The following is a 113899-nucleotide window of genomic DNA, read 5'->3' as shown; positions in this document are numbered from 1 at the left end:
CACGGGCTGGGCGATCCCCGGCGGCCTTCCGACAGCCTGCTCGTCCTGCACGACCACGGCGAACACCCGCTGACCGTCGGCGACCTCTCCCGGCTCCGGCTGCCCTCGGTGCGGCTCGCCTACCTCTCCGCCTGCGACACCCTGCGCACCAGCCCCGAGCTCGCCGACGAGGCGGTGCACCTGGTGAGCGCCCTCCAGATGGCGGGCTTCCCCCACGTCATCGGCTCGCTGTGGCACGTGGACGACACCATCGGAGCCGACATGGCCGCAGACGTGTACGGGGCCCTGCACGCCGGCAACGGTTCGCTGGACGTCTCCCGGACCGCCCACGCCCTGCACGCGGCGGTGCGCACCGTGCGCGCGGCGTACCCCGCGACCCCCAGCCTGTGGGCGTGCCAGGTGCATGTGGGCCCCTGAGGGGCCAGGGGGGGGCACGGATGCGGAGCGTGCTGCTCCGCTTTGTGTACGGCCGCGCGGCGTGACGGGAGCCGCCGTGCCCGGGTCCGTCGGGCCCGGACGCCCCGCCGTGAGCCGCCATACGGGTGGTCCTTGCCGCGGAGGTCCGGTGCTCGTTATCCGATCGTCAGGTAAATCCTGTCCGCTATGTGAGCGGAGCTCTTGCCTTGCGGACTGTATGCGAAATACGGTCTGCGATATTCCTTGATCACCCCTGGCGGGAGGTAGGCCCCCGTGCGCCGAAAAGCGGTCGCCCTGGTGGCGGTTCTGTTGGTGTCCCTCACCTCGGGCTGCGCGTCGTTGCAGTCCTCGGCGACCGAAGTCGGTGGTGTGCGCATGACCGACGACCGGTCCGTACGCGACGGCGGGACACTCACCGTCGCTCTCAACTCGGACCCGGACAAACTGGATCCCAGCCTCGCGCAGACCCTCGTGGGCCGCACGGTCTTCGCGGGCATGTGCGAGAAGCTCTACGACATCGACGAGGACGGCACCCTGGTGCCGCAGCTCGCCGCGTCGCTCCCCACCACCTCGGCCGACGGCCGTACAGTCACCATCCAGGTGCGCCCCGGGCTGGAGTTCAGCGACGGGACCCGGATGGACGCCGAGGCGGTCGTCACCTCTCTGCTGCGCCACCGTGATCTCCCCGGATCCGCGCGCGGCACGGAACTGGCCCCGGTCAGCAAGGCCGAGGCCACCGGACCGCTCACGGTCCGCCTGACGCTCGACCACGCGTACGTACCGCTCACCGGCGTGCTGGCCGACCGGGCCGGGATGGTGATGTCACCGACCGCGCTCAAGAAGTACGGGAAGAACTTCACCAACCACCCCTCCTGCGTCGGCCCCTTCCGCTTCGTCGAACGCGTGGGCGGCGACCGGATCGTGCTCAGGAAGGACCCCCACTACTACGACGCCGACAAGGTCCACCTGGACGGCGTCGTCTACAAGCCGATACCCGACGGCAACGTCAGGCTCGCGAACCTGCGCTCCGGAGACCTCCAGGTCGGCGACCAGATGGCCCCCGTCGACGTACAGAGCGCTCTGACCGAGCCGAAGCTCCAGCTGTTCAACTCGCCCTCGCTCGGATACCAGGGCATCGGGATCAACGTCGGCAACGTGAAGGGCCTCGGGCAGAAGCCCGGGAAGCTCGACACCCCGCTCGCCCGGGACGTCCGCGTCCGGGAGGCCTTCGAGCTGGCCATCGACCGCGATCTGCTCAACCGGGTCGTCTTCCAGGGCATGTACGAGCCGGCCTGCGGCCCCATCTCCCCGCAGTCCGCCATCGCCCCCGGCGTCGAGCCGGAGGACTGCCCGCGGCGCGACGTCGACCGGGCGAAGAAGCTGCTGAAGGAGGCCGGGGTGAAGACCCCGGTGAGGATCGAGCTGAAGACGTCCACCACCCCGGAACAGGGGCGGGTAGGGCAGGTGCTCCAGGCCATGGTCAAGGAGGCCGGCTTCGAGCTGTCGCTGCGGCCCACCGAGTACGCCACGATGCTCGCGGAGACCGACGGCGGAGACTACGACGTCTTCACCAGCGGCTGGTCGGGCCGGCTCGACCCGGACGGCAACGTCTCCAACTTCCTCAAGACCGCGGGCGCCATGAACGCCTATGGCCTCGGCGAACCGGAGATCGACAAGCTGATCGCCGAGGGCCGCAGCGTCGCGGACCCCGCCCGGCGCACCCGGATCTACGAAGAACTCACCCGGCGCGTCCAGGACGCCCACGCGCTGATCTACCTCTACCGGCAGAAGAACTACGTCGTCGCCGGCAAGGACATCGCGGGCATCCACGTCTACGGCGACGGACTGGTCCGGGTCAAGAATGCGGGGTACACCCGATGACGAAGTACCTGCTGACGCGGTTGCGTCAGTCCCTCATCACCCTCTTCCTCGTCAGCGTCGTCGTCTTCGCCGGCATCCGGGCGCTGCCCGGCGACCCGGCGCTCGCGCTGGCCGGTGAGGAGCGCAGCCCCGAGGCTCTCGCGGCGATCCGGGAGAGCTACGGACTGAACGACAACGTCGTCATCCAGTACGGGCGGTTCATCGGGCACGCCCTGACCGGCGACCTCGGCACCTCCTCCCGCACCGGCCTCCCCGTCGCCGACGCGATCGGGCAGGCCCTGCCCGTCACGCTGGAACTGGCCGCGCTCTCCCTGCTCCTGGCGATCGTGGTCGGCATCGGCGCCGGAGTGGTCGCCGCCGTGCGGCGCGGGAAGCCGGAGGAGTGGCTCGCCAACGCCATCGCGCTGATCGGCCTCTCCATCCCGACCTTCTGGCTCGGCATCGTGCTCGTGCTCGGATTCGCCATCGCCATCCCGGTCTTCGCCGCCTCCGGATACGTGCCCTTCGGCACCGACCCGTTCGACAACCTGCGCCGCATGGTGCTGCCCGCGATCGTGCTCGGCTCCGGCCTCGCCGCCGTCGTGATGCGGCAGACCCGGGCCGCGATGCTCGACTCGCTCTCGGCCGACTACGTACGCACCGCCCGTGCCAAGGGCCTCTCCCGGACGACCGTCGTCGGCGGGCACGCGCTGCGCAACTCGCTGGTCACGGTGGTGACCGTGCTCGGTCTCCAGCTCGGGCACCTGATCTCCGGGGCCGTCGTCACCGAGCAGATCTTCGTCCTCCCCGGCTTCGGCAAGCTCACCATCGACGCCGTCTTCACCCGCGACTACGCGACACTCCAGGCCGTGGTGCTCTGCACCTCCGCCGCGTACATCCTCATCAACCTGCTGGTCGACGTGGTCTATTCGGTCATCGACCCGCGCATCCGGCTCGGAGGTGCCCGGTGACCACCGCGACCACAGTGCTCCCCACCCCACCCGGGGCGAGCCGCCGGAAGTCCGGCGGCGGCAAGCTGCGCGCCCTGCGCCGGAACCGGCTGGCGCTCACCGGCGCGGTCATCGCCGCCGTCTTCATCCTCACGGCCCTCCTCGCCCCGCTCATCGCCCCGTACGACCCCTCGCAGCCGGACTTCGGGAACGTGCTCGCCGAGCCCAGCGCCGCGCACTGGCTCGGCACGGACGACCTCGGCCGCGACCAGCTCTCCCGCATCGTCCACGGCGCCCGCGCCTCCATGCAGGTCGGCCTCGTCGCCGTCGTGCTGGCCTTCCTCGTCGGCGTACCGCTGGGGCTGCTCGCCGGGTACTACGGCCGGTTCGCGGACACCGCCGTCTCCCGTCTCACCGACACCATGCTGGCGTTCCCCTTCCTGGTGCTCGCCGTCGGACTCGCCGCGATCCTCGGCCCGTCGCTCACCAACGCGACCATCGCCATCGGGATCTCGCAGATCCCCGCCGTCATCCGGATCACCCGGGCCGAGACCCTGCGGCTCAAGCACGTCGACTACGTCGCCGCGGCCGTCGCCAACGGGGGCGGTGACGGCACCGTCCTCTTCCGGCACATCCTGCCCAACGCCACCTCCGCGCTGATCGTCCAGGCGACCGTGGGCATCCCCGCCGCGATCATCGGCGAGGCGCTGCTGAGCTTCCTCGGCCTCGGCGTCCAGCCGCCCGACCCCTCGCTCGGCGTGATGCTCTCCGGCGCCCAGTCCTTCCTGGCGCCCGCACCCTGGCTGGCCGTCTTCCCCGGCCTCGCGATCGTCGCGGCGACGCTGGCCTTCAACCTGCTCGGCGACGGGCTGCGCGACGTCCTGGACCCCCGAGGAGCGACCCGATGACCGCGACCGTTCTCGAACCCGCGCGGAAGGCGGCGGCCGAGCCGGCGCTGAGCGTGCGCGACCTGTCGGTCTCCTTCCACTCCGACACCCGCACCGTGCACGCCGTCGACGGGGTCTCCTACGACCTGGCGCCCGGCGAGGTCCTCGCCGTGGTGGGGGAGTCGGGGTGCGGCAAGTCCGTCACCTCGATGGCCACCATGGGCCTGCTCCCGCCGACCGCCCGGATCGGCGGCTCGATCAGGCTCGGCGGGCGCGAGCTGGTCGGCGCCCCGGAGAAGGAGCTCCAGAAGGTCCGCGGCAAGGACATCGCGATGATCTTCCAGGAGCCGATGACCTCGCTGAACCCGGTCCTCACCATCGGCAGGCAGATCGGCGAAGTGCTCCGCCGGCACCAGGGGCTGAGCCGGAAGGACGCCAAGGCCCGCGCCGTGGAGCTCCTCGAACTCGTCGGCATCCCCGCACCGGCACGCCGTGTCGACGAGTACCCGCACCAGCTCTCCGGCGGCATGCGGCAGCGCGTCATGATCGCCATCGCGGTGGCCTGCGACCCGGCCGTCCTCATCGCCGACGAACCGACGACCGCCCTGGACGTCACCGTGCAGGCCGGCATCCTCGAAGTCCTCCAGTCCCTGCGCGAGCGCCTCGGCACCGCCATCGTCCTGGTCACCCACGACCTGGGTGTCGTCGCCGACGCCGCCGACCGGGTGCTCGTGATGTACGCCGGCCGCGCGGTCGAACAGGCCCCGGTGCACGACCTGTTCGCCTCCGGGCGCCACCCCTACACCCGCGGTCTGCTCGGCGCCGTGCTGCGGCCCGGCGGCGAGGGCAAGCGGCGGCTGCCGGAGATCCCCGGCCTCGTCCCCAGCCTGGACAGCCAGCCCGACGCCTGCACCTTCGCGCCCCGCTGCTCCCGCGCCGACGACACGTGCACGGGCAGCCGCCCCGGCTTCCGTGCCATCGACCCGGAGGCCGGAGCGGACGCGCCGCACCGGGCCGCCTGCTGGCACCCGTACGCCGCAGGCACCGGCGGGACGGAGCCGGCGAAGGCCGCCCCCGAAACCCCCGCGCGCCCCGAGGACCTCGAAGCGCGACCCGACCAGGAGGCCGGAAAGTGACCACCGCACAGGCCGTCCCCGCCCCGCGCGAGGCCGACGCCCCGCGCCCCCCGGTGCTGGAGATCAGCGGCATGGAACGGCACTTCGGTGCCTCCGGTGGCGGCACCGTCCGCGCCGTCGACGGCGTCTCGATCGCCATCGGCCGCGGCGAGGTCGTCGGCCTCGTCGGCGAGTCGGGCAGCGGCAAGTCGACCGTCGGCCGCTGCGCCGTGCGCCTCGACGAACCCACCGCCGGCACCGTCCACATCAACGGCACCGACGTCAGTCACCTCTCCCGCCGCGCGCTGCGCCCCCTGCGCAAGGACTTCCACCTGGTCTTCCAGGATCCCTCGTCCTCGCTCGACCCGCGGATGACCGTCGGCCAGATCATCGCCGAGCCCATCCGGCTCCACGGCCGGGACCGCCGACAGAACAGAGCAGCCGTACGGGAGCGGGTCGAGCAGCTGCTCGGCCAGGTCGGCCTGCGGCCCGAGCACGCCGACCGTCACCCGCACGAACTGTCCGGCGGGCAGCGCCAGCGGATCTCGATCGCCCGCGCCCTGTCCTGCGACCCCGACCTCGTCGTCGCCGACGAACCCACCTCGGCGCTCGACGTCTCGGTCCAGGCGTCCGTACTCAACCTCATGGCCGACCTCCAGCGCGACCGGGGCTTCGGCTGCCTGTTCATCACCCACGACCTGGCCGCCGTCGAATTCCTCGCCGACCGGATCGCCGTGATGTACCTCGGGCAGATCGTCGAACAGGCCCCGACCGCCGAGCTGTTCGCCGCCCCCAAGCACCCCTACACCCAGGCACTGCTCTCCGCCGCCCCGGTGCCCGACCCCGTCGCCCAGCGCTCCCGGGAGCGCATCGTGCTGCACGGCGAACTGCCCAGCCCGCTCGACCCGCCGCCCGGCTGCCGCTTCCACACCCGCTGCCCGCTCGCCGTCGACCGGTGCCGCACCGAGATCCCCGCCCTGCGCGAGATCCCCGGCGGCCGGCAGGTCTCCTGCCACCTCGTCGACGACGACGGCACCGCCCCGGACGCGGCCGCCTGACCTCCCGGCCCGGGCCCGTCCCCGGATACGTACGATCCGCGAAGCACCACAGACCCCGCACGCCGCAGCAAGGAGCCGCACCCGTGTTCACCACCCGCCCCACCCTCCAGGGCACCTTCGGCATGGTGTCCTCCACCCACTGGCTCGCCTCGCAGTCCGCGATGGCCGTCCTGGAGGACGGCGGCAACGCCTACGACGCGGCCGTCGCCGCAGGGTTCGTCCTGCACGTCGTCGAACCGCACCTCAACGGCCCGGCCGGCGAGGTCCCGATGATCGTCGCGCCGAAGGACGGCGACGTGCAGGTGCTGTGCGGCCAGGGCCCCGCCCCCGCGGGCGCCTCCGCCGCGCACTACCGCTCGCTCGGCCTCGACCTCGTCCCGGGCACCGGACCGCTCGCCGCCGCCGTGCCCGGCGCCTTCGACGCCTGGATGCTGCTGCTGCGCGACCACGGGACCAGGACCCTCGCGGAGGTCCTGCGGTACGCGATCGGATACGCCGAGGACGGTCACGCGCCCGTCGAGCGCGTCGGCCAGACCGTGGAGACCGTCCGCGAGCTCTTCGAGACGGAGTGGCCGACCTCCGCCGAGGTCTACCTCCCCGGCGGAAAGGCGCCCGAGCCCGGCAAGCTGTTCCGCAACCCGGCCCTCGCCGCCACCTGGCGCCGCCTGACGGACGAGGCGGAGGAGAAGGGCGGCGAGGACCGCGTCGCGCAGATCGACGCCGCCCGCGAGGTCTGGCGCACGGGCTTCATAGCCGAGGCCCTGGTCCGCCAGGCCGCCGTCCCCACCATGGACACCAGCGGAACCCGCCACACCGGCACCCTCACCGCCGCCGACCTGTCCGACTGGTCCGCCGGGTACGAGGCCCCCGCCACGTACGACTGGAACGGCTGGACGCTGGCCAAGGCGGCCGGCTGGAGCCAGGGCCCCGCCTTCCTCCAGCAGCTCGCCCTCCTCCCGGCCGAGCTCCCGGCGTACGGCTCCGCCGACTACGTCCACCTGCTCGTCGAGGGCTGCAAGCTCGCGATGGCCGACCGCGAGGCCTGGTACGGCGACGCCGCCGGCGTACCCGTCGACACCCTGCTCTCCGACGCCTACAACGACGAGCGCCGCGCCCTGATCAAGGACACCGCTTCCCTGGAGCTGCGTCCCGGCAGCCCCGACGGACGCGCCCCGGTCCTCAGCGCGCACGCCCACGCCGTCGCCTCCGGCGAGTCCGGCTTCGACGCCATGGGCATCCCCGTGGCCGGCGCGGGCGAGCCGACCGTGGCCAAGGACGGGGCGACCCGGGGCGACACCTGCCACCTCGACATCGTCGACCGCTGGGGCAACATGGTCGCCGCCACCCCCAGCGGCGGCTGGCTCCAGTCCAACCCGGTCGTGCCCGAGCTGGGCTTCCCGCTCGGCACCCGGCTGCAGATGGCCTGGCTCGACGAAGGTCTGCCGAACACGCTGACCCCGGGCCGCCGTCCGCGCACCACGCTCACCCCGTCCCTCGCGCTGCGCGACGGCGTCCCCGTGATGGCGTTCGGTACCCCCGGGGGTGACCAGCAGGACCAGTGGCAGCTGCACTTCTTCCTCGCGGTCGCCCTGCGCCCCGAGGTCCGCGGCGGCCTGGACCTCCAGGGCGCCATCGACGCCCCGAACTGGCACAACGACAGCTTCCCCGGCTCCTTCTTCCCCCGCGGGATGCGCCCGGGCAGCGTCACCGTCGAGGAGGGCATGGACCCCGAGGTCGTCGAGGAGCTGCGCCGGCGCGGCCATGACGTCACGGTCGGCGACCCCTGGTCCGAGGGCCGGATGTGCGCGGTCGCCCGGGACCCGGAGACCGGCGTCCTGTCCGCCGCGGCCAACCCGCGCGGGATGCAGGGATACGCCGTCGGCCGCTGACCACCTGCCCGGGGTGAACCCGGCGGGCCGTGCTTAGCTGGAGTCATGATCGATGACTTCCTGTACGGGACCGCCGGGCACGCCGGGGCGACGGCCGAGGTGGAGGCGGTGGTCCGGGCGGCGGCCGCCGCCGAGATCATGCCGCGCTACCGGCAGCTGGCCGCGCACGAGATCGTCGAGAAGAGCGGCCCGCACGACCTGGTCACCGCGGCGGACCGGCTGGCCGAGGAGCACCTGACCGCGGCCCTGACCCGGCTGCTGCCCGGCTCCGTCGTCGTCGGCGAGGAGGCGGTCCACGCCGACCCCGCGGTCTACGACGCGCTCGCCGGCGACGCCCCCGTGTGGATCGTCGACCCGGTCGACGGCACCCGTCAGTTCGTGCACGGCCAGCCCGGCTTCTGCACCCTGGTGGCACTCGCCCGGCACGGAGAGGTGTACGCCTCGTGGACGTACGCTCCCGTCCTCGACGAGATGGCCGTCGCCGTACGGGGCCGGGGCGCCACGCTCAACGGCACGACAGTGCGCAGCGGTTCGCCCGCGCCCGGCGCGGTGCTCAAGGTGGCCATGTCCCACCCCGACTACACCACGGACGCCCAGAAGCGCGCCCTGCTGGGCCTGCGCACCGAGGGCATCGACGCCCGCGCGTGCGGTTCGGCGGGGCTGGAGTACCTCGCTGTCGCGTGCGGCGCGCAGGACGCGGTCGCGTTCAACTGGGAGCTGGCCTGGGACCACGCCGCCGGGCTGCTCCTCGTCACCGAGGCGGGGGGCACCCAGTCGACGCTCTCCGGCGTTCCGTACCGCATCACCGGCGGGAACGACCTGCCGTTCACCGCGGCCCGCGACGAGGCGACGGCCGGGCGGATCCTCCGGGCGCTGCGGACCGGCCTGGAGGGCTCAGCTCCGGACGCCGGCTGAGGCACCGCCGTCCAGCACCGCCCGTACGCCGAGGACGATGCCGGCTGCCTCCTCCACCGCCGCCGCGTCCAGGCCGCGCAGGGCCGCCGACACCCGGTCCGCGAAGTCCGCCGGGGTGTCCGGCAGGGCGGCGGCGGAGGCCAGCGCGCCCTTCTCGTTGAGGCACCAGGTGCGGTGGTGGGCGTGCAGGGCCTGGGCGAGGATCCCGAAGGCCTTCGAAAGGCAGAGCGCGACATGGAGCGTGTCCCCGGACGGGGCCGACTTGCGGGCGGAGGCCACGGAGAAGTCCGCCTCCCACGCGGCGCCGGTCAGCGCGCGGCGCAGCGGCTCGGGGTAGGTGTGCGTCTCCTCCTGAAGGGGCGTCAGCAGACCGCCCGGGTCCTGGAGCACCCGGGCGAGGGCGACCTCTCCCACGTAGCAGGGGGACCAGAAGCCCAGCGGGTGACCGGGCTGGACACCCACCTCGAAGCGGCCGTCCCGGCAGTCCGACCACACGGACTCCACCCGGTCCAGATCGCGCAGGATCCAGTCCACGGCGACGCCGTCCACCGTGAGCCACGCCCCGCCGTTCACCCAGGGGCCCCATCCGCCGGGCCCCGCCACCTCGACCGGTGACCCCTGGGCCTCGGACGCCAGTGCGGTGAGGGCCGCCAGGTCCGGGGTGCCCCGGTAGTAGAGACCGAGGTCCCAGTCGGAGTCGGGGCGGTGGGTGCCGCGGGCCCGGCTTCCGCCCAGGACCACGGCCTCGACACCGGACACCCGGGCGAGGCGGGAGGCCATCGCGGCGATGGTCGGTGAGGGTGCGCACGCGTTGTTCATCGGGCGTGGACGTTACCCGGGGGACCGTTGTCGGCGCGCGTGAATATCCTGGGTGCCCTGGCCACCGGCTGACAAAGGAGTCCGAAGGTGCCGTCGATGCTGGATGCCGTCGTCGTGGGGGCGGGCCCGAACGGGCTGACCGCCGCCGTCGAGCTCGCCCGCCGCGGCTTCGCCGTGGAGGTGTTCGAGGCGGGGGAGACGGTCGGGGGCGGTGCCCGCACGGAGGAGCTGACCCTTCCCGGCTTCCGCCACGACCCCTGTTCCGCCGTGCACCCGCTGGGCATCGGATCTCCGGCCTTCAAGGCGATGCCGCTCGACCGGTACGGCCTCGAATGGCTCCAGGCACCGCTGTCGCTCGCCCACCCCTTCCCGGACGGCTCCGCCGCGGTGCTCACCCGGTCCGTCGGGGAGACCGCCATGTCGCTCGGCCCGGAGGACGCGGGCGCGTACCGCAGACTGGTCGCACCGTTCACCGGCCACTGGGACACCCTCGCCGAGGACTTCCTGCGCACCCCGTGGGACGGCCTGCCCCGCGACCCGTACCGCTGGGCGCGCTTCGGGCTGGGCGCGATCCAGCCGGCGACCCTCCTCTCCCGGCGGTTCCGGGGAGAGAGGGCGCGCGGTCTGATCGCGGGCCTCGCCGGCCATGCCATCGCACCCGCCGGCGGTCTCGCGACCGCCGGGATCGCCCTGCTCTTCGCACTCGCGGCGCACGAGAACGGCTGGCCGGTGCCACGCGGCGGATCGCAGGCGATCTCCGACGCCCTCGCCGCCTTCCTCCGCGACCAGGGCGGCACCGTCCGCACCGGCGTCGAGGTCAAGCGCCTCGACGAACTCCCGCCCGCCCGCGCGTACATCTTCGACACCTCGCCGACCGCGCTCGCCCGGATCGCCGGACTCGGCGGCGCCTACGACCACTACCGCTACGGTCCCTCCTGCTTCAAGATCGATTACGCGCTGTCCGGCCCCGTCCCCTGGACGGCCGAGGAGGCCCGGCGGGCCGGCACGGTCCATGTCGGGCCCTCCGCCGCCGAGATCGACGCCGCCCTGCGCGCGGCCGTTGCCGGGCGCGACCCGAGTGTCCCGTTCCTGATCACCGCGCAGCCCAGCATCGTCGATCCGACCCGCGCCCCCGAAGGGCGCCATGTCTTCTGGGTGTACGGGCACGTCCCGGCCGGCTGGGACGGAGACGCGACCGAGGTCATCGAGCGCCAACTGGAGCGCTTCGCCCCCGGGTTCCGCGACCTCGTCCTGGCCCGTGCGATCTCGGGGCCGCCCCGGCTCGCCGCTCGCAACGCCAACTACGTCGGCGGCGACATCGCCACCGGCGCGTTCGCCGGGCTGCAGACCGTGCTCCGGCCCAAGCTCGCCCGCGTGCCGTACGCCACCGCCCACCCCGCGGTCTTCCTCTGCTCGTCGGCCACCCCTCCCGGCCCCGGTGTGCACGGCATGTCGGGGCACCACGCGGCGAAGGCGGTGTGGCGGCGCCTGAGGGCGGCGTGAGAGGCGCACGACTTTCACGCACCGCGGCTCCGGCGCGCATGGCCGTCACGCACTGCGGCTCCGTGATTCAGGAGGGGCGCGGGACGCCGAGACGTTTCCGGGGGATGCTGCGCGCGACGGCACGGGTTCCGACGTCGGGCCGGCTCAGGCCTGCTCCTGCGCCCCTGCCTCGCCCTGGAGAGCACCAGTGAAGAGGTCGATGAGTCCGAACGGTGCGCGGTCGCCGAGGCAGAGGTCCTGCATCTCGTGGGCATCGGCGTAGAAGGTCTCGGTGCGCGGGAACAGCGCCGCCTCGTAGGCGGCGAGTGCAGCCTCGATGTCGCCGGGGTGCGACGCGATCGCCTTGGCGAGCTCGGCGCCGTCGAACATCGCCAGGTTGGCGCCGTCGCCGGACGGCGGCATCAGATGTGCGGCATCACCGAGGAGTGTCACCCCGGGCACGCGGTCCCAGCGATGTCCGTCCGTGAGCGTGTGGATCATGCGCGCGACCGGAGCGGTCTCGCCGTCGGTGATCAGCGCGGTGAGTTCCGGCGCCCACCCGTCGAACTCGGCCGCGACCCGGGCGGTCGCGGCGGCGGCATCGGTGAAGTCGATGGCGGCGATCCATTCGGCGGGGCGCGTCAGCTCGACGTAGGTGTGCAGGACGTTCCCCGCCTCGCGGTGCGCGACGATCCCCTTGCCGCGGGTCAGCGCGTACATCGCTCCGGCACCGACCGCCTCGGCCGCCGCGGTGTGCCGCTCGTCGGCGTCGTACAGGTAGGTCTCGATGAAGGTGGTGCCGATGTACTCGGGCCGGGCGTCGGAGACCAGCGGGCGGATCCTGGACCAGGCGCCGTCGGCACCGACGAGCAGGCCGGTGGTCACGGTCGTGCCGTCGGCGAAGGCCAGCTCGTGGCGGCCGTCACCGAGGGGCCGGACGCCGGTGACCTTGTGCCCCCACCGGACCGTCCCGTCGGGCAGGGAGTCGAGCAGGATCCCGCGCAGCTCTCCGCGGAGCACTTCGGGCCGCCGCGCCGTCCCGTCGTCGGGCTCGTCGTGGAGCAGCTTGCCGTGCTGGTCGAGCACGCGCAGCGCCTCGGCGCCCTCGTGGATGATCGCGAGGAACTCCTCGGTGAGGCCGGCGTCGGCGAGCGCGCGCTGCCCGTCGTCCTCATGGATGTCGAGCTGGCCGCCCTGCGTGCGGGACCGGGCCGAGGGGTCGGCCTCGTAGACCGTCGCCGGAATGCCGTGGACGTGCAGGACCCGGGCGAGGGTCAGGCCGCCGAGGCCGGCGCCGACGATGGCGATCGGGTGGTGGCTGGTGGTCATGGGCTTCCTCTTCTCCGTGCGGGCGGAGCGCCGGGCACTGCCCGGGCATCTATTTGGATCGGTGTTCCATAAGCAATATGGAACACCGATCCAGGGTGTGTCAAAATGACGGCATGCCACGGACACGAGGAAGAGCGCCCGACGGGAAGGGGCGTGCCGACGCCCTCTCGCAGGAGGTGATCATCGGCGCGGCTGTCGCGCTGCTGGACGAGCTCGGCGAGCGGGGTCTCACCTTCAGGTTGCTCGCCAAGCAACTGGACACCGGGCCCGGCGCGCTGTACTGGCACGTGACGAACAAGGACGAGCTCGTCTCCCTGGCCGCCGATCACGTGCTCGGTCACGCCTTCGCGACGGAGCCGTGTCCCGAGGAGAGCGCCGGGGCCGGGTTGCGTGCGCTCGCTGTCTCCGTCTTCGACGCGCTCGACCGGCATCCGTGGGCGGCGTCGCACGTCACCGCCCCGGCCACGCTGGCGAACGCACTGCGCCTGCTCGACCGCATCGGCACCCTCGTCGCACGGACCGGGCTGCCCGCCGAACGGCAGTTCGCGGTCTCCACCGCGATCTCCTACTACATCACCGGCGTCGGCGCCCAGATCATCTCCCCCGGCACCGCCGTCCCCGCGGACACCAGCCGTGACGCCTTCCTCGCGCAGGCGGCCGAGAGCTGGGAGAGGCTCGATCCCGCCGACTACCCCTTCCTGACCCGCGCCGCCCCGGAGCTGCGTGACCACGACGACCGCGACCAGTTCGTCACCGGACTCGACCTGCTGCTGGACGGCTTGATGCTGACCGCGGGTCCGCGAACGGGCTCCTGACGCACGGGCCGCAGCCGCACGCGCCGCAGCCGCACGGGCCGCAGCCGCACGGGCCGCAGCCGCACGCGCCGCAGCCGCACGCGCCGCAGCCGCCGGCTCGCGGGCGGCGAGGCGGCGGCTGCGGAGAGACTCGAATAGACCGGAGAGACCGGAGAGGCTAGAGGGCTTCCGGGCCCCGCTCGCCCGTGCGGACCCGTACGACGGTCTCCACGGGCAGCGCCCACACCTTGCCGTCGCCGATCTTGCCGGTCCGGGCGGCGCGGACCACCGCGTCGAGGACCGGCTCCGCGTCCGCGTCGTCGACGAGGACCTCTATGCGGACCTTCGGCACCAGGTCCACCCGGTACTCGGCGCCCCGGTAGACCTCGGTGTGCCCGTGCTGGCGCCCGTATCCGCTGGCCTCCGTGACGGTCATCCCGTGCACGCCGAGGTCCTGCAGAGCGGTCTTCACCTCGTCGAGGCGGTGCGGCTTCACGACGGCGGTGATGAGCTTCATGGGGCGGTGCTCCTGTCCTGGAAACGAAGTGCGGAGTGGCCCGGCGTCTGCGCGGCGGCGTGACCGAAGCCGCCGTGATCGTAGGCGCTCTCCGCGTGCACCGTCTGGTCCAGGCCCGTGAGTTCCTCCTCCTCGGAGGCCCGCACGCCCATCAGCCGGTCGATCGCCTTGCCGATCCCGTACGTCACCAGGAAGGTGTACGCCGCCACGGCGAGCACGGCGACGGCCTGCCGGGCGAGCTGGCCCGCTCCGCCGCCGTAGAGGAGACCCTCCACGCCGCCGGTCATCGTGGCCGTCGCGAACAGCCCGATGAGCAGGGTGCCGACGACGCCTCCCACGAAGTGCACGCCGACCACGTCGAGGGAGTCGTCGTACTCGAACCGGAACTTCCACGCGACCGCGTAGGAGCAGACGACGCCGGCCACGAGGCCGACGACGGCCGCCCCGAGGACACCGACGGTCCCGCACGCGGGAGTGATCGCCACCAGGCCCGCCACCGCGCCGGACGCCGCGCCGAAGGTGGTCGGGTGACCGTCCCGCTTCTGCTCGACGAAGAGCCAGCCGAGCAGACCGGTGCAACCGGCGACGAGGGTGTTGAGGACCGAGGCGGCGGCCAGACCGTTGGCGCCGAGCGCCGAGCCGCCGTTGAAGCCGAGCCAGCCGAACCAGAGAAGACCCGCGCCGAGCATCACCATCGGCAGGTTGTGCGGCCGCATCGCGTCCTTCCGGAAGCCGATGCGCGGGCCGATCACCAGGGCGAGGGCGAGGCCCGACGCCCCGCACGTGATCTCCACGACCAGGCCCCCGGCGAAGTCCAGGGCGCCGAGCGAGTCCGCTATCCACCCGCCGGGTCCCCACACCCAGTGGGCGACGGGAACGTATACGAGCAGCGTCCACACCGGTACGAAGACCAGCCATGCCGCGAACTTCATACGGTCCGCGATCGCTCCGCTGACCAGTGCCGCGGTGAGGATCGCGAAGGTGAGCTGGAAGGTCGTGAACAACAGGGTGGGGACGCTGCCGGTGAGGTCGTCGGGTCCGATGCCGACCATGCCCACGTGGTCGAGTCCGCCGATGAGTCCGGCGAAGGTGTCGTCGCCGAATGCGAGGGAGTAGCCGGCGAGCAGCCAGACCACGGTGACCAGCGCGATCGACACGAAGCTCATCATCAGCATGTTGAGGACACTCTTCGTGCGGACCATTCCGCCGTAGAACAGGGCCAGGCCCGGCGTCATCAGCAGGACGAGTGCGGTGGCGGCGAGGAGCCATGCGGTGTCGCCTGTATCGAGGCGTGCCGAGGCCAGGGTCACGGGGGTCAAGAGAGGGTCCCTCCTCGGGGCGGCGTGGGGTCCGGCCCGACGAGGGTTGCGGGCGTGCGTTTCGCGCAGGGCGCCGTCGCGTTTCCGGCATGTTTCATTGCCTGAAGGTGACCGAAACCTCACATGCGGACGGCGTTTCCGGCTTCCCGGACTCACCGGTCCGTGCCTGTCCGACGAAGGCGGACGTCGTTCCGTGCGGGCGGATGCGTGTGCCCCGTCATGATCGTGGCGGTCCGCCGGGCGCGGGGGCGGTGTCGCCGGCAGGAGGGAAGGACCTCCGTGTCCGGGCCGCGCCGGCATGCCAACAGCTCCTGGAACCAGCAGACATGAGGAGCGGAACGACGCTCGGCCCGGCGATACGCCCATGCCCATGCCCATGCCGGGAGCCGCTCAAGCCGACCCTCGAGGAGTTCTACGCCTTCATCGAGGAGCTCCCGGGCGACCTGGACGGCTCCCACTTCTGGAAGAAGGGCGCCGAGGGCCTGGCCGGCCACTACGAGACCTGGTGACCGGCCGGCCCCGGGCCGACCGTGCGGGCCGGCTGAGATTCCTCCGCCCGTCAGGGGACTTCGGGTCTCGCGCCCGCCACCGGACCGCTCCACCGGGCTACGGCGTCACCTCGTTGCCGCCGAAGGTCACGACCAGGTGGCCGTCCGACGCGAAGGACCAGTCCATCGCGCCGGTGTACGCCGAGCAGCCCGACCCGTTCGATCCGGTCCAGAACTGGTTCGAGCCGTCGGCGTCCCCCACGGTCTTGTCGTTGGAACCGTCACCGCTGCGGCACGAGACGTTGTCGCGGAACACGGAAGTGCCCTTGTCGAAGGAGAAGTTGCGCTCCGCGTTGTCGATGCTGACGTTGTCCGACACCGTCATCGAGCCGGGGTTGCTGTTGTAGGTGAACCCGTGGTGGCCGTTGTTGTAGGCGATGTTGCGCCGGACGATGTGGTCGACCTCGATGTCGTCGCCGCCGAGCTTGTAGCCGTTGCGGTCGCCGTCGGAGTTCACCGTCCCGTCGGAGAGGGTCCCGTTGTCGTAGGACAGGGAGTCCTCGATGGTCACCGGGCCGATGGGGCCCGTGTCCGTCTTGGTGTAGAGGTCCCAGCCGTCGTCGATGTTGTTGTGGGACACGGTGTAACGGAAGACGTTGCCGGGGCCCGAGGTGAGCTTCGACGCGAAGCCGTCGGCGTCCTCCCCGTCGGAGTCGGCGTTGTCGTGCGACTCCGAGCTCAGGATGAGGTTGTCGGAGGGCCACTCGTCGTCGGGGGTGTCGGAGGCGATCCGCGAGATCTGCAGGCCCGAGTCGTGGTTGAAGCGCGTCACGACGTGCTCGATGACGTTGTTGCTGCCGCCGACGAAGATCCCGTTGTCACCGGCGTGCTCCACGGTGATGCCGTCGACGTGCCAGTACGCGCCGTTCAGGGCGAGCCCGCGGTTGGCCGGGTCCTCGCTCATCGCCGAGAAGTCCAGGACCGGGCGCTCGCCGGGGTAGGCGGCCAGTGTCGTGCGGGCGCCCGCCGAGCCGTCGTTGCCCGGCGGGACGGTGACCGTCTGGGAGTGCGCGTACGTCCCGCCGCGGAGGTAGATCGTCCCGCCGGAGGTGACGCGGCCGATCGCCGAGGCCAGCGTCGTCGGGTCGGACTCGGTCCCGGCCGCGCCGTCGCTGCCGTCCGGCGCCACGTACAGGGCACCGGCTGCCGGTGCCGCCGGGACGCCGACCGCACTCGTGCCGGCTGCCGCAGCCTCGGGAGCGGACGTGGCCTGCGCCATGGTGCCTGACAGTGCCACGAGTGAGCCGGCCAGCAGGCTGACGCACGCGATGACGGGCTTCTTCTTCTGCATCGTTCGTCTCCAGGTTGGGGGAGTGACCAGTGGGGGGCCGGAGCGGCGGATCCGGGGAATGCCGATGGGGGAGCCGGGCCGGCACGGAAGGGCCCCGGAGGGGGCCGGGCCGGCGGGCCGGGCGGATTCGGGGGTCTCCAGTCCCTCATGTCGGGCGCGCCGATGCCCTCCGTTCGAGGGTGTGAACAGGTGGTGCGGTAGACGACCCACGGGGTAGGAGTGGAAAGCGCTTTCCCTGAACCGTAGGGTTGTGTCGTGAGCACGTCAATAGTTCTGTACATGATTAATGTTCACTGACCTGAACGGTGCAGGAGAGTTGCGCGCCACGGAGTGCTGCGGCCCGCTCGGTGGCGGGACCGAAGGGATGAACGAGGGCCGGATCCACGCGTGACTCCCCGGCAGGTCCATGTCGGATTTCCGCCAGCCTTAGGACCCGCGGTCCCCGATGCTTGGACCATGCACACCGACACCGAACGCTGCGTGCGGGCCGTACGGTCGAAGGACGCCCGCTTCGACGGATGGTTCTTCACGGCCGTCCTGACCACCCGGATCTACTGCCGGCCCAGCTGCCCGGTCGTCCCGCCGAAGGCCGTCAACATGACCTTCTACCCCAGCGCCGCGGCCTGTCAGCAGGCCGGGTTCCGGGCCTGCAAGCGATGCCGCCCCGACACCAGCCCCGGCTCCCCGGAATGGAACGTCCGCGCCGACTCCGTCGCCCGGGCCATGCGCCTCATCCAGGACGGGGTCGTCGACAGGGAAGGTGTCTCGGGGCTCGCCTCACGGCTCGGGTACTCCGCACGCCAGATCGAGCGCCAGCTCCTCGCCGAGCTCGGCGCCGGACCCCTCGCGCTCGCCCGGTCCCAGCGGGCGCAGACCGCCCGGGTCCTCATCGAGACGACCGAACTGCCCATGGCCGAGGTCGCGTTCGCGGCCGGATTCTCGTCCATCCGCACGTTCAACGACACCGTGCGCGAAGTCTTCGCACGTGCCCCGGGCGACATGCGCACCCGCGCGGCACGCGGCGCCCGGACGCCGGGTGCCTCCCCCGGCGTCATCGCCCTGCGGCTGCCCTACCGATCCCCGCTCACCCCTGGCAACCTCTTCGGGCACCTGGCCGCGACCGCCGTCCCGGGCGTCGAGGAATGGCGTGAAGGCGCCTACCGCCGCACGCTCACCCTCCCGCACGGCCACGGCATCGTCGCGTTGTCCCCGCAGCCCGGCCACATCGACTGCCGGCTCTCGCTCACCGACCCCCGCGACCTCACCCAGGCCATCAGCCGCTGCCGCAGACTCCTCGACCTGGACGCCGACCCGGTGGCGGTGGACGAACAGCTGCGCTCGGATCCGCTGCTCGCCCCGCTGGTCGACGCCTCTCCGGGCCGGCGGGTCCCGCGCACGGTCGACGCGGCGGAATTCGCCGTGCGCGCGGTGCTCGGCCAGCAGGTCTCCACGGCGGCCGCCCGCACCCACGCGGCCCGCCTGGTCCGTGCCCACGGAGTGCCGGTCGAGGACCCCGAGGGCGGCCTGACCCACCTCTTCCCGACCTCCGACGCGCTGGCCGGACTGGACCCCGAGGCGCTCGCCCTGCCGCGCAGCCGCCGCGCCACGCTCACCACGCTCGTGAGCGCCCTCGCCGCCGGATCCCTGCACCTGGGGGAGGGATCCGACTGGGAGAGGAGCCGCGCGGAGCTGGCCGCGCTGCCCGGTTTCGGCCCCTGGACGGTCGAGGTCATCGCCATGCGGGCCCTCGGGGACCCGGACGCCTTCCTCGCCACCGACCTGGGGATCCGCAGGTCCGCCGGACAGCTCGGCCTTCCGGCGACCCCCGCGGCGCTCACCGCCCGCGCCGCCGGGTGGCGCCCCTGGCGTGCGTACGCGGTGCAGTATCTGTGGGCCGTCGACGACCATCCCATCAACCATCTGCCCGCCTGAGGGCGTGAGGACGCGAACCATGACCGCCACATCCACGGTGACCAGGCAGCACACGGTCATCGACAGCCCGTACGGGGCACTCACCCTCGTCGCGACGGACGGCGTGCTGTCCGGTCTGTACATGAACGGGCAACGGCACCGCCCGCCCGAGGAGACCTTCGGCGCACCGGATCCGCTGCCCTTCCGGGAGACCGCACGTCAGCTCGACGCCTACTTCGCGGGCGAGCTGACGGACTTCGACCTGCCGCTGCGTCTGGAGGGCACCGCCTTCCAGCGCGGCGTCTGGGCCGAGCTCGTGCGGATCCCCTACGGCGAGACGCGCTCCTACGGTGAACTGGCCGGCCGTCTCGGCAAGCCCGGTGCCTCCCGCGCGGTGGGCCTGGCCAACGGCAAGAACCCGGTGGGGATCATCGTTCCCTGCCACCGCGTCATCGGAGCCTCGGGAAGCCTGACGGGGTACGGCGGCGGGCTGGACCGCAAGCAGCGGCTCCTGGCCTTCGAGCGCGGGGCGCAGGACGAGGTGCCCGTCCTGTTCTGAGGCGGGTGCGGACGAGGCCGGGCACCCGGCCCCACGCGTCCTGCTCCGAGCGGGCGGGCGGGGCCGGCACCCGGCCCCGCCCGGCGCGCCGCCGTCGCTCAGCTCGTGAAGATCTCGACGACCGACCAGATCGCCAGACCGAGCATGCACAGGCCGCCGATGCGCTGCACCGTCTTGAGCGGCACCCGCTTGGCGATGAACCGCCCTGCCAGCAGCGCGAGGGCGGACACCGACATGAGGGCGATCGCCGACCCGATGGCCGTGGACCAGGCGCCGTTGCTCGCGGCAAGGTTCGCGGTGGTGATCTGGGTCAGATCGCCCCACTCGCTGATGAACACCGCCATGAACGCGGTCGAGTAGACCGGCCAGAAGCCGGTGACGGTCTTGATCTCCTCGTCCTCGTCGTCGTCACCGCTGCCACTGCGCAGCAGCATGAAGGCGCCGAAGGCGAAGAGGACGGCGGAGACCAGCTTGACGATCCAGTCGGGCAGCAGGCCGATCAGCCCGCCCGCCCCGACGGCGATGGCGACGTGCACGATGAACGCGGACGACGTGCCGAACCAGACGTAGAGCGGGCGCATGCGCGTGCCCATGGCCAGCGACGCGAACATGGTCTTGTCGGGGAGCTCCGCGAGGAAGATCAGCCCGAAGGCGGTGAGGATCGCCAGGGGGTCGAGATGCATTCCGGGTGGCTTTCTGTGAGAGCCGGGCCCCGGGCCTTCCGCGAAGCGCCACAGGGGCTTTTTCGGAGGACCACCCGGCCCGGCATGACGGCAGCGCCCGCAGGACGCGGACGTGTCATACCTGACCGAAGGTCTCGCCCACCCGTAAGGATCTACGAGCCCGGCCACCGGGAACCCGAAGGCTCCAGTGTGTCGACGACCGGTTTGCGGGGCTACTCCCCTTCGCAGCCGTCAACGATACCCCACCGGACCTGCGCACCGGCAGCTCGGTAGAGTCCTACGGTGATCATCCGTGCCGTCCCCGGGAGCGCACCCGCATGAGCCGCCGACCGCGCAAGGCCGCCGGACCCGGGCCGTCCCGTCCCACGGTGAGCGTCTGCCGGGGCTGCTGCTGCGGCACCCCGAAGATCCCCGGCGTGGACCACGCGGGCCAGCTCGCGCAGCTGCGGCAGTCCCTCGACGGGGCCGCGACCGTCCGCGCGGTGGAGTGCCTGGACGCCTGCGAGCACGGCAACGTCATCGTCGTACAGCCCTCCGCCGAGGGCCGCCGCGCGGGTGGCCGCCCCGTCTGGCTCGGGCTGGTCAACGACCCGCACGCCGTCGCCGACATCGCCACCTGGGCGTCGGAGGGCGGCCCCGGCCTGACGGACGCGCCCGAGATCCTCGACCTCTACGCGTTCAGCCCCTCGCGGCGGATCAGGGCCGGACTCGACGGCGAGGGAGCGTGAAGCGCCGGACACGCGGAAGGCGCGGTGCGGCGGGGCGGCGGACCCGCTCGGCACTCGTGCTTGCGCTCGGCGCACTGCTGAGCGGATGCGGGTCCGCTCCGGAGCCCACGGAACCTCCTTCCGCCCGGGAGGAGCCCTTCTGGCAGGCCGAGTTCGACGGAGCGGCGGCCACCCGTCCCCCGGAGGGGTCCTGGACGACCGAGACCGGGAACCGGGACGCCGAGGGGTGGGGCAACAACGAGCTGCAGTACTACACGGACGACGCGGCCAACTCCGCTCTCGACGGCGCGGGTCACCTCGCGATCTCGGCCCGGCCCGCCTCGGCCGGCTCCGAGCTGCCCTGCTACACGCAGGAGTTCTGCAGCTGGACGTCGGCCCGCCTGACCACCGAGGGAAAGGTCGCGCTCTCCCGCGGACGCGTGGAGGTCCGCGCGAAGATGCCCACCGGCACCGGCCTGCTGCCGGCGATCTGGATGCTGGGCGACAACGGGGTCGACTGGCCCGGCCAGGGTGAGCTCGACATCTGCGAGGTGGTCGGCGGGGAACCGCGCACGGTGTACGGCACCGCGCACGGGCCCACGTACTTCAACGAGAACGGCATCGGCAGCTCGGCCACCCTCGCGGCCGACGCCTCGGAGGCGTTCCACACCTACGCCGTCGACAAGCAGCCGCGCCGCATCACCTGGTCCGTCGACGGGAAGCCGTACTTCACACTCACCCCGTCGAAGCTGCCCGCACCACGTGACTGGGTCTTCGAACAGGACATGCACCTCTTGCTTGACGTCGCGGTCGGAGGCGACTGGCCCGGGCCTCCCGACGCGTCGACGCCGTCCCCCGCGACGATGTCGGTCGACTACGTGCGCTTCTACGGCGAGGGCCGCGCGTGAGGGTCTGCCGGAGGGCCGCTCGAGGCCCGGCCGGACAGCCGCTCCAGCAGCGCGGGCAGCGCCGTCCCGATGGGCTCGCGCACGGTCTCCTCGGCCAGCTCGTCGTAGGGCGTCGGCTCGGCGTTGACGACGACGAGCCGTGCGCCGTGTTCCACCGCGATCCCCGCCAGCGAGGCCGCGGGCTGCACCTGGAGCGTCGTGCCCACGGCGATGAACACCTGGCTCGCCTTCGTGATCGCCATCGCCTCGGCGAGCACCCGCGGATCCAGGCGCTCGCCGAACATGACCGTCGCCGGCTTCAGGATCCCGCCGCAGACCGTGCACGGCGGATCCGACTCCCCGGCGTCGAGGCGGGCCAGCGCGTCCGCCATCGCTGACTGCGCGTGACACCGGGTGCACACCACCTCGTGCGCGGTGCCGTGGAGCTCGACGACCTTGCGGGCCGGCAGCCCGGCCTTCTGATGCAGTCCGTCGATGTTCTGCGTGAGGACCCGGACCGGGGTGCCGGACTGCTCGAGCGCGGCCACCGCGCGATGGGCGGCGTTCGGCTCGGCGTGCAGCGTGGCGGCCGCACGGCGCATCTGCCAGGAGCGGCGACGGATCTCCGGATCAGCCATGTAGAAGTCGTACGTGACGAGCTTCTCCGCCTCCGGGTCCTTCCGCCAGAGGCCCTGGGGCCCGCGGTAGTCGGGGATGCCGGAGTCCGTGGAGATGCCGGCGCCGCTGAGGATCGCGACGAGAGTCATGGCCCGAGCCTACGGACGGCCCGGTCCCGGCGCGATGACATTTCCGCCCGCACCCCATAGGGTCCGGGCCATGGCCAAGGTCACCGTCAGTCTGGACGCGGAACTCGTCGTGGAGGTCATGGTGCTCGCGGGCGTCGGCAGTCCGCAGGACGCCGTCGAGCTCGTCGTGCGCGACTACATCGCGCGCGGCCATCGCACCGAGGCGCGGGCCGCCGCACAGGACGACGCGCGGCGGGAGGCCGACGCCAGGCCGCAGGAGTCCCAGGGCTGACCCCTCACGCCGGGACCCGTACGCCGTCCTCCAGCTCCGCCGTACCCGCCCCGGAGTCCAGCACGACCAGCGCCGCCCCGACACGCAGCCCGAGGCGGCCGGGCAGGTGACGGGCGAGGTCGGCCCGGTCCACCAGCCTCCAGGAGAGGAGCTCGTCCTCCTGGATCCGGATCGCGTCGAACTGCTCCTGTGCCAGCACGCCGCCGTCGTACACGTAGGCGACGATCGGCGGGCGGGTGGCCCCGCGCGCCCAGTCGACCGCGAGCAGCCTGCCCGGCGCGATGTCGAGGCCGATCTCCTCCGCCGTCTCGCGGCGGGCGGCCTGCCGGGGGCTCTCGCCGTCGCCGGACTCGACGGTGCCACCGGGCAGCGTCCAGCCGTCCCGGTAGTTCGGCTCCACGAGCAGCACCCGTCCCCGCTCGTCCCTGAAGAGGGTGGCGGCCCCGGCCAGCACACGGGGGAGCCCTGCGATGTAGGTGGCGTAGTCAGAGGTGGTCACGGAGGCAGCGTAGGCGGCGCACACGTGCTTTCGGACAGGTATGGGCAGATCAGGGGTGGTCCGGATAGGGTCGGGGCGGCGCGACTGCCTGTTCGAAAGCAAAGGGATACAAGGTGACGGACGGAGCAGTGATGGAGACCCCCCACGTGCTCGTGGCGGCGGACAAGTTCAAGGGCTCGCTGACGGCCGTGGAGGTCGCGGAGCGTGTGACGGCCGGACTGCGGCGCGTCGTCCCCGGGCTGCGGGTCGAGACCCTGCCCGTCGCGGACGGCGGCGACGGCACGGTCGCGGCGGCGGTGGCCGCCGGATTCGAGCGCCGCGAGGCGCGGGTGACCGGGCCGCTCGGGACGCCGGTGACCGCGGCGTACGCGGTGCGCGACACGACCGCGGTGGTCGAGATGGCCGAGGCCTCGGGCCTGCAGCACCTGCCCGCGGGGGAGTTCGCCCCGCTCACGGCGACCACGTACGGCTCCGGGGAGCTCCTGGCGGCCGCGCTCGACGCGGGCGCCAGGACGATCGTGTTCGGTGTCGGCGGCAGCGCGACGACCGACGGCGGCGCTGGCATGCTCGCCGCGCTCGGAGCGCGGTTCCTGGACGGCGACGGCAAGCCCGTCGGCCCGGGCGGCGGCGCGCTCGCCGGCCTGGCCGAGGCCGACCTGTCGGGACTCGACCCCCGGCTCGCGGGCGTCGACCTGATCCTCGCCAGCGACGTGGACAACCCGCTGACCGGGCCGAAGGGCGCCCCCGAGGTCTACGGGCGGCAGAAGGGTGCCACCGAGGAGGACATCGCCGTCCTCGACGCGGCGCTCGTCCACTACGCGTCCGTGCTGGGAGCCGGGACCGCCGAGCTCCCCGGAGCGGGCGCGGCCGGAGGCATCGGCTACGGCGCCCTGGTCGCGCTGGGCGCACGCTTCCGGCCCGGCATCGAGGTCATGCTCGACGTCCTGGGCTTCGCCCCCGCGCTGGCCCGCGCCACGCTCGTCATCACCGGAGAGGGCTCGCTCGACGAGCAGACCCTGCACGGCAAGGCCCCCGCGGGGGTCGCCGCCGCGGCGCGCACCGCCGGTGTGGAGACCGTCGCCGTGTGCGGGCGGCTCGCCCTCCCGGCGGAGGCACTGGAGAAGGCGGGTATCAGTCGGGCCTACGCCCTGTCGGACCTGGAGCCCGACCCGGCCGTCAGCATGGCGCAGGCCGGCCCTCTGCTGGAACGCGCGGCCGGAGCGATCGCCCGCGACTTCCTGTCCTGACGCACCACTCGTGAGGGGGAGCCCGGCGGGTTCCCCCTCACGAGCCCCCTCAGGTGTCCCCGTCCACGACGGCACCCCCTCACGGCTGCGGTGCCGTCAGCCTGAACGCGTCCAGCGCCAGCATCATCTCGACCAGTTCGCGTGGCCGTGACAGCGAGCGCGAGGTCAGCCGCTCCAGCCTGCGCAGACGGTTGAGCACGGTGTTGCGGTGGCAGTAGAGCCGTCCCGCGGCCCTCCCCGCCGACCCACCGCACTCCAGCCACGCGTCGAGCGTGCGCACCAGCAGCGCCCGGTCGGCCGGATCCAGCGTCAGCAGCGGGCCGAAGACGTCCGCGACCAGCCGTGCCGACAGCTCCGGCTGGCTCACCACCAGCGCCATGGGCAGCCTCTCCTCCAGCCGCACGATGTCCGTCGTGCCCGGCGGACACGTCAGCAGTGCCACCTCGGCCAGCCGGCGCGCGGCCCCCAGCCCTGCCAGACCGTCGGCCACCGGGCCGATCCCGCCGGGGCCCGGACACCACCGCGCCAGCAGCCCCGCGAGCACCGCCGGATCACGGTCGCCCAGGGCGACGACCACGGTCTCGCGGTCCGCCCGCCTCCGCCGGAGGAACGCGAGACCGTCGGCCTCCATGGCCGTGCCCGACGGTGCGCCCCCGCCCCTCCGCAGCGCCACCACCGCGTAACGGCCCTGCTCCGGCAGGCCCAGAACGTCCGCCGCGCGCGCCGCGAGGCCCGGTTCCGACCGGCCCTCCAGCAGGGCGTCGAGCAGCGCACGGCCCCGCTCGTCACTGCGCCGCCGCATGTCTTCGCTCCGTTCCGCAGCCGAGCCGCTCATGGCTGGTGAGGATGCCACCCGGCCGCGCCGCGGACGACAGGGCATCACCCCCCTCTGTGCGCCCGCACAACCGGGCCCCTCGAAGACTGGTCACCCGCAGCGATTGCGCCCCGGACCGTGGACGCGCGCCGCGCCCGCTGCTGGTCTGTGGCACCACGACGACCAGACGGAAGGAGGAGGACGCATGGCAACGCTCGAGATCCGCGAACTGTCCGTGGGCTACGGCCCGGTACGGGCACTGCGCGACGTCTCCGTCGACGTGCCGGCCGGCGCGATCACCGCTGTACTCGGTGGCAACGGCGCCGGCAAGACCACGCTGCTGCGGGCCGTGTCGCGGACCCTCGGCTTCCACCGCGGCACGGGCACGGGCACCATCCGCTTCGACGGCCGCCCCCTCGACGGGCTCCGCCCCGCCCAGGTGGTGGCGGCAGGAGTGATCCAGGTACCGGAAGGCCGGCAGGTGTTCGCCCGGATGACGGTGGCGGACAATCTGCGGGCGGGCGCCCTCGGGGCACGCGGCGGGCGCAAGGCTGCGGCTGCCGCCCTCGGCCGCGTACACGAACTGTTCCCGGTGCTCTCCCAGCGCGCGCACCAGCGGGCCGGGCTGCTCTCCGGAGGCGAGCAGCAGATGCTGGCCATGGGCCGTGCCCTGATGGCCGCGCCCCGCCTGCTGCTGCTCGACGAGCCGTCCCTCGGCCTCGCGCCGCTGATGGCGGCGAAGATCGCCGAGACGATCCAGGAGATCAACGCGGGCGGGACCTCCGTCATGCTCGTCGAGCAGAACGCGGCCATCGCGCTGCGGCTCGCCTCCACGGCGTACGTCCTGGACGTCGGCGAGGTCGCACTCGACGGCCCGGCCGACGAGCTCGCCGCCTCCGACGAGGTCCGCCGCCGCTACCTCGGCGTCGTCGACGAGACGGCCGCCGAGGACGCCGCACAGGCGGAAGGCACCACCCGCACCCTGAGCAGGTGGTCCGCGTGACGGCCGGCCCGGCGCCTCTCGCCGTGCGCGACGTGACCGTCCGCTTCGCCGGACTCACCGCCCTCGAAGCGGTGTCCTTCACCGTCGAACCGGGGAGCGTGCACGCGGTCATCGGACCCAACGGCGCGGGCAAGTCCACCACATTCAACGTGCTCTCCGGCGTCTACCGCGCCACCTCGGGCAGTGTGCGCCTGGGTGACACCGAACTCACCGGTCTCGCCCCGCACCGGATCGCCGACCTCGGCGTGGCCCGCACCTTCCAGAACCTGGCCCTGCCGCCGCACGCCACCGTCGCCGAGAGCCTCATGCTCGGCCGCCACCGGCTCACCCGCGCGGGCTTCGTGGCCTCCGGACTGAGGCTGCCCTCCGCCACCCGTGAGGCGCAGCGGCATCTCGAACGCGTCCGGGAGATCGCCGGGTTCATCGGCCTGGACAAGGAACTCGACTTCCCCGCAGGCGCCCTCCCGTACGGGAAGCAGAAGCTCGTCGAGCTCGGCCGCGCCCTGTGCATGGAGCCGGAGGTCCTGCTCCTGGACGAGCCCATCGCGGGCATGACCGCCGACGAGCGCCGCCGCACCGCGGCCGTCGTCGCCGGCGTACGCGACAGCCTCGGCATCTCGATCGTCATGGTCGAACACGACATGGGGGTGGTGATGCGGCTCGCGGACGCCGTGACCGTACTCGACTTCGGACGCAGGATCGCGGGGGGCACGCCCGCCGAGGTGCAGAACGACCCGGCCGTCGTGCAGGCCTACCTGGGGGCACAGGAATGACCACCTTCATCGAACTCCTCCTCGGCGGCCTGTCCATCGGCTCGGTCTACGCACTGATCGCCCTGGGCTTCGTCGTCATCTTCAAGGCGACCGAGGTCGTCAACTTCGCCCATGCCTCACTGCTCCTCGCCGGCGGCTACGTCACCGCCCTGCTCCACGACGACATCGGCTTCTGGCCGGCGCTCGGCGTCGGGATCGCGGGCGCCGCGGTGGTCGGTTCGGCGGTCGAGTTCTTCGTGATGCGCCGCTACAGGGGAAGCGACCAGAGCGTCCTGGCCATCGTCACCATCGGCGTCGACATCCTCCTCACCACAGAGCTCACCCGGCGCATGGGGACGGACGTCATGGCCCTGGGCGACCCGTGGGGCGACGAGGTCGTCACGATCGGCGGAGTCACCCTGGCCGAGACCCGCATCGCGGCGTTCCTCGTCGCGGGGCTCCTCATCACCGTGTTCCTGCTCGCCTTCCGCTTCACCTCGTGGGGCGTCTCCATGCGGGCAGCGGCCGAGAATCCGCAGACCGCGGCGCTGATGGGCATCCGGCTCGGCCGGGTCTCCCTCTCCGCCTGGGCGGTCGCCGGGGCCCTCGCCGCGGTCGCCGCGCTCTTCCTCACGGTGTTCCCGACCCCCGGCCTGGAACGGGCCACGTCGCTCGCCGCGCTCAAGGCGTTCCCGGCCGCCATCCTCGGCGGCCTGGACTCCACGACCGGGGCGCTCGTCGGTGGGCTCCTCGTCGGTGTCACCGAATCGCTCGCCACGGGCTACCAGAGCGACCTGTCCTTCCTCGGACGCGGTATCGGCGATCTCGCGCCGTACCTGGTGATGGTGGTCGTCCTGCTCGTCCGGCCGGCGGGACTCTTCGGTACGAAGGAGCTCTCCCGTGTCTGAAGCCACCAAGGACGCCACCGCCCCGGCCCCCGTCGCCGCGGGGGCGACCGCCGGCCGGCTGCGCCGCCCCGCCCCCTACCTCTGGCTGGCCGGCTCGGTCCTGCTCCTCCTGTTCCCGTTCTACCTGGACCGGTTCTGGCTCCAGGCCGGACTGTTCGCGATGGCCGCGGCGATCGGCGCCATCGGGCTCAACCTGCTCACCGGCTCCACCGGCCAGCTCTCCATGGGCCACGCCTTCTTCCTCGCGGTGGGCGCCTACGGCTACTGCATCCTCGCGGGGGAGAGCAGCACCGAGAACGGCCACACCCTCACCGGCCTCGGCCTTCCCACCTGGCTCGCGGCGATCCTGGCCGTGCTCCTGGCGGGAGCGGCCGGCGGGCTCTTCAGCCCCATAGCGGGGCGGCTCAGCGGTGCCTACCTCGGTATCGCCACGCTCGCGCTGATCTTCATCGGCCAGCACGTGCTCTTCAATGCGGGCTCGCTCACCGGCGGCTTCAACGGCCGTCCCGTCCCGCCGCTCTCGCTGTTCGGGTTCACCTTCGACGACGCCGAGGTGGTCGTCGCCGCGGTGCCCTTCCAGTCGTCCGAGAAGCTCTGGTACCTGGGGCTGGGGGCCCTCCTGGCCAGCGGACTCTTCGCCCGGGGGGTGCTGCGCGGCAGGCCCGGCCGGGCGCTCAACGCCATCCGGGACCACCGGATCGCCGCCGGCGTGATGGGTGTGCCGGTGGCCCGGTACAGGGCCGGTGTCTTCGTCCTGTCCTCCATGTACGCGGGCCTCGCGGGCGTCCTGCTCGCGCTGGTCTTCCAGCGGACCGTGCCCGAGTACTTCGGCATGATCCTGTCCCTCGAATACCTCGCCATGATCGTCATCGGCGGGCTGGGCAGCGTCGCGGGAGCCGTCATCGGCGCCGCGTTCGTATCGCTGCTGCCTCAGGTGCTCACCCACTACAGCGACTCCCTGCCCCTGGTGTCCGCCCCCGGTACGGGCGGCATCGCACCGGGCGAGGCGTCCCGCTATCTGTACGGCGCCGCGGTCGTCGCGGTCGTCCTGTTCCTGCCCGGCGGCATTGCGCGTCTGAAGAATCCAGGGGAGAAGAAGAAATGAAGCTACGTGTTGTCGGAGCCGTCGTCGCGGCTCTCACCCTCACCCTCGCGGGATGCAGCGAGAAGGCGAAGTCGTCGGACGACGGTGCCGCCGACAAGAACGGGGTGAAGGCCGGGGAGGGGGTCACCGACTCGAAGATCACCCTCGGGGCCCTCACCGACATGACCGGGGTGTACGCCTCGCTCGGCAAGAGCGTCACCCAGGCCCAGCAGCTCTGGGTGAAGGAGACCAACAAGGCCGGCGGCATCTGCGACCGGCAGATCGAACTGACCGTCCGCGACCACGCGTACGACCCGCAGAAGGCGATCGGCGCCTACACCGAGCTGGAACCGAACGTGCTGGGCTTCACCCAGTTCATCGGCTCCCCGTTCGTCGCCGCGGTCGAGTCGCGCATCGACGGACAGGACAAGGGCATCATCCTGCCGCAGGCCTGGTCGGCGAACCTCGTCGGGTCCAAGTACGTCCGCGTCATCGGCGCCACCTACGACGTCGAGACGATCAACCTGATCGACTTCCTGCTGGACGAGAAGCGCATCGCCAAGGGCGACAAGATCGGTCACGTCTACTTCGAGGGTGACTACGGCGAGAACGCCCTGGCCGGTTCCGAGCACGCGGCGAAGGAGGCGGGCCTGACCGTCGTCGAGCAGAAGATCAAGCCGACCGACAACGACATGACCGCCCAGGTCTCCGCCCTCAAGCAGGCCGGTGTGAAGGCGATCGTCCTCAGCGCGGGACCGCGCCAGGCCGCCTCGCTGGTCGGTGTGGCCGCGGCCACCGGCTTCGACGTCCCGGTGGTGGGCAACAACTCGGCGTACGCCCCGCAGCTCCTGGCCACGCCCGCGGGCCCGGCACTGCAGAAGGACTACTACATCGGGTCCTCCACGCTGCCCATCGGTGACGCGGCCGCCGGTCCGTCGAAGCTCGCCAAGGCGTACGCGGCCCAGTACCCCAAGGACGGCCTCGACAACGGCGTCATCGCCGGGTACAACGCGGCGTCCGTCTTCGGCGAGGCGCTGAAGAAGGCCTGCGAGTCGAAGGACCTCACCCGCGAGGGAGTCGACAAGGCCCTGCTCACCATCAAGGGCTTCGGTGGCGACTTCGGGATCTCGCACGACTTCACCGACCCGGCGGCGCCCTCCACCAAGGAGACCGTCATCATGAAGCCGGACGCCAAGAGCCCCGGTGGCCTCAAGGTGGTCCGCCCGGCCGAGGTGGCCCCGGCCGCCGAGTCCTTCGCGCCCAAGCCCTGATCTCCCCGCACAGTGACGGGCCCGGCCGTGGTGGCCGGGCCCGTCGTCGTGTGCGCGATCAGCTGGTGTAGGCCTCCAGCTCGGACAGCTGGCCCGCCGGCCAGCCGGTGTTCGCGGTGAACGTCAGCCGCAGGTAGCGGACCGGTGTCCCCGTCAGCGTCACCGTCGCCGTGTTACCGCTCGACGGATTGAAGGTGTACCCCGCCGGAGCCTTCAGGGAGCTGTACGCGGAGTTGTCGGTACTGCCCGTCACGCCGATCGTCTGCGTGCGTGTCGCCCAGGCGGCGGCCGGGGGCAGCTTCAGCACCAGCCGCTTGACCGCCTTGGCGGCACCGAGGTCCACGGTGACGGACTGCGGGAAGGCGTTGTTCCGGCTCTCCCAGTAGCTGTTGGCGTTGCCGTCCACCGCGTTGCCCGCGCCGTACACGTCGGCGTGGCTCGTCTCGGTGATCGGGCGGCCCTGAGCGAGGTTGCCCGTCTCCTCGGGCGGGTCGGTCGGGTCCGGCGGGTCCGTCGGGTCCGGCGGGTCGGTGGGACCGGTGCCTCCGCCGGGGACCCCGCCGTTGGTCCACACCGGGGCCGGCCAGACACCGGTGCAGGCGGGCGGATTCGCGTACCAGCCCGAGTTCCCGGTGCCCTGGGTGATCTGGAAGCCGCTGCCGACGCAGTTGTGGATCGGGTTGGACTGGGCGATGTGCGTGGCGACGACCTTGTTGAACGAGGCCGTGCCGGGAGCCTGGATCTGCAGGGCGTAGGTGCCCGCGCCGTCGATCTTGATGTTGTCGAAGTGCAGCCCGTTGCTCGCGCCCTCGATCAGATGGATCGCGGCGTAGGAGCTGTCCAGGATCTCGCTGTCGGTGATGTTGATGGTGGCGTTGTTGATCGGCTCGTTGAGTCCGCTGAACCAGATCGCGCCGACGCCGAACTGCCAGTTGAAGTCGTTGTTCCCGGTCCGGATCAGGGTGTTGCGGGCAGCGGTGTGCGTACCCGAGACGGCCGTCCCCTGGCCCGAGTTGACGCCCGGGTAGCGGTTGGCGATGTGCAGCCCGCCGCCGTTGGTGATGGTGTCCGACATGACGTTGTCGGAGATGGTGATGTCCTTGCCGCCGTACGTGACGATGTTGTTGGCGAGGATCGGCAGGATCACCGTGTTGAACGTGAACTTGTTCTTCACGTTCGGGACGTTCTCCGCCCACATGGCCAGTCCGTCGTCGCCGGTGTTGCGGACGAAGGTGTTGGTCACCGTGGAGTTCGTGACGCCGTAGTGGAAGTTCACGCCGTCGGCGGTCTGGTCCAGGATGCGGCTGTTCTTGATGGTGAAGTTGTCCATCGGGCCGTCCATCCAGGCACCGCACTTGGTGTGCTGCATCCAGACGTTGTCGACGACCGAGTTGGACATGGCCCCGCCGATGGCGTTGACCTGGTCGTTGTCCTCGCGCTCGCGGATGTCGCCGATGATGGCGAAGTCCTTGAGGGTGACGTTGCTGCTGCCGCCCTGTGCGGAGTACTTCCCGTAGACCCCGACCGCCTTGCTGCGGTCCGTGGGGTGACGTCCGGTCAGCACGCTGTACCAGGGTCCGGCGCCGCGCAGGGTGACCTTGTCGACCACGATGTGGTCCTGGACCTTGAAGGTGCCCTGCGGGATGTACACCTCCTTGCCCTGGGTGCGCCCGGCGTCGACCGCGGCCTGGATCTTCGCCGTGGAGTCGGCCGACCCCGTCGGGTCGGCGCCGAAGTCGCTCACCACGTCCAGGGCGCCCGAAGGCTTGCCGACCGGCGCGCCGACCTGCTCGAAGTCGGCCAGGTCGATGGTGAACGACGGTGAGGCCGCCGTGGAGGTCACCTGGAGCCGGATCTTCGTGCCGGCGGCCAGGGTGGACCCGAACATGGTCCGGGTCTCGTCGTAGAAGTGGTGCGGGTTGGTGTCGCCCGGGTTGTTGTTGAAGGGGTAACCCCCGTAGTACCAGCCGTACTTCGACGTCACCGGCACGCTCTTGAGCGAGTTGCCGTTGACCCGCAGGTCGAGCGAGGCGTCCCGGCCCGTCCCGGCCGCGTTGTCCGGCAGCGAATAGCGGAAGGTCATCGCGTTCGCGGGGGCGGTGAGTGTGAACTCGACGTACTCACCGGTGGCGTCGAGGGTGACCGCCTGCCGGCCCGACGCCTCGGAGGGCAGGGAGCCGTACAGGCGGTTCGGGCCGATCAGCGAGCCGTTGGTGGCGGCGTACTCGGCCTCCTGTTCCTTGAACGGGACGGTGGCTCCCCGCCCGGATATCCCGACGGGTGACGGTGCGGGGACCGCGGCGGCCTGGGCGGGGGGAGCGCCGGCCAGCACGACCGCGGCGGCGGTGCCCGCCGCGGCGAGTGCGAGGGAGAGGGATGCGGAGAGGGAGCGTCTGAGGAGGCGTGGTCCAGGCGGTGGTGGGGTCACGTGTGGGTCGTCCTTGCGGCTCGAAGGGCTTCGGACGCCCCACAGGCTAGGAGTACTTGAGTCAAGAAGTCCACGGTGCTGCGCAAGATTTCGTCTTCATTGCTCAAATAAATGACTCAAGTGCGGGAATAGCGAGCGGTGCAGAAGGGCATATGTTTTCAGGAGTTGAACGTTGTCATGTCCATTGACAGCCGTTCGGTGGTCCTGGCTTCATGTGAGCAACGGAATGGGAGCGCTCCCATTCGTATGGCCCACCCCACCCCCACGAAAGGCGACAACGGATGAAGCCACGGACGAGGGAAAGACTGGGCAGGGCGCTCGCCGCCACCGTCACCGCGACCGCTCTGCTGATGACTCTGTCCGGCCCGGTCGCCGCCCAGGCGGCCCCGGCCGCTCCGGCGGGACGGGCGGCAGCCGCGACGCCCGCCGCCGCCGGCACCGACTGGCTGCACACCGAGGGCAACCGGATCGTCGACGCGCAGGGCAACCGCGTCTGGCTCACCGGCGTCAACTGGTTCGGCTTCAACGCGTCCGAGCGGGTCTTCCACGGGCTCTGGTCCGCCAACCTGGACACGGTCACCCGGCAGATGGCGGAGCGCGGCATCAACATCGTCCGTGTGCCGATCTCCACCCAGCTCCTGCTGGAGTGGAAGAACGGCCGGGCCGCGCCCTCCAGCGCGGTCAACACCTGGGCCAACCCCGAGCTGGCGGGCAGGACGACCCTGGGGGTCTTCGACGCCTTCCTCGCGGTGGCCGAGAAGTACGGCATCAAGGTCATGCTGGACGTCCACAGCGCGGAGGCCGACAACTCCGGCCATGTGTATCCGGTCTGGTGGAAGGGCTCGATCACCCCCGAGCAGTTCTACACCGCCTGGGAGTGGGTGACCGCGCGCTACAAGGCCAACGACACGCTCGTGGCGATGGACGTCAAGAACGAGCCGCACGGCAAGCAGTCCGACAGCCCTCGCGCCAAGTGGGACGGCTCCACGGACCAGGACAACTTCAAGTACACCTGCGAGACGGCGGGCAAGCGGATCCTCGCGATCAACCCGCAGGTCCTCGTCCTGTGCGAAGGCATCGAGATCTACCCCAAGGACGGCGCGAACTGGTCCTCGACCTCGGCGGCCGACTACCACGGCATGTGGTGGGGCGGGAACCTGCGCGGCGCGAAGGACCACCCGGTCGACCTCGGTGCCCATCAGGACCAGCTGGTCTACTCCCCGCACGACTACGGGCCGCTGGTCTACCAGCAGCCCTGGTTCCAGGGCGAGTGGAACCGTACGACGCTGGAGCGCGACGTCTGGGACCCCAACTGGCTGTACCTGCACAAGAACGGCACCGCGCCGCTGTTCATCGGTGAGTGGGGAGGTCACCTCGACAACGGTCCCAACCAGAAGTGGATGACCGCCCTGCGGGATCTGATCGTGGAGAACGGCATACACCAGACCTTCTGGTGCCTCAACCCCAACTCCGGTGACACCGGTGGCCTGCTGGGCTACGACTGGGCGACCTGGGACGAGGCCAAGTACGCGATGCTCAAGCCCGCCCTCTGGCAGTCGGGCGGGAAGTTCGTCGGCCTCGACCACGAGGTGAGGCTGGGCGGCGCCGCCAGTACCACCGGCATCGGCCTGGCCGACCTCTACGGCGGCTGAGCCCCGCGCGACCGCCACACCCCCTGAACGCCCTGGGGTGCCGATGAACCCACCGCCTCGGCACCTCAGGGCTCTCCATCTCCGCGCACCGGTAAGGTGCCGGACGCCGTCAGCCGTCCGGCCGCAGGGCGTTGATGAGGAGCAGGGCGATGTCGTCGGTCCCCGGTGTGGCCTGCTTCGCGTACCGCACGAGCGTGTCGGCGACGGACTCCATGTTCTGGTCCAGGGCGAGCGCGAAGTGCGCCGCCAGTTCGGCGGTGGCGTCGTCGAATGCCACCCCCGGGGCCTCCACCAGTCCGTCGGTGAACAGGGCGAGTGCCGCGCCGGGAGGAAGCGGGACGTCGGTCGTCGGGTAGCGCGCGGCGGGATCGATGCCGAGCAGCAGGCCGGGCGGCAGACCGAGGACCTCGGTCTGCCCGTCGGGCTGCCGCAGCAGCGGCGGGGGGTGGCCGGCGGTGGCCATGCGCGCGCTGTGCCCGGCGAGGTCGAGGTGGATGTAGAGGCAGCTGGTGAACAGTCCGGGGTCGAGATCGGTGAGCAGGCGGTTGGTGCGTGCCAGGACCTCGTCCGGCGGTGCCCCCGCGGAGGCGTGCACGGCGGTGCGGACCTGGCCCATGAGCGCGGCGGCGTTCTCGTTGTGGCCCTGCACGTCGCCGATGGCCGCGGCGGCCGTGGTCCCGTCGAGCCGGATGAGGTCGTAGAAGTCTCCGCCGATGCCCATGCCCCGGGTCGACGGGAGGTAGCGGGCCGCCACGTCCAGACCGTCGATGCGGGGCAGCGTCTGGGGCAGCAGATGGGCCTGCAGGCTGTGGGCGAGCCGGTCCTTGGTGTCGTAGAGCCGGGCGCGGTCCAGCGCCTGGGCGAGCAGCCCCGCGATCGAGGTCAGCAGGGCGCGTTCCTCGGGTTCGAAGGGGTGCGGACGGTCGTAGGCGAGGACCAGTGAGCCGACCGGATGCCCCGAGACGATCAGCGGGAGGAAGGCGCAGGCGGCCACGGCGTTGCGGATGCCCGCCGAGGGGTAGGCGCGCTCCAGCTCGGCGAAGGTGGAGTAGAAGTCGGGAACGCCTGTCAGGAGTACGTGCGCGGCGGGTGTGACGGAGGTCAGAGGGGCACCGTCGAAACGTTCCATGAGCGCGGGACGGCTGCCGCGGCTGCCCTCGACCCGCAGCCGGCCCTCCACCGACGTCATCACGACGAAGGTCTGTATCCGGAAGGCCGGCATCAGCTGGTCGGCGGTCAGCTCGATCACGTCCTGGGTGCCGACCGCCTCGGTCAGCGTCGCCGCCAGGTGCATCAGGTGGTAGAGGGCGGTGGCCCGGCTGGGTACCGCGGAGGTGGTGGGCAGTGCCGGCGCGGGGACGTCCCGTGGGCCCGGCCGTGAGGTGGGCACGATCCGGACGCTGATGCCGGTGGCGTTCGGGAACAGATGGAAGGACAGCCACCGGTCCGGTGGCCGCATCACGGTGAAGGACGTCTGCTGACGGCTGATGACCGCCGCCCGGTAGTGGTCCTCGACGGCGGGGTTGTCCAGCCAGCGGAGCGACTCCCACGGCAGCGTGCCCAGCACGTCCTCGGCCGGGGTCCCCAGGAGGCGCGCGGCGGCGTCGTTGAGGAAGACGACCCTCCCGTCCATCGCCAGGGAACAGCTCCCGCCGGGCAGCCGTCGGACGAACTCGGCGATGGCGGTGGCCTCGGCCGGACCGGGGGTGGCAGGCTCCGGCGGGGGAAGCACCCGTGGCTGGGTGCCGGGCAGGATGGGATAGCCGCTGCTCTCGGCCTGCTGCAGGAGCATGCCGATGCCGTGGCAGCCCCTGACGACGGCGTCACGCTCTTCGGGGGTCAGCTGCGGGGAGTGGGACCCGGGCCACAGCAGCGCGAGCCCGCCCCGGTCGGTGTCGCCGGTACGGATGGGGGCGGCTCCCATGGCGAACTGGTACGGCAGCACGAGCGCCGGCCGTGGATAGCGGCGCGCCAGCTCCTCCTGGCTGCCCAGCCAGATCACGCACCCCAGGCGTACGGCGTCGGCCACCGGTATCGGGGCGGACAGCGGCACCCGGGTCCAGGGGGTGGCCAGCTGACCGGGCAGCCCCGCGAGGACGGCCAGGTGGAGCGTGCTGTCGTCCGGCTGCAGCAGGTACAGCATGACCACGGAGGCCCCGGTCTCGCGTACGACGTGGGCGACGGCGCTGTCCAGCAGCTCCGTGCCCGAACCCGTGGCGGCGACAGAGGCGGCTTGGTCCTGCACGTCTCTTAGCGTCCCCCGGGACGGGCGGCGGCGCACCCGGTGACGGGCCCGGGACGCACGGGGGCCCGGATGCCGGGGAGCATCCGGGCCCTCGTCGCAGTCTGTTCCGCGCGGTTACGGGAGCTGTGCCGCCCGTGCCTCGCGCCGGTTGTCGCGGAAGGTGTTGACCCGCCGTGCCGTGGCGAAGAGCGGGATCACCGCACCCAGGACGACCTGCAGCGCGCAGCCGGTCTGCAGGAGCAGCTGGCCGCCGGGGGCGTCGAACGCCCAGGCGGCGAGGAGCCCCATCGCGGCCACGATCCAGCTGAGCATCGCCACCGCGAGGACGCCCCGCGGCTTCGGGTACTCGACCCGGCTGACCATCAGCCACGCCACTCCGATGATCGCGAGCAGTGTGGGCACGAAGGGCAGCTCCAGGAGCACGATCGAGACGACCGTCAGCGCTCCGAAGGGGCTCGGCATGCCCTGGAACATGCCGTCCTTCAAGGTCACGCACGAGAACCGCGCAAGGCGGAGCACCACCGCCAGCAACACCACGATCGCCGCGAGCGCCGACACCCGCTGGTGTGCGTCGTCCGCGACCATTCCGTACACCAGTACGAAATACGCCGGAGCGAGGCCGAAGCTGATGAGGTCGGAGAGGTTGTCCAGCTCCGCCCCCATCGGCGACGAGCGCAGCTTGCGCGCCACGAGGCCGTCGAAGAGGTCGAACACGGCGGCCATGAGCATGAGGATGACCGCGGTGGCCGCGGAGTGCCTGGCCATGCCCGACTCGTCGCTGCCCGTGAGGTGCGGGATGAGGATCCCCGTGGTGGTGAAGTACACCGCCATGAAACCGCACGTGGCGTTACCGAGGGTGAGCGTGTCCGCTATCGACAGTCGCATCGAGAGCGGCATGTCCTCGGCGTCGTCCTGCTCGTCCGCCTCGGGCACCCAGCTCGCCTGGGTATCGGGATCAATCACGGTCAATTCGAGTCACCCCCGCGGTCGTGGCCTGGCCGACCTCGACCGCGACATCGACACCTTCCGGAAGGTAGATGTCCACGCGCGAGCCGAAGCGGATCAGACCGATGCGTTCGCCCTGCTCCACCTTCGTACCCTGCGGGATGTAGGGGACGATACGACGGGCGACCGCTCCCGCGATCTGCACCATCTCGATGTCGCCGAGCTCGGTGTCGAAGTGCCAGACAACGCGCTCGTTGTTCTCGCTCTCCTTGTTGAACGCCGGGACGAACCCACCCGGGATGTGCTCGACCGAGGTCACCGTGCCGGACAGGGGAGCCCGGTTGACGTGCACATTCAGCGGGCTCATGAAGATCGCGACGCGGGTGCGCCCGTCCTTCCACGGCATGATGCTCTGCACCACACCGTCGGCCGGCGAGATGACGCGACCCTGGGTGATCTCGCGCTCGGGGTCGCGGAAGAACCACAGCATGCCCGCCGCGAGCGCGGTGGTGGGCACGGCCACGGCGGCCCAGCGTCCGGACTTGCGGGCCCGGGCGAGGCTGAGTGCCGCGGTGGCGACGGTCGGGAGGAGCCACGGCGATGCTCCACGGGCGAGGCGGACCCCTCCGCGCGATGCAGGGATTTGGCTGTCGGGCATGAATGACCTTCGTAGCGGATGATGCCGCGCTGGCAACGGGGGGACGGCGGCTTTCCCGCGATGCTATCGGGTGCGAGCGGCAACTGGGCAAGCCAGCAGCCGAGTCGGACAGCTGAAAGGCTCCGCACAGGGGTGACCCGGTGTGATGTTCTTCGCCACCAAATCACCCCGTAAGGGACATTTCAGCCCTGGAGCCGGTACTCCTCGAGCAGCCGGCGACCGATGATCATTTTCTGGATCTCGGCGGTACCTTCACCGATCAGCAGCATCGGGGCCTCACGGTAGAGGCGCTCGATCTCGTACTCCTTGGAGAAGCCGTAGCCGCCATGGATACGGAAGGCGTCCTCGACGACTTCCTTGCAGTACTCGGAGGCGAGGTACTTCGCCATCCCTGCCTCCAGGTCGTTCCGCTCCCCGGAGTCCTTTTTGCGTGCCGCGTTCACCATCATCGCATGCGCGGCTTCGACCTTGGTGGCCATTTCGGCCAGTTTGAACTGGATCGCCTGGTGCTGCGCGATCTGCTTTCCGAAGGTCTGGCGCTGCTGGGCGTAGGAAACACCGAGTTCGAACGCACGTTGTGCGACGCCGCAGCCACGTGCGGCGACATTCACCCGCCCTACCTCGACACCGTCCATCATTTGGTAAAAACCTCGGCCGGTGGTGCCCCCCAGCACACGATTGGCCGGAATGCGTAGTCCGTCCATGATGAGCTCGGTCGTGTCGACGCCCTTGTAGCCCATCTTGTCGATCTTCCCCGGGATCGTGAGACCGGGGCGGACCTCACCGAAGCCCGCCTCCTTCTCGACGAGGAACGTCGTCATCGACTTGTGCGGGGCCGTCCCCTCGGGGTGGCCTTCGTCACTCCTGCAGAGGACGGCGACCAGAGTCGACGTGCCGCCGTTCGTCAGCCACATCTTCTGGCCGTCGAGGACGTACTCGTCGCCGTCCCTGACACCCTTGGACGAGATCGCGGAGACGTCGGAGCCCAGCGCCGGCTCGGACATCGAGAACGCGCCCCGCACCTCACCGAGCGCCATCCGGGGCAGGAAGGTGTCCTTCTGCTCCTGCGTGCCGTGCTGCTTGAGCATGTAGGCCACGATGAAGTGCGTGTTGATGATGCCCGACACGCTCATCCAGCCCCGGGCGATCTCCTCGACGCACAGCGCGTACGTGAGGAGCGACTCGCCCAGACCGCCGTACTCCTCCGGGATCATCAGCCCGAACAGGCCGAGTTCCTTGAGGCCTTCGACGATCTCCGTCGGATATTCGTCGCGGTGCTCCAGCTGGGTCGCGACAGGAATGATCTCCTTGTCGACGAAATCCCGGACCGTGGAGAGAATTTCCTGCTGGACGTCCGTCAGACCGGCGGTCTGTGCGAGTCGGCTCATGGCTACTTCTCCACGTTCTTCTGCGGCGGCTGGACCGGCTCCGGGCGGCCGGGCTGCTCGCCGCCCCGCTCCTTGATGTACGTCTCGGTGGGGACCATCACCTTGCGGCGGAACACGCAGACCAGCGTGCCGTCCTGCTTGTATCCCTTCGTCTCGACATGGACGATGCCGCGGTCGCTCTTGGACCTCGACGGCGTCTTGTCGAGCACGGTCGTCTCGCCGTAGATCGTGTCGCCGTGGAAGGTCGGCGCGACGTGCTTCAGCGATTCGACCTCCAGATTGGCGATCGCCTTTCCGGAGACGTCCGGTACCGACATGCCGAGCAGCAGCGAGTAGACGTAATTGCCCACGACGACGTTCCTCTTGAAATCCGTCGTCTTCTCGGCGTAGTTGCTGTCCATGTGCAGCGGGTGGTGATTCATGGTCAGCAGACAGAAGAGGTGGTCGTCGTACTCGGTGACCGTCTTTCCGGGCCAGTGCTTGTAGACAGCACCGACCTCGAACTCCTCATAGGTGCGTCCGAACTGCATGTCAGGCCTCCGGGGCTTCGAACTTGGAGGTGCGCTGCATGCCGGCGGCGCGGCCCTTGCCCGCGACGACCAGGGCCATCTTGCGGCTGGCCTCGTCGATCATCTCGTCGCCGAGCATCGCCGAACCCTTCTTGCCGCCCTCCTCGGAGGTGCACCAGTCGTACGCGTCGAGGATGAGCTCCGCGTGGTCGTAGTCCTCCTGCGAGGGCGAGAAGACCTCGTTCGCCGCGTCGACCTGGCCGGGGTGCAGCACCCACTTGCCGTCGAAGCCCAGCGCCGCCGCACGGCCCGCGACCTCGCGGTACGCGTCCACGTCACGGATCTGGAGGAACGGGCCGTCGATCGCCTGGAGGTCGTGCGTGCGGGCCGCCATCAGGATGCGCATCAGGATGTAGTGGTACGCGTCCGCCGGGTAGCCGGGCGGCTGCTGGCCGACCACGAGGGTCTTCATGTTGATCGAGGCCATGAAGTCGGCCGGGCCGAAGATCAGCGTCTCCAGGCGGGGCGACGCCGCGGCGATGTCGTCGATGTTCACCAGACCCTTGGCGTTCTCGATCTGTGCCTCGATGCCGATCTTCCCGACCTCGAAGCCCATCGTCTTCTCGATCTGCGTCAGCAGCAGGTCCAGCGCGACGACCTGCTGGGCGTCCTGGACCTTCGGCAGCATGATGCAGTCGAGGTTCGGGCCCGCACCCTCGACGACCGTGATGACGTCGCGGTACGTCCAGTGCGTCGTCCAGTCGTTCACGCGCACGACCCGGGTCTTGCCCGTCCAGTCGCCGTTGTTGAGCGCGTCCACGATGTGGTGCCGGGCGCCCTCCTTGGCGAGCGGCGCACACGCGTCCTCCAGGTCCAGGAACACCTGGTCGGCCGGGAGTCCCTGGGCCTTCTCCAGGAACCGCGGGTTCGAGCCCGGCACAGCCAGACAGGAACGGCGCGGGCGCAGACGGTTCACAGAGGTGGTGGGCGGCGTGGTCATGCGGGGACCTCCAGAGGGTCGAGCTTGTTCGCTTTCCGGATCTCGTCGACGATACGGCCGATGATCTCGGTGATGCCGAAGTCCTTCGGGGTGAAGACGGCGGCGACGCCGGCCGCGATGAGGGCGTTCGCGTCGGCCGGGGGGATGATGCCGCCGGCGATCACGGGAATGTCCGTCGCCCCGGCCTCGCGCAGCCGGTTCAGGACGTCCGGGACCAGTTCGGCGTGCGAGCCGGACAGGATGGACAGTCCGACGCAGTGCACGTCCTCGGCCAGCGCGGCGTCCGTGATCTGCTCGGGCGTCAGCCTGATGCCCTGGTAGACCACCTCGAAGCCGGCGTCCCTGGCCCGTACGGCGATCTGCTCCGCACCGTTGGAGTGCCCGTCGAGGCCGGGCTTGCCGACCAGCAGGCGCAGGCGCCCCACGCCCAGGTCCCCGGCGGTGCGGCTCACCTTCTCGCGGACGACGGCGAGCGGGGTGCCGGGTTCGGCGGTGACCGCCACGGGAGCGGACGAGACGCCCGTCGGCGCGCGGAACTCGCCGAAGACGTCCCGCAGGGCCCAGGACCACTCGCCGGTGGTGACACCCGCGCGGGCGCACTCGACGGTGGCCTCCATCATGTTCGCGGTGCCCGCCGCGGCCTTCTTCAGGGCCGTCAGCGCCTCGGTCGCGCGGGCCTCGTCGCGGTTGTCGCGCCACTCGTGCAGCGCGGTGACGACCCGTGCCTCGTTCTCCGGGTCCACCGTCATGATCGCGGCGTCCAGGTCGGCGGTCAGCGGGTTGGGTTCCGTCGTCTCGTAGATGTTGACGCCGACGATCTTCTCCTCGCCGCCCTCGATCCGGGCCCGCCGTGCGGCGTGCGAGGAGACGAGCTCCGACTTGAGATAGCCCGACTCGACGGCGGCCATCGCGCCGCCCATCTGCTGGATGCGGTCGATCTCGGCCAGTGAGTCGGTGACCAGTTCCTCGACCTTGGCCTCGATGACGTGCGACCCGGCGAAGATGTCCTCGTACTCCAGCAGATCGCTCTCGTGCGCGAGCACCTGCTGGATGCGGAGCGACCACTGCTGGTCCCACGGACGGGGCAGCCCCAGCGCCTCGTTCCAGGCGGGCAGCTGCACGGCACGGGCGCGCGCGTCCTTGGAGAGGGTGACGGCCAGCATCTCCAGCACGATGCGCTGGACGTTGTTCTCCGGCTGTGCCTCGGTCAGCCCCAGGGAGTTGACCTGCACCCCGTAGCGGAAGCGGCGCTGCTTGGGGTTCGCGATGCCGTACCGCTCGCGCGTGACCCGGTCCCAGATGCGGCCGAAGGCGCGCATCTTGCACATCTCCTCGATGAAGCGGACACCCGCGTTCACGAAGAAGGAGATGCGGGCGACGACGTCACCGAACCGCTCCTCGGGCACCTGGCCGGAGTCGCGCACGGCGTCGAGCACCGCGATGGCCGTCGACATGGCGTACGCGATCTCCTGGACCGGTGTGGCCCCCGCCTCCTGCAGGTGGTAGCTGCAGATGTTGATCGGGTTCCACTTCGGGATCCGGTTGACCGTGTACGTGATCATGTCTGTCGTCAGCCGCAGCGAAGGACCGGGCGGGAAGACGTGCGTCCCCCGCGACAGGTACTCCTTCACGATGTCGTTCTGCGTCGTGCCCTGGAGCTTGTCGGGGTCGGCGCCCTGCTCCTCCGCGACCACCTGGTACAGCGCCAGCAGCCACATCGCGGTGGCGTTGATCGTCATCGAGGTGTTCATCTGCTCCAGGGGGATGTCCTGGAACAGCCGCCGCATGTCACCGAGGTGCGAGACGGGCACGCCGACCCGGCCCACCTCGCCGCGGGCGAGGACGTGGTCAGGGTCGTAGCCGGTCTGCGTGGGCAGGTCGAAGGCGACCGAGAGACCCGTCTGCCCCTTGGCGAGGTTGCGCCGGTACAGCTCGTTGGACGCCTCGGCGGTCGAATGGCCGGCGTACGTCCGCATGAGCCACGGCCGGTCCTTCTGACGTTCGGTCATCGTGGACCTCAGACGTTGCGGAAGCGGTTGATGGCGTCGATGTGCTGCTCGCGCAGGTCCGTGTCGCGCACGCCCAGGCCCTCGGAGGGGGCCAGAGCGAGCACGCCGACCTTGCCCTGGTGCAGGTTGCGGTGCACGTCGTACGCGGCCTGGCCGGTGTCCTCCAGCGAGTAGACCTTGGAGAGCGTCGGGTGGATCTTGCCCTTGGCGATCAGGCGGTTGGCCTCCCACGCCTCGCGGTAGTTGGCGAAGTGGGAACCGATGATGCGCTTGAGCGACATCCACAGGTAGCGGTTGTCGTACTCGTGGTTGAAACCCGAGGTCGAGGCGCAGGTGACGATCGTGCCGCCCTTGCGGGTCACGTAGACGCTGGCGCCGAAGGTCTCGCGGCCGGGGTGCTCGAAGACGATGTCCACGTCCTCGCCGCCGGTCAGCTCACGGATGCGCTTGCCGAACCGCTTCCACTCGCGCGGGTCCTGGTTGTGCTCGTCCTTCCAGAACTTGTAGCCCTCGGCGTTGCGGTCGATGATCGCGGTCGCGCCCATCTTCCGGCAGATGTCGGCCTTCTGGTCGCTGGAGACGACACAGATCGGGTTGGCGCCGCCGGCCAGCGCGAACTGCGTCGCGTAGGAGCCGAGTCCGCCGCTCGCGCCCCAGATCAGCACGTTGTCGCCCTGCTTCATACCGGCGCCGTTGCGCGAGACGAGCTGGCGGTACGCGGTGGAGTTGACCAGGCCGGGGGACGCGGCCTCCTCCCAGCTGAGGTGCTTCGGCTTCGGCATCAGCTGGTTGGACTTGACGAGCGCGATCTCCGCCAGGCCGCCGAAGTTGGTCTCGAAGCCCCAGATGCGCTGCTCGGGGTCGAGCATCGTGTCGTTGTGGCCGTCGGAGGACTCGAGCTCGACCGACAGGCAGTGGGCGACGACCTCGTCGCCCGGGTTCCAGGCGTTGACGCCCGGGCCGGTGCGCAGGACGACGCCCGCGAGGTCGGAGCCGATGACGTGGTACGGGAGGTCGTGGCGCTTGCTCAGGTCGCTGAGCTTGCCGTACCGCTCCAGGAAGCCGAAGGTCGAGACGGGCTCGAAGATCGACGTCCACACGGAGTTGTAGTTGACCGAGCTGGCCATGACCGCGACCAGGGCCTCGCCCGGGCCGAGCTCGGGCACCGGCACGTCCTCCACGTGGAGGGACTTGCGCGGGTCCTTGTCGCGGCTGGCGACCCCGGCGAACATCTCCGCCTCGTCCTTGTGCACGGTCACCGCGCGATACGACTCGGGGATGGACAGGGCCGCGAAGTCCGCGGCGGTGCTGTCCTGCGACTGGATCGCGTCCAGGATTTCCTTCACGGTGATGCCTCCGGCAGATCGGGTTTCCGGCGTCGAGGGAACGCTCGAAGGACCCCTGTGGGCAGGGGAGAGTGCGGTGTGGAGGTGTGCCGTCGGTTCGGCGGGTGGTGCTGGGGCCTGCTCGGTGGAGCAGAAGGGTTTGCCTGTGACGCAGGCGCCCGGGCGCGCGGACACGTGGTTCGCGGGGACAGCCGGCGTACGAGAGATCTCTGCACGCCGGCCGCCCGGACGCCTTCAACGTATGGCACTCCGTGACAGGTGGCAAGGCACCCAGTGCCAACAATTTCTCTCAGTTGTCATCTCGTAGGCACGCATGAGCAATATCATGGGCCGTATGTCGTGTTGGTCCCTCTTTTGTGGTGGCTACGGCGCGGTGCGGTACACGTACGGCGTCGTCGTGCCCAGGACCGTGAAGCCGAGGCGCCGCAGGATCGGGGCTGACTGATCCGTGGCGTCGACCTGGAGGAAGCGGTAGCCGCGCTCGGCGGCGACACGGGCGCGGTGAGCGATCAGCGCCCGGTAGATGCCCCTGCCCCGCCAGGGCGCCGCGGTCCCTCCGCCCCACAGGCCGGCGAAGCTCGTGCCGGGGTGCGTCTCCAGCCTGGCCGAGCTCACCGGTTCGCCGTCGGCCACGGCGACCACCGCGGCGAACGTGTCGTCGGCGAGGCGGGCCAGGGTCTGATGGCGGAGCCGGGTTCCGTCGGTGCCGAAGGCCAGCTCGTGGGCCCGCACCATCAGCTCCACTCCCGCCGCGTCGGCCACCTCCAGCAGCCGGACACCCTCGGGAAGGTCCACCGGGCCGGTGTGGTCCGCCACCGGCGCCACCAGCAGGGTCTCCCGGGGCTCCGGCTCGAAACCGGCCGCGGTCAGGAGCCCGCCCAGACCCGCCGGGGCGTCGTGCGCGTACAGCTTCCACTCGAACTCGCCGAGGCCGCGGGCGGTGTAGTGCTCCACCTGCGCCGTGATCTCCGACTCCGCGCGCCCGGCAGAGAGGTCCGGGGCGGTCCACACGACGCCGTTCCAGTCGTCGGCGCCGCCGGTCTGCCGTACGACGTCCCCCGCCCGTTCGACGTGTGTGCCGGGTCCGTCCGGGCGGGCGTTTTCACGCATCTCGTGATCGAAGAGGGCGAGCATCTCGTCAGGTTCCATGCGCGCATCCGAGCACGAAGGCGCCGCCCTGACCACAGGGTTTCCGCCGGCCGGTGCGTCAACCCGGCGGTGCGGGGCAGGTGGAAGTGATCTTGATGTGATCACGAGGGGCAGGGGTGGGTACGCGATGGGCATACCGACGCGCGGAGGCGCCCGGAAGGGCCGCGGGCCCGCATTCGACGTCCGGCGTACGGCGTTCGGGTTCGCGCTGATCGCCGTGCTGATCTGCGGTGTGGGGCTCATGGTGCGCACCGCGCTGGAGAGCGCCGGACGGCATCCGGTCGTCGCCGGCGCCGCGGTGGCCGGGCTGGTGGCCGGCATCGTGGCGCTGCTGCGCGTGCGCCGCGGCCGCAGGGCGGCGGGCCGGGCGGCGGAGGCGGTCGTCGAGACCGCCTACGACGTCGTGGACGCCGCCCTGGAGGAACTGCCGGCGTCCGAGGCCGTCGCGGTCCCCGAGCCGCTGCCGCCCGTCGACTACGCGGCCATGGACCCGTACGACTTCGAGGAGGCCGTGGCCGGGCTCTGCCGACGGGACGGCTGCGCGGACGCCGAGGTCGTCGGTGGCGCCGGTGACCTGGGTGCGGACGTGGTGGCCACGACGCCGGACGGCCGCCGTCTCGTCGTGCAGTGCAAGAGGTACACCTGCGGCAACAAGGTCGGCTCGCAGGACCTCCAGCGCTTCGGCGGCACGTGCTACGCCGTCCACGACGCGGAGGCGGCCGTGATCGTCAGCACCGGAGACTTCACCGAGCCGGCTCTCGAGTACGCCGCGCAGTGCGGCATCGTCTGTGTCGGTCCCGAGGAACTGGAGGCGTGGAGCGAGGGCGCCACGCCGCCGCCCTGGTACGCGGGAGCGCCGGTGGAGACCGTCGAGGGCTGAACAGGGCCGCGGTCCGGCTCAGTGCTCCTTCAGCGCCCGCTGGATCGTGCGCATCACCTCGTCGAGCGGTGCGTCCGTACGCGCCACGGCTACCAGCACCTCGCCCTCCCTCGACACCGACGCGGCGGGCGCCGCCCTCCCGGTGTCGCCCCCCACGGTCCGCCCCGCTCCGATCCCCGTGCCGAAGGTCTCCCGCACGATCGCGAACGCGTGGTCGAGCTGTGTCTCCACGTCACCCTGGCCGTCCGCGCGCAGCCATCGCCGCAGCACATGGTTGTGCGCGGTCACCACCGCGGACGCGGCCACCTCGGCCAGCAGTGGGTCGTCATTTCCGACGTGGTGGTCACGCTCGTCGAAATGGCCCAGCAGATAGCGCGTGAACAGTCGCTCGTAGCGGGCCACCGAGGCGATCTCGGCCTCGCGGAGCGTGGGCACCTCACGGGTCAGCTTGTAGCGCGCCACGGAGACCGCGGGCTTCGCCGCGTACATCTTCATGACTTCCTTGATGCCGCGGCACACGGTGTCGAGCGGGTGCTCGTGCGCGGGTGCGGCGTTGAGGACTGCCTCGGCCCTGACGAGGGTGTCGTCGTGGTCCGGGAAGATCGCCTCTTCCTTGGAGCGGAAGTGGCGGAAGAACGTGCGCCGGGCGACTCCGGCGGCCCCCGCGATCTCGTCGACCGTCGTCGCCTCGTACCCCTTCGTGGCGAACAGTTCCATCGCCGCCGCGGCCAGCTCGCGGCGCATTTTGAGCCGCTGGGCGGCTGCACGGGTGCTCGCGGCACTCTCCGGGGCGTCCGTCGCGGCGGAGGAACGAGGGGACTTGGCGGGTTGGGACATGAGGTGAACGTAACCCATCGGTGCAGGGGAGTGCGCCTGTGGGGGCAGGTCACCCGAGGGGCCGAGCAGCCCGCCCCACCGGGCCCCCCGCCCGGGGGACCCGGTGGCGGGCGACGTGGCGCCGCCTGCCGCCGGCACCTCAGCGCCGGGCATATTCGCGGAAGCCGCGCCCCGTCTTGCGGCCGAGGCAGCCCGCGGCCACCAGGTGCTCGAGCAGCGGCGCCGGGGCGAGGCCCGGGTCGCGGAACTCGCTGTGCAGGACCTTCTCGATGGCGAGCGAGACGTCCAGGCCGACCACGTCCAGGAGCTCGAACGGCCCCATGGGGTAGCCGCCGCCCAGCTTCATCGCCGCGTCGATGTCGTCGAGCGTCGCGTAGTGCTCCTCGACCATCTTGATCGCGTTGTTGAGGTACGGGAACAGCAGGGCGTTCACGATGAAGCCCGCCCGGTCGCCGCAGTCCACCGGGTGCTTGCGCACCTTGAGGCAGACCTCGCGGACCGTGGCGTGCACGTCGTCGGCGGTCAGCACGGTGCGGACCACCTCGACGAGCTTCATCGCGGGCGCCGGGTTGAAGAAGTGCATCCCGATGACGTCCTCGGGGCGCGAGGTCACCCGGGCGACGGCCACGACCGGCAGCGACGAGGTGGTGGTCGCGAGCACCGCGCCCGGCTTGCAGACCTTGTCCAGGGTCGCGAAGAGCTCCCGCTTGATCTCCAGGTCCTCGGCGACGGCCTCGACGGCCAGATCGACATCGGCGAAGGAGTCCAGCGTGCCCGCGGGAGTGATCCGGGCGAGCGTCTTGTCCCGGGCCTCCTCCGTCAGTCGCCCCTTGGCGACCGAGCGCCCCAGGGACTTGGCGATCCGGGCCTTGGCGGTGTCCGCCTTCTCCTGGCTGCGCGCGGCGAGGACCACGGAGTACCCGGCCTTGGCGAAGACCTCCGCGATGCCGGAGGCCATCGTCCCCGAGCCGGCCACACCGACCGAGGAGACCTCACGCCCGGCCGCCGCGCCCGCGCTGTCCACGGGCGTCAGGGCGTCCGGCACCACGTCCTGGCCGCCGGGGGCGTCGTAGGTGTAGAAGCCGCGGCCCGTCTTGCGGCCGGTCAGACCTGCCTCGCTGAGCTGGCCGAGGACCGGGGCCGGCGCGTGCAGCCGGTCGTGGGACGCCGCGTACATGGCCTCCAGGACCGTGCGGGCCGTGTCGATCCCGATCAGGTCGAGCAGCGCCAGGGGGCCCATCGGCAGCCCGCAGCCCAGCTTCATGGCGGCGTCGATGTCCTCGCGTGAGGCGTAGTTCGCCTCGTACATCGCCGCGGCCTGGTTGAGGTAGCCGAACAGCAGACCGTCCGCGACGAAACCCGGGCGGTCGCCGACCGCGACCGGCTCCTTGCCCAGCTCGCGGGCGAGCCGGGTCACGCTCTCCACGGCCGGCGGCGCGGTCAGCACGGAGGAGACCACCTCGACGAGCTTCATCGCCGGCGCCGGATTGAAGAAGTGCAGACCGAGGACCCGCTCCGGGTGCTGCGACTCGGCTGCCAGCCGGGTCACGGACAGGGCGTTCGTGCCCGTCGCGAGGATCGCGGTGGGGGAGACCACCGCGTCCAGCTCACGGAAGACCTGCTGCTTGATCTCGTACGTCTCCGGCACGACCTCGATGACCAGCTCCGCGTTCGCGGCGGCCTGCAGATCGGTGAAGGTCCGGAACCGGGCGAGGATGTCGTGCCGCTCCTGCTCCGTGATGCGCTCACGGCGCACGGAGCGCGCGGTGGAGGCCTCCAGGGAGACGACGGCCTGACGGGCGGCGGCTTCGCTGACGTCGATTCCGACGACCTCGCGGCCGGCACGGGCCAGGACCTCGGCGATGCCGGTTCCCATGGTGCCGAGACCGACGACGGCAATGGTGGTGAGCGGGGTGTCCATCACGGGACTCCAGGGTGAGTGACGACTGAAGAGGAGCACGGCGGCGCGCGTGGCCGAAAACTCAACCGGCGCTCGGTGCACGGAAACTGCGTGTCGTGGTGCACGGTCCCGGTGGCGTACGGCGCACCGGGGAAAAGGGTGACGGGCTCTGTCCCGAGCCGCGTCTCACAAACTGCCGAACCGACAAGCACTCCGGGTGGCTGCGTCACCAGGCCACCAGAGCCGGCGGGTGTGTGTCCCGCTCACTTGAGCTTAACCGGCGAGTAACGAGCGCGCCAGCCCTGGTCGCCTGTGCGCTGGCACACAGTTCGGTGAACACGGTGCGTGCGCGTGGATAAACTCACCGTCATGGATGAGGAGTTCCGCTCGCTGACGGACCGGCTCGGGGACGAGGCGGGTGAGCCGGAGGCCTTCCGGCGGCTCGTCGACACCGAGGACGACGAGGAACTGGCCAGGGTGCTCGTCGAACGCGAACGCCCGCTGTGGGCCCGTGAGATCGCGGCGTTCCGGCTCGGGTGCCGGGGGGACCGCCGGGCCTTCGAGGCGCTGGTGCTCCTCCTCAACCACCGCGACCCCGAACGCTGCGTCTCGGCCGCCCACGCCCTGCGGCTCCTCGGCGATCCGCGGACGTCCAGGGCCGCCGCCGCGCTCGCGACGAACAGCCTGCGGACGGCCTACGCCCTGCACCCGGTGCGGCTGCTCACGGCCCTGCGCGCGCCGGAGTCCGTGCCCGCCCTGGTCAGCACACTGCACCGGCTGCTGATCCCCGGCGAGCCGCACTGGCACGTCGCGCTCGCCTGCGTCGAGGGACTGGGCACCCTGGGCGACGGCCGGGCCCGCCCCGTCCTGGAAGCCGCCCTGCCCCACCCGCGCCTCGGCACGGCGGCGGCGGAGGCGCTCAGGCGGCTGCCGACGGGGTGAGGGGGCGGACGTACGCCACGGCGGCGCAGTCGTCGAGTGTCATGGCGCGTATACGCACGCCGGGGGCGTACGCGGGAAGGGGATGCGTGGTCACGCGGCCCATCCTGGCGTACGCCCCCGGCGTGGGGTCCGGTACTTCTCAGCCGTGCATCAGCCCCGGAAGCCCAGCAGCCCGTGCAGCGTGGTGCCCTTCGTGTTCGTGCCCGCCTTCGCGGACGGAGTCGCCTTCGGCTCGGGCAGGGCGGCGCAGACCGCGTCCGCCCCGCTGCCTGCGGAGGCCGGGAGCGTGCCGTCCGTCAGGTAGCGCACCAGGTGCTTGTCCAGGCAGTCGTTGCCGCTCAGTGTGATGCCGTGGTTGCCGCCGCCCTCCTCCACGACGAGGCCGGAGCCCTTGAGTCCGCGGCTCATGGTGACGCCGCCCTCGTAGGGCGTTGCCGCGTCGTCGGTGGCCTGGAGGACCAGCGCGGGCGGGATGGCGTCGTTGTCGACCCGCACGGGCTCCAGGGGTTCCACCGGCCACGTGGCACAGGGCGCGTTGTACCAGGTGTTGTTCCACGACATGAAGGGCGCCTTCGCGTGGGCCTCCCAGGTGTCGTTGCGCCAGGTGCTCCAGGTCCGGGGCCAGCCGGCGTCACGGCACTGCACGGCCGCGTAGACGGAGTACCCGTTCTCCCCGCTCTTGTCGACAGCGGCGAAGTCCTCGTACGCGGTGGCGAGCGCGTCCTCGTCCTCGTCGTTCACGTACGCCGCGAACGTCTCGGCGAGGCGCGGCCAGTAGCCGTCGTAGTAGCCGCCCGGCATGAAGGTGTCCTCGAGCTCGCCCGGCCCGACCTTGCCGGCCGCCGGGTGCTTCTTCACCGCGTCGCGCATCCCGTACCAGGCGGCTTCCACCTGCGCCGGGTCGCTGCCCAGCCTGTACGTGGCGTCGTTCTTCGCGACCCATGCGGCGAAGGCCTTGTGGCGGGCGTCGAACGCGTGGTCCTGGCCGAGGTTGTCCTCGTACCAGACGCCGTCGGGGTCCACGACCGAGTCGAGCACCAGGCGGCGTACGTGCTCCGGGAACAGCTTGGCGTAGACCGCGCCCAGGTAGGTGCCGTACGAGTATCCGAAGTAGTTGATCCGCTTCGCCCCGAGGGCCCGGCGGATGACGTCGAGGTCCTTCGCGGCGCTGACGGTGTCCATGTACGGCAGCAGGTCGCCGTGCTTCTCGCCGCACGCGGCGGCGAAGGAGGCGGCCCGGTTGCGCGCGGTCTTCTCCGCCTCGTAGGAGTCCGGCACGGTGTCGGGGCGCACGGGCTCGAAGTACTTCGGCAGGCAGTTCAGGGCGGGCCGGCTCTTGCCGACGCCGCGCGGGTCGAACCCGATCACGTCGTACTGGGCGGCGAGCTTCTTCGGCAGCGAGGACGCCACGAAGCCCGCCATGGAGAGCCCGCTGCCGCCGGGTCCGCCCGGATTGACCAGCAGGGGCCCCTGCGAGGTCTTCGCCGTGTGCGGGATCCGGGACAGGGCGAGGGTGACCGGCCTGCCCGACGGGTTGTCATGGTCGAGCGGCGCGGTCACCGTTGAGCACTGCAGCTTCGGGTACGTCTTCGTCCCGCAGCCGGTCCACTTGAGTGGCGCGGCGGCGGGGGTGGCGGAGGGTGCGGACGCGGTGGAGGGCGCGGCGGTCACCAGGCCCGCGACCGTGGCGCCGACGGCGACCAGAATTCCTGCACGTTTCGTCATGGGGCCTCCCGTGGTGGTGCGACGCGGCTGTGGGTGGCACAGCCCCCGCCGCATGCTTCCCGGATCCGGGAGCGGAAGGACACGTGAGGCCGAGAGTTGACCCGTTCGGGCCGGGGGAGGGGCGCCGTCAGAGCAGGCTCAGCTGGGTGGGGCCGGGTGCGGGAGCCGTGGGCGTCCCGCGTGCGGAGCGCCGGGCGCTGCCCCGGTCGGCCGGGCCGATGCCGAACTCGGCCGCCAGCTCGTGCACCCGGCGGGTGATGCCCCGCTGGTACCAGGTCGGCGCGTACGCCCCGTCCGCGTACATCTGCTCGTACCGGTGCACCAGGTGCGGATGGTGCCGGGCGAGCCACTGCATGAACCACTCACGGGCTCCGGGCCGGAGGTGGAGGACGAGCGGGGTCACCGACGTCGCTCCGGCGTCGGCCATGGCACGGACCGTGGCGCGCAGCTGGTCGGGGTGGTCGCCGAGGAAGGGGATGACGGGGGCCATCAGCACCCCGCAGTCGATGCCGTTGTCCGCCATGGCCCGGACGACGTCGAGGCGGCGCTCGGGGGAGGGGGTGCCCGGCTCCACCGTGCGCCAGAGCTCGGGGTCGGTGAAGCCGACGGATACGGAGACGCCGACCTCGGTGACCTCGGCGGCCTGTCGCAGCAGGTCGAGGTCGCGGAGGATCAGGGTGCCCTTGGTGAGGATGGAGAAGGGGTTCGCGTGGTCGCGCAGGGCGGAGATGATGCCGGGCATCAGCCGGTAGCGGCCCTCGGCGCGCTGGTAGCAGTCGACGTTGGTGCCCATCGCGATGTGCTGGCCCTGCCACTGGCGGGAGGCCAGATGGCGGCCCAGCAGTTCGGCGGCGTTGACCTTGACGACGATCTGGGAGTCGAACCCGAGACCGGTGTCCAGGTCCAGATAGCTGTGGGTCTTCCGGGCGAAGCAGTACACGCAGGCATGGGTGCAGCCCCGGTACGGGTTCACGGTCCATTCGAACGGCATGCGGGAGGCGCCGGGCACCCGGTTCACGATCGAGCGGGCCCGGATCTCGTGGAAGGTGATCCCCCTGAATTCAGGGGTGTCGAAGGTGCGTGTCGTCACCGCGTCCGCCGCGAAGAGCGCTCCGTTACCCGCTTTTGTGGTGTTCTCTGCAAGATTGTCCCAGCGCATGAACGCCTCCTTGGTAGCACTCCGCAGAGAATAGAACATATGTTCCCTTGATCGTGCACCGCGGAACGCCGTACCCGATTTTGAGGGGCCGTACCCGAGGTGGTTGGCTCATTAGCACCCCGAACAACCGAGTGCTGGAGGAGCAGGCATGGCGCAGGTCGAGGCCACGACGGAGCGGATCATCGCGGCGGACGCAGAGACGGTGTTCGATGCCCTGGCCGACTACAAGGAGGTCCGGGGCAAGGTGCTGACCGGGCACTTCAGCGAGTACGAGGTGCGCGAGGGCGGAGACGGCGAGGGCACCCTCGTCCACTGGAGGCTCCAGGCCACGAGCAAGCGGGTCCGCGACTGCCTGCTCGAGGTCACCGAGCCCACGGACGGGCAGCTGGTCGAGAAGGACCGCAACTCCTCGATGGTCACCACCTGGACCGTCACGCCGGCCGGTGACGGGAAGTCCAAGGCCGTCGTCACGACGGTCTGGAACGGCGCCGGCGGCATCGGCGGGTTCTTCGAGAAGACGTTCGCGCCCAAGGGGCTCGGCCGGATCTACGACGAGCTGCTGCAGAACCTCGCCGCCGAGGTCGAGAAGTAGCCGAGACCGAGAAGTAACCCTGCTTCTCCCGCTGTTGGCGTCACGACCGGCCTCACCGGAACGGGTGGTTTTCCGGGGTGGCCGGTTGTGCGCCGTAGTGCCTCCCACCGGCGCATACGCCCTCTGTGCGCGCCGTGCGTGCGCCCGGTCGCGTTTGCCCTGCCTTGCCGCCTGATGCGAGAAATGGGCGGCGCAGCTGCGACGAGGGGAGCGTCACGTGGTGGGTGGGATCACTCTGGTGAAGGACGGGCCGGGAGGCACGGAGTACGGGCCGCCCCGTACCTGGACGGAACCCGGCACCGCGGCGGAGCCCGCTCCGCCCGCGCCGCCGCCCGCCGCCGGAACGCCGGCACCGACCGACGACATCAGCCCTCGCAGGGTCCGGCTGGTCTTCCTCGGGCTGATGCTCACGCTGCTGCTCGCGGCGCTCGACCAGATGATCGTGGCCACCGCGCTGCCGAAGATCGTCGGCGAGCTGCACGGCCTGGACAAGATGTCCTGGGCGGTCACCGCCTATCTCCTCGCCTCCACGATCGGTCTGCCGATCTACGGGAAGCTCGGCGACCTCTTCGGCCGTAAGGGCGTCTTCCAGTTCGCGATCGTCGTCTTCGTCATCGGCTCCGCCCTCGCCGGCTGGTCGCGCACCATGGACGAACTCATCGCCTTCCGGGCCGTCCAGGGCATCGGCGGCGGCGGGCTCATGATCGGTGTGCAGGCGATCATCGCCGACATCGTCCCCTCCAGGGAACGAGGCCGCTACATGGGTCTCATCGGGGCGGTCTTCGGCCTCGCCTCCGTAGCGGGACCGCTCCTCGGCGGCTTCTTCACCGACCACGCCTCCTGGCGCTGGTGCTTCTACATCAACGTGCCGTTCGGCATCGTCACCCTCGCCGTCATCGCGCTGGTGCTGAAACTGCCCAAGCCGGCGGTCCGCCCCCGCCTCGACGTGCTGGGGGCGCTGCTGCTGGCCGTGGCGTCGACCTGCCTGGTGCTGCTCACCAGCTGGGGCGGCACGGAGTACGCCTGGGGCTCGCGGACCATTCTCGGGCTTGCCGCCGGCGCCGCCGGAACGGCCCTGCTCTTCCTCGTCGTCGAGCACCGGGCCGCCGAACCGATCATCCCGCTGCGGCTGTTCCGCGACTCGGTCTTCAACGTCACCTCACTCGTGGGCGCGGTCGTCGGGGTCGCGCTCTTCGGGGCCGCCAGCTACCTGCCGACCTATCTCCAGATGGTCGAGGGCGTCTCCGCCACCGAGTCGGGACTGCTGATGCTGCCCATGATGGGCGGCATCGTCATCGCCTCCGTCGTCTCCGGGCAGCTTGTCTCGCGCACCGGCCGCTACCGCCTCTACCCGATCGTCGGGGCTGCCGTCTCCGTCGTCGGCATGTGGCTCCTCTCCCTCCTGGACACCGGCACCTCGGCACTGGAGTACGGCCTCTGGCAGGCCGTCCTGGGCATCGGGATCGGCCTCGTCATGTCCATCCTGGTGCTGGCCGTGCAGAACTCCGTGCGCCCCTCCGACCTCGGCACCGCCACCAGCGCCCACAACTACTTCCGGCAGATCGGCGGCAGTGTCGGCGCCGCGATCTTCGGCACGCTGTTCGCGGGACGGCTCGCCGACGCGCTCGGTGTGCGGCTCCCCTCCGGCACCGGCCTGCCCGACGCGGAGTCGATCACCCCGCAGCTGGTCCACACCCTTGAGCCCGCCCTGCGCGACGCCTACATCCAGGCGTACGCCGACGCGATGCCGCGGATCTTCCTCTACCTCGTGCCGGTGCTTCTGCTCGGCCTGTTCCTCGCCTTCTTCCTCAAGGAGAAACCGCTGGTGTCCCACCCCACCTCCCACACGGCTGCCGACCCGTCCACGACGCAGTCCACGATCCCGGCGGCCCGTACCGACCCAGGTCCGCCGCAGCCCGGCCCGCTCTCCGGGGTCCCGGTGCGGGGATGTGTCCAGCACCCCGACGGTACGGAGGTGGGGAGGGCGGCCCTCACGCTCATCGACGGCCAGGGCCGGCAGGTCGGACGGGGGGCGAGCGGCGGCGACGGGCGGTACGCGCTGAGCGCGCCCGCCGCCGGTGCCTACGTGCTGATCGCCGCCGCGGGCGGGCACCAGCCGCAGGCCGTCAGCGTCACGGTCGGCGACCGGCCGGTGGAGCTGGACGTGGTCCTGGGCGGGGCGGGACGGCTCGCCGGGGCGGTCCTCACACCCGACGGCGCCCCCGTCCGTGACGCGACGGTCACACTGACCGACGTACGGGGCGAGGTCGTCGCGACCACCCGCACCGGGCGCGAGGGCGCCTATGTGATCAGCGAGCTGGTGGCCGGGGAGTACACCCTGGCGGCCAGTGCCGCGGCCTTCCGTCCCGCGGCACTCCCGGTGAGCGTGCAGGCCGCCCGGGAGACGAGGCAGGACATCGAGCTGGCGGGCGGCGCCGTGCTGCGCGGAATCGTTCGCGCCCCCGGCGGGCGGGCCGTGGAGGACGCCAGGGTCACGCTCCTGGACGCGGCGGGCAACGTGGTCGACACCCTCACCACCGGCTCGGACGGGGCGTTCCGGTTCGTGGACCTGTCGACCGGTGAGTACACCGTGATCGCGGCCGGCTACCCGCCGGTCGCCACCGTGCTCCAACTTCCCGGCGGCGGACGGACGGAACGCGATCTCCAGCTGGGACACGAGGACTGAGAGCGGTCGGACGGACCGGGGTGTGCGGGCGCTCCCGCACACCCCGGTCCTCACGGCAGCAGACGCGGCTTCCTCCTCGCGGCGACGTCCTCGACCCAGCCGACGCACACGACGGCGACCGCGATCAGCACCCACGCCACACCGAACTGCCACCACAGGCTGTCCAGCGGCAGGTGCCGCTCCAGTGCCGGTACCTCCCACATCAGGTCGATCAGCGGCACCGCGGCCATCAACGCCACCTCGTGCCAGAGGTACACCGTGACGGCGCGTGCGTTGAACACCGTGACGACCCGGTCCGCCACCGGATGACGTACGAGTCCGTCGAAGCGCGGCCGGAAGCGCAGCAGGAGCAGCACGAATCCCGCGGACCACAGCGCCTGGGTGAGCGGGATGCCGTCCGGATCGAAGGAGCCGTCCACCGGGTGCCCCGCGGCCCACCAGCCACCCGCCGCCATCAGGGGCACCGCGACGGACACCGCTCCCGAGCCGCGCAGCCGGTCGAGCACACCGTCGCGGTGCGCGAAGCCCAGCAGCCAGCAGAACAGGAACACCGACGCGTCACCGGCCGCACTCCCCAGTCGGCCGTCCGGCACGCCTGACACCGTCTCCAGGACGACGACGGGGAGGAGCGACAGGGCGAGCACGGGGAGGGGCGCGAGCCGGAAGGCACGCAGGAGCAGGGGCGAGAGCAGGACGAACCACAGGTAGGCGCGCAGGTACCAGAGCACCGCCCAGGCCTGCTCCCCCCAGGCATTGCCCGGTGGGTCACCGACCGGCAGCACCCAGAGCAGGACGTCCGGCCCCGGCACCCAGCCGTGCAGGAGCATCGCCACCCCGAGCACGAGGCCGAACAGCCACACGGGGATCAGCAGCCTCCGCAGCCTGCCGCGGAGCACCCCGGCGGCCGGCCGCTCCAGCGAGCGGGCCATGAGCGAACCGGCGAGCGCGAACATCACTCCCATGGACGGGAAGGCGTATCCCAGCCAGGGCCACTCGAAGGTGTGGTAGGTCACCACCCGGACGAGCGCCACGGCCCGCAGCACGTCGAAGGACCGGTCGCGACCGGTACCGGTGGCCGCCGAGGGAGACGGCGCGAGTGCCGTCCTGCGGTGCGCCCCCGCCACTACGACGCCCCCACGTGGGGCGGGCCCACCTCGCCGGTGCGCTTCAGCTTCTGCCAGCGCAGCCGGCCGCCGGTCGCCGCCGTGACGCAGGAGTGGATCAGCACGAGATACATCAACTGCCGGTAGGCGAGCTGCTGGAGGGGCAGCATCAGCAGATAGCGGTACTTCTCCCCGTCGAGCCGGAACGCGTACGCCGCACAGAACAGCTGCACGGCCAGGACCGCCAGCCAGGCGAGCAGCGAGGCACGGAAGTCCACGAAGACCATCGCGTAGACGGTGAAGACGTCGATGAGCGGCGCGAAGACCGGTGTGACGATCTGGAAGAGCACGACCAGCGGCATGCCGACCCGGCCGAACCGACCGGAGGGCCCCCGGTCGGTGACGGAGCGGCGGTGCTTCCACAGGGCCTGCATGGTGCCGTAGCTCCAGCGGTAGCGCTGACGCCACAGCTGCCCCAGCGAGGCGGGTGCCTCGGTCCAGGCGCGGGCGTGCTCGGCGTAGACGACGCGCCAGCCCGCGCGGTGGAGCGCGATGGTGATGTCGGTGTCCTCCGCCAGCGTGTCCTCGCTCATCCCGCCGGCCTCCAGGACGGCCTGGCGGCGGAAGGCGCCGATGGCGCCGGGGATGGTGGGCATGCAGCGCAGCAGGTCGTACATCCTGCGGTCCAGGTTGAAGCCCATCACGTACTCGATGTGCTGCCAGGCGCCGATCATCGTGGACCGGTTGCCGACCTTCGCGTTGCCCGCGACCGCGCCGATACCCGGGTCGGCGAACGGCTGCACCAGCTGGTGCACCGCGTCGGGCTCGAAGACGGTGTCCCCGTCCATCATCACGACGATGTCGTGACGCGCTCGGCGCACGCCGTTGTTGAGGGCCGCCGGTTTGCCCGCGTTCTCCTGCCGGATCACCCGGACATCGGGCAGGCCGAGTGACTCGGCGATCTCCGCGGTGCCGTCGGTCGAACCGTCGTCCACGACCACGATCTCGATCGGATGCGTGCTCGCGGCAAGTGAGTTGAGCGTTGCGGCTATGCACTCCTTCTCGTTGTACGCCGGGACGATCACACTCACCGGCCCGGTGACCTCGGGGCCCCAGGTGAACCGGCGTCTGTTGCGCTGCCGGTGGTGGCGCCGGGCGAGCAGGAGCATCATGCCGAAGCGGCCCAGGACCGCCACGCCGACGACACCCAGTACCGCGGCCAGGCCCGGCACCATCCATTCCGCGACCGCCACGGCGGCGAGCAGGGCGCGGCCCTCCCACACACTGGCGGTGTCCGCCCGGCGATGGGCGGCCTGTTCCGAGTCGCCCTGCGCGGTTCCTGCCCGCGCGGTTCCGTCCTGTGCGGCCCGGTCAGTCCCTGCGGCGCCCTCCCCTGCGGCGGACGCCTCCTGCTGCTGCGCGCCGCTGACGGTGGTGAAGGTGTAGCCCTTCGCCTTCATCTCCTTGATGTACTTCGGCAGCGCGGCCAGTGTCTCGGAGCGGTCGCCGCCCGAGTCGTGGAAGAGCACCGAGGCGCCGTCGCCGTCCTTCGGCGTCGCCCACTCGATGATCTTGGACACGCCCGGCTGCTGCCAGTCCTCGCTGTCGGTGTCGATGAACACGCTGGTGTAGCCCATGGCCCCGAGGCGTTCGTAGACCGGCCAGCTGTAGTCGTCGATCGCGTCGGTCTTCGAGGAGTACGGAGCGCGGAACAGCGTCGTCGTGATGCCGGCGGCGCCCGCGAGGGCGAGCTGCGTCTGCGCGATCTCCCGCTTGACGCGGGCCTCGCTCTGATATGAGAGGTCGACATGGGTGAAGGTGTGGACCCCCACCTCGTTGCCCTCGTCGACCATCCTGCGGACGACGTCCGGATAGCGGGAGATCATCGAGCCGACCAGGAAGAAGGTGCCCGGCACGTCGTTCTCGTCCAGGATGTCCATGACCTTCCCGCTCCACTCGGGATCGGGGCCGTCGTCGAAGGTCAGCACGATGGTCCGGTCCGGCACGGACTGCGTACGCGCGGTGCCGCCTGGGAAGCTCAGGATGGGCCCGCCCTCCAGCACGTCGTCGGGCACCGTGTCCGCCGAGGCGTCGGACCGCACCCGCTGGTCGTTGCCGACCTCGGCGCGCAGATAGCCGTCCAGCAGCATCATGCAGACGAGTCCCAGCAGCAGGAGCACCGCCATGATCACGCGTGGCCGGGGGACGGCCTGGCGCCCTACGCGGCCGATCCTGCCGGGTGTGGCGTGCCTGCGGCGCGAAGCGGCCATCAGTTCGCCTCGCCCGAAGCCGAAGCCGAAGCCGAAGCCGAAGCCCGGCCGGACGGTGTCACTTGCCCCGGCCCCGGCGCGCCGCTCGGGGGCGCGGTGCCGCCCGGCGGCATGCCGTACCCGGGCCGCGTCCCGCCGCCGGGACCGGCCTCCGCTGCCGGGCCGCCGTCGAAGGGGAGAAGCTGGGAGGGGGTCAGGGAGATGCCGCCCATGAAGGCGAGCCCCAGCACGGCCGCGTAGCCGACGCAGACGGTCCCCAGCAGCATGCCCGCGCGGCGCAGGAGTTTGGCCCGGCGCCCGGAGCTGTCCACGAAGACCGGCCCCTCCTGCGGCTGTCCTGCCGCGCGGCGGCGCCTGGCCGGGCGGGCCGGGCCGGCGTGTGCCCGGCGACGGCCGCGCTGCGCCGGGTCTTTCTCGATGACGGGGTCGGATTGCATGTGCGCATGGTGGCGAAGCTTGATGTGCGAAGCCTGGAGCCTTCCTGGCCGCGCGCTGTGAAACGGGCTCCAACCTGTCGGAGTGCTGAGAGGGCGACGGGTGCCTGGTTCCTGCTCCAGCCCCCTCGAACCCATGTCCACAAAGGAGTTGGCCGCCGGTACGGGGTAGCGGCGGGCCCTTCCGATGAGTTGGCTGTGTCTTCGGCCGGCCCCGTGGTGTGAGAGGTTCATGGTGTCCCGGCAGCACCGGCTGCCGTTCCGGGCGACCTTCCGAGAGCAGGTGCACATTCGTCATGCAAAGGCGCACACGGGTTTCCTCAGCCGTCGCCGGGCTGATCGCGCTCGGCCTTGCGTGCTCGGCCTGCGCGACGGGTGGCGTCGCCGACCAGGCGAAGGGGTCCGCACCGCCCCGCCCGGCGGTCGCGGAGACCGCGTACGCCCCGTACGTGAGCGCCACGACCGCCGCCGGCACGGACGCCGCGGGCTCTCCCGACACGTACAACCTGGCGTTCGTCACCTCCGCCGCATCGGACTGCACCCCGCTCTGGGGCGGCACCGCGGCGGCCAACAGTGACGCGGTCGTGTCCCGGGCGGCGGCACTCACGGGGACCGGGGCGGACCTCCGGGTCTCCTTCGGCGGAGCGGCGGGAACCGAGGCCGCACTGGCCTGCGACAGCGCGGAGGAGTTGGCCGGCGCCTACGCCGAGGCCCTGGACGCGGTCGGGGCCACGAAGGCCGACTTCGACATCGAGGGCGACGCGCTCACCGACACCGTCTCCGTCACCCGCCGCAACGAGGCCCTGGCTCTGCTCCAGGAGAAGCGCGACCTCGACGTCACCTACACGCTGCCCGTCATGCCCGACGGACTCGAGGAGACGGGGCTCGCGGTCCTGGAGGACGCGGTGGACCGGGGCGTCGACCTCTCGGCGGTCAACATCATGGCGATGAACTACAGCACGTCACACGGCGGCGACATGGGGGAGTACGCGGAGCAGGCGGCCGCCGCTGTCCACGACCAGCTCGTGGACGTGCTCGGGCTGTCGCGGGACGCGGCGTGGAAGGCGCTGCACATCACCGTGATGATCGGTGTCAACGACGTCGCGCGGGAGACGTTCACCCTCGCCGACGCCGCGTCCCTGCGTTCGTTCGCCACGCGCCGGGGGGTCGGCGCGCTCTCCCTGTGGGCGTCGTTCCGCGACCAGGAGTGCGGCGCCGGCGAGGACACCGCGACGGCCTCCGACAGCTGCAGCGGGGTCGACCAGGACGCGGGCGCGTTCGGGGAGGCGCTGAGCGGGGGATGACGCCGTCCCTGGGTCCCGTTCAGCGCAGCGGGGCCTCCCGGACCAACGTCATGAGCGCCCTCGCCCCCGGGCTCATGGCCCGGGCGGGAGGGAGCACGACGACGCTCTCGTAGACCGGCCGGTCCGCTCCGTCGAGATCCACGGCGACCAGGTCGCGTGCCTCCGGTTTACGGGAGAAGTGATGCGGCACCACCGCGATGCCGAGGCCCTCGTGCACCAGCTCCAGCAGGCTGTGCACGTCGTTGACCTCCAGCGCGACCGTGCGGCGGGCCCCCGCCGCGGCGAACGCCTCGTCCGCCGCACGCCTGGGACCCCAGTCCGGATGGAAGTCGATGAACGACTCGCCCTGCAGCCCGCTCCACGCCACCGGTGTGCCCTCCCGGGCGAGCCGGTGACCGGGGGCGCACAGGACGACCATGGGCTCCCGCGCCAGCGGCACGAGCTCGCCCCGCCACTCCGGTGGGCTGACGGTCGCGGCGAAGGCGAGGTCGAGCCGGCCGCCCGCCACCCCTTCCAGCAGGCTGGACGTGCCCTCCTGCCGGAGCCTGATCTCCATGTGCGGATGCTCCCGGTGGAATGCCGCGAGCAGCCGCGCCGTGCTGACCCCGGCCACGCACTGCTCCACCCCCAGCGTCAGCCTGCCGCGCAGCAGCCCCCGTACGGCGTCCACGGCGTCCCGCGCCGCCCTGGCCCCCGCGAGGGTGCGTTCCGCCTCCACCAGCAGGGCCGCGCCCGCCTCGGTGAGCCGGACCGTGCGCGTCGTACGGCTGAACAGCGGCGTCTTCAGCTCGTGCTCCAGCGCTCGGACGGACGCGGACAGTCCGGACTGGGAGACGGCCAGACGTTCGGCCGCCCGGGTGAAGTGCTGCTCCTCGGCGACGGCGACGAAGTGCTCCAGCTGACGCAATTCCATGATTGAGCAATCTAGACGATGAATCCAAGCGGAATCTCCTGTTGGACCGCTGGATCCATCTCCGCCAGTCTTGAGTACGCGCACCAGACCTGGCGCGCTACGCCGTGCCCCTGGAGTACCCGCATGTACCTTCCGTCCGCCGACCGCTACACCGCCATGCCCTACCGGCGCACCGGGCGCAGCGGTCTGCTGCTCCCCGCGCTGTCGCTCGGGCTCTGGCACAACTTCGGAGGCGACCGGACCCCCGAGAGCCAGGGCGAGATCCTGCGCAGGGCCTTCGACCTCGGCATCACCCACTTCGACCTCGCCAACAACTACGGGCCGCCGCCCGGCTCCGCCGAGATCGCCATGGGCCGCGCGCTGAAGACCGACTTCGCCGGGCTCCGGGACGAGATGGTCATCTCCACCAAGGCGGGCTACCACATGTGGGAGGGCCCGTACGGGGAGTGGGGGTCCAGGAAGAACCTGCGCTCCTCCCTCGACCAGAGTCTGACCCGGCTCGGGCTCGACTACGTCGACATCTTCTACTCGCACCGCTTCGACCCCGACACCCCGCTCGAGGAGACGATGGGCGCCCTCGACACGGCGGTGCGCTCGGGCAAGGCGCTCTACGCGGGTGTCTCCAACTACTCCGCCGAGCAGACCCGCGAGGCCGCCCGCATCCTGAACGAGCTGGGCACCCCCCTCCTCATCCACCAGCCGCGCTACTCGATGCTGGACCGCTGGGTCGAGGACGGGCTGCTGGACGCCCTGGACGAGCTCGGCACCGGCTCCATCGCGTACTCCCCGCTGGAACAGGGCATCCTCTCGGACCGCTACCTGCACGGCATCCCGGAGGGATCGCGCGCCGCGGGGGCCAGCCCGTTCCTGTCGGCCGAGGCCGTGACCCCGGACCTGGTGAGCCGGCTGGGCGCGCTGAACGACCTGGCGCGGGAGCGCGGACAGTCCCTCGCCCAGATGGCACTCGCCTGGGTGCTGCGCGGCGGCCGGGTCACCTCCGCCGTCGTCGGCGCCAGCAGCGTCGCGCAGCTGGAGAACAGCGTCGAGGCGGTCCGTGGTCTGGAGTTCGGCGACGACGAGCTCGCCCGGATCGGCGAGCTCGTCAAGGGCACCGGCCGCGTCTGACCCCGGGGCGTCCGCCGTCCGCCCCCCCCGAGCCGTCCGCCGTCCGCCACCCGGGCGGCGGACGTCTTCACCGGACTGGACCAGTGACAGATCACCAGGGCTCTGGCCCGGTGCTGTCCCGGCGCGTACCGTGATCCGGCACGAAGATCCTCTTCCCGGAGGCGGGCGGGGGAACGACCGACCAGTGACAGGACCGCGCACCGTGAAGATCCTCGTCAGCGCCGACATGGAGGGCGCCACCGGAGTGACCTGGCCGGCCGATGTGCTGCCGGGCACCCCCCAGTGGGAGCGGTGCCGCCCCCTCTTCACCTCCGACGTGAACGCCGCGGCCCTCGGGTTCTACGACGGCGGGGCGGACGAGGTACTCGTCAACGAGGCCCACTGGAGCATGCGCAATCTGCTCCTTGAGCAGCTCGACGAGCGCGTCCAGATGCTCACGGGCAGACACAAGTCCCTCTCCATGGTCGAGGGCATCCAGCACGGCGACGTCGACGCCGTGGCGTTCGTCGGCTACCACACGGGCGCGGGCACGAAGGGCGTGCTCGCCCACACCTACCTCGCCAACTCCATCACCGGGGTCTGGCTGAACGGGGTCCGTGCCAGCGAGGGCCTGCTCAACGCGCATGTCGCGGCGGAGTACGGGGTACCCGTCATCCTGGTCACCGGCGACGACCTGACCTGCGTGGACGCCGCCGGCTACGCCCCCGGGGCGCACATGGTGGCGGTCAAGGACCACGTCTCGCGGTACGCCGCGGTGTGCCGCACCCCGGCCCGTACGGCAGCCGACATCAGGGCCGCCGCCGCCGAGGCGACCGCGCTCGCCGTACGCCACACACCCGTGACGAGCGGCACGTACGAGGTGGAGCTGGAGTTCGACGCCGAGCACCTGGCGGCGGCCGCGACCGTGGTTCCCGGCGTGGCGCCGAGCGGCGAGCGGCGCGTCGCCTATACCAGCGGGACGATGTACGAAGGTATCCGCACGTTCAAGGCGGTGACGACGATCGTGTCGGCCGCCGTGGAGGAGCAGTATGGCTGAGCCGGAAAACCCCACCGGACCGGTCGACGAGCGGGCGCTCGACGAGTCGGTGACGTTCACCTCCGAGCTGATCCGGATCGACACGACCAACCGGGGCGACGGCAGCTGCCGGGAACGCCCGGCCGCCGAGTACGTCGCCGAGCGCCTGGCCGGTGCCGGTCTGGAGCCCGCCCTGCTGGAACGCACGCCGGGCCGGACGAACGTCGTCGCCCGGATCGCGGGCACCGACCCGACCGCTGACGCGCTCCTCGTCCACGGTCACCTCGACGTGGTGCCCGCCATGGCGGCCGACTGGACCGTGCACCCGTTCTCCGGCGAGGTGCGCGACGGCGTCGTGTGGGGACGCGGGGCCATCGACATGAAGAACATGGACGCGATGGTCCTCGCCGTCGTCCGGGCCTGGGCGCGCGCGGGCGTACGGCCGCGCCGCGACATCGTCATCGCCTACACGGCCGACGAGGAGGCCAGCGCGAACGACGGCGCAGGCTTCCTCGCCGACCGGCACCCCGAGCTCTTCGAGGGCTGCACGGAGGGCATCAGCGAGTCGGGGGCCTTCACCTTCCACGCGGGGCCCGGCATGTCGCTCTACCCCGTCGCGGCGGGGGAGCGCGGGACGGGCTGGCTGAAGCTCACCGCGGAGGGCAAGGCCGGACACGGGTCCAAGGTCAACCGCGCCAACGCCGTGAGCCGGCTCGCCGCCGCGGTCGCCCGGATCGGCGAGTACGAGTGGCCGGTGCGGCTCACCCCGACGGTACGGGCCGCGCTCTCCGAGATCGCGGCGCTCCACCACATCCGTGTCGACCCCGACGCGCCGGGATTCGACGTCGACGAGCTCCTCGGCAAGCTCGGCCCCGCCGCCGCGCTGATCGAGCCGACCGTGCGCAACAGCACCAACCCGACGATGCTGGACGCCGGTTACAAGGTCAACGTGATTCCGGGCCATGCCACCGCCCACATCGACGGACGCATGGTGCCCGGCGGCGAGGAGGAGTTCCGCGAGACGATGGACCGGCTGACCGGCCCCGGCGTCCACTGGGAGTTCGACCACCGCGAGGTCGCCCTGGAGGCCCCGGTCGACTCTCCGACGTATCTGAAGATGCGCACGGCCGTCGAGTTGTTCGACCCCGGCGCGCACGTCGTCCCCTACTGCATGTCGGGTGGCACGGACGCCAAGCAGTTCTCCCGCCTCGGCATCACCGGTTACGGCTTCTCCCCGCTCAAGCTGCCCGTCGGCTTCGACTACCAGGCGCTGTTCCACGGCGTCGACGAGCGGGTCCCCGTCGACGCCCTGCACTTCGGCGTCCGGGTCCTGGACCACTTCCTGCGCACCGCCTGACGAACCGAACAGCCCAGAAGAGGGGGGAACCGACCATGGTGTCCACAGCGGCGTACGGCACGTGGCCGTCACCGATCGACGCGGCGCTCGCCGCCTCGCACGACGGCAGGCCCGAGTTCGTCGGCACCGTCGGCGACGAGGTGTGGTGGACGGAGCCGCGCCCCGCCGAGGGGGGCAGGCGCGCTCTCGTACGCCGCAGGGCGGACGGCAGCACCCTGTCGGTGCTCCCCGAACCCTGGAACCCGCGCAGCCGCGTCATAGAGTACGGCGGTGTGCCCTGGGCCGGCGGGGTGCGCGAGGAGGGCGGTCCGCTGGTCGTCTTCGTCCACTTCCCCGACCAGCGGCTGTACGCCTACGCGCCGGACGGCCCCGACGAGCCGTGGCCGCTCACCCCTGTGTCGGACACCGGCGGCGGACTGCGCTGGGTGGATCCGCAGTTGCATCTCGGGCGGGGTGAGGTGTGGTGCGTGCTCGAGGAGTTCACCGGGGAGGCCCCCACCGACGTGCGACGGGTGATCGCCGCCGTGCCTCTGGACGGTTCGGCCGCCGATGACCGTGGTGCCGTACGTGAGCTCAGCGACGACGGGCACCGGTTCGTCACCGGCCCCAAGCTGTCGCACGACGGCCGACGGGCCGCCTGGATCGCGTGGGACCATCCGCGGATGCCGTGGGACGGCACCGTCGCGATGATGGCGGAGGTCTCCGACGAAGGCGCCTTCAGCGCTGCCAGGCCGCTGGTCGGTGCCGTCGACGAGTCGGTCGTCCAGGTGGAGTGGGACCGGGACGGCTCGCTCCTCTTCGTGTCGGACGCCGGGGGCTGGTGGGAGCTCCAGCGGCTCGCGCCCGACGCGGTCGCCGGTGCGGCCGTACCCGCCCGCCGGCTCTGCACCGGCCGGAGCGAGGAGTTCGGCGGCCCCCTGTGGAAGATCGGCCTGCGCTGGTTCCAGCTCCTGGACAACGGGCTGATCGCCGTCATCCACGGCCGGGGCACCACCAAGCTCGGTGTGCTCGACCCGGAGACCGACGAGCTCGTCGACGCCGTGGGCCCCTGGACCGCGTGGGCGGAGACGCTCGCCGTGCAGGACACCAGGGTCTTCGGGATCGCCGCGAGCCCCCACACGTCGTACGAGGTGGTGGAGCTGGACACCGCCACCGGCCACACCCGGACCATCGGCGTGCCCCACCAGGACGCGGTCGACCCCGCCTACTGCCCCGAGCCGCAGATCCGCACCTTCACCGGACCCTCCGGCCGTGAGATCCACGCCCATGTGTACCCGCCGCGCCACCCCGGGCGCACCGGGCCCGAAGGTGAGCTGCCGCCCTACGCCATCTGGGCGCACGGCGGCCCCACCGGCCGCGACCCCCTCGTGCTCGACCTGGAGATCGCCTACTTCACCTCCCGGGGCATCGGGGTCGCCGAGGTCGACTACGGCGGCTCGACCGGCTACGGCCGTGCCTACCGCGAACGGCTCCGCGGGCAGTGGGGCGTCGTCGATGTGGAGGACTGCGCGGCCGTCGCCCTGGGGCTGGCCGAGGAGGGCTCGGCCGACCGGGACCGACTGGCGATCCGGGGCGGCAGCGCCGGCGGATGGACCGCCGCCGCCTCCCTCACACAGACCGACGTGTACGCCTGTGGTGCGATCAGCTACCCGATCCTCGACCTGGAGGGCTGGGCGACCGGTGAGACGCACGACTTCGAGTCGCAGTACCTGGAGTCGCTCGTGGGCCCGTACGCCGAGGTGCCCGAGCGCTACCGGGAGCGCTCGCCCATCAACCATACGGACACGCTCACGGCGCCGTTCGTGCTGCTCCAGGGGCTCGACGACCCGATCTGTCCGCCCGTGCAGTGCGAGCGCTTCCTCGCGGCGATCGAGGGGCGCGGGATCCCGCACGCCTACCTCGCCTTCGAGGGGGAGAGCCACGGCTTCCGCCGCGCCGACACCGTCAGGCGCGCACTGGAGGCGGAACTCTCCCTCTACTCACAGGCGTTCGCGCTCGACCGCTCCGACGTACCCCGGCTGGAGCTGAGGAAGTGACCCTGGAGCCCCTCGCACGCCCGGGCCGGCTGCGGCCCGGGGCCAGGGTCGCGGTCGTCTCCCCCAGCGGCCCCGTGCCCGCCGATCGGATGGAGCGCGGCCTCGACCTGCTGCGCGGCTGGGACCTCGACCCCGTCGTCGCCCCTCACGCCCTGGACACGCATCCGGAGCTCGGCCACCTCGCCGGCACGGACGAGCACCGCGCCCAGGACCTCCAGGAGGCCTGGTGCGACCCGTCCGTGGACGCCGTGCTGTGCGCCCGCGGAGGATACGGCGCCCACCGCATGGTCGACCTCCTGGACTGGTCCGCGATGCGCGCGGCCGGACCCAAGGTGTTCGTGGGGTACAGCGACATCACCGTGCTGCACGAGGCGTTCGCCCTGCGGGCAGGGTTCTCGACCCTGCACGGCCCGATGATCGGGACCGAGGTCTTCCTCAAGGACGCGGCCACCCAGCAGGCCCTGCGCTCCACCCTGTTCGAGCCCGAGTCCGTGCAGACCCTGGGCCTGGACGCGTCGGCCGCGCTGGTCCCCGGCACCGCCCGGGGGATCACCTACGGCGGATGCGTGAGCCTGCTCGCGGCCGACGCCGGAACCCCGCAGGCCCGGACCTCCGCCCGGGGCGGGCTGCTGGTGATCGAGGACACCGGGGAGGAACCGTACCGGCTGGACGGAATCCTCACCCGGCTGCTGCGCATGGGAGCCCTCGACGGGATATCCGGGGTGGTGTGCGGCTCGTGGGAGGCCTGCGGGCCCTACGAGGGTGTGCGGGCCGTGCTCGCCGACCGGCTCGGCGGTCTCGGGATCCCGGTCGTCGAGGAGCTCGGCTTCGGCCACGGCCCCACGGCGCTGACCGTCCCGCTCGGCGTGCCGGCGGTGCTGGACGCGCCGGCCGGCGGCGGCCGGTGCACGCTCACCGTCCAAGTGCCCGCGCTGGTCTGAGGGCCGGGCCGGCGGGCGCGGGCGGCGGATCAACTCGGAAAACTCGGCACCCGTGCGTTGACAGCGGTATGAGCTGTGTCACAGCATGGGCCTGGCCCAGTACTTACCGGTCGGTAAGGTGTCCTCGGTGTGGAGGTCCATGTGTCGCGTGCTGTGCCCAGATTCCGCCGTCCACTCACCTTGCTCGCCGGGGCGGCGCTGCTCGCCCCGCTCGCCCTGACGGCCACCGGGCCGGCGTCGGCGGCGGACCGGTACACCGTCACCCCGCTGGAGTTCACCGTGCGCGCCGGTGACCGGTCCTGCACCGTCGACGCCGACCTCTACCGCCCTGCCGGGGTCGACGCGCTGCACCCGGCCCCGGCCGTCCTCGCCACCAACGGTTTCGGCGGCAGCAAGGACGACGGCTCCACCGACGTCATCGGCAGCGCCTTCGCCGAACGCGGCTACGTCTCCCTCGTCTACTCCGGCCTGGGCTTCGGCAGATCCGGCTGCCTCATCACGCTGGACGACCCGGCGATCGACGGCAGGGCGGCCTCCGGGCTCGTCGACTTCCTCGCCGGCACACGCGCCGCCGACGACGGCACCAAGGCCGACTACGTCGCCTCGGACGCGCCGGGCGACCCGGTGGTCGGCATGCTCGGAGGCTCGTACGGCGGGGCCATCCAGCTGGCGACCGCCTCCGCCGACCGCCGCGTGGACGCTCTCGTCCCGCTGATCACCTGGAACGACCTGGCGTACTCACTCGCCCCCAACAGCACCGGAGCGGCCCGGGGCGTCTCCTCCGACACGCCCGGCGTCTTCAAGTGGCAGTGGACCAACGGCTTCTACCTGATGGGGGAGGGCCAGCCCCTGCTGGTCCCGGGCCTCGACCCCTCACGCTTCGGCAGCCTGACCTGTCTGCACTTCTCCGCGCGGGCCTGCGACACCATCCGCCTGCTGAACTCCGGGCGCTACCCGGCCGACAGGACCCGGGAGATGCTGACGTACGCCCGGAGCGTCTCGCCGGCCTCCTACCTGTCCGGCGTCACCGCGCCCACGCTGCTCGTCCAGGGGCAGGCCGACAGTCTGTTCAACCTCAACGAGGCCACCGCCACCTACCGGGCGCTCGAGGCCCAGGGCACCACGACGAAGATGATCTGGCAGGCCTGGGGCCACAGCGGCGGGCAGGTACCCGGCGAACTCGATCTCTCCACGGGCAATCTGGAGACCAGTTACGTCGGGCAGCGCATCCTCGCGTGGTTCGACCGCTACCTCCACCACGACGAGAGCACCGCCACGGGACCCGAGTTCGCCTACTACCGTGACTGGGAGAGCGGCTACGGCACGGCGGCGGCCGTCCCCGCCCCGTCCCGCACGATGTACCTGTCCGGCGACGGCGCCCTGGTGGACAGCCGTTCGAAGGTCGCCCGCGGCAGCCGCCAGTACAGCAACTGGCTGCTGCCGACCAGCCACTCCGAGAGCTCCCTCGCCGGAATCATCGGGCTCCCCGACCCCGCGCCCTACGACACCAAGGGCACGTACCTCGGCTGGACCAGCGCGCCGCTGACCACGCCGGTCGATGTCGTCGGAGCGCCGAAGGCGACCCTGAAGGTCGTCTCACCGAAGACGGAGCGGGTCCAGAACAGCGGCGACGCCGCGGACAAGCTCGTCCTGTTCGCCAAGGTGTACGACGTGGCACCCGACGGCACCCAGAAGCTGGTGAACCGCCTGGTCGCCCCGGTGCGCGTCCCCGACGTCACCCGCCCCTTCACCGTGGAGCTGCCCGGCATCGTGCACCGGTACGAGACCGGACACCGGCTGCGGTTCGTGATCGCCGGGAGCGACACGGCGTACTTCGGCAACCGGGGGCTCAAGCCGGTCACCGTGGTCAGCGCCCCGCAGGACACCGGCGTCCTGGAACTCCCCGTGGTCGGCTGAGTCACCCGTACGGCCCTGCTCCACAGCTCCCCGGACCCGGGACGGAGTCATCCTGGGGTCCGGGGACCGCTTGTTCCCGGACCCGGCACCAGGACTCAGGGAGGGCGGCCATGAGCCCCAAGGACGTATCCAGCGACACCGCGAGCGCCTTCACCCCCGCCCGGATCGCCGTCACCGTGCTGGCCGTACTGACGATCGTCTTCATCTGCGTGAACACCGCCGACGTCACCATCCGGGTCATCATCCCGAAGGTCACGATGCCGCTCTGGGCCGCGCTGCTGGGGGTCTTCGTGGCGGGCGGGCTCTGCGGGGCCTATCTGTTCCGCAGGCGCGCCGCCCGGTAGCGCCCCGCAGTCCTCGTCCCCCGGACGCCGCGTCGCGGAAGCTGATCCGCACCCGGCCCCCGGCACCGGCCTGAACGGTCGAGCCGGGGGTACGCGCAGGTCATCACCCGCCACGGGGCGTACCGGGCGGCGGCGGAGAGGACACGGACGTGCGGACTGTCGGAGTCGAGGAAGAGCTCCTGCTCGTCGACGCGGAGAGCGGTGACCCCCGGACGCTGTCGACGGCGGTGCTGGCCCTGGCGGAACGCCGCGCCGAGGGCGACTCGGTCTTCGAGGCCGAACTGCACCACCAGCAACTTGAGTTCGGAACCGAGCCGCGCGAGAAGATGGCGGACCTGGCGGAGGAGATACGTCGCTGGCGAGCCGAGGCGGCCCGCAGCGCGTCGGAGATGGGCGCCACCGTGGCCGCACTCGCCACCTCCCCGATGCCGGCCAGTCCCTCCATCGGGGAGGACGAGCGGTACCGATGGCTGGCGGAACGGTTCGGCCTGACCGCGCAGGAGCAGCTGACCTGCGGCTGCCATGTGCACGTGTCGGTGAACTCGGACGAGGAGGGCGTCGCCGTACTGGACCGGGTGCGGCCCTGGTTGCCGGTCCTGCTGGCCCTGAGCGCGAACTCGCCCTTCTGGCAGGGGCAGGACACGGCCTACGACGGCTACCGCAGCAGGGTCTGGGGCCGGTGGCCCTCGGCAGGCCCGGTGGAGGTGTTCGGCTCCGCGGACCGCTACCACGAGCAGGTCCGGACGATGGTCGACACGGGAGTCCTGCGCGACAAGGGGATGATCTACTTCGACGCGCGCCTCTCGCACCGCTACCCCACCGTGGAGGTCAGGGTGGCGGACGTGTGCCTGGACCCGGCCGACACCGTGCTGCTCGCCACGCTCGTACGGGGTCTCGTCGAGACGGCGGCACGCGCCTGGCGGGCCGGCGACCCGCCGCACCCCGCGTCGGTGAGCGTCCTGCGCATGGCTTCCTGGCAGGCCGCGCGCTCGGGTCTGGAGGGGCGGCTGATCCACCCGCTCACCACGCGGCCCGAGCCCGCGGCGGACGTCGCGCACGCGCTGCTCACGCACGTGGGTGACGCCCTGGAGGACAGCGGCGACCTCGTGGAGGCCGAGAAGGCGCTGCGGACGGTGCTCGAGCGGGGGACGGGTGCTCGGGCACAGCGTGAGGTGCTCGCGGGCTCGGACAGTCTCCGGTCCGTCGTGACCGAGTGTGCCGCGAGGACGCTCGGCTGACCCGCGCCCCGGGGCGGGCGCGGCGACCCGTGCAGCCGCAAGGACGCACGGGGCGCAGGGGCCCGGACCGGGAACTCCTCGGGAAAAGGGGAGACATCCTCCGGCGGGCGTGGTGAGGATGGCCGCATGCGTACACGTGTCGTCCTCGACGCCCCCTCGAACCTCGGGCTGCGGCCCCCCGCCCCCGGCACCGTGCCCGGCTGCTACAAACTCGCCGGCGCGCTCCGAGAGCAGCGCATCGTGCAGCGGCTCCGGGCGCTGGAGGGCGGTGTCGTCGTACCGCCGCGCTACGACCGCGGTGACTGGCAGGAGGGCGACGGCGTCTTCAACGCCGAGGCCATCGCCCGCTACACGCGCACACTCGCCGACCGCATCGAAGGACATGTCAGGGCGGGCGAGTTCCCGGTCGTCCTCGGGGGCGACTGTTCCATCCAGCTCGGCGCCACCCTCGCGCTGCGCCGCATCGGCCGGTACGGGCTGGCCGCGATCGACGGTTCCGCCGACTTCAGGCACCCGGGCAACAGCGACCGCATCGGCGCGGCGGGCGGCGAGGAGCTGGCGCTCTCCACCGGGCGCGGACAGACGGACCTCACCGACATCGAAGGGCTGGGGCCCTATCTCAAGGACGAGGACATCCGCCTCTTCGGCATGCGGGACGACGACGAGGACCGTGCCGAGATGACCGCGCTGAAGATCTCCAACGCCACGGTGGGGGAGATCAGGGAATGGGGGCCCGCCGACATCGCCCGTGCCGTGGTGCAGACCCTGGAGGTCCCCGTCCTCGACGGCTTCTGGGTCCACCTCGACGCCGATGTCCTCGACCCCGGCGTCATGCCCGCCGTGGACAGTCCGGACGACGGCGGCCTGTTCCCCGGTGAACTCGCCACGCTGCTCCGCATCCTCGTACGGTCACCTCGCTGCGTGGGGCTCAACGTCACGATCTACGACCCCGATCTCGACCCTGACGGCACGGCCGGCGCGCTGCTCGCGGATCTGGTGGTCGACGCCTTCGCGGAGACGGGACCGGAGACGTCGGACCGCTGACCGCCACGATGGGGCCGGCTGTGTGATCCGGGCGGACCGTCGGTGCGGTGGGCGGGGCGGCCGTCGCACAGAACAGTGGCAAGGAGAGCCCTCTCCTTGCCACTTCCAACGTATAGCGCGTCGGGGGGCTTGCCGCAAGGCCCGGGGCACGGCGCAGAATCGTCTGCCGACGGGGCGCGGACGCCCGGCGCGGAGGCGCGGGCCGGCTCCGCCCGGCCGTACGGAGCGGGCGACCGGCAGGCAAGGCAAGCAGGGGTGAGGACGTGCTCGGCATGAGGTTCGAAGGTTCGGCAGGCGCAGGCGATCCGACCGGCCACCGCGGTACGACGGAGCACGGAAGCACCGGAGGCGGCGCGATGCCCGGGCAGTACGTGGTGGATCTTCAGGAGGCCGACGGGACGCGGACCGCGCTCGTCGGCGGCAAGGGCGCGCACCTCGGCGAGCTCTCGCGGATCGACGGCATCCGTGTGCCGGGTGGCTTCTGCGTGACGACGGAGGCCTTCCGGCGGATCGTGGCGGAGGCACCGTCGGTCGACGACCTGCTCGATCAGCTCTCGCGCGTGAACCCGGAGGACCAGGAGACGATCCGCTCGCTCAGCGCGCGGATCCGCCGGACCATCGAGGGGACCGCCGTTCCGGGCGATCTCGCGACGGCGATCACCGGCGCGCTCGCCCCGCCCGGCGAGCGGGCCGCCTACGCCGTCCGGTCCAGTGCGACGGCGGAGGACCTGCCGACGGCCTCCTTCGCAGGCCAGCAGGACACCTACCTGAACGTCATGGGACCCGAGGTCCTCCGGCACGTCAGCCGCTGCTGGGCCTCGCTGTTCACCGAGCGGGCCGTGACCTACCGGCGGCAGAACGGGATCGACCACCGCACGGTCCGCATGGCCGTGGTCGTGCAGCGGATGGTCTTCCCCGACGCGGCCGGCGTGCTGTTCACGGCCGACCCCGTCACGGGCAACCGGAAGGTCTCCACCGTGGACGCCGGCTTCGGTCTCGGGGAGGTGCTGGTCTCCGGGCTGGTGAACCCGGACGTCTTCAAGGTGCGCGACGGCGAGGTCGTCGCCAGGGCGATCGCCGCCAAGCAGCGTGCGGTTCACGCCCTGCCGGCCGGCGGTACGCAGGAGGTGGTGGTCGACGCGCGGCGACAGGAGCAGCCGGCGCTGACGGACGCGCAGGCCGTGGGGCTCGTGCGGCTCGGGAGGCGGATCGAAGCGCACTTCGGCCGGCCGCAGGACATCGAATGGTGCCTGGCCGACGACGGCTTCCAGATCGTCCAGAGCCGCCCGATCACGACGCTGTTCCCCGTGCCCGAGGCCGACGACCGGGAGAACCACGTCTACCTCTCGGTGGGTCACCAGCAGATGATGACCGACCCCATGAAGCCCCTGGGGATCTCCGTGTGGCAGCTGACGGCCATGGCGCCGATGCACGAGGCCGGCGGGCGGCTGTTCGTCGACGCCACCCGGCGGCTGGCCTCGCCCGCCGGCCGCGCCGCCCTCCTGGAGGTCGTCGGGAGGGGCGATCCGCTGATCAGGGATGCTCTGGAGACCGTCCTCGACCGCGACGACTTCGTCCCGTCGCTCCCGGACGCGGCCCCCGGCGGGACGCGGACCGGGAGCGCTTCCGCCCCGGTCGAGACCGATCCGGCCGTCGTCGCAGGGCTGATCGAGCGCAGCCGGATCTCCGTCGCAGCCCTGGAGCGCGACATCCGGACGAAGACCGGACCGGCGCTGTTCGACTTCCTGTCGGAAGCCTTCGTGGAGCACAGACGGGTCCTCGGTGACCGGCTGAGCATGCAGGCGGTCATGGCGGGGATGGAGGCCACGTGGTGGCTCAACGACAAGCTGGGGGAGTGGCTGGGCGAGAAGAACGCGGCCGACACACTCACGCTGTCCGCCCCCGGCAACGTCACGTCGGAGATGGGACTGGCGCTGCTCGACGTCGCGGACGTGATCCGCCCGCTGCCGGAGGTGGTGGCGTTCCTGCAGAACGTCGGGTGTGCCGAGGACACGGCCTTCCTTGACGAGTTGGCGAAGCTCGCCGGAGGCGCCGCGGCGCGCGACGCCGTGGAGGCCTACCTCGACCGGTACGGCATGCGCTGCGCGGGCGAGATCGACATCACGAGGCCACGCTGGCGGGAGCGTCCCACCACACTCGTGCCCGCGATCCTCGACAACGTCAGGAACTTCGGGCCCGGCGCCGCCGGGCGGCGCTTCGAGCAGGGGCTGAAGAAGGCGGGCGAGAAGGAACAGGACGTGCTGTCACGCTTGCGGGCCCTGCCGGACGGCGGCAGGAAGGCCGACGAGGCCGAGCGGATGATCGACCGGGTCAGAACCTTCATCGGGTACCGGGAGTACCCGAAGTACGACGTCGTCAGCCGCTACCTCGTCTACAGGCGGGCCCTGCTGGAGGAGGCCGAGCGCCTCGTACGGGACGGCGTGCTCCCCGAGAGGGAGGACATCTTCTACCTCACCTTCCAGGAACTCCACGACGTCGTGCGCTCGAGCCAGGTGGACGGCGGACTCGTCCAGCGGCGCAAGGACGCGTTCCGGTCGTACCGCGCGCTCACACCGCCCCGGGTGCTCACCTCGGACGGTGAGGGCGTCAACGGGGCGTACCGGCGCGACGGCGTGCCGGCCGGCGCCCTGACCGGCCTGCCGGTCTCCGCCGGGACCGTCGAGGGACGGGCCCGTGTCGTCCTCGACATGGCGGAGGCCGATCTCGAAGCGGGTGACATCCTGGTCACGACCTTCACGGACCCCAGCTGGTCGCCGCTGTTCGTCGGCGTCGCGGGCCTGGTGACGGAGGTGGGCGGCCTGATGACCCATGGCGCGGTGATCGCCAGGGAGTACGGCCTGGCGGCCGTCGTGGGCGTGGAGCAGGCCACCACGCTGATCCGGGACGGACAGCGCGTCCGTGTGCACGGAACCGACGGGTACGTCGAGATCCTGCCCTGACCGGCCCCGCCGGGCGTCGTCACCGCCCGGCCGGACGGCGCCGCTCCGGCATCGGGCGGGGTGACCGTCGGTCAGAGGGGAGGCACGGTGCACGGCCGCAGGACCATGAGGCCGTCCTCCGGCGTCGCCACCATGGCGAAGGGGAACCGGTCGAGCTCGAGGCAGAGGGCGACGTCATCGGGATGGACTCCCTGACGCACACCCTCCCTCAGCTCGGTGGCGGCGCGTGACCCGCCGGCGCGCCGGAGGAACTCGGCGGCATCCGTCCCGGTGCCGGTGGCCCTCCGGGCGATGTACTGAGCGCACGCCAGGTCCTCATCGGCGTGCCCGTCCTCGCCGGTGACCACGAACGTGACACCGGCGCACTCGCGCGTCCGCAGGAGCCGGGCCGTTGCCTCCGCGACCACGAAGCCGGCGCACAACACCAGGGACGCCTCCTTGACCGCGAGCGCGCCGACCGTGCCCGCCGTGGTCTTCTGCACGACGGTCCGCCCGCCGAGGTCGACCGACCGCAGCAGGCCCGGCGAGTTGACGGCGTCGAACCCGGGTGCCGGCGGGCCGTCCTTGAGCGCCACCCAGTGCGGGTGGCGGGCCTTGAGCGCCAGTGCCTCGTCCAGCGACCCGGCAAGGACGATCTTCTCCGCCCCGCGCGCGAAGGCCCAGGCAGCGACCGTGTACGCACGCATGACGTCGACCACGACCGCCACGGACGGGGTATCGACGAGCTCGGCGATGCCGAGAAAACGAGCGTCCATCCGGTCATGATCGCGCCTGTTCCGCCCGAAGCACCCGGACCGTGGCGCACGTCACAGCGACCGACCGGGAACGCACGGGGGCGAGAAATCCGTACACCGTGCCGCGTGACGTCCTACGCTGACCGTCATGCCGACCCGGGTGCCGTTCAGCGACGAGCTGCGTTCCGCGCTGGGCTCCCCGGAGGAGGCCACACTCCTGGACAGCAGTCCGCGCTCCCGGGTGTGGCGGGTCCAACTGCGCGGTGGTGGCCGGGTGATCGTCAAACAGATCGCCGGCGGAGGCGGAACCGGGGCCGACGGGGACAGGCGCTATGCGCGGGAGGTCGCCGCGTTGCGGCTGGCAGGGAGGGCTGCCCGTCCGGGCGTCGCGCCCTCCCTGCTCGGGACGGACCCGGAGTCCCGCGTGATGGTCCTGGAACACCTCGACGATCTCGGCGCGGCCGACGACTGGATGCCGGGCTACGCCGAGGCCCTCGCCCGGCTGCACGCGCTCACCGGGCCGGCCGATGCGGGCACGCTCCCCGGCTGGTCCGGTCCGACGGCCGCCGACGCCGAGTCCTTCCTCGCCCTCGCCCGGGCGCTCGACGTCCCCGTCCCGCCCGGGGTGCCGAACGAGCTGGCCGGCCTGATCGACCGGCTCGATCCCACGCCCCACCACTCCCTGCTGCACGGCGACCCCTGCCCCGGCAACGACCTGCGCACCGCCACCGGCGTCCGCTTCGTCGACTTCGAGCAGGCCTCGCTGGGCAACGGACTGGTCGAACTCGCCTACCTCCGCATCGGGTTCCCGACGTGCTGGTGTGCGATGTCGGTCACGGGCGCTCCCCTCGCCGAAGCCGAGGACGTCTACCGCAGCACCTGGCGGAGTCTCACCGGCACCGACGTCCCCGGCGACCTCGCCGACGCCTGCGCCGGCTGGCTGATCCGTGGCGACGCACTCGTCGAGCGTGCCCACCGCGAGTCGGCCGACCACCTCGCACGGGTGCCTGCGGAGGACTTCGAGTGGGGCTATGTCTCCGCTCGGGAGCGGCTCCTCCACCGGCTCGGCGTGGTTGCCGACCTGACCCGCGGCCACGACCGCCTGCACGCGCTCGGCGATCTCGGCGCGGCCCTGGCCGCACGCCTGCTGGAGCGCTGGACCGCGCTGCGCCCGCTGCCCGCGCACGACACCCGGCCCCGGTTCTGACGGCCCGCGGATCAGGTCATGGTGTGCATCGGCCGAGCGCCGTCAGGCGGACACCTTGCGGTCGACGTACTCGAAGACCGAGCCGTCCGGGTGCAGAGCGATCAGATTGCGGCCCGCCGGGGTGGGCACGGGGCCCGCGATGACCTTCGCGCCCACCCTGGTCAGTGCCGCGTTCGCCTCGTCGACGTCCTTGACCGCGATCGTCGCCGACACCTTGCGCAGCACCTCCAGCTCCGACTCGGGTCCGCTCATCAGCAGGAAGCAGCCGATCGCGGCCACCGAGACCCCGCCGCGCTCGAAGCGCATCGCCGGAGCGCTGGTCAGGCCCTCGTAGAAGGCCACCGAGGCTTCCAGGTCGTCGACACAGATACGCAGCGTGGTTCCCAGGATCTCCATGCCCACGAGGGTAGTTGCCGACCCGTTGCGATGTGGTCGGTTCCTTCCCGTATCGCGGGGTCAGACCCGGCAGAGCACCTCGCCGTGCGGCACCATGAACCACGCGTCGGGCTCCTGGCCCCAGGCGCGCCAGGCCTCCGCAACCGCCGTCAGCTGTCCGGCGCTCGCATGCCCGCCGTCCACGGCCAGCTTCGCGTACACGGATGCGGTCGTGCGGTCCGCCCACAGCCCGCTCCACCAGGCGCGGTTCTCCGGGGTGGCGAAGCACCAGGCGGCCGCCGTCGGGGTGATGTCGGTGAAGCCGGCCTGCTGCGCCCAGGACAGCAGCCGGCGTCCCGCGTCGGGCTCGCCGCCGTTGGCGCGGGCCACCCGGTCGTACAGCTCCTGCCATTCCCGCATCCCGGGGACCTCCGGGTACCACGTCATCGCCGCGTAATCGCTGTCACGGGCGGCGACGACGCCTCCGGGCCGGCAGACGCGCCGCATCTCGCGCAGCGCCTGTACGGGATCGCCCACGTGCTGGAGCACCTGATGGGCGTGGACGACGTCGAAGGAGTCGTCGGGGAAGTCCAGTGAATGGACGTCCGCGGTGGCGAACTCCACGTTGACCAGGCCCCGTTCGGCGGCTGCCGCCGCCGCACGGTCCAGGATGTCGCGGCTGGTGTCGACCGCCGTCACCCGGCCGGGCGCCACCAGCGCGGCGATGTCCGCGGTGATGGTGCCCGGTCCGCAGCCGACGTCCAGCACCGCCTGGCCCGGGCGGAGTTCACCGATGAGGTACGCCGCCGAGTTGGCGGCGGTCCGCCACTGGTGCGAGCGCAGGACCGACTCGTGGTGGCCGTGTGTGTAGACGGCTGTTTCCTTCGGCATGGCCGTACGTCCTCTCTCGGACCTCAGTCGCAGGCGATGGGGCAAAGGTACGCCGCGATGTCGCATTCTGAGATAGGCGTCTCATGATGTGGTCTGTGGCTACACGGGCATCGGGCAGTACACGGTCAGAGCCTCGGGCAGCTTGTCGATCAGCAATTCCTTTCCGGAGTGGGCCACTTCGCCGTCGAAGGCGTACGGAGTGCCCGGCGTGAGCCCGGCGATCCGCACCTTGCGGCGTCGTACGGCCGCGTGGACGGGGGAGCGGGACAGGGGGCCGGCGATCGCCGCGGCGAGCAGCCGGAGCCCGGGGGTGCGGCCGCCGTGGACCACCCGTACGTCCAGCAGTCCGTCCGCCAGGTTGTGCCGGCGGCCCGGCGCGGGACCCACCCGCCGGAACAGTCCGTTGCCCACGAAGAGCAGCCACAACGGCCTGCGCCTGCCCTGGAGTTCTGCGGTCAGGGGGCGGGATCCGCGCAATGCCTCGAAGGCCGCGAGCACACCGGCGGGCCAGCCGCCGATCCTCGGGGCCCAGTGCTCCCGGGTGCGCACCAGCTCCGGGTAGACGCCCAGGCTGAAGGCGTTGAGGAAGTACCCGTCCGCGCCGCCCGGCCCCTGTGGACCCGGCCGGAAGCGGCCGAGGTCCACCCGGACCGCGTCACCCGAAGTGATCGCCGTCACCGTGTCGTGCACGGTCTCGATGCCGAGGTCGTACGCGAAGTGGTTGAGGGTCCCGCCGGGGAAGACGGCGAGCGGCATGCCATGGGTCGCGGCGACGGCCGCCGCCATGTTGACGGTCCCGTCACCTCCGCACACGCCCAGGGCCTTGCCCTGCCGTGCGGCCTCCTCCAGGCATCCCGGCAGGTCTGCGGGCGCGCACTCCATCGTCTCGGCGAGGGGCAGTGCGTCGCGGATCATGGTCGCGGCCGCGGTCGCGGAGCCGGACTCCCGGTTGACGACCACCACCAGATCCTTGCCCGCGGTCAGCGCCGGGGCCTCGGCCGGCGGCCTGCCCGGGGCGGGCAGCTGTCCACGGGTCGGTACGACGCCCCGCAGTGCGAACGCGGCCCCGACGCCGAGTGCCGCACCGGCCACCACATCGCTCGGATAGTGGACACCGGTGTAGACACGCGACGCGGCGACGGCCACGGCCACCGGGGCCACGACCGCGCCCCAGCCCTTCGACTCCAGGGCGACGCCCGTCGCGAAGGCCGCCGCGGACGCCGCGTGCCCCGAGGGGAACGACGTGGTGAAGGGCTGGCGCTTCAGCTGCCTCATGACCGGAACCAGGTCCACTATCGGGCGGTCTCGGCGTACGGCTCCCTTGCCCACGGTGTTGATCGCGGCCGAGGCCACGGCCAGCGAGGCGATCCCGCGCAGCGCCGCCCTGCGGGACCGCGCACTGGAGCCCAGCGCCGCCATGCCCGCGGCGGCCCCGAACCAGAGCAGGCCGTGATTGGCGCTGCGGCTCAGCCGTGGCAGGACGTGCTCGGCGCCGGGCCAGTGTCTTTCGGCGACGCGCTGGAACACGGCCAGGTCGCGCTGGTGGAACCTGGCCGGCCAGCGGCCGGGGGAGGAGAGAGTGCTCGATGTGGACATGGGACAGCGAATACCCTGCGACCGCGCGGTGAACCAGGAGGCGCGCGCAGGGTCCTCCGTCGAATTCCGGACGGATCCCGGCACGACACCCGACAGTAATGCGGAGAGTGTGGCGAAAAGCACCCTCCGGACTGCTCCGCCGTGCCACGGACATTGCCCGGACAAGTTCCCTGACGTTAGCCTGCGTTCGTGATTCCGGTCATTGGCCGGAGTGTCGAACGAGATTGGCGGTCGATCATGGGGCGACTCGTCCCTGCGGTGACCAGGGCGCTGGATGTTCTCGAACTCTTCCTCCAGGGTGAGGGAACCCTCTCCGCTCCCGAGGTCACGCGCAAGCTCCAACTGCCGCGGACGACCGTCCACGAACTGCTCACCACGCTCGCCGCCAGGTCCTATCTGGTCACGGTCCCGGAACAGCCGGGCCGCTACCGGCTCGGCGTGCGCACCTACCAGCTGGGCAGCCGCTACGCGGAGCAGCTCGACCTCGCGGCCGAGGGCCAGCAGGTCGCCCGTGAGGTCGCCGAGACCTGCGGCGAGACGGTCCACGTGGCGATCCTGGAGGACACCGAGGTCATCTACATCGCCAAGGTGGACTCCACGCACGCCGTCCGCATGGTCTCGGCCGCCGGCCGCAAGCTGCCCGCCCACTGCACCTCCGTGGGCAAGCTGCTGCTCGCCGCGCTTCCGGAGGCGGAGCTCGACGCCCGCCTCGACGGCCGCGAGCTCATCGCCATGACCGACAACAGCCTCACCGACCCCGCGGAGCTGCGGGCCGCTCTCGCGGGCGTCCGCAAGCGGGGCGTAGCGGTCGAGCACCGGGAGTCGAACCCCGACGTGAGCTGTGTGGCCGCACCCGTCCGGGACCGGTCCGGACGCGTCGTCGCCGCGCTCTCCATCTCCGTGCCCATGATCCGCTGGAGCGAGGAGCGCGAGGCGGAACTCGCGCAGCTCGCCGCGGGCGGCGCCGACGCCCTGTCCGGCCGTCTCGGACACCACCGGCCCCAGATATGAGGCCGGCCCCGGAGGTGGCCGTGCGCGCCCGGGCCGAGCTGGGCGAAGGTCCCACCTGGGACCCGGCCACGGGCCGGCTCATCTGGGTCGACATCCTCTCCGCCCGCGTCCACACCTACGACCCGTCGACCGGCCGTCGTACGGTCATGGACACCGGCCAGCACGTCGGGGCGGCGAAGCCGCGGGCCGGCGGCGGCCTCGTGGTCGTCCTGCGGGACGGCACCGGACTGTACGACGCCGACGGCTCCTTCTCCTGGCTGGTCCACGACCCCGTCCCCGGGCGGCGGGGCAACGACGCGGCCGTGGCACCCGACGGCGCGCTCTGGGCGGGCACCATGCGCTACGACGAGGCGGAGGCGGGCGGAACCCTGTCCCGGATCGCCCCGGACGGCACGGTGCGCCCCGCCCTGGACGCGGTGACGGTCAGCAACGGCACCGGATGGAGTCCGGACGGCCGGCTGATGTACTACGTCGACACCCCCACGCGCCGCGTCGACGTCTTCGATGTGGACGGGGAGCGCGTCCTGAACCGGCGTACCTTCGTCGCCGTCGAGCGGCCCGGGTGGCCCGACGGGCTGACGGTGGATGCCGAGGGCTGCGTGTGGGTCGCCTTCTGGGACGGCGCGGCGGTGCGGCGCTACACCCCCGACGGCCGGCTGGACAGGGTCGTGGAACTGCCGGTCCGGCGGCCCACGGCGTGCGCGTTCGGCGGGCCCGGCCTCCGAGACCTGTACGTCTCCACCGCCCGGACGGGTCTGGACACCCCCCACCCGCTGTCCGGCTCCCTGCTCGTCCTGCCGGACGCGGGGGAGGGGCTGCCCGGGACGCCGTTCGCCGGCTGAGCGGGCGGTTGCCGGCGAGCGTATTTCCGCTCACTTCCGGAGCCGGTGCGCGGGCGGACCCCGGGGAACCTCCGTATAAAGGGCCTGAGGGCGACGCAGGCGGAGGGAGGCCCCGGGATGCACGGGAGCGAGCGGGCGCAGCCCCACCTCCTCGGGGAGGGCCACGGCCCGGTCCGCTACGGGCCGCCCGCCCCCGACCCCGGTCTGCCCGTGCTGCCCGAGCTCGCCGGTGTGCTGGCCGCGTCCGCGGCGCGGACCCGTCCCGAGCCACCCGGTGGCGGAACGATCCTGCGGGAGGCGGCCTGTGCCTACTGGGGGCGGCGGGGCCTGCACGGCGGCCCGGAGAGCGTCGCGGCGGCCCCGGGGGCCCAGCCCCTGATCCTGGCGCTGATCGCCGCGCACGGCGGCGATGTGCTCATGCCCCGGCCCTGCCCCGCCACGTGGATGCCGCAGGCACGGCTGCTGGGCCGGCCCGCCTACCACGTGCCGACGCCCGCCGAGTGCGGCGGCATCCCCGACCCGTACGCCCTGCTGGAGACCGTGCGCAGGGTGCGCGCCGAGGGCGGCAGACCACGGCTGCTCCTGATCTCGGTGGCCGACGACCCGACCGCGACGCTCGCCCCGCCGGAGCTGGTGCGTGAGGCGTGCGAGGCCGCGGTCTCCGAGGGGCTGCACATCGTCAGTGACGAGACCTGGCGCGACACCCTGCACCGGCCGCACGACACCGTGATGCTCAGCCCCGCCGAGATGTGCCCCGACGACGTCACCGTCCTGTCCGACCTGGCCGGCGCGCTCACCCCGTCCGCGTGGCCGGTCGCCGTCGCACGCTTCCCGGCCACCGCGCGCGCCGCCGCGCGCCGCGCCCGGGTGCTCGACATCCTCACCGCGCTCGGCGCCCTCGTCGCGGAGCCCGTGGCCAGGGCCGCCGCCCACGCGCTGGGCGAACCCGAGGCCGTCACGGCCCGGATCAGGCAGGCGGCCCGTCTCCAGGCCCACGTGGCGTCGGCCGCCCACCGTGCGGTGCTCACGGTCGGCGCGCTGGCCAGGCCTCCGCAGGCCGGCCGCCATCTCTACGCCGACCTCGGCCCGCTGCGCGCCCGGCTGGCCGCCCGGGGCGTCACGGACTCCATGGAGCTGGAGGAGTACCTGACGGTACGTCTCGGTGCCCCCGCGCCCGGCGGGCACCGCTTCGGCGACGAACTCGGCGCGCTGCGGGTGCGGCTGAGCACCGGACCGCTGCTCGGCTCAACCCCGGAGCAGCAGAGGGAGTCCCTCACTGCGGTGGAGCCCTTGGAATTGCCCCATGTCGCCCGAGCACTGAGCATTTTCGCAGCAGCCCTCGATGAACTCCGATGACAGGAGCCTCTCGATGACGGAACAGACCGAGCGTCCGTCCGCCGGAGCCGGCCACGCACCCCCGGAGCGGCCCGCCGCCTCTCCGCGCCGTCTCGGCGAGCCGAGGAGCTGGCCCCGCTCCTTCGCCGACCGGCTCACTGCCCCGCTCCCGGGTGTCAGGGGCATGACGCGCCTGGCCAGGGAGCGCGCCCTCCGGCCCAACGCCGAAGGGCTGCGGGGCATCCACCGGCTGCCGTACTCCCCCCAGCCGCTGCCCGCCGCGGACATCGGCACGACGGCAGTCACCTGGGCCGGCCACGCCAGCTGGATCGTCCGCATCGGCGGGCTCACCGTCCTCACCGACCCGGTCTGGTCGCGACGCATCCTCGGCACCCCCGCCAGGATCACTCCCGTCGGCGTCCCCTGGGAGGAGCTGCCGCGCATCGACGCCGTCCTGATCAGCCACAACCACTACGACCACCTGGACGCCCCCACGCTCCGCAGGCTGCCGAGGAACACCCCGCTCCTCGTCCCCGCGGGTCTCGGCCGCTGGTGCCGGCGGCGCCGCTTCACCTGTGTCACCGAGCTCGACTGGTGGGAATCGGTGGAGCTGGGCGGAGTCCGCTTCGACTTCGTGCCCTCCCACCACTGGTCCAAGCGCACGCTCCTGGACACCTGCCGGTCCCTGTGGGGCGGCTGGGTGCTCGGCGACGCGCAGGGGCGGCGGCTCTACTTCGCGGGGGACACCGGCTACGGCCACTGGTTCGAGGAGATCGGCCGCCGCTACCCCGGACTGGACCTGGCCATGCTGCCGATCGGGGCCTACGAACCGCGCTGGTGGCTCTCGGACGTGCACACGGACCCGGAAGAGGCCGTACAGGCGTACGAGGATCTCGGAGCCCGGGCGATGGCGCCGATGCACTGGGCGACGTTCGTGCTGTCCGCCGAACCGGTGCTCGAACCGCTGACCCGGCTCCGCACCGCCTGGCAGCGCGCAGGGCACCCGCGCGCCGACCTCTGGGACCTGCCGGTCGGCGGCTCACGGGTCCTGGAAGCCTGACCGTGTCCGGCCGGCACCCCCGCCCCTCAGCCGGCCAAGCGCGCCCGGAGCCGCCGCCACAGGGCCGGTGTCCCGCTGATCAGCAGCGTCAGCATGACGGCCGCGAGCACGCCCTCCCACGGCTCGGCGAACAGCGAACCGCCCAGGATCCCGATCAGCTGGTACGTCGCCGCCCACGCCAGACAGGCGGGCACGTCGCCGTGGGCGAACTGCCGCAGCGGCATCTTCCCGAGCAGACAGGCCAGCATCACGGGGATACGCCCGGCCGGCACCAGCCGGGACAGCACCAGCACCATGGTGTCGTGTTCGTCCAGCTTCCGCTGCGCCTGCGCCAGCCGCTCCGGAGCGGCCCTGCGGGTGATCGCGCCCAGCCACTTCGAACCGTTCTTGGACCGCACCCCGCGCTGACCCAGCCAGTACAGGCATATGTCCCCGAGGAACGCCGCGCCCGACGCCACGACGAACACCACGAGCAGGGCGAACGGTGACGTCTGGTGCAACGTCACCACGGCCGCCATGCTCACCAGCGCCCCCGTCGGCACCACCGGCACCAGGGACCCCAGCGCCACGAGCAGGAACAACGTCGGGTAGCCGACGGCCTGCTGCGTCGACTCCGTCGGCAGCTGCCCCAGCACTTCCTCGATCACCTACGGGCCTCCGGTCTCACATGCTCGCCGTGGCCCAGCCGGTGCACCGCCACGTCCGGTGCCACCCGCGCCGCCTGCCTCACGAATTCGTCACCCGGCGCGTGGAACTCGTGCGGCCGGACCCCGTCCATCCCGATCGGCCAGTACGTGCCGTAGTGCACCGGGACCGCGGACCGCGGCTCCAGCAGGGTCAGCACCTGCGCGGCGCGGGTCGCGTCCAGATGGTGGTGGCCCAGGTTGGGTCCCCAGCCGCCGACCGGCAGCAGCGCGACGTCCACCGCTCCCACCGCCTCGGCCATGTCGTCGAAGAGCCCGGTGTCCCCGGCGAAGTAGGTGCGGGCCTCGCCCTCGACGACGTACCCGAGGGCGGGCACCCGGTGCGGGCCGACCGGGAGCCGGCGCCCGTCGTGCAGGGCCGGGACCGCGCGGACCATGACCTCTCCGACCCGCACCGCGTCCCCGGGTCCCACCTCGGAGATCCGCAGGCCGCGCAGCCGCCGCAGCACCCGCAGGCCGGGGACGGCGCGGACCGCGCCCCGGGGCACGATCAGCAGGCTGCCGGGGGCGAGGCGGGCGAGGGAGGGGAGATGCAGGTGATCGGAGTGCAGGTGGGAGATCAGCACCACGTCGGCTACCGCGGCCTCCGGCGGCGGGACCTCCCCCCGGCGCCGGCGCAGGTGCGCGAAGCGCCGCGCGAACAGCGGGTCGGTCAGTACCCTGACCCCGCTGTCCTCGATGGTGCAGGTGGCATGACCCCACCAGGTGACCTCCACCGCTCCGCCTCCTCGTCCGTTCCTCCGCCGTCCTCGTACGCGTACGAGCGTAGGCGCTCCGCGCCCTTCTCACGCCGGAGTGCTCCTTCACGCCGTTCCCGGCACGGTACCGGGCGGCTACGGAGCGCTACGGCGGGGGTAGGGTCGTGGCCAGCATCCGAGTGCGGGGGGATCCGTTCATGGGCGACGTCATCGCAGACGTACGGGTGGCGGCCATCGCCAGCCTCACACCGCTTGAGGAGCTCGACGGCGACCCGTTCCTCGTCGACACCCGCAGCCAGCACGCCATGTGCGCCCGCTGGGCCGAGGACCAGGGATACGTCGTCACCCGCCAGCTGCGCGTCTACGGGCTGCGCCCCGACCACCGCGCCCTGTGGGCGGGCGTCGAGGGCGGGCAGGTCGAGCTGTTCGTGGCCCCCAACGACCGGGTGCTCGCGCGGGCACTCCTCTCGGTGCCGGACTTCGCCACCGAGTGCGAACGCCGCGGCGTACGCCTGGAGCTCGCCGGCCTGGACGAGCCCGTCTACACCGCGCGCACCAAGGCCAGCGTCCACCGCCGGCTCTCCATGCCGACCGCCGGGTACGACGGCTGCTGACCCCGGAGAGGGCCCGGGAAGAGCCGCCGAGGGCTGTGACAGGCTTGGTGCGGGCCCATGACGGACAGCGGGCCCGGACGTGAGGTGGAACGGCGTGAGTGACGGGCGATGGCGCAGGGCAGGGGGAACCCTCATACGTGTGGTCTCGGTGTGGGCCGTCTCCACCCTCACCCTGCTCGCCCTCGCGGGGATCCTGCCCGACTTCCAGCTCCAGGCCGACGACGGGGACACCGTCACCAGGACCGCCTTCACCGCGGCCTGGGGCGCGGGCGCCTTCGGCCTGCTCTCCGCGCTGGTCTGGCCCGTGCTCGTCAGAGCCCTGCTCATCGTGCCCGCGCTGGTGCTCGGCGCCCTGGTCTTCTTCCTCAACGGCTCGCTGCTGCTGATAGCCCTGCGGCTCATCCCGGACGGGCGCGGTGACGCCGCGCCGGAGACCGCCGTCGTCGTGGCGGCCGTCATGTCCGCCGTCGCCTCCGCGGTCTCCACCGCTCTCGCGGTGCGGGACGACGACGCCTACCGGCGCAGACTCTCCCGGCTCGCCGACCGGCGCCGCAGACGCAGCGGCATGCCCCGCAGCGCGGACGGCCGGCGGGCCGGACCGCCCGCCATCGTGTTCGTCCAGCTCGACGGCGTGGGCCACGACGTCCTGGAACAGGCGGCGGCCGACGGCCTCATGCCGACCGTGGCCGGGCTGCTCGCCGACGAGGCGGGACACCGGCTCACTCCGTGGACCACCGACTGGTCCAGTCAGACGGGCGCCAGCCAGCTCGGCATCCTGCACGGGAGCAACTTCGACGTGCCGGCCTTCCGCTGGTTCGAGAAGGAGACCGGCACCGTCATGGTCTCCAGCAGACCGGCGAGCGCACTCGAACTGCAGCGCAGGGCCATCGCCCGCACCCATGACGGCGGCCTGCTCACCGTCGACGGCGCGAGCCGGGGCAACCTCTTCAGCGGAGGCGCGGACCAGCTCGCCCTGGTGCTGTCGATGGCCGCCAGACTGGGCAAGGGGCGCCGCTCGCGCTCCGGTTACTTCGCCTACTTCTCCGACCCGGCCAACGCCGTCCGCACGGCGCTGTCCTTCGTCGCCGAGGTGGGCCGGGAGATCGGCCAGTCGGTCCGCGCACGGGTGCGGAAGGAGTCCCCCAGGGTGAAGCGCGGAGGGCTCTACCCCTTCATCAGAGCCTTCGCGACCGTCGTCGAACGCGATGTGGTGGTCGCGGCGGTGATCGGCGACATGTTCGCGGGGCGTACCGCCGTCTATGCCGACCTGGTCGCCTACGACGAGGTGGCCCACCACTCCGGGCCGCACAGCAGGGACGCGGAGAAGGTCCTCGCGCGCCTCGACCGTTCGCTGGGCCTCATCATGAAGATCGCCGACCACACCCCGCGCGACTACCGGATCGTGCTGCTGTCCGACCACGGCCAGAGCCCCGGGGAGACCTTCGCGGGACGGTACGGCCTCACCCTCAAGGACCTCGTACGGGCCGGCTGCGGACTGCCCGTCCCCCGCAGGGCGCAGCGCACCCGCAGCGCCTCGGAGGCCCGGGACGCCGTGCGCATCGCCCTGCACAGACCGGTCGCCGGGGAGCGGGAGTCGGAACGCCCCAAGCCCTCCGACCCGGTCGTGCTCGCCTCCGGGAACCTGGGGCTGCTGTCCTTCCCGGACATGGAGGGGCGCGCATCGCGCGAGCAGCTCGACCGCCGTCACCCCGCCCTGCTCAGCACGCTGGCCGCCCATCCCGGGATCGGATTCCTCCTCGTGCGGAGCGAGAAGCACGGCTCGGTGGTGCTCGGCAGGGGAGGGGTGGAGATCCCGGTCGGCGAACTGGCGGACGGTGAAGGGCCGCTGGCCGTCTTCGGCGCCGGCGCGGCGGACGCGGTGCGACGGACCGACGGATTCCCCCATGTCGCGGACGTCATGGTCAACTCGATGTACGACCCCGGGACCGGTCGCGTGCACGCCTTCGAGGAGCAGATCGGCTCGCACGGCGGGCTCGGCGGCGAACAGTCCCGGCCGTTCCTGCTGTGGCCCCGGACGCTGACGGACCCGCTCGACGCCATGGCGGCGGAGGCCCCACGGGGAGCGCCCCAGGCCGGTCCCGTGGGGGTGCCCCACGCCGGTCCGGTGGGGGCCGAGGCGGTGCACCGGGTGCTGGCGCGCTGGCTGCGGGAGCTCTCCGGGCCGCAGGTGCCGCTCCAGCAGGACGGCTTCGCCGGGGCGTCGCGGGCCGACGAGCCCTTCCCCGACGAGGCCTCCCCGATCGGACACGCCCTCGCGGAGGCCGCCGGTCACCCGGACCGTTCCGACGGCCCGGTCCGAGCGGTCGAGCCGCTCCCCGGCGTGCCGGACCCCGACGACGCCGTACCGGGCACACGCGGATGAAGAGCCCCGGATGTCAGGCGGACTCGCGCCGCACCAGCGTCGGATGGAAGACCACGGACGGTGCGGGCCCGTCGCCGGGCTTGCCGATCTGCTTCAGCAGGAGCCGGGCCATCTCGGCGGCCATCTCCTCCACCGGTTGACGTACGGTCGTCAGAGGCGGATCGCACGCCACCGCGGCGTTGCTGTCGTCGAAGCCCACCACGGCCACGTCTCCGGGTACGTCCCTGCCCGCACGCAGCAGTACGGGCAGTGCGCCCAGCGCCATCAGGTCGGAGGCGATGAACACCCCGTCCAGGTCCGGGCGCTCACGCAGCAGCTGCCGCATCGCCGAGGCACCGCCCGCGTGGGTGAAGCCGCCCTCCGCGCTCACCACGTCCCCGATGCCGTGCTGTTCGAGCGCGTCCACGAAGCCGGTCAGTCGCACCTGCCCCGCAGGCATGTCCTGCGGGCCGGCCACGGTCCCGATGCGCCGTCGTCCCAGGGCCGCCAGATGCTCGGCCGCCATCTGGGCCCCGGCCCGCTGATCCGCCTCGACGTAGGTGAGCGGCGAGGGCCGGCGGGGGCGGCCGGCCAGCACGGCGGGAAGCCGGGTGTCGTGGAGCAGGCCGGGCAGCGGGTCGTCGGCGTGCGAGGAGATCAGCACCACCCCGTCGACATGTCCCTGGCGCAGATAGGACAGCAGCTGATTCCGGGAGGCCTCGTCGTCGGACAGCATCAGCACCATCTGGATGCCGGCGGGGCGCAGTACGTCCATCAGCCCGGCGACCACGCGCCCGAAGTGGGGGTCCGAGAACATCCGGCCGATGAACGGCTCGGAGACGGGGCGCCGTTCGCGCTCGGACACCACCAGGGCGATCGAATCGGTCCGCCGGGTCACGAGCGAACGCGCCGCACGGTTGGGGACGTAGCCCGTGGTGGCCACCGCCTCCTCCACGACGCGCCGCAGCGCCGGGTCGACTGTGGTCGCCCCGTTGATCACACGGGACACGGTGGCCCGGGAGACGCCCGCCACCGCGGCCACGTCCTCCAAGGTGGCGGGGCGTACGGGCGGCGAGAGATCGGCAGTCATGCAGTCTTTATACCGGGTGATCCGATGGGCATGCGAAGGGTTCCGGCACGTCAGCGGCCCTTCCCGCGCACAGGGCCGTCAGGGCCGCCAGCTGTTGCCCGCGCGCCGTCACGAGTGTCTGTGCCCGTGCCCTGGCCTCCGCCGTGCCACCCGCGGTCGTCTCGGAGCGCGAGACCTGCTGCGACTGGCGCAGATGGTCGCGGATCTGCGTCACGACCAGGGCGTCGAACCGGGCGCTCGCGGCGGCGCGGGCGCGTTCGAGATCCTCGGCGGTCACCATGCCCGGCATGTCATGGCCCTCGTGCAGATCGGTGTCCGGCAGTCCCATCCGGTCCCGCAGCCCGCGCAGCGCGGTCAGTTCGCCGGCCTGTGCGGTCCGCAGACCGGCCGCCCAGGACCGCAGCCGGGGGGCGGTGGCCTTCTCGGCCGCGAGGTCCAGCAGGACCAAGGCCTGTTCGTCCATCGGAATCATCAGCTGGACCCATGCGGCGTCCGTCGGGTCGACGGAGGGCGCGGAGCCGGCCGTCGCGGGGGACGGGCCGGACCCCTGGCCCGGTCGCCGGTCTCCTTCCCCGGAGCACGAGGTCAGGAGGGCGAGCAGGAGGAGCAGTGCTGCGGTGCGACGAGCCGCCATCGGCATGTGTCCTTGCGCGAGGGCACCCGTCCGGGACGCGTGGACCCGGACGGGCGCTGTCGGACGGTGGTCGGTCTGCGTCAGGGGGTGCCGTCGGCACCGCACTTGATGATGGCGTTGATGCAGTCGCGCACGCGTTGCGCCATCTCCGCCTCCGGCCACACGTTGAAGAAGTCGCCGTGCATCGTGTAGCCGCGTCCCGAGGCGAGCCGGAGGCGTGCGGGGTCGCCGTTGACCGGATAGCGCAGGACCTGACGCAGCTTGGGAACCGGGACCGGATGGGTCGACGGGCACGCCCCGCCCACCGGGTAGGCCATGTGGCTCTTGTGGTCGGCCGAGTCGAGATCCCTGCCGTTCCAGCACTGCGGGAAGTCCAGGTAGCTCTCCATCATGGAGCCCGCCGGGCAGTTGACGAAGTCGTGGGACGGGTTGACCTCGCCGTGGTGCAGGCAGGACCAGCGGGAGATGGTGTTGTCGTTCGGCCCGGTCGCCTTGGCGTTGCCCGCGACGATGCGCAGCCCGCGGGGGAACGGCTTGATCGTCCGGATGATGTCGTCCCGCACGCCCTCGCCGAGGTAGTAGAAGGTGGTGCCGGTCGGTTCCACCGCCTTGTCGCCGTCGTACAGCGTGGGAACCCAGTACGAGGAGAGGTCGGTCGCCGGCGCGCAGCTGGTGCGGCCCTTCTCCAGCGACGCCAGGTCGGATCGGGCGTTGGTCGAGTCGTTGCCGAAGAAGCTGTGCATGTGCGAGGCGCCGGGCAGGTTCGGCAGCACGATCGGGTCGTCGGGGAGCCGGTGCGTGTACGGGCATTCCGCGAGGAATTCGGCGACCCGGACCACATCGGCGGCGGCCTTCGGCCCGGCTTGTGCGGCCTGGTCGCCGACCGCGTTGCCCGCGTTGGCCTGGACGAGGGAGAGGGCCAGCGCGGCGGCGGCCAGACCTGCGATCCGGTAGCGCCAGGGGGGCAGGGTCCTGCGGCCGCGGTGTTCGGTCGTGCGTCTCTTGAAGATGAGCACGGCACTCCTGTTCCGGAGGAAGTGGGGTTCCTCTGACCGGTCGTCCGGCCAGGGTAGAGAGCGCTCTCTCGAAGAACGTAGGAGTGTGAACTAGGCATGTCAAGACTCGGCGTGGTGCCCTCAATTACCTGCTGTTTGAATGAAGTTGACGGGCGTGGTCATGGGAGAGCGCTCTCTCGACACGGGATCCGAACGGTGGCCGAGGGGTGTTGTCAGTGGTGGACGGCAGGATGGTGGTCATGACGACGAACTCAGCTGGTCCGCTCGCCGACACGGCCTCCTACGCCGCCGCGGTGGAAGAGGCGAAGCGTGCCGCCGCCGCGTATTACACCGCAGGTGAGAGCAGGCTCGACGACGACGCGTACGACCGGCTCGTGCGCGGGATCGCGGCCTACGAGGAGGAGCACCCGCAGGAGGTGCTGGACGCCTCGCCGACCGGGAAGGTGGCGGGCGGAGCCGCGTCGGGGGACGTGCCGCACACCGTCCCCATGCTCTCGCTGGACAACGTGTTCTCCGCCGAGCAGTTCGTCACATGGACCGCGTCCGTGGAGCGGCGGATAGGCAGATCCGTCGCCGCCTGGAGCGTGGAGCCCAAGCTCGACGGGCTGGCCGTCGCCGCGCGCTACCGGCAGGGCCGCCTGGACCGGCTGATCACCCGCGGCGACGGGACGGCCGGGGAGGACGTCTCGCACGCGATCGGCACGGTGCTCGGCCTGCCCGAGCGGCTCGGAGCCCCCGTCACCTTCGAGGTGCGCGGCGAGATCCTCATGACCAACGAGCAGTTCGAGCACGCGAACGCGGCGCGCACGGAGCACGGCGCGGCCCCCTTCGCCAATCCGCGCAACGGCGCGGCGGGCACGCTGCGGGCCAAGGACCGCCCGTACCGGGTGGAGATGACCTTCTTCGCGTACGGCGCGCTCGCGCTCGCGGACTCCGGTGAGCTGACGGCCACTCTGGCCGGACTCCCGCACAGCGAGGTCCTGGAGTACGTCGCCGGGCTCGGCGTGCACACGGCGGCGGACACCGCGGTCGCCCCGCGCACCGTCACCACGGTCGAGGAGGTGCAGGCCGGGGTCGAGGACATCGCCGCGCTGCGTGCCTCGCTGCCGTTCGGGATCGACGGCATCGTCATCAAGGCGGACCTGGCGGAGGACCAGCGCGACGCGGGGTCCGGGACGCGGGCACCGCGCTGGGCCATCGCCTACAAGCTGCCGGCCGTGGAGAAGGTCACCCGGCTGCTGGCCGTCGAGTGGAACGTCGGCAGGACCGGGATCATCGCGCCGCGCGCCGTGCTGGAGCCCGTGGAGATCGACGGATCCACCGTCGGCTACGCCACGCTGCACAATCCGGCCGACATCACCCGCCGGGACCTGCGCCTGGGTGATCACGTCATGGTCTACAAGGCGGGGGACATCATCCCCCGCATCGAGGCCCCTGTGGCGCATCTGCGGACGGGCGAGGAGCAGCCGGTCGAATTCCCCGAGGCGTGCCCCCAGTGCGGCTCGGAGATCGACATGAGCGAGCAGCGCTGGCGCTGCACCCGGGGCCGCAACTGCCGTCTGGTCGCGTCCATCTCCTACGCGGCAGGCCGCGATCAGCTCGACATCGAGGGCCTCGGTGCCACCCGGGTCGTCCAGCTCGTCGACGCGGGTCTCGTCCAGGACTTCGCCGACCTCTTCACGCTGGAGCGCGACCAGCTGCTCTCCTTGGACCGGATGGGCGAGACGTCCACCGACAACCTGCTGGCGGCCATCGGCACGGCCAAGGGCCGGCCGCTGTCGCGCGTGTTCTGCGCCCTCGGGGTCCGCGGCACGGGGCGCTCCATGTCCCGCAGGATTGCCCGGTACTTCGCCTCGATGGAGCTGATCGTCGCCGCCGGTGCCGAGACGTTGCAGCGGGTCGACGGCATCGGCAAGGAGAAGGCCGCCGCCGTCGTTTCGGAGCTGGAGGAGCTGGCGCCGCTGATCGCCAAGCTGGTGGCCGCCGGGGTCAACATGACGGAGCCCGGCGCGACCCCGCCGCCCGAGCCCGGGGCGGAGCCGGAGGACGGCGCCGAGGGGCAGGATCCGGCCGGGCTGCCGCTCGCCGGTATGACCGTCGTGGTCACCGGAGCCATGACCGGGGCCCTGGAGAAGCTCTCTCGCAACCAGATGAACGAGCTGATCGAGCGGGCCGGCGGGAAGTCCTCCTCGGCGGTCTCCAAGCGCACGAGCCTGCTCGTCGCCGGGGAGAAGGCCGGATCCAAGCGGACCAAGGCCGAGGACCTCGGTGTCCGGATAGCCGCGCCCGAGGAGTTCGCGGAGCTGGTCGAGGCCCACCTTTCCGTGGAGGTATGAAAGACACGCGCGGGCTTATCCCTTGGATTCACCAGGACAGTGGCGTTTCCCGTCTCTGTATTGCATAGTGATGGCTCGATCATGCCTTGCTATCAGTAGCCCGGGTGCGTGGTGGGGGAGTGGAGGATGAGGGACGGTGCGTTCTTCACGTGACGGACGGCGGCGCCGCCCGGTCCTCCGTCGGCCCGACATCCGAGCCGGCGAGGGCCACAGCCCTGGTCCGGCCAGGGGGTTGGCCATCGACCTGGGCAGCTCCGGGACCCGAGCCTGGGTCCTGGGAGAGGGACTCGTCCCCTGCGGACCGGCCGGCTGGGAGGAAGCCGCCCACCGCCCGGTCCGCCGGGGGCGCATCGTGGATCCGGAGGCCTGCGCGGGACTGTTGAAGCGCCTCACCCGCACCGCGCTGGGCGACCACCGGCAGGACAGTGTGATCGTGCTCAGCCATCCGGTCCTCGCCGGACAGGAGCACCGCACGGCGGTCGGAGAACTCCTCGCGGCCCTGGGCCCGTCCGGTGCCGTGGTCCTCAACAGCGCCAGTGCGGCGGCCGCGTGCGCCGCAGGGCCCGGCGGAGGCCCGGTGCTGGTCGTCGACATGGGTGCCGAGCTGACCGAAGTGGCCCTGCTCGTCGACGGAGCGGTCGTCGACGCCCGTCAGGCCGAGGTGGGGCTCAGCGATTTCGAAGCACCGTCGCTGCCCGCCGGGGTCTCCCGGTACGCGCTCGACCTGATCGCGTCCATGTGGCGTGAGGACCGGCACGGCGCGGTACGCGGAGCGCTGCGCCGCGGCCCCGTGCTCACCGGAGGCGGAGCGCTCCTGAGCGATGTCACCGGCCGGATCGCGGACTGCCTCGGTGTGCCGGTGCGCGTCGACCGCGACCCGTCGACCGCCGTCGTGCGGGGCGCCGCCCTGATCCTCGGCTCCGTCCTGGGTTCCGCGGGTGCGGCATCCGTCGTCCCGGTCCTGCCGAAGTGAGCCCCCTCCCGGGGGCACCCCGGGGGAACGCGCCCCCGAGGGCACCGCACGGCACACCACCGCCGCACGGCACACCGGCGCGGCACGGCACACCGGCGCGGCACGGCACACCACCGCCGCACGGCACACCGGCGCGGCACGGCACACCGGCCCGGCGCCTCGTTGCCGGGCTGATCCTCGCCCTCCTGACGCTGCTCGGCGGCGCACCGGCGGCGGCCGGAGCCGCGCTCCCCGTACGAACCCCCGCGGTCGCGCACGCAGACCGTCCTGCCGGACCGGTCGCCCCGGGGCACGCACATGCCGTCCGTCCTGGCGGGCACGACCGCCGCGTCGGGCATGCCGTCCGGGGTGGCGCGTCGGCGTTCGAGGGTTCCGCGCACGTCTCCGGGCCATCGGTGGCCGGCCGGCCCGTTCCCGCCCGGTGGGCGGAGGCCGATCCCGTACCCGGGCCGCGCGCCGGAGCCGACCGGCCGCACGCCCCGCACCATGTGCCTCCGCACGGCCAGTCCGCTCTGCCACCGGGCCGACGGGACCATCCCCCTCGGGGCGGAGCACCCGGGGCTGCGGGTGCCGGTCCCCCCGTCGTCGTACGGATCCGGGCGGAGCTGCCCGGCGTGCGGGGGCCTCCGGCTGTGACGGCCGCTCAGCCGGCCCACCACCGGTCCCGTTCCGCAGACCTGTCGTCCCGCCCCCTCTGAGTCCGGGGCGGACGACGCCCGTTCGAGGGGATTCCCATGACTCGCGCCACCACGGTGCGAGCGGTTCTGGCTGCCGCCGTGCTGCTCGTCGCCGTGCTCATCACCCTGACCATGTCACCCAGACTCGGCCTCGACCTCCAGGGCGGCACCCGGATGGTGCTGCAGGCCAAGGACTCCGGCACGGCGAAGGCCGACCGGGAGAGCACCGATCGCACCATGGAGGTGCTGAGGCAGCGCATCGACTCGCTCGGTGTCGCCGAACCGGTCCTGACCCGCTCGGGCGTGGACAGGATCATCGTCGAACTGCCCGACGTCCAGGACCCGCGCCGGGCCGCCGAGGTCATCGGCAGGACCGCGCAGCTCGGCTTCCACGCCGTGCGGGGGACCGGAACCGAGCAGGACGCTCGAAGGGCACTCCCCGACGAGCAGGGCGCTCTCCTCGCCCTGGGCCCGGAGCGGCTCTCCGGCGCGGGGGTCAAGGACGCCACCGCGGAGTTCGACGCCCAGCAGGGCACCGGCTGGACGGTCTCCCTCGACTTCCACGAGGAGGCGGGCCGGAAGTGGAAGCGGCTCACCGGGGACGCCGCCTGCAACCCGGCCGGGGACGAACGCCGCCGCGTGGCGATCGTCCTCGACGGAAAGGTCATCTCCTCGCCCCAGGTCGATGCGTCGGTCGGCTGCGGGACCGGCCTGCCCTCCGGTTCCACCCGGATCACCGGCTCCTTCAGCGCCGGCGAGGCACGCGATCTCGCGCTGCTCATCAAGGGCGGCGCCCTCCCCCTGCCCGTCGAGACCGTCGAACAGCGGACCGTCGGCCCGACGCTCGGCGCCGCGGCCATCGACGCGAGCGCCAGGGCCGCGCTCATCGGTGCGGCAGCCACCGCGCTCTTCATCACCTTCGTGTACCGGCTCTTCGGAGCCCTCGCCGCCCTCGCTCTCGCCGCGTACGGCGTGATCTCCTACGCCGCCCTCGTCGCGCTCGGAGTCACGCTGACCCTGCCCGGTCTGGCCGGGTTCGTCCTCGCCATCGGAATGGCGGTCGATGCCAACGTCCTTGTCTTCGAACGGGCCCGCGAGGAGTACGTGCACCGGACGAGCCGCTCGCTGCGCTCCGCGCTGACGGCCGGCTTCCGCCACGCGTGGAGCGCGGTCGCCGACTCCAACGTCACCACTCTCATCGCCGCGGCCCTGCTCTTCCTCCTCGGCTCCGGGCCGGTCAAGGGCTTCGGGGTCACGCTGGGCATCGGCGTCCTGGCCTCCATGTTCTCGGCGCTGGTCATCGCCCGCGCGCTCACCGAGACCGCGGCGGGCTCACGGTTCGTCAGCGACTACCGCGGAGTCAACGGCATCGCACGCCCCGGTCGCGTCCGCACCTGGCTGAGCGCACGTGACCCCCAGCTGTTCCGGTCGCCGCACCGCTGGCTGACCGTCTCCACCGCGCTCGTCCTCGTCGCCGTGGCCGGCATCCTGGTGCGCGGCGTCGACCTGGGTGTCGAATTCACCGGCGGGCGGCTCGTCGAGTACTCCACCAGCAGGCCCGTCGGCGTCGAGGCCGCCCGGGACACGATCGCCGCCGCCGGTTTCGCCGATGCCGACGTCACCACCGCGGGCGAGCACGACATCTCCGTACGCACCGGCAAGCTGGACAACGACGGGGAGCACGCCCTGAGGGCCGCCCTGGCCGAGGAGGGCGGCGAGACCGTCAAGGTGCGGGACGAGCTCATCGGGCCCAGCCTCGGCGACGAACTGCGGCGCAACGCCCTGATCGCCCTCGGCGTCGCCGTGTTCGTGCAACTCGCCTATCTCGTGGCCCGGTTCCGCTGGACCTTCGCCGTGGCCTCGGTCGGGGCGCTGGTGCACGACGTCATCCTGCTGGTCGGCGCCTTCGCATGGCTCGGCCGCCCCGTGGACGGGATCTTCCTCGCCGCACTCCTCACCGTCATCGGCTACTCCGTCAACGACTCCGTGGTGGTCTTCGACCGGGTACGGGAGCTGTGGGCCGGTGATCGGCGCACGCCGCTCGCCGTAGTGGCCGGCCGGGCCGTCCTGCAGACCGTTCCGCGCACCGTCAACACGGGGATGGGCGCCCTGTTCATCCTGGTCGCCCTCACCGTGCTGGGCGGGGACTCGCTCGCGGACTTCGCGCTCGCCCTGCTCATCGGCATCTGCGTCGGGACGTACTCCTCCGTGCTGACCGCAGTACCGGGGGCACTGCTGCTGGAGAGGAGCGGCAAGGTCCCGCCGCCGGGCCGCAAGCGTGCACCGGGGCGGGGGACCGTGCGGACGCGCCGGGACCCGACCGACAACGGAGCGCGTGTGTAACCCGGGGGCACCGCTCGCCGGGCAGGGCGGACAGGCACCCTGCCCGGCGCGTACGGGCCGTACGCCCGCCGGGCTGCGGCACAATCCTGATCACGTCCAGTGAACGGAGCGTGCCCTCATGCATGCCGTGCTGCGTGACGTGCGGGCCACGCTCGTACCCGACATGACCGGGCCGCACGGGCCGCTGCCGCCGGTGATGCTCGTCCTGACCGTGCTCACCGGACTGGTCGACGCGTTCAGCTACCTGCTCCTGGGACACGTCTTCGTCGCGAACATGACCGGCAACGTCGTCCTGATGGGGTTCGCCCTCGCCGGCGCACCGGGCTTCTCGGCGCCCGCATCGGCGGTGGCACTCGTCTCGTTCGCTGCCGGGGCCCTGTCCGGCGGGTCCACCGTGCACCGGGCAGGGGCCCACCGGGGCCGGCAGTTGCAGCACGCGCTCCTCCTGGAGACCGCCTTCGTCACCGCGGCCATGACGGTTGCCCTGCTCTCGGGGAGGCCCTACGCCGGCGGCGCCCGCTTCACCCTCATCGTGCTGCTGGGCCTCGGGCTCGGTGTGCAGAACGCCGTGGTCCGGGCGCTCGCGGTGCCCGACCTCACCACGACCGTGCTGACCCGCACCCTCACCGGGGCCATCGCCGACAGTCGGCTGGCGAAGGGGCCGGGCAGCCGCGCGGGGCGGCGCGCCCTCTCCGCGGCGGCCATGCTGGCCGGTGCCTTCCTCGGGGCCCTGTCCCTGCTGAACGGGCACCCGGCCCTGCCGCTGATGATCGCCGCGGTCCTCCTCGCCGCACTGAGCACGGCGGCGACCCAGTTCGCCCGGAGCGACGCCCCCTGGACGCGGCCACCCGGGCCCGCATGACACGGACCGGCCGGCAGCCCCGGTACTGCCCCGTGCCAGTGGCGACAGCCGATGGGTCTTCCCGCGCCGGTCGCGACAGCCGATGGGCCGTCCTGTGTCAGGCGCGACAGCCGACGGCCCCGGACCGTAACGTCGGAAGCACTGTTGGCCGCACCCGATACGCCCAGGAGTCGCCGTATGCCCACCGAACCGCTCTCCGCGCACGACATCGAGGCAGGGCTGCGCGAACTGCCCGGCTGGCAGCTCGAGGGGGACCGGATCACCCGCACCTACCGGCTGCCCTCCCACTTCGCCGCGACGGGGCTGACCGTCCACGTCGCCCAGATCCAGGAGGAGCTCAACCACCACTCGGACCTGACGCTGGGCTACAACACGGTGGCCCTCGCCGTGCACACCCACGACGCGGGTGGCGCCGTGACGCGGAAGGACCTGGCACTGGCGGCTCGCGTCGAGGCGGTCGCCGCCGGGCACGGGGCGAAGTAGCCGCAGGCGTCCGGTGCCGGCACGGCCCGTACGGTGGGCGGATGACGCAACTCCGCTTTCATGCGGGCCCGTTGTCGGCTACACCACCCCCCCGTGCGTGGGCGCGCGCTCTAGGCTTGCAGGGTGCTGGACTACGACGAGCAAGCCACTCGGTACGACTCCACCCGCGGAGGGACACCCCGCGCCGAGGCCGCCGCCGGCGCGGTCCTCACGCTGGTGCCTCCGTCCGCGCGGACCCTGCTGGACATCGGCTGCGGGACCGGGCTGGTCACCGAGCGGATCGCCTTAGGCCGTCCGGGGCTCCGAGTGCTCGGCGCCGACGCCTCGTACGCCATGGCGCGGCTGGCCCGGCAGCGGATCGGAGCGGTCGCCCTGGCCGACGCACGGAGACTGCCCCTGGCAGCCGGTGCGGTCGACGCGGTCAGCGCGGTCTGGCTGCTGCACCTGCTGCGCGGGGACGGCGCGGTCCGGGAGGTGGTGGCGGAGGCGGCCCGGGTGCTGCGTCCCGGCGGGGTGTTCGTCGCTACCGTCGACAAGGACGCGGGGCACGACGTGGGCAGCGACATCGACGCGGTGCTGGCCCCCTGTCTGAGCACGCGGCCCGCCGACGCCGCCGGCCTCGTCACGGGATACGCCGGTCGCTTCGGCCTGGAACCGGCCGGTGAAGCAGGGTTCGCGGGTCACGGGCAGGGCCGCTCGCCGCTGCGCACCGCCCGTGCGGTGCTGCGCGGGGACTACGCGTCGCGACTGTCCCTGCCCGGGGCGGCCGCCGCCCGGCTCGCGGAGGAACTCGCCGCACTGCCCGACCCCGAGGACCCCCGCCCCGACCCGGCGTACCGGCTGCTGGCCTTCCGCAGACCGGGCGGAGAGGGCTCGGCCGGACAGGACCCACGGCGGAGCTGACCGCGCCGTCACGCCCGTGTGCCCCCGCCGCTGTACGCGGCGGGGGCACACGGTGGAGCCGGACGGGTCAGGCTCCGAGGTTGAATTCGGCAGGGTCCGAGCCGAGGCGCTTGCCCTCGTCGAGTGCGGCGAACGCGGCCAGGTCGTCGGCGTCCAGCTCGAAGCCGAAGACGTCGATGTTCTCCGCGATCCGCGACGGCGTCACGGACTTGGGGATCACCACGTGACCGGTCTGCAGATGCCAGCGGAGCACGGCCTGGGCCGGGGTCCGGCCGTGCTTGTGCGCGACGGCGGCCACCGTCGGGACGTCGAGGAGGCCCTTGCCCGAGCCCAGCGGCGACCACGCCTCGGTGACGATGCCGTGCTTCGCGTGGAAGGCCCGGGACGCGGCCTGCTGGAGCTGCGGGTGCAGCTCGATCTGGTTGACCGCCGGGACGACGGAGGTCTCGCCCAGCAGACGCTCCAGGTGCTCCGGGTGGAAGTTGGACACGCCGATGGTCTTCGCACGGCCGTCGGCGAGGATCCGCTCGAAGGCCTTGTACGTGTCGACGTAGGCGTCCTTGGCCGGTACCGGCCAGTGGATGAGGTAGAGGTCGACGTACTCCAGACCCAGCTTGTCCAGTGACGCGTCGAAGGCGCGCAGCGTCGAGTCGTATCCCTGTTCACTGTTCCACAGCTTGGTGGTGACGAACAGTTCCTCACGGGCCACACCGGCGGCGGCGATGGCCTTTCCGGTGCCCGCCTCGTTCCCGTAGATCGCGGCGGTGTCGATGCTCCGGTACCCGGCCTCCAGGGCCGTGGTCACGGCCGCCGTGGCCTCGTCGTCCGGCACCTGCCAGACGCCGAAGCCGAGCTGCGGCATCTCGAGGCCGTTGTTGAGGGTGATGGTGGGGACCTGGCTCACGAGCAGTCGATCCTTACGTTGTGGGTTGATTCTTCCCCCGGGCAACGATCGGGACGGCTCGAGCATTCCCGGCTTCCACGATCCGGTGAACGAGGCGGAGGCGTGCTTGACGGGCCATCAGGCCGGGCGGGGCGTGTTCACCGGTAGAGCGCGTCGACCTCGGCCGCGTACGCCGTCTCGATCGCCTTCCGCTTCAGCTTGAGCGACGGGGTCAGCAGACCGTGTTCCTCGGTGAACTGGTGCGCCAGGATGCGGAACGTGCGGATGGACTCCGCCTGGGACACCGCCGTGTTCGCGGCCACCACCGCCCGGCGCACCTCCATCTCCAGCTCGGAGTCGCGTACCAGGTCCGTGGCGCTCATGGGCGTGCGGCCCTGCATGGCGAGCCAGTGCTCCACCGACTCGTGGTCCACGGTGACCAGGGCCGCGATGTAGGGCCGGTCGTTCCCGACGACGATGCACTGCGCGACCAGTGGATGCGCGCGCACCCGCTCCTCCAGCCCGCTCGGGGCCACACTCTTGCCCCCGGAGGTCACGAGGATCTCCTTCTTGCGTCCGGTGATGGTCAGGTAGCCGTCCTCGTCGAGTGCGCCGAGGTCGCCGGTGGCCAGCCATCCGTCGTGCAGTACGGAGTCCGTCGCCTTGGGGTCGCCCAGGTACCCGGAGAACACGTTGGCGCCGTGCACCCAGATCTCGCCGTCCCGGGCGATGTGCACCGAGGATCCCGGGATCGGCTGGCCGACCGTGCCGTAGCGGGTCCGCTCGGGCGGATTGGCCGTTGCCGCAGCCGTCGTCTCGGTGAGTCCGTAGCCCTCGTAGACCGTGACTCCCGCGCCCGCGAAGAACAGCCCGAGCTGCCGGTCCATGCCGGAGCCGCCCGACATGGCGTGCCGCACCCGGCCGCCCATCGCCTCGCGGACCTTGCGGTAGACGACCTTGTCGAAGAACTGGTGCTGCATGCGCAGCCCGGCGGAGGGTCCGGGGCCGGTGCCGAAGGCACGGTCCTCCATGGCCTCGGCGTACTTCACCGCGACCTCGACGGCCTTGTCGAAGGCCCCGGCCCGGCCCTCCGACTCCGCCTTGCGCCGAGCGCCGTTGAAGACCTTCTCGAAGATGTACGGCACCGCCAGGATGAAGGTGGGCCGGAAGGACACCAGGTCCGGCATCAGCGCCTTCGCGGACAGCTCCGGCTGGTGCCCCAGCTTCACGCGGCCACGCAGCGCGGCGATCTCCACCATGCGTCCGAAGACGTGCGCGAGCGGCAGGAAGAGCAGCGTCGCCGTCTCCTCGCCCGGCTTGGAGAGGAACACCGGGTGCCAGCGGGCGACCATGGTGTCGGCCTCGAACATGAAGTTGGCGTGGGTGATGACACAGCCCTTGGGGCGCCCCGTCGTGCCGGAGGTGTAGATCAAGGTCGCCACCGAATCGGGGGTCACCGCCCGGCGGTGCCGGTGGACGACCTCGTCGTCGATCAGCGCCCCGGCCTCGGTCAGCTCCCCCACGGCGTCCGCGTCCAGCTGCCAGAGCCGGTGCAGGTTCGGCAGCCGGTCGATCACGGAACCGATCGTCATGGCGTGGTCCTCGTGCTCGACCATGACGGCCGCGACCTCGGCGTCGTGCAGCATCCACAGGACCTGCTCGGCCGACGACGTCGGATAGATCGGCACGGACTGGGCGCCCACCGTCCAGAGGGCGAAGTCGAACAGGGTCCACTCGTAGCGCGTACGGGACATCAGGGCGACCCGGTCGCCGAACCGGATGCCCTGGGCGATCAGGCCCTTGGCGAGTGCCATGACCTCGTCGCGGAACGCGGCGGCGGACACGTCGTGCCACCGTCCCTCCGCGTCCTTGCGGCCGAGGGCCGTCCGGTGGGGTTCCTCCTCCGCGAAATCGAAGACGGTGTCGGCAAGACCGCCGACTTGAGGGGCAGCGGCCATGGGTGGGACGGTGAACTCACGCAATGACCTGCTCCTTGTGGCTCCGCACGGCGCCGCGACGCTACCTCACCGCGCGGAGCTGCGGGAGGGTCCGAAGTCTCCGGAAAACGTGGCATCTGGCCAGGCCAACCGTAGAAATCGGGCCAGATGGGCAAGGCTCGGGCGTACTTCTGACCGCCGGGTAAGTGGCTGGGGCGGGAATCTCCACCGAATCTGTACGCGGCGCTTACGCCGGTTCCGGGTGCGCGGGGATGACCGGACCGCGGTGGAGACGGTCGCCGCCCGCCAGGATCGCCGCCGCGAGAGCGTCCGCCGCCTCCTGGGCCGTGTCCCTGCGGCGCCCGTGCAGCAGCACGAAATCCACATCTCCCAGCTCCGGCAGACCGGCCCGGGCGGGCACCGGCACGAGACCCGGCGGGATGAGCCCCCGCGTGTGCGCCATCACTCCGAGGCCCGCGCGCGCCGCCGCGACCAGAGCGCTGAGGCTCGCGCTCGTACACGCGAAGCGCCAGGCCCTGCCGTGCTCCTCCAGCACCTCCAGGGCGCGCGCCCTGGTGATGCCCGGAGGCGGGAACGCGATCAGCGGGACCGGGCGCTCGGGGTCGATCCGCAGTTGCGGGGCGCCGATCCAGGCAAGTGTGTCCTGCCAGACCAGCTCGCCGTGGGTGTCCCCGGTGCGGCGCTTGGCCAGCACCAGATCGAGCCGGCCGGCCGCGAGCTGCCGGTGCAGCGCTCCGGACAGCTCCACCGTCAGCTCCAGCTCGACCTCGGGATGCTCGCGACGGAAGGACTCCAGGATCTCCGGCAGCCGCGTCAGGACGAAGTCCTCGGACGCTCCGAAGCGCAGCCGCCCGCGCAGCCGGGTGCCCGTGAAGAACGCCGCCGCCCGTTCGTTGGCCTGCAGGATCGTCCGGGCGAAGCCCAGCATGGCCTCGCCGTCCTCGGTGAGATCGACCCGGTGCGTGTCCCGGCTGAACAGCTGCCGACCGGCCTCGGACTCCAGTCTGCGGACGTGCTGGCTGACCGTGGACTGCCGGATGCCGAGCCTGCGTGCCGCCTGGGTGAAGCTCAGGGTCTGGGCGACGGCCAGGAAGGTGCGGAGCTGGACGGGGTCGTACATGGCGCGAGGCTATCGCGAATCGTGATGACAGTCAGTTCGGTATACCGGATTCCCGATCGCGGTGATCAGGCGCACGATGGGGAGGCCACGAACCCACCGAGAGAGCACGGAGCACATGAGCCGCCGCACCAGCCGTCGTATCCCCGCGCTGCCGTCCTGGCTGCCGGTCGACCCGTACATCCTGGCGCTCGTCGGCACGGTGGTCCTCGCGGCGCTCCTCCCCGTGTCGGGGACCGGCGCCGATGTGGCGGGCGGGGCGTCGACCGGAGCGGTGGCCCTGCTCTTCTTCCTGTACGGAGCGCGCCTCTCGACCGCCGAGGCGCTCGACGGGCTGAAGCACTGGCGGCTCCACCTCACCGTCCTGGCCTGCACCTTCCTGGTCTTCCCGCTGCTCGGGCTGGCCGGCCACGGCCTGGTGCCCCACGTGCTGAGCCCGCAGCTCCAGGACGGATTCCTCTTCCTGTGCCTGGTCCCGTCGACCATCCAGTCGTCGATCGCCTTCACCTCGATGGCCCGGGGCAACGTGCCGGCCGCGATCTGCGCCGGCTCGTTCTCCAGCATCGCCGGGATCGTGCTCACCCCGCTGCTCGCCGCCGTACTGCTCGGCGGCAGCGCGGGAGGGTTCTCCACCGACGCCCTGGTGAAGATCGTCCTGCAGCTGCTGGTGCCCTTCCTCGCGGGGCAGCTGCTGCGCCGCTGGGTCGGCGGCTTCATAGGCCGCCACCGCAAGGTGCTGGGCTACGTCGACCGCGGCTCGATCCTCCTCGTGGTCTACACGGCCTTCAGCGAGGGCATGGTCGCCGGGATCTGGCACCAGGTCACCCCGCTCCGGCTCGGCGGCCTGCTCGGCGCGGAGGCCGTGCTGCTGGCGCTCATGCTCACGCTGAGCTGGTACGGGGCGAAGCGTCTGGGCTTCGGGCGGGAGGACCGGATCGCCATCCAGTTCGCCGGGTCGAAGAAGAGTCTGGCGGCCGGACTTCCCATGGCCAGTGTGCTGTTCGGTGCGCACGCCAGTCTCGCGGTGCTGCCGCTGATGCTCTTCCACCAGATGCAGCTGATGGTCTGCGCGGTGATCGCCAAGCGCCGCTCGCGCGACCCGCTCCCGGACAGCGGGGCGGTGCCGGAGCAGCCCGTCCCCGTGAGCTGAGGCACCAGGGCCGAGGTGCCGGAGCGTGAGCGGTGCCGGTCGCTTCGACCCCGTACGTGCGCGCCCCGTGGCCGGAAGGCGCGCGGGAGCCTGTCCTACGGCTGCGCCGGCTTCGGCAGTGTGAGGATCCGGGCTCCGTCCTCGGTGATGGCGATCGTGTGCTCGGTGTGTGCCGTCCGGCAGCCCGTCGCGCTTCGGAGCGTCCACCCGTCGGCGTCGGTGACGAGTTGGGCGGTGTCCGCCATGACCCACGGCTCCAGGGCCAGCAGCAGCCCCGGGCGCAGCGTGTATCCGCGGCCGGGCCGCCCGGTGTTCGGGACGTGCGGGTCCTGGTGCATCGTCGACCCGATGCCGTGCCCTCCGAACTCGGTGTTGATCTTGTAGCCGGCCTGGCCGAGGACCGTGCCGATGGCGTGGGAGATGTCGCCGATACGGGCTCCGGGCCTGGCGGCGTCGATCCCTGCGGCCAGCGCGCGTTCGGTCGCCCTGATCATCGCGACGCTCTCCCGGGGCTGCGCGCTGCCGACGACGAAGCTGATGGCGGCGTCCGCGGCGACTCCTCGCATGGAGACGGCGAGGTCGAGCGTGAGCAGATCGCCGTCGGCGAGCGTGTAGTCGTGGGGGCGCCCGTGCAGCACGGCGTCGTTGACGGCCGTGCAGATGTAGTGGCCGAAGGGACCGCGGCCGAAGGACGGTGCGTAGTCGACGTAGCAGGACTGCGCTCCCGCCTCGGCGATCATGGTCTTGGTCCACCGGTCGATGTCCAGGAGGTTCGTGCCGACCGCGCTGCGGCCCTTCAGGGTCTGCAGGATGTCCGCGACCAGGGCGCCCGTGTCTTCCGCCCGGGCCAGCAGGGCGGGGTTCAGGATCTCGATCATGTGTCACTTTCCTCGTGGAACCAAAAACTATACCGGTCAAACTATACCGGTACTAGAATCGGATCCATGGTCAGACTGCCGCTCACTCCCGCAGAGGTCGCACGCGGCCGGCGCCTCGGTTCCCTCCTCCGACGTGCCCGGGGAGGACGCTCGATGCTCGAGATCGCGCTCGACGCGCACGTCTCACCGGAGACACTCAGGAAGATCGAGTCGGGCCGCGTGGCGACTCCCGCCTTCCCGACCATCGCGGCGATCGCCGATGTCCTCGGCCTCTCCCTGGACGCGGTGTGGGCCGAGATCAACCGGTCCGACAGCTGCGTCGAACCGGTGGACACCGATCACCGCGCACGTGAGCGGCTGACCGCGTAGGCCGCCGCCCCGCAGCCTCCCGGGACGGCAGGTGAAGCCGCCACCTCCGCGGGGCGTCGCGCAGGAGAGGGCCCGGCCGGCGCAGGGGCGCTCCCCGCCGGCCGGGCCCCTGCCCCGCGCGGGCCGGTTCAGCCCCGGCCCACCGTCGCCTCCAGGGCGATGCGGTGGTCACCCGCGTACACGTTCATGGACTGCCCCCGCAGGAAGCCGACGAGGGTCAGTCCGCTCTCGGCGGCGAGGTCCACGGCCAGCGACGACGGTGCCGAGACCGCCGCGAGCATCGGGATGCCTGCCATCACCGCCTTCTGCGCCAGCTCGAAGGAGGCACGCCCCGACACCAGCAGGATCGACTGCGAGAGCGGCAGGCGCTCGTCCGTGAGGGCACGCCCCACGAGCTTGTCGACGGCGTTGTGGCGGCCGACGTCCTCCCGGATGTCGAGCAGCTCGCCCTCCGGCGAGAAAAGTGCCGCGGCGTGCAGACCCCCGGTCCGGTCGAACACCCGCTGCGCCTCGCGCAGCCGGTCGGGGAGGGCGGAGAGCAGGGCGGGCGTCACCCGGACCGGGGGAGTGTCGGCGACGGGGTGACGGGTCGTGGTGCGGACGGCGTCGAGACTCGCCTTCCCGCACAGCCCGCAGGACGAGGTGGTGTAGACGTTGCGCTCCAACGTGATGTCGGGGACCACCACGCCGGGGGCGAGCTTCACGTCCACCACGTTGTACGTGTTCACGCCGTCGGCGGTCGCCCCGGCGCAGTACACGATCGACTGCACCTCGGAGCCCTCACCGATCACGCCCTCGCTGACCAGGAAGCCGGCCGCGAGCGCGAAGTCGTCACCCGGGGTCCGCATCGTGATGGCGAGCGGCCTGCCGTTCAGCCGGATCTCCAGGGGCTCCTCGGCGACGAGGGTGTCGGGGCGGGTCGTGACCGCTCCGTCCCGGATGCGGATGGTGCGGCGACGCTCGGTGACCCGTCCCATGGCCCTCAATCCCGATTCTGTACGTGCTGGAAGCCGAAACGGCCCTTGATACAGAGGTTGCCATGGGTCACCGGGTTGTCGTGCGGCGAGGTGACCTCGACGATCTCCTTCTCCTGGACGTGGAGGGTCGTGTTGCAGCCCACGCCGCAGTAGGCGCAGACGGTGGTGGTCCGCGTCTGCGCGGGCTCGTCCCACGTCCCCGCCGAAAGGGTCGACCGGCCCATGGAAGTGCCACCAGGGGATGCCGTGCTGCGCCGCCGTCACGGTGGTGTCCTCGCGCATCAGTGGACGGGCCGGCGGGTCGACACCGGGTGCGAGTCGGCATGGGGGCCGAGGAGCACATGGTCGACAGGCCCGACGCCCGACCGGCGTCCAGCCGACAGGATACTGTCTACAGTATCCCTTCGTGAGGGATCGATGCTCGCGACAACGGGTGCCTGGTGCCCTCGCCGTTCCGGTGTGGCGGCGGGGTGTCCGTGAAAGTTCCCGGGGAGCTGTTCGAGACGCTCCAACCTCGGGCCCGGATTCCTGTGGGGTTACGTGCCCCTGTACCGATCGGTAGCAACCAAGACTGGATAGTTCCTGCCAAACGTAGCGAGGGGAACCCGTACATGACCGGCTCACGTGTCGTGGCGCTCGGCCACTACCAGCCTGCCAAGGTCCTCACCAACGACGACCTGGCGGCCATGGTCGACACCAGCGACGAGTGGATCACCAGCCGGGTCGGCATCAGGACCCGTCACGTGGGCGGCCCGGACGAGCCCGTGGACGAGCTGGCCGCGCACGCCGCGGCGAAGGCGCTGGCGTCGGCCGGGCTGCAGGCCTCGGACATCGACATGGTTCTCGTCGCCACCTCCACGGCCATCGACCGCTCGCCGAGCATGTCCGCCCGCGTCGCCGCGCGCCTGGGCATGGGCTCGCCGGCCGTGATGGACATCAACGTCGTCTGCTCCGGGTTCACCCACGCCCTGGCGACCGCCGACCACGCGATCCGGGCCGGGGCCGCCACCCGCGCCCTCGTCATCGGTGCCGACAAGATGGGCGACATCGTCGACTGGACCGACCGGTCCACCTGTGTCCTGATGGGCGACGGGGCGGGTGCCGCCGTCGTCGCCGCGGATCCGGGCGGCGGCGACCGGCCCGGAATCGGCCCCGTCCTCTGGGGCTCGGTGCCCGAGATGGGCAACGCCGTACGGATCGAGGGCACGCCTCCGCGCTTCGCGCAGGAGGGGCAGTCGGTCTACCGCTGGGCCACCACCCAGCTGCCGCCGATCGCCCGCAAGGTCTGCGAGCGGGCCGGCGTCACGCCCGAGGACCTCGCCGCCGTGGTGCTGCACCAGGCCAACCTGCGGATCATCGAGCCCGTCGCCAGGAAGATCGGCGCGGTCAACGCGGTCATCGCCCGGGATGTGGTGGACTCCGGCAACACGTCCGCCGCGTCGATCCCGATGGCGCTGTCCAAGCTGGTGGAGCGGGGCGAGGTCGAGAGCGGTGCCCCCGCCCTGCTCTTCGGCTTCGGCGGGAATCTTTCGTACGCGGGTCAGGTGATCCGCTGCCCCTGAGGTCACCCGACAGCCTCTGGGCCCCCGTTGCGGCATTGCGCTCGGTAGACTGTAGACGATAAGCAATTGCCGGGCGCCCGGAGGGGGACCGCGATGTTGTCCGCAGGACTGCCGCAAGGAACGGTGCCGAAGCTGGAGAGGCCCGGGCCTCTGCGTGAGCGTGTGTACGAGGCGTTGCTCGAGCTGATCACCACGCGCGCCCTCAGGCCTGGCCAGCATCTGGTCGAGAGCGAACTGGCCGGGCATCTGGGGGTGTCGCGCCAGCCGGTGCGCGAGGCGCTCCAGCGGCTGAACACGGAGGGCTGGGTCGATCTCCGCCCCGCGCAGGGCGCGTTCGTCCACGAACCCACCGAGGACGAGGCGGACCAGCTGCTCTCGGTGCGCACCCTGCTGGAGGCCGAGGCCGCCCGGCTGGCCGCCGCGCACTCCGGCCGGCCGGGTATCGAGGCGCTGGAGGAGCTGTGCTCGCAGGGGGAGCGGGCCGTCGCCGCCGATGACGTCGATCTCGCCGTCGCGACGAACGCGGCGTTCCACGCCAAGGTCATGGAGCTGGCGGGCAACGTCGTCCTGTCGGAGCTCGCCGGGCAGGTGGGCCGCCGCGTCCGCTGGTACTACACGCCGGTGGCCCGGCAGCGCGGCACCCAGTCCTGGATCGAGCACCGGGAGCTGATCGCGGCGATCGCCTCCCGGGACGAGCAGCGGGCGACCGAGATCATGCGGGCCCACACCGAGCACACGCGCCAGACGTACCACCGGCGCGACCAGGGCTGATCGTCGGGACGGCCGTGAGCGTCCGCAGGAAGGCCGGGGCTGATCGCCCCGGCCTTCCTGCGTGTCTTCCGCCGCACCTTTGTCCTGAGTGTGGAGAAAGTTGGAGCGGATTCATGCGCAACTTCTTCCCACTCCGGTAAACCGCTGCTACGTTCCCCTCGAAAGCACGACGGACTGGCCGAATGGCGGGGGAGGGACGCGTGAGACGCATGACGGCACGACCGGCGAACACGCATCAGGCGCGGCTTCTCCGGCTGTTGCGTGACGGAGGGCCCAACTCCCGCGCACAGCTGGGGGATCAGGTCGACCTCTCGCGCTCCAAGCTCGCCGTCGAGGTCGACCGGCTCCTGGAGACCGGACTGGTCGTGGCCGACGGACTCGCCGCATCCCGCGGCGGACGCCGTTCCCACAACATCCGGCTCGCCCCCGGGCTCCGCTTCCTCGGAGTCGACATCGGCGCCACGTCCGTCGATGTGGCCGTCACCAACGCCGAGTTGGAGGTCCTCGGCCACCTGAACCAGCCGATGGACGTACGGGACGGACCCGTCGCCGTCTTCGAGCAGGTGCTGGCGATGGCGGCCAAGCTCCGGGCCTCGGGGCTCGCCGAAGGGTTCGACGGCGCGGGCATCGGCGTACCGGGGCCCGTCCGCTTCCCCGAAGGCGTACCGGTCGCGCCGCCGATCATGCCCGGGTGGGACGGTTTCCCGGTCCGCGAGGCGCTCAGCCAGGAACTGGGCTGCCCCGTCATGGTCGACAACGACGTGAACCTGATGGCGCTGGGGGAACAGCACGCGGGCGTCGCCCGTTCCGTGGGCGACTTCCTCTGCGTCAAGATCGGTACGGGTATCGGCTGCGGCATCGTCGTGGGCGGCGAGGTCTACCGCGGTACGACGGGCAGCGCCGGAGACATCGGCCACATCCAGGTGGAACCCGACGGGCGCGCCTGTGCCTGTGGCAACCGGGGCTGCCTGGAGGCCCACTTCAGCGGTGCCGCCCTCGCCCGTGATGCCGAGGACGCGGCCCGTGCCGGCAGGTCGCCCGAGCTGGCGGCCCGGCTGGACGCGGCCGGAAGGCTGTCGGCCGTCGATGTGGCCGCGGCCGCCGCGGCCGGTGATCCCACGGCGCTGGACCTGATCCGCGAAGGCGGCAACCGGGTCGGCCAGGTCATCGCCGGACTCGTCAGCTTCTTCAACCCGGGCCTCGTCGTGATCGGCGGCGGAGTGACCGGGCTCGGCCACAATTTGCTCGCCAGCGTCCGTACCCAGGTCTACCGGCAGTCCCTGCCGCTGGCCACGGGCAACCTCCCCATCGTCCTCGGTGAGCTGGGGCCCGTCGCCGGAGTCACGGGCGCGGCCAGGCTCATCAGCGACCACCTGTTCTCACCGGCCTGATGCCAGGGCCGGTGCGCCGTTCGGCATACGCTCCGCCGCCACCTCCGTAAGCAGCCCGTTCCGAGCTCCGCCCGCAGAACCGCACAGCACGAGCACAGCAGTACCACCCAGCAGTCCCGTCAGCAGTACGGCACCGCCGGCACTGCGCCCTGCCCGCTCACCGGCCTTCCCCGAGCAGCTCGGCTTCGCCCGAGCAGGGGAGACCTCGTTCGCCGAGGGGATTCGTCATGGCACCAGAACCACCCCTGCTCACCATGTCCGGCATCACCAAATCGTTCCCCGGTGTGCGCGCCCTCGACGGCGTGGACCTGGAGGTGCAGGCCGGTGAAGTCCACTGCCTCCTCGGCCAGAACGGCGCAGGCAAGTCCACGCTCATCAAGGTGCTGGCCGGGGCCCACCAGCCCGACGACGGCGCCATCACCTGGCGGGGCGAGCCCGTCCAGCTGTCCTCGCCGATCACCGCGATGCGGCTGGGCATCGCCACCATCTACCAGGAACTCGACCTGGTCGAGGGCCTGTCGGTCGCAGAGAACGTCTTCCTGGGGCACGAACCCACCAGCGCGGGGTTCGTCGTCCGGACCCGCGAGGCCCGCACCCTGGCCGCCGCACTCCTGAAGCGCCTCGGGCACCCGGAGGTCGATCCGGCCCGATTGGTGGGCGACCTCTCCGCAGCCCACCAGCAGATCGTCTCCATGGCGCGGGCCCTCTCCCACGACGTACGGCTCATCGTGATGGACGAGCCGTCAGCGGCGCTGGACCCCGACGAGGTCGACAACCTCTTCCGCATCGTCGACGGGCTCACCGCCGACGGAGTGGCGGTCGTCTACATCTCCCACCGGCTGGAGGAGATTCGCCGCATCGGTGACCGGGTGACCGTGCTCAAGGACGGCCGGGCCGTCGCGGTCGGCCTCCCGGCCAAGTCCACGCCCACGCGCGACATCGTTGCCATGATGACCGGCCGCAACGTCGAGTACGTCTTCCCCGAGCGGCCCGCCCCCGGCAGCCGGGCCGCGGCCGATCCGGTGCTGACGGTCGAAGGGCTGTCCCGCAAGGGCGAGTTCGAGCCGGTCGACCTGGAGCTGCGGCCCGGAGAGATCGTCGGCCTCGCCGGCCTCGTGGGATCCGGACGCTCCGAGATCCTGGAGACCGTCTACGGCGCGAGGAAGCCGACCGCCGGCCGCGTCCTCGTCGACGGCACACCGCTGCGGCCCGGCAGCGTCCGGGCCGCGGTGACCGCGGGGATCGGCCTGGCCCCCGAGGAACGCAAGGCGCAGGCCCTGCTGCTGACGGAGTCGGTCACCCGCAACGTCTCGGTCTCCTCGCTGTCCCGCTTCGCCCGGGCCGGCTGGCTCGACCGGGGCGCCGAGCGCGAGGCCGCCAGGACCGCCACCCGCGAACTCTCCCTGCGCCCCGACAACCCCGACGCAGCCGTCCGCACCCTCTCCGGCGGCAACCAGCAGAAGGCGGTCCTGGCCCGCTGGCTGCTGCGCGGC

General features: G+C 71.8%; 98 protein-coding genes and 1 pseudogene (2 of these 99 cut by a window edge). 57 read left to right on the top strand and 42 right to left on the bottom strand.

Annotated elements, in window-relative coordinates:
- From ACFUNE_RS21225 to ACFUNE_RS21190, 8 genes are all read left to right on the top strand, one after another.
- Positions 1-417, top strand: partial view of a CHAT domain-containing protein gene (locus ACFUNE_RS21225; protein ID WP_383570056.1) — the 3' end only. It extends 3459 nt beyond the left edge of the window; only the last 417 of its 3876 coding nucleotides appear in the window; the start codon falls outside the window, past its left edge; the stop codon is at positions 415-417.
- Between the two features lie 273 nt (positions 418-690).
- The gene (locus tag ACFUNE_RS21220; RefSeq protein WP_383570053.1) at positions 691-2298 is read left to right on the top strand and encodes an ABC transporter substrate-binding protein; all 1608 of its coding nucleotides are present in this window, start codon (positions 691-693) and stop codon (positions 2296-2298) included.
- Positions 2295-3248 (top strand): ABC transporter permease, encoded by a 954-nt coding sequence (locus ACFUNE_RS21215; protein ID WP_383570050.1) that lies wholly within the window; start codon positions 2295-2297, stop codon positions 3246-3248. Before ACFUNE_RS21220 ends, ACFUNE_RS21215 begins: the two co-directional genes overlap by 4 nt.
- Entirely contained in the window at positions 3245-4135 is an 891-nt protein-coding gene (locus ACFUNE_RS21210) for an ABC transporter permease (protein ID WP_383570047.1), read from the top strand. The genes ACFUNE_RS21215 and ACFUNE_RS21210 overlap by 4 nt, the downstream gene beginning before the upstream one ends.
- Positions 4132-5250 (top strand): ABC transporter ATP-binding protein, encoded by a 1119-nt coding sequence (locus ACFUNE_RS21205; RefSeq protein WP_383570045.1) that lies wholly within the window; start codon positions 4132-4134, stop codon positions 5248-5250. Before ACFUNE_RS21210 ends, ACFUNE_RS21205 begins: the two co-directional genes overlap by 4 nt.
- 71 nt (positions 5251-5321) lie before the next feature.
- Positions 5322-6287: an ABC transporter ATP-binding protein gene (locus ACFUNE_RS21200; RefSeq protein ID WP_383570315.1), complete on the top strand. Its 966-nt coding sequence runs from the start codon at positions 5322-5324 to the stop codon at positions 6285-6287.
- Between the two features lie 83 nt (positions 6288-6370).
- A complete protein-coding gene (locus tag ACFUNE_RS21195) occupies positions 6371-8176 on the top strand; it encodes a gamma-glutamyltransferase family protein (RefSeq protein WP_383570042.1) in 1806 nt (601 codons plus the stop codon).
- Between the two features lie 45 nt (positions 8177-8221).
- The gene (locus ACFUNE_RS21190; RefSeq protein ID WP_383570039.1) at positions 8222-9091 is read left to right on the top strand and encodes an inositol monophosphatase family protein; all 870 of its coding nucleotides are present in this window, start codon (positions 8222-8224) and stop codon (positions 9089-9091) included.
- Here the strand turns inward: ACFUNE_RS21190 and ACFUNE_RS21185 are convergent.
- Positions 9071-9910 (bottom strand): nucleotidyltransferase domain-containing protein, encoded by an 840-nt coding sequence (locus ACFUNE_RS21185; protein WP_383570036.1) that lies wholly within the window; start codon positions 9908-9910, stop codon positions 9071-9073. The genes ACFUNE_RS21190 and ACFUNE_RS21185 overlap by 21 nt on opposite strands.
- Before the next feature lie 87 nt (positions 9911-9997).
- Here ACFUNE_RS21185 and ACFUNE_RS21180 point away from each other — a divergent pair, with 87 nt between their 5' ends.
- Positions 9998-11413 carry a phytoene desaturase family protein gene (locus tag ACFUNE_RS21180; RefSeq protein ID WP_383570033.1) on the top strand — a complete coding sequence of 472 codons (1416 nt, stop codon included), beginning with the start codon at positions 9998-10000 and terminating at the stop codon, positions 11411-11413.
- Positions 11414-11557: 144 nt separating this feature from the next.
- Here ACFUNE_RS21180 and ACFUNE_RS21175 read toward each other — a convergent pair whose 3' ends face one another.
- On the bottom strand, positions 11558-12721 hold the full coding sequence (locus ACFUNE_RS21175; protein WP_383570030.1) for an FAD-dependent oxidoreductase: 1164 nt from the start codon (positions 12719-12721) through the stop codon (positions 11558-11560).
- Between the two features lie 113 nt (positions 12722-12834).
- Here ACFUNE_RS21175 and ACFUNE_RS21170 point away from each other — a divergent pair, with 113 nt between their 5' ends.
- Entirely contained in the window at positions 12835-13536 is a 702-nt protein-coding gene (locus ACFUNE_RS21170) for a TetR/AcrR family transcriptional regulator C-terminal domain-containing protein (RefSeq protein ID WP_383570027.1), read from the top strand.
- Between the two features lie 157 nt (positions 13537-13693).
- Here the strand turns inward: ACFUNE_RS21170 and ACFUNE_RS21165 are convergent, their stop codons facing one another.
- Entirely contained in the window at positions 13694-14032 is a 339-nt protein-coding gene (locus ACFUNE_RS21165; protein WP_383570024.1) for a P-II family nitrogen regulator, read from the bottom strand.
- On the bottom strand, positions 14029-15351 hold the full coding sequence (locus ACFUNE_RS21160) for an ammonium transporter (protein WP_383570021.1): 1323 nt from the start codon (positions 15349-15351) through the stop codon (positions 14029-14031). Before ACFUNE_RS21160 ends, ACFUNE_RS21165 begins: the two co-directional genes overlap by 4 nt.
- 326 nt (positions 15352-15677) lie before the next feature.
- On the opposite strand from ACFUNE_RS21160, the gene ACFUNE_RS21155 reads away from it, so the two are divergent.
- Complete coding sequence (locus tag ACFUNE_RS21155; protein WP_383570018.1) at positions 15678-15860, top strand: hypothetical protein; 183 nt, start codon at positions 15678-15680, stop codon at positions 15858-15860.
- A gap of 97 nt (positions 15861-15957) precedes the next feature.
- On the opposite strand, the gene ACFUNE_RS21150 is transcribed toward ACFUNE_RS21155, so the two are convergent.
- Positions 15958-17190, bottom strand: coding sequence for a right-handed parallel beta-helix repeat-containing protein (locus ACFUNE_RS21150; RefSeq protein ID WP_383570016.1), 1233 nt, complete (start codon positions 17188-17190; stop codon positions 15958-15960).
- A gap of 456 nt (positions 17191-17646) precedes the next feature.
- Here ACFUNE_RS21150 and ACFUNE_RS21145 point away from each other — a divergent pair, with 456 nt between their 5' ends.
- Positions 17647-19122 carry an AlkA N-terminal domain-containing protein gene (locus ACFUNE_RS21145; RefSeq protein WP_383570013.1) on the top strand — a complete coding sequence of 492 codons (1476 nt, stop codon included), beginning with the start codon at positions 17647-17649 and terminating at the stop codon, positions 19120-19122.
- 19 nt (positions 19123-19141) lie between these two features.
- Complete coding sequence (locus tag ACFUNE_RS21140) at positions 19142-19660, top strand: methylated-DNA--[protein]-cysteine S-methyltransferase (RefSeq protein WP_383570010.1); 519 nt, start codon at positions 19142-19144, stop codon at positions 19658-19660.
- 98 nt (positions 19661-19758) lie between these two features.
- On the opposite strand, the gene ACFUNE_RS21135 is transcribed toward ACFUNE_RS21140, so the two are convergent.
- Positions 19759-20343 carry a TMEM165/GDT1 family protein gene (locus tag ACFUNE_RS21135; protein WP_383570007.1) on the bottom strand — a complete coding sequence of 195 codons (585 nt, stop codon included), beginning with the start codon at positions 20341-20343 and terminating at the stop codon, positions 19759-19761.
- A 317-nt stretch (positions 20344-20660) separates the two neighbouring features.
- Between ACFUNE_RS21135 and ACFUNE_RS21130 the strand changes: the two genes are divergently transcribed.
- Both ACFUNE_RS21130 and ACFUNE_RS21125 read left to right on the top strand, forming a co-directional pair.
- Positions 20661-21071: a (2Fe-2S) ferredoxin domain-containing protein gene (locus ACFUNE_RS21130; RefSeq protein ID WP_383570004.1), complete on the top strand. Its 411-nt coding sequence runs from the start codon at positions 20661-20663 to the stop codon at positions 21069-21071.
- A complete protein-coding gene (locus ACFUNE_RS21125) occupies positions 21068-21958 on the top strand; it encodes a family 16 glycosylhydrolase (RefSeq protein ID WP_383570001.1) in 891 nt (296 codons plus the stop codon). The genes ACFUNE_RS21130 and ACFUNE_RS21125 overlap by 4 nt, the downstream gene beginning before the upstream one ends.
- Here the strand turns inward: ACFUNE_RS21125 and ACFUNE_RS21120 are convergent.
- The gene (locus tag ACFUNE_RS21120; protein WP_383569998.1) at positions 21937-22704 is read right to left on the bottom strand and encodes an NAD-dependent deacetylase; all 768 of its coding nucleotides are present in this window, start codon (positions 22702-22704) and stop codon (positions 21937-21939) included. The genes ACFUNE_RS21125 and ACFUNE_RS21120 overlap by 22 nt on opposite strands.
- Before the next feature lie 70 nt (positions 22705-22774).
- Here ACFUNE_RS21120 and ACFUNE_RS21115 point away from each other — a divergent pair, with 70 nt between their 5' ends.
- On the top strand, positions 22775-22975 hold the full coding sequence (locus tag ACFUNE_RS21115; protein WP_383569995.1) for a type II toxin-antitoxin system VapB family antitoxin: 201 nt from the start codon (positions 22775-22777) through the stop codon (positions 22973-22975).
- 4 nt (positions 22976-22979) lie between these two features.
- Here the strand turns inward: ACFUNE_RS21115 and ACFUNE_RS21110 are convergent, their stop codons facing one another.
- Positions 22980-23474 carry an NUDIX domain-containing protein gene (locus tag ACFUNE_RS21110; protein WP_383569992.1) on the bottom strand — a complete coding sequence of 165 codons (495 nt, stop codon included), beginning with the start codon at positions 23472-23474 and terminating at the stop codon, positions 22980-22982.
- Between the two features lie 131 nt (positions 23475-23605).
- Here ACFUNE_RS21110 and ACFUNE_RS21105 point away from each other — a divergent pair, with 131 nt between their 5' ends.
- On the top strand, positions 23606-24721 hold the full coding sequence (locus tag ACFUNE_RS21105) for a glycerate kinase (RefSeq protein WP_383569989.1): 1116 nt from the start codon (positions 23606-23608) through the stop codon (positions 24719-24721).
- 79 nt (positions 24722-24800) lie between these two features.
- On the opposite strand, the gene ACFUNE_RS21100 is transcribed toward ACFUNE_RS21105, so the two are convergent.
- The gene (locus ACFUNE_RS21100; protein WP_383569986.1) at positions 24801-25523 is read right to left on the bottom strand and encodes a PucR family transcriptional regulator; all 723 of its coding nucleotides are present in this window, start codon (positions 25521-25523) and stop codon (positions 24801-24803) included.
- A 217-nt stretch (positions 25524-25740) separates the two neighbouring features.
- Here ACFUNE_RS21100 and ACFUNE_RS21095 point away from each other — a divergent pair, with 217 nt between their 5' ends.
- Genes ACFUNE_RS21095 through ACFUNE_RS21075 form a run of 5 tightly spaced genes read left to right on the top strand, consistent with a single transcriptional unit; the run spans position 25741 to position 30553 of the window.
- On the top strand, positions 25741-26538 hold the full coding sequence (locus tag ACFUNE_RS21095) for an ABC transporter ATP-binding protein (protein ID WP_383569983.1): 798 nt from the start codon (positions 25741-25743) through the stop codon (positions 26536-26538).
- On the top strand, positions 26526-27311 hold the full coding sequence (locus ACFUNE_RS21090; RefSeq protein WP_383569980.1) for an ABC transporter ATP-binding protein: 786 nt from the start codon (positions 26526-26528) through the stop codon (positions 27309-27311). Before ACFUNE_RS21095 ends, ACFUNE_RS21090 begins: the two co-directional genes overlap by 13 nt.
- Complete coding sequence (locus tag ACFUNE_RS21085; RefSeq protein WP_383569977.1) at positions 27308-28198, top strand: branched-chain amino acid ABC transporter permease; 891 nt, start codon at positions 27308-27310, stop codon at positions 28196-28198. The genes ACFUNE_RS21090 and ACFUNE_RS21085 overlap by 4 nt, the downstream gene beginning before the upstream one ends.
- Positions 28191-29303 carry a branched-chain amino acid ABC transporter permease gene (locus tag ACFUNE_RS21080; protein WP_383569974.1) on the top strand — a complete coding sequence of 371 codons (1113 nt, stop codon included), beginning with the start codon at positions 28191-28193 and terminating at the stop codon, positions 29301-29303. The genes ACFUNE_RS21085 and ACFUNE_RS21080 overlap by 8 nt, the downstream gene beginning before the upstream one ends.
- Complete coding sequence (locus ACFUNE_RS21075) at positions 29300-30553, top strand: ABC transporter substrate-binding protein (RefSeq protein ID WP_383569971.1); 1254 nt, start codon at positions 29300-29302, stop codon at positions 30551-30553. Before ACFUNE_RS21080 ends, ACFUNE_RS21075 begins: the two co-directional genes overlap by 4 nt.
- A 58-nt stretch (positions 30554-30611) precedes the next feature.
- Here ACFUNE_RS21075 and ACFUNE_RS21070 read toward each other — a convergent pair whose 3' ends face one another.
- Positions 30612-32981 carry a discoidin domain-containing protein gene (locus ACFUNE_RS21070; RefSeq protein ID WP_383569968.1) on the bottom strand — a complete coding sequence of 790 codons (2370 nt, stop codon included), beginning with the start codon at positions 32979-32981 and terminating at the stop codon, positions 30612-30614.
- A gap of 281 nt (positions 32982-33262) precedes the next feature.
- Here ACFUNE_RS21070 and ACFUNE_RS21065 point away from each other — a divergent pair, with 281 nt between their 5' ends.
- Positions 33263-34633 (top strand): glycoside hydrolase family 5 protein, encoded by a 1371-nt coding sequence (locus tag ACFUNE_RS21065; protein ID WP_383569965.1) that lies wholly within the window; start codon positions 33263-33265, stop codon positions 34631-34633.
- A gap of 109 nt (positions 34634-34742) precedes the next feature.
- Here the strand turns inward: ACFUNE_RS21065 and ACFUNE_RS21060 are convergent, their stop codons facing one another.
- From ACFUNE_RS21060 to ACFUNE_RS21020, 9 genes are all read right to left on the bottom strand, one after another.
- Complete coding sequence (locus tag ACFUNE_RS21060; protein ID WP_383569963.1) at positions 34743-36878, bottom strand: SpoIIE family protein phosphatase; 2136 nt, start codon at positions 36876-36878, stop codon at positions 34743-34745.
- A 114-nt stretch (positions 36879-36992) separates the two neighbouring features.
- Positions 36993-37811: a CDP-diacylglycerol--serine O-phosphatidyltransferase gene (gene pssA / locus ACFUNE_RS21055; protein ID WP_187355691.1), complete on the bottom strand. Its 819-nt coding sequence runs from the start codon at positions 37809-37811 to the stop codon at positions 36993-36995.
- Positions 37812-37833: 22 nt separating this feature from the next.
- Positions 37834-38481: a phosphatidylserine decarboxylase gene (locus ACFUNE_RS21050; protein ID WP_376370293.1), complete on the bottom strand. Its 648-nt coding sequence runs from the start codon at positions 38479-38481 to the stop codon at positions 37834-37836.
- A 182-nt stretch (positions 38482-38663) separates the two neighbouring features.
- A complete protein-coding gene (locus ACFUNE_RS21045; protein WP_383569960.1) occupies positions 38664-39869 on the bottom strand; it encodes an acyl-CoA dehydrogenase family protein in 1206 nt (401 codons plus the stop codon).
- A 2-nt stretch (positions 39870-39871) separates the two neighbouring features.
- Complete coding sequence (locus ACFUNE_RS21040; RefSeq protein ID WP_383569957.1) at positions 39872-40399, bottom strand: MaoC family dehydratase; 528 nt, start codon at positions 40397-40399, stop codon at positions 39872-39874.
- A 1-nt stretch (position 40400) separates the two neighbouring features.
- A complete protein-coding gene (locus ACFUNE_RS21035) occupies positions 40401-41378 on the bottom strand; it encodes an HpcH/HpaI aldolase/citrate lyase family protein (RefSeq protein ID WP_383569954.1) in 978 nt (325 codons plus the stop codon).
- Complete coding sequence (locus ACFUNE_RS21030) at positions 41375-43387, bottom strand: protein meaA (protein WP_383569951.1); 2013 nt, start codon at positions 43385-43387, stop codon at positions 41375-41377. Before ACFUNE_RS21030 ends, ACFUNE_RS21035 begins: the two co-directional genes overlap by 4 nt.
- Before the next feature lie 8 nt (positions 43388-43395).
- On the bottom strand, positions 43396-44733 hold the full coding sequence (gene ccrA / locus ACFUNE_RS21025) for a crotonyl-CoA carboxylase/reductase (RefSeq protein WP_383569948.1): 1338 nt from the start codon (positions 44731-44733) through the stop codon (positions 43396-43398).
- A gap of 363 nt (positions 44734-45096) precedes the next feature.
- The gene (locus ACFUNE_RS21020; RefSeq protein WP_383569945.1) at positions 45097-45882 is read right to left on the bottom strand and encodes a GNAT family N-acetyltransferase; all 786 of its coding nucleotides are present in this window, start codon (positions 45880-45882) and stop codon (positions 45097-45099) included.
- A 127-nt stretch (positions 45883-46009) separates the two neighbouring features.
- Here ACFUNE_RS21020 and ACFUNE_RS21015 point away from each other — a divergent pair, with 127 nt between their 5' ends.
- A complete protein-coding gene (locus tag ACFUNE_RS21015; RefSeq protein WP_383569942.1) occupies positions 46010-46762 on the top strand; it encodes a restriction endonuclease in 753 nt (250 codons plus the stop codon).
- An 18-nt stretch (positions 46763-46780) separates the two neighbouring features.
- On the opposite strand, the gene ACFUNE_RS21010 is transcribed toward ACFUNE_RS21015, so the two are convergent.
- Entirely contained in the window at positions 46781-47599 is an 819-nt protein-coding gene (locus ACFUNE_RS21010; protein ID WP_383569939.1) for a TetR family transcriptional regulator, read from the bottom strand.
- Between the two features lie 139 nt (positions 47600-47738).
- Positions 47739-49520 carry a 3-hydroxyacyl-CoA dehydrogenase family protein gene (locus tag ACFUNE_RS21005; RefSeq protein ID WP_383569936.1) on the bottom strand — a complete coding sequence of 594 codons (1782 nt, stop codon included), beginning with the start codon at positions 49518-49520 and terminating at the stop codon, positions 47739-47741.
- Positions 49521-49868: 348 nt separating this feature from the next.
- Between ACFUNE_RS21005 and ACFUNE_RS21000 the strand changes: the two genes are divergently transcribed.
- Entirely contained in the window at positions 49869-50441 is a 573-nt protein-coding gene (locus ACFUNE_RS21000; protein WP_383569934.1) for an adenylosuccinate lyase, read from the top strand.
- Positions 50442-50591: 150 nt separating this feature from the next.
- On the opposite strand, the gene ACFUNE_RS20995 is transcribed toward ACFUNE_RS21000, so the two are convergent.
- A complete protein-coding gene (locus tag ACFUNE_RS20995; protein WP_383569931.1) occupies positions 50592-52166 on the bottom strand; it encodes an alpha/beta hydrolase in 1575 nt (524 codons plus the stop codon).
- A gap of 127 nt (positions 52167-52293) precedes the next feature.
- On the bottom strand, positions 52294-53325 hold the full coding sequence (locus tag ACFUNE_RS20990) for an Rv2578c family radical SAM protein (protein WP_383569928.1): 1032 nt from the start codon (positions 53323-53325) through the stop codon (positions 52294-52296).
- Positions 53326-53473: 148 nt separating this feature from the next.
- Here ACFUNE_RS20990 and ACFUNE_RS20985 point away from each other — a divergent pair, with 148 nt between their 5' ends.
- Both ACFUNE_RS20985 and ACFUNE_RS20980 read left to right on the top strand, forming a co-directional pair.
- A complete protein-coding gene (locus tag ACFUNE_RS20985) occupies positions 53474-53917 on the top strand; it encodes an SRPBCC family protein (protein ID WP_383569925.1) in 444 nt (147 codons plus the stop codon).
- A 217-nt stretch (positions 53918-54134) separates the two neighbouring features.
- A complete protein-coding gene (locus tag ACFUNE_RS20980) occupies positions 54135-56603 on the top strand; it encodes an MFS transporter (RefSeq protein ID WP_383569922.1) in 2469 nt (822 codons plus the stop codon).
- Positions 56604-56653: 50 nt separating this feature from the next.
- Here the strand turns inward: ACFUNE_RS20980 and ACFUNE_RS20975 are convergent, their stop codons facing one another.
- From ACFUNE_RS20975 to ACFUNE_RS20965, 3 genes are read right to left on the bottom strand one after another with little or no spacing between them, the layout of a single operon-like run.
- The gene (locus tag ACFUNE_RS20975; RefSeq protein WP_383569919.1) at positions 56654-57727 is read right to left on the bottom strand and encodes an acyltransferase; all 1074 of its coding nucleotides are present in this window, start codon (positions 57725-57727) and stop codon (positions 56654-56656) included.
- Positions 57727-59976: a bifunctional polysaccharide deacetylase/glycosyltransferase family 2 protein gene (locus ACFUNE_RS20970; protein ID WP_383569916.1), complete on the bottom strand. Its 2250-nt coding sequence runs from the start codon at positions 59974-59976 to the stop codon at positions 57727-57729. The genes ACFUNE_RS20975 and ACFUNE_RS20970 overlap by 1 nt, the downstream gene beginning before the upstream one ends.
- The gene (locus ACFUNE_RS20965; RefSeq protein WP_383569913.1) at positions 59976-60413 is read right to left on the bottom strand and encodes a hypothetical protein; all 438 of its coding nucleotides are present in this window, start codon (positions 60411-60413) and stop codon (positions 59976-59978) included. The genes ACFUNE_RS20970 and ACFUNE_RS20965 overlap by 1 nt, the downstream gene beginning before the upstream one ends.
- Before the next feature lie 293 nt (positions 60414-60706).
- Here ACFUNE_RS20965 and ACFUNE_RS20960 point away from each other — a divergent pair, with 293 nt between their 5' ends.
- Entirely contained in the window at positions 60707-61714 is a 1008-nt protein-coding gene (locus tag ACFUNE_RS20960; protein ID WP_383569910.1) for a chitinase, read from the top strand.
- A 19-nt stretch (positions 61715-61733) separates the two neighbouring features.
- On the opposite strand, the gene ACFUNE_RS20955 is transcribed toward ACFUNE_RS20960, so the two are convergent.
- Positions 61734-62627, bottom strand: a complete 894-nt coding sequence (locus ACFUNE_RS20955; protein ID WP_383569907.1) for a LysR family transcriptional regulator — start codon at positions 62625-62627, stop codon at positions 61734-61736.
- Between the two features lie 123 nt (positions 62628-62750).
- Here ACFUNE_RS20955 and ACFUNE_RS20950 point away from each other — a divergent pair, with 123 nt between their 5' ends.
- The 10 genes from ACFUNE_RS20950 (at position 62751) to rph (ending at position 76604) form a co-directional block, all read left to right on the top strand.
- Positions 62751-63752: an aldo/keto reductase gene (locus ACFUNE_RS20950; RefSeq protein ID WP_383569904.1), complete on the top strand. Its 1002-nt coding sequence runs from the start codon at positions 62751-62753 to the stop codon at positions 63750-63752.
- Between the two features lie 202 nt (positions 63753-63954).
- Entirely contained in the window at positions 63955-64788 is an 834-nt protein-coding gene (locus ACFUNE_RS20945) for a M55 family metallopeptidase (RefSeq protein ID WP_383569901.1), read from the top strand.
- The gene (locus ACFUNE_RS20940) at positions 64781-66124 is read left to right on the top strand and encodes a M20/M25/M40 family metallo-hydrolase (protein ID WP_383569899.1); all 1344 of its coding nucleotides are present in this window, start codon (positions 64781-64783) and stop codon (positions 66122-66124) included. The genes ACFUNE_RS20945 and ACFUNE_RS20940 overlap by 8 nt, the downstream gene beginning before the upstream one ends.
- A 35-nt stretch (positions 66125-66159) precedes the next feature.
- Entirely contained in the window at positions 66160-68160 is a 2001-nt protein-coding gene (locus tag ACFUNE_RS20935) for a S9 family peptidase (protein ID WP_383569896.1), read from the top strand.
- Entirely contained in the window at positions 68157-69101 is a 945-nt protein-coding gene (locus ACFUNE_RS20930) for an LD-carboxypeptidase (RefSeq protein WP_383569893.1), read from the top strand. Before ACFUNE_RS20935 ends, ACFUNE_RS20930 begins: the two co-directional genes overlap by 4 nt.
- 141 nt (positions 69102-69242) lie before the next feature.
- Positions 69243-71018 carry a CocE/NonD family hydrolase gene (locus ACFUNE_RS20925; RefSeq protein ID WP_383569890.1) on the top strand — a complete coding sequence of 592 codons (1776 nt, stop codon included), beginning with the start codon at positions 69243-69245 and terminating at the stop codon, positions 71016-71018.
- Positions 71019-71128: 110 nt separating this feature from the next.
- Entirely contained in the window at positions 71129-71362 is a 234-nt protein-coding gene (locus ACFUNE_RS20920) for a DUF1049 domain-containing protein (protein WP_383569887.1), read from the top strand.
- Between the two features lie 149 nt (positions 71363-71511).
- Positions 71512-72600, top strand: coding sequence for a glutamate--cysteine ligase (locus ACFUNE_RS20915; protein ID WP_383569883.1), 1089 nt, complete (start codon positions 71512-71514; stop codon positions 72598-72600).
- A 126-nt stretch (positions 72601-72726) separates the two neighbouring features.
- Positions 72727-73644: an arginase family protein gene (locus tag ACFUNE_RS20910; protein ID WP_383569880.1), complete on the top strand. Its 918-nt coding sequence runs from the start codon at positions 72727-72729 to the stop codon at positions 73642-73644.
- A gap of 356 nt (positions 73645-74000) precedes the next feature.
- The gene (gene rph, locus ACFUNE_RS20905; RefSeq protein ID WP_383570311.1) at positions 74001-76604 is read left to right on the top strand and encodes a rifamycin-inactivating phosphotransferase; all 2604 of its coding nucleotides are present in this window, start codon (positions 74001-74003) and stop codon (positions 76602-76604) included.
- A 71-nt stretch (positions 76605-76675) separates the two neighbouring features.
- Here the strand turns inward: rph and ACFUNE_RS20900 are convergent, their stop codons facing one another.
- Positions 76676-77359 (bottom strand): 2-phosphosulfolactate phosphatase, encoded by a 684-nt coding sequence (locus ACFUNE_RS20900; protein WP_383569877.1) that lies wholly within the window; start codon positions 77357-77359, stop codon positions 76676-76678.
- Between the two features lie 127 nt (positions 77360-77486).
- On the opposite strand from ACFUNE_RS20900, the gene ACFUNE_RS20895 reads away from it, so the two are divergent.
- Complete coding sequence (locus ACFUNE_RS20895) at positions 77487-78545, top strand: aminoglycoside phosphotransferase family protein (RefSeq protein ID WP_383569874.1); 1059 nt, start codon at positions 77487-77489, stop codon at positions 78543-78545.
- 42 nt (positions 78546-78587) lie between these two features.
- Here ACFUNE_RS20895 and ACFUNE_RS20890 read toward each other — a convergent pair whose 3' ends face one another.
- The 3 genes from ACFUNE_RS20890 to ACFUNE_RS20880 all read right to left on the bottom strand — a co-directional run bounded on the left by ACFUNE_RS20890 (position 78588) and on the right by ACFUNE_RS20880 (position 81407).
- Positions 78588-78941 (bottom strand): VOC family protein, encoded by a 354-nt coding sequence (locus tag ACFUNE_RS20890; protein WP_383569871.1) that lies wholly within the window; start codon positions 78939-78941, stop codon positions 78588-78590.
- A 60-nt stretch (positions 78942-79001) separates the two neighbouring features.
- On the bottom strand, positions 79002-79811 hold the full coding sequence (locus ACFUNE_RS20885) for a methyltransferase domain-containing protein (protein ID WP_383569868.1): 810 nt from the start codon (positions 79809-79811) through the stop codon (positions 79002-79004).
- 99 nt (positions 79812-79910) lie between these two features.
- Positions 79911-81407, bottom strand: coding sequence for a bifunctional phosphatase PAP2/diacylglycerol kinase family protein (locus ACFUNE_RS20880; RefSeq protein ID WP_383569866.1), 1497 nt, complete (start codon positions 81405-81407; stop codon positions 79911-79913).
- Positions 81408-81644: 237 nt separating this feature from the next.
- Between ACFUNE_RS20880 and ACFUNE_RS20875 the strand changes: the two genes are divergently transcribed.
- The 4 genes from ACFUNE_RS20875 to ACFUNE_RS20860 all read left to right on the top strand — a co-directional run bounded on the left by ACFUNE_RS20875 (position 81645) and on the right by ACFUNE_RS20860 (position 85655).
- Positions 81645-82418, top strand: a complete 774-nt coding sequence (locus ACFUNE_RS20875) for an IclR family transcriptional regulator (RefSeq protein WP_383569863.1) — start codon at positions 81645-81647, stop codon at positions 82416-82418.
- Complete coding sequence (locus tag ACFUNE_RS20870) at positions 82415-83260, top strand: SMP-30/gluconolactonase/LRE family protein (protein WP_383569860.1); 846 nt, start codon at positions 82415-82417, stop codon at positions 83258-83260. Before ACFUNE_RS20875 ends, ACFUNE_RS20870 begins: the two co-directional genes overlap by 4 nt.
- Before the next feature lie 117 nt (positions 83261-83377).
- Positions 83378-84616: an aminotransferase class I/II-fold pyridoxal phosphate-dependent enzyme gene (locus tag ACFUNE_RS20865; RefSeq protein ID WP_383569856.1), complete on the top strand. Its 1239-nt coding sequence runs from the start codon at positions 83378-83380 to the stop codon at positions 84614-84616.
- Positions 84617-84629: 13 nt separating this feature from the next.
- Positions 84630-85655 carry an MBL fold metallo-hydrolase gene (locus ACFUNE_RS20860; protein ID WP_383569854.1) on the top strand — a complete coding sequence of 342 codons (1026 nt, stop codon included), beginning with the start codon at positions 84630-84632 and terminating at the stop codon, positions 85653-85655.
- A gap of 26 nt (positions 85656-85681) precedes the next feature.
- Here ACFUNE_RS20860 and ACFUNE_RS20855 read toward each other — a convergent pair whose 3' ends face one another.
- Both ACFUNE_RS20855 and ACFUNE_RS20850 read right to left on the bottom strand, forming a co-directional pair.
- Positions 85682-86302, bottom strand: coding sequence for a DedA family protein (locus tag ACFUNE_RS20855; RefSeq protein WP_383569851.1), 621 nt, complete (start codon positions 86300-86302; stop codon positions 85682-85684).
- On the bottom strand, positions 86299-87075 hold the full coding sequence (locus ACFUNE_RS20850; protein ID WP_383569848.1) for an MBL fold metallo-hydrolase: 777 nt from the start codon (positions 87073-87075) through the stop codon (positions 86299-86301). The genes ACFUNE_RS20855 and ACFUNE_RS20850 overlap by 4 nt, the downstream gene beginning before the upstream one ends.
- Before the next feature lie 179 nt (positions 87076-87254).
- Between ACFUNE_RS20850 and ACFUNE_RS20845 the strand changes: the two genes are divergently transcribed.
- A complete protein-coding gene (locus ACFUNE_RS20845; RefSeq protein WP_383570309.1) occupies positions 87255-87671 on the top strand; it encodes a hypothetical protein in 417 nt (138 codons plus the stop codon).
- 94 nt (positions 87672-87765) lie between these two features.
- On the top strand, positions 87766-90054 hold the full coding sequence (locus ACFUNE_RS20840) for an alkaline phosphatase family protein (RefSeq protein WP_383569846.1): 2289 nt from the start codon (positions 87766-87768) through the stop codon (positions 90052-90054).
- A gap of 13 nt (positions 90055-90067) precedes the next feature.
- Here the strand turns inward: ACFUNE_RS20840 and ACFUNE_RS20835 are convergent, their stop codons facing one another.
- The 3 genes from ACFUNE_RS20835 to ACFUNE_RS20825 all read right to left on the bottom strand — a co-directional run bounded on the left by ACFUNE_RS20835 (position 90068) and on the right by ACFUNE_RS20825 (position 92773).
- On the bottom strand, positions 90068-91123 hold the full coding sequence (locus ACFUNE_RS20835) for a LacI family DNA-binding transcriptional regulator (protein WP_383569843.1): 1056 nt from the start codon (positions 91121-91123) through the stop codon (positions 90068-90070).
- 7 nt (positions 91124-91130) lie between these two features.
- Entirely contained in the window at positions 91131-91757 is a 627-nt protein-coding gene (locus ACFUNE_RS20830) for a DUF305 domain-containing protein (RefSeq protein WP_383569840.1), read from the bottom strand.
- Positions 91758-91837: 80 nt separating this feature from the next.
- The gene (locus tag ACFUNE_RS20825; RefSeq protein ID WP_383569837.1) at positions 91838-92773 is read right to left on the bottom strand and encodes a DUF1996 domain-containing protein; all 936 of its coding nucleotides are present in this window, start codon (positions 92771-92773) and stop codon (positions 91838-91840) included.
- Between the two features lie 239 nt (positions 92774-93012).
- On the opposite strand from ACFUNE_RS20825, the gene ligA reads away from it, so the two are divergent.
- From ligA to ACFUNE_RS20795, 6 genes are all read left to right on the top strand, one after another.
- The gene (gene ligA, locus ACFUNE_RS20820) at positions 93013-95109 is read left to right on the top strand and encodes an NAD-dependent DNA ligase LigA (RefSeq protein ID WP_383569835.1); all 2097 of its coding nucleotides are present in this window, start codon (positions 93013-93015) and stop codon (positions 95107-95109) included.
- Positions 95110-95245: 136 nt separating this feature from the next.
- A complete protein-coding gene (locus ACFUNE_RS20815) occupies positions 95246-96082 on the top strand; it encodes a rod shape-determining protein (RefSeq protein ID WP_383569831.1) in 837 nt (278 codons plus the stop codon).
- 734 nt (positions 96083-96816) lie between these two features.
- Complete coding sequence (gene secD, locus ACFUNE_RS20810; protein WP_383569828.1) at positions 96817-99102, top strand: protein translocase subunit SecD; 2286 nt, start codon at positions 96817-96819, stop codon at positions 99100-99102.
- A gap of 118 nt (positions 99103-99220) precedes the next feature.
- On the top strand, positions 99221-99964 hold the full coding sequence (locus ACFUNE_RS20805; RefSeq protein ID WP_383569826.1) for a YoaK family protein: 744 nt from the start codon (positions 99221-99223) through the stop codon (positions 99962-99964).
- 177 nt (positions 99965-100141) lie between these two features.
- On the top strand, positions 100142-100447 hold the full coding sequence (locus tag ACFUNE_RS20800) for a 4a-hydroxytetrahydrobiopterin dehydratase (RefSeq protein WP_383569823.1): 306 nt from the start codon (positions 100142-100144) through the stop codon (positions 100445-100447).
- Positions 100448-100570: 123 nt separating this feature from the next.
- On the top strand, positions 100571-101350 hold the full coding sequence (locus ACFUNE_RS20795; RefSeq protein ID WP_383569820.1) for a class I SAM-dependent DNA methyltransferase: 780 nt from the start codon (positions 100571-100573) through the stop codon (positions 101348-101350).
- A 67-nt stretch (positions 101351-101417) separates the two neighbouring features.
- On the opposite strand, the gene ACFUNE_RS20790 is transcribed toward ACFUNE_RS20795, so the two are convergent.
- The 3 genes from ACFUNE_RS20790 to ACFUNE_RS20780 all read right to left on the bottom strand — a co-directional run bounded on the left by ACFUNE_RS20790 (position 101418) and on the right by ACFUNE_RS20780 (position 105311).
- Positions 101418-102254 (bottom strand): aldo/keto reductase, encoded by an 837-nt coding sequence (locus ACFUNE_RS20790; protein ID WP_383569817.1) that lies wholly within the window; start codon positions 102252-102254, stop codon positions 101418-101420.
- A gap of 137 nt (positions 102255-102391) precedes the next feature.
- Positions 102392-104191, bottom strand: a complete 1800-nt coding sequence (locus ACFUNE_RS20785) for an AMP-dependent synthetase/ligase (protein ID WP_383569814.1) — start codon at positions 104189-104191, stop codon at positions 102392-102394.
- Between the two features lie 226 nt (positions 104192-104417).
- Positions 104418-105311 carry a LysR substrate-binding domain-containing protein gene (locus ACFUNE_RS20780; RefSeq protein WP_383569811.1) on the bottom strand — a complete coding sequence of 298 codons (894 nt, stop codon included), beginning with the start codon at positions 105309-105311 and terminating at the stop codon, positions 104418-104420.
- Between the two features lie 115 nt (positions 105312-105426).
- Between ACFUNE_RS20780 and ACFUNE_RS20775 the strand changes: the two genes are divergently transcribed.
- Positions 105427-106458, top strand: coding sequence for a bile acid:sodium symporter family protein (locus tag ACFUNE_RS20775; protein WP_383569808.1), 1032 nt, complete (start codon positions 105427-105429; stop codon positions 106456-106458).
- Positions 106459-106553: 95 nt separating this feature from the next.
- On the opposite strand, the gene map is transcribed toward ACFUNE_RS20775, so the two are convergent.
- A complete protein-coding gene (gene map, locus ACFUNE_RS20770) occupies positions 106554-107336 on the bottom strand; it encodes a type I methionyl aminopeptidase (protein ID WP_383569805.1) in 783 nt (260 codons plus the stop codon).
- 66 nt (positions 107337-107402) lie between these two features.
- On the opposite strand from map, the gene ACFUNE_RS20765 reads away from it, so the two are divergent.
- The gene (locus tag ACFUNE_RS20765) at positions 107403-107705 is read left to right on the top strand and encodes a helix-turn-helix domain-containing protein (protein ID WP_383569802.1); all 303 of its coding nucleotides are present in this window, start codon (positions 107403-107405) and stop codon (positions 107703-107705) included.
- A gap of 128 nt (positions 107706-107833) precedes the next feature.
- Here the strand turns inward: ACFUNE_RS20765 and fdhD are convergent, their stop codons facing one another.
- Both fdhD and ACFUNE_RS20755 read right to left on the bottom strand, forming a co-directional pair.
- Positions 107834-108682, bottom strand: coding sequence for a formate dehydrogenase accessory sulfurtransferase FdhD (fdhD, locus tag ACFUNE_RS20760; RefSeq protein ID WP_383569799.1), 849 nt, complete (start codon positions 108680-108682; stop codon positions 107834-107836).
- Positions 108683-108687: 5 nt separating this feature from the next.
- Positions 108688-108888, bottom strand: a pseudogene (locus ACFUNE_RS20755) (Fe-S-binding domain-containing protein); the annotation flags it as partial.
- 405 nt (positions 108889-109293) lie between these two features.
- Here ACFUNE_RS20755 and ACFUNE_RS20750 point away from each other — a divergent pair.
- From ACFUNE_RS20750 to ACFUNE_RS20735, 4 genes are all read left to right on the top strand, one after another.
- The gene (locus ACFUNE_RS20750; protein WP_383569796.1) at positions 109294-110244 is read left to right on the top strand and encodes a beta-ketoacyl-ACP synthase III; all 951 of its coding nucleotides are present in this window, start codon (positions 109294-109296) and stop codon (positions 110242-110244) included.
- Positions 110245-110337: 93 nt separating this feature from the next.
- Positions 110338-111015, top strand: a complete 678-nt coding sequence (locus ACFUNE_RS20745) for a GntR family transcriptional regulator (protein WP_383569793.1) — start codon at positions 110338-110340, stop codon at positions 111013-111015.
- 209 nt (positions 111016-111224) lie between these two features.
- Positions 111225-112406 (top strand): ROK family protein, encoded by a 1182-nt coding sequence (locus tag ACFUNE_RS20740; RefSeq protein ID WP_383569790.1) that lies wholly within the window; start codon positions 111225-111227, stop codon positions 112404-112406.
- 227 nt (positions 112407-112633) lie between these two features.
- A protein-coding gene (locus ACFUNE_RS20735; protein ID WP_383569787.1) for a sugar ABC transporter ATP-binding protein crosses the window boundary here: on the top strand, positions 112634-113899 show its 5' portion. Its footprint extends 258 nt past the window's final position; only the first 1266 of its 1524 coding nucleotides appear in the window; it begins with the start codon at positions 112634-112636; its stop codon lies beyond the right edge, outside the window.

Source organism: Streptomyces sp. NPDC057287 (genome assembly GCF_042667905.1).
Taxonomy (GTDB): domain Bacteria; phylum Actinomycetota; class Actinomycetes; order Streptomycetales; family Streptomycetaceae; genus Streptomyces.
The sequence above is the reverse complement of the archived record's forward strand: the minus strand, read 5'-3'. Positions and strand labels throughout refer to the sequence as shown.

Coding starts and splice junctions, on each gene's coding strand:
- ACFUNE_RS21215 (WP_383570050.1), top strand. CDS start 2,295: ATGACGAAGTACCTGCTGACGCGGTTGCGTCAGTCCCTCATCACCCTC.
- ACFUNE_RS21205 (WP_383570045.1), top strand. CDS start 4,132: ATGACCGCGACCGTTCTCGAACCCGCGCGGAAGGCGGCGGCCGAGCCG.
- ACFUNE_RS21200 (WP_383570315.1), top strand. CDS start 5,322: ATGGAACGGCACTTCGGTGCCTCCGGTGGCGGCACCGTCCGCGCCGTC.
- ACFUNE_RS21190 (WP_383570039.1), top strand. CDS start 8,222: ATGATCGATGACTTCCTGTACGGGACCGCCGGGCACGCCGGGGCGACG.
- ACFUNE_RS21185 (WP_383570036.1), bottom strand. CDS start 9,910: ATGAACAACGCGTGCGCACCCTCACCGACCATCGCCGCGATGGCCTCC.
- ACFUNE_RS21175 (WP_383570030.1), bottom strand. CDS start 12,721: ATGACCACCAGCCACCACCCGATCGCCATCGTCGGCGCCGGCCTCGGC.
- ACFUNE_RS21170 (WP_383570027.1), top strand. CDS start 12,835: ATGCCACGGACACGAGGAAGAGCGCCCGACGGGAAGGGGCGTGCCGAC.
- ACFUNE_RS21165 (WP_383570024.1), bottom strand. CDS start 14,032: ATGAAGCTCATCACCGCCGTCGTGAAGCCGCACCGCCTCGACGAGGTG.
- ACFUNE_RS21155 (WP_383570018.1), top strand. CDS start 15,678: ATGAGGAGCGGAACGACGCTCGGCCCGGCGATACGCCCATGCCCATGC.
- ACFUNE_RS21150 (WP_383570016.1), bottom strand. CDS start 17,190: ATGCAGAAGAAGAAGCCCGTCATCGCGTGCGTCAGCCTGCTGGCCGGC.
- ACFUNE_RS21145 (WP_383570013.1), top strand. CDS start 17,647: ATGCACACCGACACCGAACGCTGCGTGCGGGCCGTACGGTCGAAGGAC.
- ACFUNE_RS21140 (WP_383570010.1), top strand. CDS start 19,142: ATGACCGCCACATCCACGGTGACCAGGCAGCACACGGTCATCGACAGC.
- ACFUNE_RS21135 (WP_383570007.1), bottom strand. CDS start 20,343: ATGCATCTCGACCCCCTGGCGATCCTCACCGCCTTCGGGCTGATCTTC.
- ACFUNE_RS21130 (WP_383570004.1), top strand. CDS start 20,661: ATGAGCCGCCGACCGCGCAAGGCCGCCGGACCCGGGCCGTCCCGTCCC.
- ACFUNE_RS21120 (WP_383569998.1), bottom strand. CDS start 22,704: ATGACTCTCGTCGCGATCCTCAGCGGCGCCGGCATCTCCACGGACTCC.
- ACFUNE_RS21115 (WP_383569995.1), top strand. CDS start 22,775: ATGGCCAAGGTCACCGTCAGTCTGGACGCGGAACTCGTCGTGGAGGTC.
- ACFUNE_RS21105 (WP_383569989.1), top strand. CDS start 23,606: ATGGAGACCCCCCACGTGCTCGTGGCGGCGGACAAGTTCAAGGGCTCG.
- ACFUNE_RS21100 (WP_383569986.1), bottom strand. CDS start 25,523: ATGCGGCGGCGCAGTGACGAGCGGGGCCGTGCGCTGCTCGACGCCCTG.
- ACFUNE_RS21095 (WP_383569983.1), top strand. CDS start 25,741: ATGGCAACGCTCGAGATCCGCGAACTGTCCGTGGGCTACGGCCCGGTA.
- ACFUNE_RS21085 (WP_383569977.1), top strand. CDS start 27,308: ATGACCACCTTCATCGAACTCCTCCTCGGCGGCCTGTCCATCGGCTCG.
- ACFUNE_RS21075 (WP_383569971.1), top strand. CDS start 29,300: ATGAAGCTACGTGTTGTCGGAGCCGTCGTCGCGGCTCTCACCCTCACC.
- ACFUNE_RS21065 (WP_383569965.1), top strand. CDS start 33,263: ATGAAGCCACGGACGAGGGAAAGACTGGGCAGGGCGCTCGCCGCCACC.
- ACFUNE_RS21050 (WP_376370293.1), bottom strand. CDS start 38,481: ATGCCCGACAGCCAAATCCCTGCATCGCGCGGAGGGGTCCGCCTCGCC.
- ACFUNE_RS21045 (WP_383569960.1), bottom strand. CDS start 39,869: ATGAGCCGACTCGCACAGACCGCCGGTCTGACGGACGTCCAGCAGGAA.
- ACFUNE_RS21040 (WP_383569957.1), bottom strand. CDS start 40,399: ATGCAGTTCGGACGCACCTATGAGGAGTTCGAGGTCGGTGCTGTCTAC.
- ACFUNE_RS21035 (WP_383569954.1), bottom strand. CDS start 41,378: ATGACCACGCCGCCCACCACCTCTGTGAACCGTCTGCGCCCGCGCCGT.
- ACFUNE_RS21030 (WP_383569951.1), bottom strand. CDS start 43,387: ATGACCGAACGTCAGAAGGACCGGCCGTGGCTCATGCGGACGTACGCC.
- ACFUNE_RS21020 (WP_383569945.1), bottom strand. CDS start 45,882: ATGGAACCTGACGAGATGCTCGCCCTCTTCGATCACGAGATGCGTGAA.
- ACFUNE_RS21015 (WP_383569942.1), top strand. CDS start 46,010: ATGGGCATACCGACGCGCGGAGGCGCCCGGAAGGGCCGCGGGCCCGCA.
- ACFUNE_RS21010 (WP_383569939.1), bottom strand. CDS start 47,599: ATGTCCCAACCCGCCAAGTCCCCTCGTTCCTCCGCCGCGACGGACGCC.
- ACFUNE_RS21005 (WP_383569936.1), bottom strand. CDS start 49,520: ATGGACACCCCGCTCACCACCATTGCCGTCGTCGGTCTCGGCACCATG.
- ACFUNE_RS21000 (WP_383569934.1), top strand. CDS start 49,869: ATGGATGAGGAGTTCCGCTCGCTGACGGACCGGCTCGGGGACGAGGCG.
- ACFUNE_RS20995 (WP_383569931.1), bottom strand. CDS start 52,166: ATGACGAAACGTGCAGGAATTCTGGTCGCCGTCGGCGCCACGGTCGCG.
- ACFUNE_RS20990 (WP_383569928.1), bottom strand. CDS start 53,325: ATGCGCTGGGACAATCTTGCAGAGAACACCACAAAAGCGGGTAACGGA.
- ACFUNE_RS20985 (WP_383569925.1), top strand. CDS start 53,474: ATGGCGCAGGTCGAGGCCACGACGGAGCGGATCATCGCGGCGGACGCA.
- ACFUNE_RS20970 (WP_383569916.1), bottom strand. CDS start 59,976: ATGGCCGCTTCGCGCCGCAGGCACGCCACACCCGGCAGGATCGGCCGC.
- ACFUNE_RS20965 (WP_383569913.1), bottom strand. CDS start 60,413: ATGCAATCCGACCCCGTCATCGAGAAAGACCCGGCGCAGCGCGGCCGT.
- ACFUNE_RS20960 (WP_383569910.1), top strand. CDS start 60,707: ATGCAAAGGCGCACACGGGTTTCCTCAGCCGTCGCCGGGCTGATCGCG.
- ACFUNE_RS20955 (WP_383569907.1), bottom strand. CDS start 62,627: ATGGAATTGCGTCAGCTGGAGCACTTCGTCGCCGTCGCCGAGGAGCAG.
- ACFUNE_RS20950 (WP_383569904.1), top strand. CDS start 62,751: ATGTACCTTCCGTCCGCCGACCGCTACACCGCCATGCCCTACCGGCGC.
- ACFUNE_RS20940 (WP_383569899.1), top strand. CDS start 64,781: ATGGCTGAGCCGGAAAACCCCACCGGACCGGTCGACGAGCGGGCGCTC.
- ACFUNE_RS20935 (WP_383569896.1), top strand. CDS start 66,160: ATGGTGTCCACAGCGGCGTACGGCACGTGGCCGTCACCGATCGACGCG.
- ACFUNE_RS20920 (WP_383569887.1), top strand. CDS start 71,129: ATGAGCCCCAAGGACGTATCCAGCGACACCGCGAGCGCCTTCACCCCC.
- ACFUNE_RS20910 (WP_383569880.1), top strand. CDS start 72,727: ATGCGTACACGTGTCGTCCTCGACGCCCCCTCGAACCTCGGGCTGCGG.
- rph (WP_383570311.1), top strand. CDS start 74,001: ATGCCCGGGCAGTACGTGGTGGATCTTCAGGAGGCCGACGGGACGCGG.
- ACFUNE_RS20900 (WP_383569877.1), bottom strand. CDS start 77,359: ATGGACGCTCGTTTTCTCGGCATCGCCGAGCTCGTCGATACCCCGTCC.
- ACFUNE_RS20895 (WP_383569874.1), top strand. CDS start 77,487: ATGCCGACCCGGGTGCCGTTCAGCGACGAGCTGCGTTCCGCGCTGGGC.
- ACFUNE_RS20890 (WP_383569871.1), bottom strand. CDS start 78,941: ATGGAGATCCTGGGAACCACGCTGCGTATCTGTGTCGACGACCTGGAA.
- ACFUNE_RS20885 (WP_383569868.1), bottom strand. CDS start 79,811: ATGCCGAAGGAAACAGCCGTCTACACACACGGCCACCACGAGTCGGTC.
- ACFUNE_RS20880 (WP_383569866.1), bottom strand. CDS start 81,407: ATGTCCACATCGAGCACTCTCTCCTCCCCCGGCCGCTGGCCGGCCAGG.
- ACFUNE_RS20875 (WP_383569863.1), top strand. CDS start 81,645: ATGGGGCGACTCGTCCCTGCGGTGACCAGGGCGCTGGATGTTCTCGAA.
- ACFUNE_RS20870 (WP_383569860.1), top strand. CDS start 82,415: ATGAGGCCGGCCCCGGAGGTGGCCGTGCGCGCCCGGGCCGAGCTGGGC.
- ACFUNE_RS20865 (WP_383569856.1), top strand. CDS start 83,378: ATGCACGGGAGCGAGCGGGCGCAGCCCCACCTCCTCGGGGAGGGCCAC.
- ACFUNE_RS20860 (WP_383569854.1), top strand. CDS start 84,630: ATGACGGAACAGACCGAGCGTCCGTCCGCCGGAGCCGGCCACGCACCC.
- ACFUNE_RS20845 (WP_383570309.1), top strand. CDS start 87,255: ATGGGCGACGTCATCGCAGACGTACGGGTGGCGGCCATCGCCAGCCTC.
- ACFUNE_RS20835 (WP_383569843.1), bottom strand. CDS start 91,123: ATGACTGCCGATCTCTCGCCGCCCGTACGCCCCGCCACCTTGGAGGAC.
- ACFUNE_RS20830 (WP_383569840.1), bottom strand. CDS start 91,757: ATGGCGGCTCGTCGCACCGCAGCACTGCTCCTCCTGCTCGCCCTCCTG.
- ligA (WP_383569835.1), top strand. CDS start 93,013: ATGACGACGAACTCAGCTGGTCCGCTCGCCGACACGGCCTCCTACGCC.
- secD (WP_383569828.1), top strand. CDS start 96,817: ATGACTCGCGCCACCACGGTGCGAGCGGTTCTGGCTGCCGCCGTGCTG.
- ACFUNE_RS20805 (WP_383569826.1), top strand. CDS start 99,221: ATGCATGCCGTGCTGCGTGACGTGCGGGCCACGCTCGTACCCGACATG.
- ACFUNE_RS20800 (WP_383569823.1), top strand. CDS start 100,142: ATGCCCACCGAACCGCTCTCCGCGCACGACATCGAGGCAGGGCTGCGC.
- ACFUNE_RS20785 (WP_383569814.1), bottom strand. CDS start 104,191: ATGGCCGCTGCCCCTCAAGTCGGCGGTCTTGCCGACACCGTCTTCGAT.
- ACFUNE_RS20780 (WP_383569811.1), bottom strand. CDS start 105,311: ATGTACGACCCCGTCCAGCTCCGCACCTTCCTGGCCGTCGCCCAGACC.
- ACFUNE_RS20775 (WP_383569808.1), top strand. CDS start 105,427: ATGAGCCGCCGCACCAGCCGTCGTATCCCCGCGCTGCCGTCCTGGCTG.
- map (WP_383569805.1), bottom strand. CDS start 107,336: ATGATCGAGATCCTGAACCCCGCCCTGCTGGCCCGGGCGGAAGACACG.
- ACFUNE_RS20765 (WP_383569802.1), top strand. CDS start 107,403: ATGGTCAGACTGCCGCTCACTCCCGCAGAGGTCGCACGCGGCCGGCGC.
- fdhD (WP_383569799.1), bottom strand. CDS start 108,682: ATGGGACGGGTCACCGAGCGTCGCCGCACCATCCGCATCCGGGACGGA.
- ACFUNE_RS20750 (WP_383569796.1), top strand. CDS start 109,294: ATGACCGGCTCACGTGTCGTGGCGCTCGGCCACTACCAGCCTGCCAAG.
- ACFUNE_RS20745 (WP_383569793.1), top strand. CDS start 110,338: ATGTTGTCCGCAGGACTGCCGCAAGGAACGGTGCCGAAGCTGGAGAGG.
- ACFUNE_RS20740 (WP_383569790.1), top strand. CDS start 111,225: ATGACGGCACGACCGGCGAACACGCATCAGGCGCGGCTTCTCCGGCTG.